This window comes from Sinorhizobium sp. FG01 (genome assembly GCF_002531875.1).
GTDB classification, from domain to species: domain Bacteria; phylum Pseudomonadota; class Alphaproteobacteria; order Rhizobiales; family Rhizobiaceae; genus Sinorhizobium; species Sinorhizobium fredii_C.
Window position 1 is genome coordinate 55,961 of the sequence record NZ_NWTB01000009.1, and the last position, 114,623, is coordinate 170,583.

Below are 114,623 nucleotides of genomic sequence, written 5' to 3' on the forward strand. Positions count from 1 at the left end.
AACTCTATCGGTTGACCTTGGCGCATATCGACTGCGACGCCTTCTATGCCTCGATCGAGAAGCGCGACAATCCGGAGCTTGCCGACAAGCCGGTGATCATCGGCGGCGGCAAGCGCGGAGTCGTCTCGACAGCCTGCTACATCGCCCGCATTCACGGCGTCCGCTCGGCTATGCCGATGTTCAAGGCGCTCGAAGCCTGTCCGCAAGCCGTGGTCATCAAGCCCAACATGGAAAAGTACTCGCAGGTCGGGCGCGAAGTCAGGGCAATGATGCTCGAGCTGACACCGCTCGTGCAGCCGCTCTCGATCGACGAGGCGTTCCTGGACCTGAACGGCACCGAGCGGCTGCATCACCATCCCCCTGCCCGCACGCTGGCGCGCTTCGCGAAACGCGTCGAAGAGGAAGTCGGCATCACCGTCTCGGTCGGACTTTCCTACTGCAAGTTCCTCGCAAAGGTCGCCTCCGATCTGCAGAAGCCGCGCGGATTCTCCGTCATCGGCCAGGCCGAGGCGGTCGATTTCCTCAAGGAGCGCCCGGTCACGCTGATCTGGGGCGTCGGCAAGGCCTTTGCCGCGACGCTGGAGCGTGACGGAATCCGCACCATCGGCCAGTTGCAGACGATGGACGAAGCGGACCTGATGCGCCGCTATGGCTCGATGGGCCAAAGGCTATACCGCCTGTCGCGCGGTCAGGACGAGCGCACCGTCGAGATCGACGGCGAGGCGAAGAGCGTCTCCTCGGAGACGACATTCAACGACGACCTGTCGCGCCCGGACGAGCTCGTTTCGCATCTCAGGCGGCTGAGCGAGCAGGTGGCGCTGCGGCTGCGCAAGTCGGAGCTTGCCGGCCAAACGGTTGTCCTGAAACTCAAGACCGCGGATTTCAAGCTCCGCACCCGCAACCGGCGGCTCGAAAGTCCGACCCGGCTGGCCGACCGCATCTTTCGGGTCGGCCTCCAGCTGCTCGAAAGAGAGGTCGACGGTACGAAATACCGACTGATCGGCATCGGCGTCAGCGACCTCACTCATCCCGATCTCGCCGATCCGCCGGATCTCGTCGATCCTCTGGCGACCAGACGCGCTGCGGCCGAGGAGGCGATCAACAAGCTGCGCGACAAGTTCGGCAAGGCCAGCGTCGAAACGGGCTATACGTTCGGCCAACGCCGACGCGACCAATAGCGCGTAAACCCTCTGCCCCTCGGCGACGGCGCGGCTTCCTGTGTTTCAATTCGTTAAATCTTGATCCGTATCCTTGCTCGACAGATTTCGGCGCGCCCGCTCGACCCAGGCGTGCATGAAAAGGGCCGCATGGAAGCGCTGCATCGGTATTGCGCTTCAGGTCGGATGAGGGTTTGTATTGCGTATCACTCTCGGAATGGCACTTGCCGTTCTCATCGTGTCGGCGCCGTCGGCGCTTGTGGCCGGCACCAAGGCGCCGCTGCAGATCGTCGTCTCGAGGCAGCAGCAGTCGCTCGTCGTCTATGACGGCGACACCGTCGTCGCGACGTCCAATGTTTCGACGGGCAAGCGCGGCCACACGACGCCGACGGGCATCTTTTCGATTCTCGAAAAGCGCCGCCATCACAGGTCCAACATCTATTCGAATGCACCGATGCCGTTCATGCAGCGGCTCACCTGGTCCGGTATCGCCTTGCATGGGTCGAACCATGTGCCGGACTATCCCGCCTCGCATGGCTGCGTGCGCCTGCCGAGCAAATTCGCCGTCGGCTTGTTCAAGATGACAGAACGCGGCATGCACGTGGTGATCTCCGATCGCCAGGTGACGCCCGCCGAAATTTCGAGCGTGATGCTGTTCCAGCCGAGAGAGGCGCGCCCGCCGCAGCCGCCGATGTCGGACGTGCCGCTGCGGCCCGCCATCAGCCATTTCGACGGGAGTTCCGTCGAAGTCGCCATGACGGAAAGCAACCCCTTGCCGCTGCTGGAGCACGATCAGCCGCCAATTCGCATTCTGATCACCCGGCGTGGCGACCGGGAGACGATGCGCGATCTGCAGGTGCTGCTGACGATGCTCGGCTACGACGCGGGTGAGCCGGATGGCCGCAGCGGCCCCATGACGCTTGCGGCGATCCGCTCGTTCCAGACGGCAGAGGGGCTGCCGGTGGACGGAAAAGCGACCCCGGAACTGATCGGGGCGGTCTATCGCAAGGCCGGCAGGGACATGCCGGCGAACGGTATTCTGCGCGTACGCCGCGCGTTTGAACCGCTCTTCGAGGCGGACGTAAGGATAGAGAGACCCGAACTGGCGCTCGGCACGCATTTTCTGCAGTTCCAGGATACAGACGCAGCAACCGGCGAGGGCAAGTGGTTCGGCATGTCGCTCGACAACGCGCTCTCAAAGGCCGCGAAACAACGGCTGGGCATCACGGTGGACGCCGACCGCATGGAATACAGCGGCCTTCAGCGGAGCCTGAGCCGCCTCACAATGTCCGTGGACGTGCGCCGGCGCATAGCAAGCCTCCTTGCCGACGGATCGTCGCTGTCGGTTTCCGACACGGACACCGGGCTGGAGACCGGCGAAGGGACCGATTTCATCACCATTACTCGCGCTCCGTAAGCGGTCGCTGACGCTTGCGGCCGGTGCCTATACCAACTCGACGTCCACGACACCCGGCGCGGAGCGAAGGGCCGCAGCGATTTCCGGCGAGATCCGGTATCTCTCGCTGAGCTCGACCTCGATCTCCCGCTGACCGTTGTCCTTGATGACGATGAAGGAGACGAGGCCGTCGCCCTTGGCGTTGAGGTGCGAGGCGATGGAGCGTAAGGGGCCGGAGTCCCGCACATAGACGCGCAGCGCCTTCTGCATTTGCAGCGATTCCTCTTCGAGCGACCGCAGCGTCCGGATGCGAAGGCCGACGCCTTCCGGCCGCTCCTCCGCGTCTACCGTCATCACCAGCGACTTGCCGGGTTCCAGCAGGTCCCGATACTGGTGCAGCATTTCGGAAAACAGCACCGCCTCGAACTGGCCCGACGCATCGGAGAAGGCGACGATGCCCATCTTGTTGCCGGTACGCGTCTTGCGCTCCTGCTTCGACGTCACGGTGCCGGCAAGGCGGCCCGCGGTCGCCCCTTTCTTCACGGCGGCGGAAAAATCCGCGAATGTCTGCACCCGCATCTTCGCCAGGAGATTGTTGTAGGTATCGAGCGGATGGGCGGAAAGGTAGAAGCCGAGCACCTGGAACTCGCGGTGCAGCTTCTCCGAGGCAAGCCAGGGCGTGTAGGCCGGCAGAGCGATCTTTTCGGGACCCGTCGCAGCGCCCGCGCCGAACATGTCGCTCTGGCCGCTGAGCTTGTTTTCCTGGGCGCGCTGCGCAAAGCCGAGAATCCGGTCGAGGCCGCCGATGAGCTCGGCCCGGTCGTAACCGAAGCAGTCGAAAGCACCGGCGGCGATCAGGCTTTCAAAGACGCGCCGGTTCAGAAGTTTCGGGTCGATCCGGAGGCAGAAATCCTCGAGGCTCGCGAAGGGACGGTCGCCGCGAACGGCAACGATGTGGTCGACGGCGGATTCACCGACGCCCTTGATGGCAGCCAGCGAGTAATAGATCCGGTTGTCGCCGGTCTCGAAAGGACGGAACGAGCTCTGCACCGAGGGGGCGATAACCTGAATTCCGAGGCGCATCGCGTCCTGGCGGAAGTCGTTGATCTTCTCAGTGTTCGACATGTCGAGCGTCATCGACGCCGCGAGGAACTCGACCGGATAATGCGCCTTCATATAGGCGGTCTGGTAGGAGACGATGGCGTAGGCGGCCGCATGCGACTTGTTGAAGCCGTAATTGGCGAATTTGGCGAGCAGATCGAAGATCAGGTCCGCCTGCGGCTTCGACACGCCATTGCCGACCGCGCCCTCGACGAAGCGGGCGCGCTGCTTGTCCATCTCCTCCTTGATTTTCTTGCCCATGGCGCGGCGCAAGAGATCGGCCTCGCCGAGTGAATAGCCCGACAGCACCTGGGCGATCTGCATCACCTGCTCCTGGTAGACGATAACGCCTTGCGTTTCCTTGAGCAGGTAATCGATTTTCGGATGAATCGATTCGATCTCTTCCTCGCCATGCTTGCGGGCGTTGTAGACCGGGATGTTTTCCATCGGACCGGGACGGTAGAGCGCCACCAGCGCGATGATGTCCTCGATGCAGTCCGGCCGCATGCCGATCAGCGCTTTGCGCATGCCGGCACTTTCCACCTGGAACACCCCGACCGTCTCGCCGCGGGACAGAATCTCGTAGGTCTTGGGATCGTCGAGCGGAATGCTCGCCAGATCGACCTGAATGCCGCGCTTGGCGACGAAGTCGACCGCCGTCTTCAGCACGGTTAGGGTCTTCAGTCCGAGGAAGTCGAATTTGACGAGGCCTGCCTGCTCGACCCATTTCATGTTGAACTGGGTGACCGGCATGTCGGAGCGCGGATCGCGGTACATCGGCACCAGTTGCGACAGCGGACGGTCGCCGATGACGATGCCCGCCGCATGGGTCGAGGCGTGGCGGTAGAGACCCTCGATCTTCTGCGCGATATCGAGCAGCCGGCCGACGACCGGTTCCTTTTCCGCCTCCTCCTTAAGGCGCGGCTCCTCCTCGATCGCCTTCGACAGCGGCGTCGGGTTTGCCGGATTGTTCGGCACCAGCTTGCAGATCTTGTCGACCTGGCCGTAGGGCATTTCGAGCACGCGGCCGACGTCGCGCAGCGCCGCACGCGCCTGCAGCGATCCGAAGGTGATGATCTGCGCCACCTGCTCGCGGCCGTATTTCTGCTGCACGTAGCGGATCACCTCTTCGCGGCGGTCCTGGCAGAAGTCGATGTCGAAGTCCGGCATCGAGACGCGCTCGGGATTGAGGAAGCGCTCGAAGAGGAGCGAGAAGCGCATCGGATCGACGTCGGTGATCGTCAGCGCATAGGCGACCAGCGAGCCGGCGCCCGAGCCGCGGCCCGGACCGACGGGGATGTCGTGCTGCTTCGCCCATTTGATGAAGTCGGCAACGATCAGGAAATAACCCGGAAACTTCATGCGCTCGATGACGCCGAGTTCGAAGGCCAGGCGCTCGCGATAGTCTTCTTCCTTGTAGCCCGGCGCCATGCCGAGCTTGGCGAGCCGCTTCTCCAGCCCCTCCTCCGCCTGGCGGCGAAGCTCGGCGGACTCGGCGCGCTCGGCCTCGACGGGATCGTCCGAGGCGCCGGTGAAGCGCGGCAGGATCGGCCCGCGGGTCTTCAGCATGAAGGAGCAGCGCCGCGCGATCTCCACGGTGTTTTCCAGCGCTTCCGGAAGATCGGCGAAAAGCGCTGCCATCTCCTTGCGGCTCTTGAGATAGTGATCCGACGTCAGCCGGAAGCGGCGGTCGTCAGAGACGACGGCATTGTGGGCAACGGCCATCAACGCGTCATGCGCATCATAGTCGGCCGGCGACGGGAAAAAGGCCTCGTTCGTCGCCACGAGCGGAATGTCGTAGCGATAGGCGAGCTCGACCAGCCGGCTCTCATGACGTCGATCATAGCTGCCGTGCCGTTGCAGTTCGATATAGAGGCGATTGCCGAACAGCTCGACCAGCGCCTTGAGGCGCCCCTCGGCAAGAGCGGACGAACCGGCCTTCAGCGCCAGATCGACAGGGCCGCTGCCGGCGCCCGTCAGCGCGATCAGACCATCGGTGCCGCCCGCCGCGAGCCAGGAGCGCGTCACCCGCGCCGCCTGATGACCTTCGCCTTCGAGATAGGCGCGGCTGACCAGGTCGACGAGACGGACATAGCCTGCGTCGGTCGCGGCAATCAGGACGATCGAAGGCAGCTTGGCGAGCTGCTGCGCGTGACCGCGCCGCTCCCCCTCCGCCTCGTCCTCCATGTCGATGGAGAGTTGGCAGCCGATGATCGGTTGCAATCCCTCGTCCGCCGCCTTCTGGGAAAATTCCAGCGCCGCGAAAAGGTTGTTCGTGTCGGCGATGCCGATGGCCGGCTGATCGTCGGCCACCGCCTTGGCGATGATCTTCTTCAGCGGCAGCGCGCCTTCGAGCAGCGAATATGCCGAGTGCACGCGCAGGTGAACGAATTGCGGATTCGCGTCCGCCATGCTCTGCCCAATGCTATCCTCGCCTGCCATTGCCGCACTCCGATTCCTGTTCGGTGCGAGGATATCCTGTTTCCCGCCGCGACTGTCCAGTCTTCCGGCCCTGTCGGGGATGCTTTTGCCAGGGCCGCAGAGCGGAGGACCGTGGGAAACGGTGGAGCGGTCACATGCCGAGTGCGATCACCGAGATGCTGGCGATGAAAAGGGTCATCGAGGCGAAGGCAGCGAGATCACGGACGAAATCAGTCATAACATGGCTCCTTTCGGCTATTGTTCTTTTTTTGTTCTATTTTTGTTCAATAGTCAAGCAAGCACGCATGAAACGCTCGTTATTCACCGGCTATGGTTAATGCAACCAAGGCGATCAGCGTTCGACGCGACTGGCAAAACGCCAGGCCGACCGAATCGACGAATAGGGTGGCGTCCAAACGCAAGGCCTTGGGGCGATCTGCCGCCAAAAAGGCTGCGGTGCGGAGACGTTTGTTCACTATTTGTTCTTTACACGCGCATCCTCTTGAGGCATCCTCAATCCAATACCAGGGGAACGCCCCTGATCAACATCGACGAACTCACAGACTTCATCGTCGAAGCTAAGGCTAAAACCTATGTCAGTGATGGCGCCAGGCTGCCGGCGTGCCGGACAGGCTCCCACGATATTGGCCATCAGCGCGGGGCCTGGCGTTATCTGGACAGCTACTTCGGCGGCAGCGACTTCGCCGGTCAGGAAGCGGTCTGGCACGACGGCAAGCCGTGCTGGGCGATGAATTATTTCGGCCGGATCGTCCGACCGGAACTGATCGATGCGCGACGGGCCGGCGCCGTCATCAAGGCGGCGCTGCAGACGATGTATCACGAGAAGCGCCACTTCCTCGGCGGCATAGAATATCAGCACGCCTATGGTTGCTATATCGACAGCAGCCGCGGCGGGACCGACCACTTTTCCGGACGCGAGACCATATTCGTCGATGGCGAAGAGGCCTATGAGCTCGATTATCGCGGCGGACTGATCGTGCCGTGAGCTTCCTTCCGGCCTATCGAAGTTCGATGACCTTGCCGTCCTCGATCGTCACGCAACGATCCATAAGAGCAGCAAGTTCGTGATTGTGGGTGGCGATCAGCGCCGCTAGGCCTGACTGACGCGCAAGGGCTTCCATCGCCTCGAAGACATAGCCAGCCGTCTCGGGGTCGAGGTTGCCGGTCGGCTCGTCGGCCAGCAGGATGAGCGGCGCGTTGGCGACCGCCCGGGCGATCGCCACACGTTGCTGCTCGCCGCCAGAAAGTTCGGCCGGCCGGTGTGCAGCCCGGTGTCCGATCCGCATGTAGTCCAGCAGTGCCCTCGCCCTCTCGGCCGCCTCCGCCTTGGACAAGCCGGCGATCAGTTGCGGCATCATGATGTTCTCGAGCGCTGAGAATTCCGGCAGCAAGTGGTGAAACTGATAGACAAAGCCGATCTCGTTGCGGCGGATCGCCGTGCGCCGGTCGTCGCTGAGGCCGTTGCATGGGATGCCGTTGACGATCACGTCTCCTTCGTCCGGATGTTCGAGCAGCCCGGCGAGGTGAAGCAGGGTCGACTTCCCGGTGCCCGAGGGCGCGACGAGCGCAATCGTCTCGCCGCTCCGCAGCGTCAGGTCGGCACCCTTGAGGATCGGCAGGTAGGTATCCCCCTCGCCATAGTGCCGCTCGACGCCGGAGAGCTGCAGTGCCACGCGCGCATTCATCTACGTTCTTGTCCTTATTCGTACCGCAGGGCCTGCACCGGATCGAGGCGCGAGGCGCGCCAGGCCGGGAAGATCGTCGCCAGGAAGGAGAGCGCCAGCGCCATGATGACGACGGAGATGGTCTCGTCGGCATTCATGTCGGCCGGCAGCTGGCTGAGGAAGTAGAGCTCCGGATCGAAGAGCGTCGTGCCGGAGACCCAGGAGAAGAACTGGCGGATCGACTCGATGTTGAGGCAGACGACCACGCCGAGAATGACGCCGGCGATCGTTCCGGTAACGCCGATCGCCGCCCCCGTCATGAAGAAGATGCGCATCACCGAGCCGGAGGTCGCACCCATCGTGCGCAGAATGGCGATGTCGCTGCCCTTGTCCTTCACCAGCATGATCAGGCCGGAAACGATATTGAGCGCGGCGACGAGCACGATCAGCGTCAGGATCATGAACATCACGTTGCGCTCGACCTCGAGCGCCGAGAAGAAGGTTCTGTTGCGGTCCCGCCAGTCTGTCAGGTAGACCTGCCGTCCGGCGGCGTCCTCGATCGGCTTGCGCAAGGCGTCGACGGCGTCCGGCTGCTCGACGAAAAGCTCAATCGACTGGACGAGGCCCTCGGCATTGAAATAGAGCTGCGCTTCCTCTAGCGGCATGAAGACGATCGTCGCGTCATATTCCGACATGCCCATCTCGAAGATCGCCGAAACGGTATAGGCCTTGACGCGGGGATTCATGCCGAGGGGCGTGACGTCGCCGTTCGGCGAGGTGAGCGTAATCGTTCCGCCGACGCGAATTCCCAACTGTTCGGCCATGCGCGAGCCGATGGCAACGCCGGCACCCGAGGCAAAGCCGACGAGGTCGCCGGATTGGATGTGCTCCGAGATCGATTTGAGCTTCGCGAGGTCTTCCGCCCGGATGCCGCGAACCAGGGCGCCAGTCGAGGCGTCGCCAACGCCCTGCGCGAGCACCTGCCCCTCGACCAGGGGGATCGCCATCGTCACCCCTGGAACGGCCGAGAATTTGGTGGCGAGCTCGGCATAGTTGGTGAGCGGCCCGTCGAGCGGCTGGACGATCACATGGCCGTTCATGCCGAGAATGCGCGATATCAGCTCGGTGCGGAAACCGTTCATCACTGCCATGACGATGATCAGCGTCGCCACGCCGAGCATGATGCCGATAAAGGAAAAGCCGGCTATGACGGAAATGAAGGCTTCCTTGCGGCGCGAGCGCAGATAGCGCCAGGCGACCATGCGCTCGAAGGCGGAGAAGGGACGACTGGACCTTATGCCGGATGGCGCGGCAACCTGCACTTGCTCTTCCGTCGCCGCGGTCATCGTCGTCCTTGCCTCTATCTGTTCGCAACCAGCTTGTTGATTGCGGCTTCCACCGTCATCGTCTCGCGCGCGCCGGTCTTGCGGTCCTTCACCTCGACCTCGCCATTGGCGACCGAGCGCGGCCCGACGATGATCTGCACGGGAACGCCGATAAGATCGGCGGTCGCGAACTTAGCGCCGGCGCGGTCGTCCGTGTCGTCCAGAAGGACGTCGAATCCCGCCTTGCCGAGGTCGGAGTAGAGCGTGCCGCAGGCCGCATCGCAAGCGGCGTCGCCCGCTTTCATGTTGATGACGACCGCGTCGAACGGAGCCACCGATTTCGGCCAGATGATGCCGTTCTCGTCATGCGAGGCTTCGATGATCGCCGGCACCAGGCGTGTCGGGCCGATGCCATAGGAGCCCATGTGCACGGTGTGCTCCTTGCCATCGGGTCCAAGCACCTTGGCACCCATCGCCTCCGAATATTTCGTGCCGAAATAGAAGATGTGACCGACCTCGATGCCGCGCGCCGACAGCCGGTCGCCCTCGGAAATAGCGTTGAAGGCGGCCTCGTCGTGCATTTCCGAGGTGGCGGCATAACGCGAAGTCCACTTGTCGAAGATCGCCTTCAGCCCGCCGACGTCATCGAAATTCGTCTCCTTGCCCGGAATGTCGAAGCCGAGGAAATCCTTGTGGCAGAACACCTCGGACTCGCCTGTATCGGCAAGAATGATGAATTCATGGCTAAGGTTGCCGCCGATCGGGCCGGTGTCCGCGCGCATCGGAATGGCGCGCAGGCCCATGCGGTCGAAGGTCCGCAGATAGGCGGCGAACATCTTGTTATAGGCATGCTCCGCGCCCTCTCGATCGAGGTCGAAGGAGTAGGCATCCTTCATCAGGAACTCGCGCGAGCGCATGGTGCCGAAGCGCGGACGGATCTCGTCGCGGAACTTCAACTGGATGTGGTAGAGATTGAGAGGCAGGTTCCGATAGGACTTCACATAGGAGCGGAAGATGTCGGTAATCATCTCCTCGTTCGTCGGCCCGTAGAGCATCGGCCGATCCTGCCGGTCCTTGATGCGCAGCATCTCCTTGCCGTAGGCATCGTAGCGGCCGCTCTCCTGCCAGAGCTCCGCCGATTGCAAAGTCGGCATCAGGAGCTCGACCGCGCCGGATCGGTTCTGTTCCTCGCGAATAATCGCATTGACCTTGTCGAGCACGCGCTTGCCGAGCGGCAGCCAGCTATAGATGCCGGCCGACTGCTGGCGGATCATGCCGGTCCTCAGCATCAGGCGATGGGAAACGATCTCCGCTTCCTTCGGGTTTTCCTTCAGAATGGGCATGAAATAGCGGGACAGGCGCATGACGGGTTCCGGAACTGGTGGCTCTCGCACTATCGGCGGATTCGGGCGAAATGACGTTGTGCTGCGGCAGCCGCCCTCGCCCTCCAACAGGCGGAGGTGGCGATTGCCGTTTGAAATCGGGCTCTTGATTTCCCATCGGCGCGGCCACGGGAACTTCCGAGTTCAGCGTTCATAGCCGCTTCGCGCGCGGAAGAAAACCCTGCTAGATCGGGAAGAAAGCCACACCGAAAATGACGCTGCGGCGGAAACGCTCTCTCAGACCTGCGTCAAAAGAGCACGGTAGTAACAGGACAAGGCCTATTTCTGTCAATCGGATTTTTTTGCCAAACTGTAGCAAAAATGCAAAAAAAGCTGGTGACATAGCCCAATGTTTGAGCTAGTTTCGGCTCACAAAACAGGCAAGAAGACCAAATTCTTGCCGAATTTCGCGGTTAAGTCTTGGGAGGATAAGATCTTAGGCGCGCTCGTTCGCTGCCGCCGGCAACGGTTCAAAGATCACGCGAAACTTGAAAACAAGGCTTTGGCCTTGTTTTTTTTTGCTATTTACCCGCCAATGAAAACGAAGCAGCGGGCAAATATGTCGATTTGACGACTGTCAAGGGCTGCGCCTGAGCTCGAAGTGCGTAACGGCTGCTGCAACGTCTCCATGAAAGTGCGGCACGTTTCTTGCGTGCGGCCGATCGAGCGTCCTCGCCTCAGCCTCTCGGACCTATGAAGCCGAATATCGCATCGAGGTCGTATCCGAGCTTCACGGAAAGCACATACCAGCCCAGATGGATCAAGCCGGCGATTACTGTCGTGATCAGCACCACCCGCAGGCCACGAAAGCGGGCCGGAGCGCTCTCAACGCTGCCGGGCACGACCTCATTCTCCTCGGCCTGGGTCCTCACCCCGAACGGCAGCACGGTAAAAAGCGTCAGCCACCAGATGATGAAATAGACGGCAAAGATCGAAAAGGCGGACATCCAGGTTCCCTGATGGAAGGCTTACAGCGCCGGGCGTCTCATCGGACGCGCAAAGGTCGCTGTAGCACTTGAATCGTTGCATGTCTTTTCCTTAAATCGAGGTCGATGTAAGGAGACATGCAGATGGGCAACGCCCATTGGCAGCAGCCTTGCTGCCATACCGTCTTGATTGCGCCGATCGCAAGCGGCTGTCGAAGCGATTTCTGCGAGGCAACGCCTTATAGCGCCTTTGCTGTGGATCGCGCAAACCGCTTCGCCGCGCCCGACTGTCACACCTCTTCGAGTTCGATCAACGTGCCGTGGAAATCCTTCGGATGCAGGAAAAGGACCGACTTGCCGTGGGCGCCGATTTTCGGATTGCCGTCGCCCAGCACACGTGCCCCCGCCTGCCGCAGCCGGTCGCGCGCCGCAAGAATGTCCTCCACCTCGTAGCAGATGTGGTGCATGCCACCGGCCGGATTTTTTTCGAGAAAGGCGGCAATCGGCGACTGATCGCCGAGCGGCTCCAGCAGTTCGACCTTGGTGTTGGGAAGCGTGACGAAAACGACCGTCACGCCATGTTCCGGCAAAGCCTGCGGCTCGGTGACCGTTGCTCCGAGGGTGGCACGATAGTTTTCGGCCGCGGACGCGAGGTCCGGTACGGCGATCGCCACGTGATTCACTCTGCCGAGCATCGAACCTCCTCCCCTTCAGCGCCGTGCGGGCTCCGACCGGTTTACACCGGCCCGCCGGTCGGGCCAATCAGACTTTGGTGACAAAGACCGTGACGATCGGCTTCTTGCCCCAGATCTGGTTGGCCGTGCTGCGCACCGCCCGCCGGACCGCTTCCTGCAGCATCGCCAGATCCTTGCGCTTGGCGCGCGGGATGCTTTCCACCGCCCCGAGCACGGCGTCATAGAGCACGTCGTCCATGTCGTCGCCCTCGTCGTCGAACTGCGGAAGCCCGATCGGCACGACGTCCGGGTCGCCGAGGAAGTCGTAACGGTTGTCGAGCACGACGTTGACCGAGACGTGGCCGGCAAAGGAGAGCTTGCGCCGTTCCCCAATGCCCATTTCGTCGAAATCGCCGATCAGCGTGCCGTCCTTGTAGATGCGGCCGTGCGGTGCCTCATCGATGACCTCGGCGGGACCGGGCGCCAGGCGCAGCATTTCGCCGTTGCGCAGCCGCGGGACGCTGGCGATGCCCGAGTTGAGCGCAAGCTCGGCATGCGCCGTCAGATGCGCCGCCTCGCCATGCACCGGCACGACGATCTGGGGCTTCACCCATTGATACATCTGCTGCAGTTCGTTACGGCGCGGATGGCCGGACACATGCACCAGCGCCTCGCTGTCGGTGATGATGTGGATGCCCTGCTCGATCAGGCCGTTCTTGATGTCGTTGATCGCCTTTTCGTTGCCGGGGATGGTGCGCGACGAAAAGACGATCGTGTCGCCGGCCGAAAACGCCACATTGCGCATTTCGTCCCGAGAGATCTTGGCAAGTGCAGCGCGCGGCTCGCCCTGGCTCCCGGTGAGAATGACGACCACCTTGTCGCGCGGGATATAGCCGAACTCGTCCTCGGCCAGGAACGGCTTCAGCCCCTCCATGATGCCGAGGTCCTTTGCGACGTCGACGACGCGCTTCATCGAACTGCCGAGCAGGAGCACTTCGCGGCCTGCGGCCTCCGCGGCTTCGGCGACCGAGCGGATGCGGCCGACATTCGACGAAAAGGTGGTGATGCCGACGCGACCCTCGGCATTGGCGATGATCTTCGCCAGGCTCTCCGATACCTCGCGCTCGGACGGCGAAACGCCGTCGCGCAGCGCATTGGTCGAGTCGCAGACGAGCGCCAACACGCCCTCTTCGCCGATCTGACGAAAACGCGCTTCGTTGGTGATCGGGCCGAGCGATGGCTCCAGGTCGATCTTCCAGTCGCCCGTATGCACGACGGCGCCGAGCGGCGTGCGGATGACCAGCGACATCGGCTCGGGAATGGAATGGTTGACGCCGACCGCCTCGATGCTGAAGGGGCCAACATTGATGCGGTCGCCCGCCTTAAAGACGGTCACCGGTATTTCGCCGCGGCTCTTTTCGAAGTCGCGCTTCGCCTCGAGCATGCCGGCCGTGAACGGCGAGGCATAGACCGGGACGTTCAGCCCCGGCCAGAGATCGTTCAGGGCGCCGTAGTGGTCCTCGTGGGCGTGGGTAATGATGATCGCCTTGAGATTGCGGCGCTCCTCGGCGAGGAAGGAAATATCGGGCAGGACGAGTTCCACGCCGGGCAGTTCCGGACCGGGAAAGGTCACGCCACAATCGACCATGATCCATTGGCGGCTGCCGGGGCTGCCATAGCCGTAAAGGCCGAGATTCATACCGATCTCGCCAACGCCGCCTAGCGGCAAGAACACCAGTTCTTCTTCCTGCGCCATTTTGCGCTGCGCCTCTATTCTTGTTTATCCGAGAAACACGTCGCCGGCGGCGATTGCCAGCGGCGCACCGGAGCCCGTGTCGAGCAGCAGCCGGCCGTCTTCGTCGATACCGACGAAGCGGCCGCCGAGCGAACGGTCCGGCAGGTTAACGGTGATGGCCTCGCCAATGCCCTTCGCGACGGCCTTCCACTGATCGATGATCGCGGCAATGCCGGCGCCTCTATCCCAAATGGAAAGCGCCTCAGCCATTGTCACGAACAGGTGAGCGAATAGTTCCTCGGCCGAGATCGTGGCGCCCTCGCGCCGAAGCGAGGTGACCGGGTAGAGCCCCGTCTCCGGCATGACCGCTACGTTGACGCCGCAGCCGATCACCAAAGCGTGGCGGCCATCCGGAAGCGCTTCGCCCTCGAGCAGGATCCCGCAGGTCTTCCGGCCATCGATCAAGATGTCGTTCGGCCACTTGATCGCCACTTCCGGCGAACCCGAAGGCATGACCCTGCGAATGGCCCGATGCACCGCAACGGCTGCAGCGAGCGGCAGGGAATGCAGGTGCTTAACCGGCGCCGGATCGATGAGCAGCAAGGATGCGTAAAGATTGCCGAGCTCGGAAAACCACTCGCGGCCGCGTCGACCGCGGCCGCCGGTCTGGCGCGCCGCGGTGATCCAGAGATTGCCCGGATCACCCTCTCGCGCCCGCGCCAGGCATTCGCTGTTCGTCGAGACAGTTTCGGCAAGCGCTATGTGCCGGAATTCATCGGGCGAAATCCGGCCGCTGCCCTGCCCGCCGGTCAAAAGAATGTCCGCGCCGCCGCCTCGGCGGCATTACCGAGCGGGCCGCCGATCAGCACATAGCCGAGCACGAAAAGGCCGGAAAGGCCATAGACCAAACGCAGTTCGCCCGACGTGCGGGCAAATTCGCCCTTGGCCTCGTCGAACCACATGACCTTGATGACGCGCAGGTAATAGTAAGCGCCGACGACGGATGCGAGGACGCCAATGATCGCCAGACCATAGAGCTGGGCTTCGATCGCGGCAACGAACACGAAATATTTCGCGAAGAAGCCGGCAAGCGGCGGGATCCCGGCAAGCGAGAACATCAGGATCGTCAGCACCGTCGCCATGAACGGATTGGTCTGCGACAGGCCGGCGAGGTCATCGATGCCTTCGACATGCTCGCCATCCCGGCGGCGCATGGCGAGAATGCAGGCGAAGGTGCCGAGCGTCATCACCATGTAGATCAGCATGTAGAGGATGACGCCGCGCACGCCGGCCATGGACCCGGCGGCAAGACCGACGAGCGCATAGCCCATGTGGCCGATCGAGGAATAGGCCATCAGCCGCTTGATGTTGCGCTGGCCGATCGCCGCAAAGGAGCCGAGCAGCATCGAAGCGATCGAGATGAAGACGACGATCTGCCGCCAGTCGGCGACGACCGGCTCGAAGGCCTCGATGACAATGCGGACGAGCATCGCCATGGCCGCAACCTTCGGCGCGGCGGCAAAGAAGGCCGTCACCGGCGTCGGTGCGCCTTCATAGACGTCCGGCGTCCACATATGGAACGGAACCGCGGAGATCTTGAAGGCAAGGCCGGCAAGGATGAAGACCAGGCCGAAGACCAGGCCGAGCGAGCGGCCTTCCGCGGTAAGCGCCGCGGCAATCTCGTCGAAACCGGTATGGCCGGTGAAGCCATAGACGAGCGACATGCCGTAGAGCAGCATGCCCGAGGACAAGGCGCCGAGAACGAAATATTTGAGGCCCGCTTCGGTGGACCGCACGCTGTCGCGATTGATCGCGGCCACGACGTAGAGCGCCAGCGACTGCAGCTCCAGCGACAGATAGAGCGAGATCAGGTCATTGGCCGAGATCATCAGCAACATGCCGAGGGTTGCGAGCAGCAGCAGCACCGGAAACTCGAAGCGGTCGATCTGCGCGGCGCGCGCCTGACCGATGGTCATCACCATGACGGTGACCGAGCCGATCAGCGCCAGAACCTTCATGAATTTCGCGAAGGGATCCGAAAGGAAGGCGCCGCCATAGGCCTCGCCGTCGCCGGTGTTCAGAACGAGCCACAGCCCGGCAATGGCGAGCACCGCGATGGAGAGACTGGTCACGACGGGGGTCGCGCGCTCGCTCGAATAGACGCCGACCATCAGCAGCACCAGCGCGCCGACCGCCAGGATCAGCTCGGGAACTGAGAGTTGCAGGCTTGCAAAAAGGGTTTCAGCAGTCATGTCCAATCACGTCCTGTGGTCAGTGCACCGAAAGCGCAACGTCTTGCGCTGCCTGCAGGGCTGCGGCGTAGTTGTTGACGAGCAGATCCACGGAGGCCGCCGTCGCATCGAAGACCGGCGCCGGATAGACACCGAAGAAGATCGTAAGGATCACCAGCGGATAAAGGATGACCTTCTCGCGCGTCGACAGGTCGAGCATCGCCTTGAGGCTATCCTTCTCCAGCGCGCCGAAGATCACCCGGCGATAGAGCCAGAGGGCATAGGCGGCCGACAGGATAACGCCGCTGGTCGCAAAGAGGGCAACCCAGGTATTGGCGCGGAAGGCGCCGACCAGCGTCAGGACTTCGCCGACGAAGCCCGAGGTGCCCGGAAGACCGACATTGGCCATGGTGAACACCATGAAGGCCACGGCATATTTCGGCATGTTGTTGACGAGACCGCCATAGGCCGAGATTTCGCGCGTGTGCAGCCGGTCGTAGACGACGCCGACGCAAAGGAAGAGCGCGCCCGAGACGATGCCATGCGAGAGCATCTGGAAGATCGCGCCCTGAACACCCTGGACATTCGCAGCAAAGGTCCCCATCGTCACGTAACCCATGTGGGCAACGGAGGAATAGGCGATCAGCTTCTTGATGTCGCTCTGCATCATAGCCACCAGCGAGGTGTAGATGATCGCAACGATCGAGAGCGTATAGACGAGCGGCGCGAAATAATCGGACGCCAGCGGGAACATCGGCAGCGAGAAGCGCAGGAAGCCGTAGCCGCCGAGCTTCAGGAGAATGCCGGCCAGGATGACGGAGCCCGCCGTCGGCGCCTGGACGTGCGCGTCGGGAAGCCAGGTATGGACCGGCCACATCGGCATCTTCACCGCGAAGGACGCAAAGAAGGCAAGCCACAGCCAGGTCTGCATCTGGCGCGGGAAATTGTACTTGAGCAGTTCGGTGATGTCGGTCGTGCCGGCCTGCCAATACATCGCCATGATGGCGAGTAGCATCAGAACCGAGCCGAGCAGCGTGTAAAGGAAGAACTTGTAGCTCGCATAGACGCGGTCCCTGCCGCCCCAGACGCCGATGATGATGAACATCGGGATGAGGCCCGCCTCGAAGAAGACGTAGAAGAGCACGATGTCGAGCGAGACGAAGACGCCGAGCATCAGCGTTTCCAGGATCAGAAACGCGATCATGTATTCCTTCAGGCGCTTCTCGATCGTGACCCAGCTCGCCAGCACGCAGAACGGCATCAGAAATGCCGTCAGCGGCAGGAACAGCACCGAAATACCATCTATGCCGAGATGGTAGGATATGCCGGTGCCGAGCCACTCATGCTTCTCGACCATTTGGAAGCCGGGATTCGACGGATCGAACTGATACCAGACATAGAGCGACAGGCCGAAAACCACGATCGTGGTCATGAGCGAGATGTTCAGGATGTTGCGGCGGCCGGCGGCGCTGTCTTCCCGCATCAGCAGGAGAAGCAGGGCGCCGACCAGCGGCAGGAAGGTGACCGCGGAAAGTACGGGCCAATCGGTCATCAGAAGGAACTCCCGAGCATCATCCAGGTAACGAGCGCCGCAATGCCGATCAGCATGACGAACGCGTAGTGATAGAGGTATCCGGTCTGCAGCCGGACGACGCGATCGGTCACGTCGAGAACGCGCGCCGCCACCCCGTTCGGCCCGAAGCCGTCGATGACGCGACCGTCACCCTCCTTCCAGAGGAAGGTACCGAGACGCTTGGCGGTGCGGACGAAGAGGAAATCGTAGAGCTCGTCGAAATACCACTTGTTGAGCAGGAACTGGTAGAGACCGCGATGCTGCCGGGCGAGGTACTTCGGCGTTTCCGGCGAACGGATATACATGTACCAGGCGGTAAACAGGCCGAGCGCCATGGCAACGAACGGGCTCCATTTCACCCACAGCGGAACGTGGTGATACTCCTCGAGGATTTCGTTCTCGGCCGACGTGAAGAGCGCGCCCTGCCAGAATTCGGCGTAGTGATGGCCGAAGAAATAATCGTGGAACAGGAAGCCGGCGACGAGCGCACCGAGCGCGAGGATATAGAGCGGCACCAGCATGACCTGGGGCGACTCGTGGACGTGATGCATGACCTCGTGCGACGCGCGCGGCGTGCCGTGGAAGGTCATGAAGGTGAGGCGCCAGGAATAGAAGCTGGTGAACAGGGCGGCGATCACCAAGAGCGCAAAGGCAATACCGGAAACGACGCTGTGCGATGCGAAGGTGGATTCGATGATCGCATCCTTCGAGAAGAAGCCTGCCGTGCCGATCACCGTGCCGGGAATACCGACGCCCGTCAGCGCGATCGTGCCGATGAACATCATCCAGTAGGTGACGGGGATATGGGTGCGCAGGCCGCCCATGTAGCGCATGTCCTGCTCGCCATCGACGGCGTGGATCACCGAACCGGCGCCAAGGAACAGCAGCGCCTTGAAGAAGGCGTGCGTGAACAGGTGGAAGATCGCGGCGCCATAGGCGCCGACGCCGAGCGCCACGAACATGTAGCCGAGCTGCGAGCAGGTCGAATAGGCGATGACGCGCTTGATGTCGTTCTGCACGAGACCGACGGTCGCGGCGAAGAAGGCGGTGATCGCACCGACCAGCGTGACGACAGTCAGCGCATCCGGCGACAGTTCAAAGAGCGGCGACATGCGGGCGACGAGGAAAACGCCGGCGGTCACCATGGTGGCGGCATGGATCAGCGCGGAAACCGGCGTCGGGCCTTCCATGGCGTCCGGCAGCCAGGTGTGCAGCAGGAATTGCGCCGACTTGCCCATGGCGCCCATGAAGAGCAGCAGGCAGGTAGCCGTCAGCGCATCGGCCTTGTCGAGATGCATGCCGAAGAGCGTGATCACCGCCTCCCCTGCCACTGCGCCTTCAGCCGGAATGTAGCTCTGGGCGGCGGCGAAGACCGTTTCGAGATTGATCGAGCCGAAGAGGACGAAGACACAGAAGATGCCGAGCGAGAAGCCGAAGTCGCCGACGCGGTTGACGATGAAGGCCTTGATCGCCGCGGCATTGGCCGAGGGCTTCTTGTACCAGAAGCCGATCAGCAGGTACGACGCGAGGCCCACGCCTTCCCAGCCGAAGAACATCTGCAGCAGGTTGTCCGACGTGATCAGCATCAGCATCGCGAAGGTGAAGAGCGACAGGTAGCCGAAGAAGCGCGGACGATGCGGATCGTGGTGCATGTAGCCGATCGAATAGATGTGCACCAGGGTCGAGACCGTGTTGACGACCACGAACATGACGGCGGTCAACGTGTCGACGCGGAAGGCCCATTCGACGTCGAAGCTGCCCGACTGGATCCAATGGAGCACCGAGACCTTGATCATCTCCTCGTGGCCGAGTGCGACGTCGAAGAAAACAAACCAGGAGAGCGCCAGCGCAATCAGCATCAGGCCGCTGGTCACATATTCGGATGCCTTGGCACCGATCTGCGTACCGAGCAGGCCGGCGATCAGAAAGCCGATCAGAGGCAGAAAGACGATAGCCTTGATAATCGTGTCCATGGCCCTGTCAGCCCTTCATCATGTTGACGTCTTCGACGGCGATCGAGCCGCGATTGCGATAGAAGACGACGAGAATTGCAAGCCCGATCGCCGCTTCGGCGGCCGCGACGGTCAGAATGAACAGCGCGAAGACCTGGCCCGTAATGTCCTTGAGAACCCACGAGAAGGCGACCATGTTGATGTTGACCGCGAGTAGGATGAGCTCCACCGACATCAGGATGATGATGACGTTCTTCCGGTTGAGGAAGATGCCGAAGACGCCGAGCGTGAACAGAATGGCGCTGACGGTGAGATAGTGGGAGATTCCGATTTCCATATGTCCGATCCCTCGACCTCGCGTCCCGATTAAAGGCCCTGCCCCGGCTTGACCGTGACCACCTCGACGGCGGTCTCGGGCGAGCGGGCAACCTGGCGCGGAATGCTCTGGCGCTTGATGTTTTCACGATGACGCAGGGTGAGCACGATGGCGCCGATCATGGCGACGAGCAGCACGAGCCCGGCGATCTGGAAGAAATAGATGTAATGGGTGTAGAGCACGTCCCCGAGTGCCGCCGTGTTGGTCCGCTCGGTAGCCGCCGGGATCGGCATGGAAATGCCCTTGGCGATCTGCGGCGAGAAGGTCGAACCGCCAACGACGATGATCAATTCGGCGGCGAGGATCAGACCGATCAGCGCACCGACCGGCGCGTATTCCAGGACGCCCGCCCGCAGTTCGGCGAAGTCGATGTCGAGCATCATGACCACGAAAAGGAAGAGAACCGCGACAGCGCCGACATAGACCACCAGCAGGATCATCGCCAGGAACTCGGCGCCCGTCAGCAGGAAGAGGCCGGCCGCATTGAAGAAGGTCAGGATCAGGAACAGAACCGAATAGACCGGGTTCTTGGCCGCGATGACCATGAATGCCGACGCCACCGCGATGAAGGCGAAGAGATAGAAAAAAAGAGCCTGCAGACCCATGATCGGTGCCTTTTTCGTCTTGCTCGGCGTGAAGGCCGACCGCCCTCACTCCATGAGGCAAAGCCGGACGTCTGTCCGGCCAGTGCCAAAACCGTTCCGCATGTGCCCCTTGCGAGCGGCGCGATGCGGCGTTTACGCAAATGGCCTCAGCGGTAGGGCGAGTCCATTGCAATGTTGCGCGCGATTTCCTGCTCCCACCGGTCGCCGTTGGCGAGCAGCTTTTCCTTGTCGTAATAGAGCTCTTCGCGCGTCTCAGTGGCGAATTCGAAGTTAGGCCCTTCGACGATGGCATCGACCGGACAGGCTTCCTGGCAGAAGCCGCAATAGATGCACTTCACCATGTCGATGTCGTAGCGCACCGTGCGGCGGGTGCCGTCGTTGCGGCGCGGGCCGGCCTCGATGGTGATGGCCTGGGCAGGACAGATCGCCTCGCAGAGCTTGCAGGCGATGCAGCGTTCTTCGCCGTTCGGATAGCGGCGCAGCGCATGCTCGCCGCGGAAGCGCGGGCTGACCGGGCCCTTTTCAAAGGGATAGTTCACGGTCGCCTTCGGCCGGAAGAAATACCGCATCGACAGCAGGAATGCGCCGACGAATTCCTTGAGGAACAGCGAGCTGACGGCTTGCGAAAGACCGGCCATCATTTACCTCCAAATTTGCCGGCCTGGGAGGGGTCGGCGGTATGCAGCGAAGCGCGGGCGGGCATCATGCCCATCCCATGAGCTTCAGAACGAATGCGACGATGACGACCATCGCCAGCGACAGCGGCAGGAAGACCTTCCAGCCGAGACGCATCAGCTGGTCGTAGCGGTAGCGCGGGACGAAAGCCTTGACCATCGCGAACATGAAGAACACGAGCGAGGCCTTCAGCACGAACCAGATGATGCCCGGCACCCAGTTCAGGATCCAGATATCGACCGGCGGCAGCCAACCGCCGAGGAACAGGATCGTCGTCAGCGCGCACATCAGGCAGATCGCAGCGTATTCGCCGAGCATGAACATCATGTACGGGGTGGAGCCGTATTCGACCATGAAGCCGGCGACGAGTTCGGACTCGGCTTCGGGCAGGTCGAAGGGCGGACGGTTCGTCTCGGCGAGCGCCGAGATGAAGAACACGATGAACATCGGGAACAGCGACAGCCAGTGCCAGTCGAGGAAGGAGGCCGGCAGGCCGATCATCGTTCCAAGGCCGTCCGACTGCGCATTGACGATGTCCGTCAGGTTGAGCGAACCGACGCAGAGCAGCACCGTGACAATGACAAAGCCGATCGAGACTTCATAGGACACCATCTGCGCGGCGGAGCGCAGCGCGCCCAGGAAGGGATATTTCGAGTTCGACGCCCAGCCGCCCATGATGATGCCATAAACCTCGAGAGAAGATATGGCAAAGACGAAGAGGATGCCGACATTGATGTTCGCGATCACCCAGCCCGCATTGAGCGGAATGACGGCCCAGGCGGCAAGCGCCAGCGTCACCGAGACGAGCGGCGCGAGCAGGAAGATCGTCTTGTTGGCGCCGGCCGGAATGACCGGCTCCTTGAAGACGAATTTCAAAAGGTCGGCAAAGGACTGGAAAAGTCCCCAGGGGCCCACCACGTTAGGACCGCGGCGAAGCTGCACGGCGGCCCAGATCTTGCGGTCGGCGAGCAGGATATAGGCGATGAAGACCAGCAGCGCGACCAGAAGCAGCAGCGACTGGCCGATCATGATGGCCGTGGGCCAGACGTAGCTCGAAATGAAAGCGTCCATGATGCTCTATTCCCTCGCGCTCATTCCGCGGCAGCTTTGAAATTGTTGCGCGCCAAGGCCGAGCATTCGGCCATGACGGCGGATGCGCGCGCTATCGGGTTCGTCAAATAGAAGTCTTTGACCGGAGACGCAAACATGGATTTGCCCATCTCACCGGCTTTTTGCGCAAGTGCGGCAATTTCGTCGCTGCTTCCTGCGGCGATGCTGTCGACCTCTGCGAAATGCGGATGAGCCGCGTAGAGCTTGGCACGCAATTCCCCAAGCGAATCAAACGGCAGCCTGCGGCCGAGCACGTCGGAAAGGGCGCGGATGATCGCCCAGTCCTCGCGCGCGTCTCCCGGTGCAAAGCCGGCGCGGTTGCCGACCTGGACGCGGCCTTCGGTGTTGACCCAGGTGCCGGACTTCTCCGTATAGGCGGCGCCGGGAAGGATGACATCCGCCGCATGCGCGCCATTGTCGCCGTGCGAGCCGATATAGACCGTGAAGCCCTTACGCGCCGAAAGATCGATCTCGTCGGCGCCGAGCAGGAACAGCACCTCTGCGCTGCCGGCCATCTGCGCTGCCGAAATGCCGCCCTTGCCGGGAACGAAACCGAGGTCCAGACCGCCGACGCGTGATGCCGCCGTGTGCAGGACGGCAAGGCCGTTCCATTCTCCGCCGGCCGCACCGACCGCGACGGCAAGCTTTGCGGCATTGGCGAGAACGGCAGAACCGCCCTCCCCTGCAAGCGCACCCTGGCCGACGATGATCAGCGGCCGCTCGGCATTCTTGAGCGTCTCGAAGAACTTGCCCTTGCCGGAAACGAGCTCAGCGAGCGTCTCCGTGCCGGCGCCGAGATACTCATAGTCGTAACGCAGTTCACCCCGCTCGCCGATCACCGCGATCGGGAACTTGCCCATGCGATAGCGCTTGCGGATGCGCGCATTGAGAACCGAAGCCTCGAAGCGCGGGTTGGAGCCGATGACGAGCAGCGCGTCGGCGCTCTCGATTCCCTGGATCGTCGGATTGAACAGGTAGCTTGCGCGGCCGAGCGACGGATCGAGGGCTGCGCCGTCTTGGCGGCAGTCGACGCTCTCAGAGCCCAGCGAAGTGATGAGCTCCTTCAGGGCGTACATCTCCTCGACGGAGGCGAGGTCGCCGGCAATCGCACCGATCTTGTCGCCCGAGGTCTTGGCGACGGCAGCCTTGATCGCCTGGAAGGCCTCGCGCCAGGTCGCGGCCTGCAGACGGCCGTCCCTTCTCACATAGGGCCGGTCGAGACGCTGCGTCTTCAGCCCGTCCCAGATGAAGCGGCTCTTGTCGGAAATCCACTCTTCGTTGATCTCCTCGTTGACGCGCGGCATGATGCGCATCACCTCGCGGCCGCGGGTGTCGACGCGGATCGCCGAGCCGACCGCATCCATGACGTCGATCGATTCGGTCTTGTTGAGCTCCCACGGACGCGCCGTGAAGGCGAAGGGCTTCGAGGTCAGCGCGCCGACCGGGCACAGATCGACGACGTTGCCCTGCAGTTCGGAAGTCATCGCCTGTTCGAGATAGGTGGTAATTTCGGCATCTTCGCCGCGGCCGATCAGCCCGAGTTCGGCGATGCCCGCCACTTCCGTCGTGAAGCGGACGCAGCGCGTGCAGTGAATGCAGCGGTTCATCACCGTCTTGACGAGCGGACCGATATACTTGTCTTCGACGGCGCGCTTGTTTTCCTGATAGCGCGAACTGTCGATGCCGAAGGCCATCGCCTGGTCCTGCAGGTCGCATTCGCCGCCCTGGTCGCAGATCGGGCAGTCGAGCGGATGGTTGATCAGCAGGAATTCCATGACGCCTTCGCGGGCCTTCTTGACCATCGGCGTCGTCGTGAAGACTTCGGGCGCCTCGCCATTCGGGCCGGGGCGCAGATCGCGCACGCCCATGGCGCAGGAGGCGGCCGGCTTCGGCGGCCCGCCCTTCACCTCGATCAGACACATGCGGCAATTGCCGGCAACCGAAAGCCGCTCATGGAAACAGAAGCGCGGAACCTCGGCGCCGGCCTCTTCGCACGCCTGAAGCAGCGTGAAATGATCCGGGACCTCGATCTCTTTTCCGTCGACTTTCAGCTTTGCCATCTTCGTACTCAATCCTGTCTTCCGTCCGGCTGCCTTCTGCGGCGCCGGACAATTCCTTCACGGCTCTTCCGGTATGGTAACGACCGGGCGGCCGTCACGTTATCTCTTGCCGATCAGCGTCTTTGCCTGCCCGATCCAATCGTCCCGCAGGATGCGGCCATCGAGCGCGAACTCGGCATCGAGCCGCGCGACATCCGCCTCGCTCAGAGCCGCGATGTCGGCGAACCGACGAAGGCCGTGGCCATTCAGCACCTGTTCGAGCTTCGGGCCGATCCCGGAAATTTGCTTGAGATCGTCGGCGACGCCGCCCTTCGGCTTCGCTGCGACGGGCTTCCTGGCGGCGCGCGCCTTGGGCTTGGCGACGGCAGCCGGTGCGGGCCGAGCCTCGCGGGCAGCCGGAGCTGGCTTGGACTCGCGGGCGACCGGAGCCGGACGGTCCTCGCTGGCCGCCGGCGCCGGCGAAGCCCGCTGCGTTACAGGCTCGGGCTTTTCGACGGTCGGTGCCGGTTCGGCAATCTCCGCCGGTTCGGCCACGCCGGCGCTCTTCTGCAGAGCGCTTGCAGCCCCCTGCATGGCGCCGAACATGACGCCTGCGAAGTGGCTCGACAGGCCGAAGCCGAGCGCCGTCGCCGCCGCTACGGCAGCCACGGGATTGGCCATCAGCGGAACGGCCGGCATGGTCTTCATCCATTCGGCCATGCCGAACGGATCGGCCGAGCCGGCGCCCAAGGGCCGCACAAAAGGAATGACTGCCGCCTTCATGCCCTGTCCTTCATTGCGCGTCCCGGCCATCGCTCGTTACTCCGCTGCTTCCAATACGGCGCCGTGCGACGTTGCATTGCGCGTATATTCGTCGATCCGCTTTTCCATTTCCGGACGGAAATGCTTGATTAGGCCCTGGATCGGCCAGGCGGCCGCGTCGCCAAGCGCACAGATCGTGTGGCCTTCGACCTGCTTCGTCACGTCGAAGAGCATGTCGATCTCGCGCTTCTGGGCGCGGCCCTGCACCATGCGCTCCATGACGCGCATCATCCAACCGGTGCCTTCGCGGCAGGGCGTGCACTGGCCGCAGCTCTCGTGCTTGTAGAAGGCGGAAAGCCGCCAGATCGCCTTGATGATGTCGGTCGACTTGTCCATGACGATGACGGCCGCCGTTCCGAGGCCTGAGCCAAGCTCGCGCAGGCCGTCATAGTCCATGATGGCGTCCTTCATCTGCGCGCCGGGCACGCAGGGAACCGACGAGCCGCCGGGGATGACGGCGAGCAGATTGTCCCAGCCGCCGCGGATGCCGCCGCAGTGCTTGTCGACCAGCTCGTGGAACGGGATCGACATGGCGTCCTCGACCGTGCAGGGACGGTTGACGTGGCCGGAGACCGAATAGAGCTTGGTGCCATGGTTGTTCGGGCGGCCGAAACTCGTGTACCAGCCGGCGCCGCGCCGGAGGATGGTCGGCGTGACTGCGATCGATTCGACGTTGTTAACGGTCGTCGGGCAGCCATAGAGGCCCATATTCGCCGGGAACGGCGGCTTCAGGCGCGGCTGGCCCTTCTTGCCCTCGAGGCTCTCGAGCAGCGCCGTTTCCTCGCCGCAGATATAGGCGCCGGCGCCGTGATGGACGAAGACGTCGATATCGTAGCCGAGCTTGTTGTTCTTGCCGAGCAGGCCGTATTCGTAGCATTCGTCTATCGCGGCCTGCAGCGCCTCGCGTTCGCGGATGAACTCGCCGCGCACGTAGATGTAGGCGGTGTGCGCGCCCATAGCGAAGCTTGCCACGACGCAGCCCTCGATCAGCGTATGCGGATCGTGGCGCATGATGTCGCGGTCCTTGCAGGTACCGGGCTCCGACTCGTCGGCATTGACGACGAGGTAATGCGGCCGGCCGTCGCTTTCCTTCGGCATGAAGGACCATTTGAGGCCGGTCGGGAAGCCTGCGCCGCCGCGGCCGCGCAGGCCCGAGGCCTTCACCTCGTTGATAATCCAGTCGCGACCTTTCTCGAGCAGCTCCTTGGTGCCGTCCCAGTGGCCGCGCGCCATCGCGCCCTTGAGCGACCTGTCCTTGAGGCCGTAGATATTGGTAAAGATGCGATCTTCATCTCTCAGCATGGGTCACCTCTTTACCGCGGCTTCTTCGCCGGCTTGGACTTGTCGACCGTCTCGCCTTCGGCCTTGGCGTTCTTCGCCGCCGCTTTCCTCGCGGTCGCCGGGGTCTTCAGCGCCGGATTGGTGACGTCTGCGGCGGTCTCCGGTTTGGCGGCGTTCGACGGCGGCACACTTACCGCTTCTTCAGCCTTCGCCTTGCTGGCGCGGGCCGGCGCCTTGGTCTTTTCAGGCGCTTCCACGAGCTGCAATGTCGTCAGCCCGCCGGCCGGTGCGGAAAAGATGCGGTCGATCTGGGGGCCGGGCTCGATTTCGGCACCCTTGCCTGCGTCGAAGCCGTCGATGATTTCCTCGAGCCGCTCGGGCGTCAGGTCCTCGTAAGAGTCCTTGAAGATCATCACCATCGGCGCGTTGACGCAGGCGCCCTGACATTCGACCTCTTCCCAGGAGAGCGTGCCGCTCCTGTTCAGCGTGAAGGGCTCGGCGGCGATCTTCTTCTTGCACACCTTGATGAGGTCTTCCGCACCGCGCAGCATGCAGGGCGTCGTGCCGCAGACCTGCACATGGGCGCGCGATCCGACCGGCTTCAACTGGAACTGCGTGTAGAAGGTCGCCACTTCGAGGGCGCGGATATAGGCCATGCCGAGCATGTCGGCGATCGACTCGATGGCCGCCCTCGTCACCCAGCCGTCCTGTTCCTGGGCGCGCATCAGCAGCGGAATGATCGCCGATTGCTCGCGGCCCTTAGGATATTTGTTGATCGTTGCCTCGGCCCAGGCCGCGTTCTCCTTGCTGAATGCAAAGCTCGCTGGCTGGACAGTGTCTTCGGCTAGTCGACGAACGGACATTCTAGTGGACACCTTATCAATTAATCGAACCGCACCGCGATTTCGTCAGCGTGACGAATTCGCAGGCATAGGCGGACTGGTCTTTCTGCATGAACACGATGTAGCGCGTGCCGTTGGCGACGGCTGCCTTGATCTCGTATCCCTTCGACAGGAGCGCGGCCATGGAGCCGCCATGCAGCCCGGAGGAGGACGTGCTGGCGACATCCTCCTGAGCGACGGCGGCAGGGCTCAGCGCGAGAAACCCGAGAACGGCAAGCGGCGCCAGACGCATCAGCGATCCACCTCGCCGAACACGATATCGAGGGAGCCCAGCACGGCCGAAACATCGGCGAGCTGGTGTCCGCGACAGAGGAAATCCATCGCCTGCAGATGCGCATAGCCCGGCGCACGGATCTTGCAGCGATAGGGCTTGTTGGTGCCGTCGGAGACCAGATAGACACCGAACTCGCCCTTCGGCGCCTCGACCGCGGCATAAACGTCGCCGGCCGGCACGTGATAGCCCTCGGTATAGAGCTTGAAGTGGTGGATCAGCGCCTCCATCGAGCGCTTCATCTCGCCGCGCTTTGGCGGCACGATCTTGCCGTCGAGCGAAGAAACCGGTCCGACCTTAGCGTCGCCGAGCAGGCGATCGACGCATTGCCGCATGATCCGCGCCGACTGGCGCATTTCGATCATCCGGATCAGGTAGCGGTCGTAGCAGTCGCCGTTCTTGCCGATCGGGATGTCGAACTCCATGTCGGAGTAGCACTCATAGGGCTGCGCGCGGCGCAGATCCCAGGCGGCACCCGAACCGCGCACCATGACGCCCGAGAAGCCCCAGGCCCAGGCGTCCTCGAGCTTGACGACGCCGATATCGACGTTGCGCTGCTTGAAGATGCGGTTGCCGGTCAGAAGCTCGTCGATGTCGTCGACCGTCTTCAAGAACGGATCGATCCACTTGCCGATATCGTCGACCAGTTCATGCGGCAGATCCTGGTGGACACCGCCTGGACGGAAATAGGCCGAGTGCATGCGCGCGCCGCAGGCCCGCTCATAGAACACCATCAGCTTCTCGCGCTCCTCGAAGCCCCAGAGCGGCGGCGTCAACGCACCGACGTCCATGGCCTGGGTGGTGACGTTGAGGAGATGCGAGAGGATGCGGCCGATTTCCGAGTAGAGGACACGGATAAGCTGGCCGCGGATCGGCACTTCGGTGCCCGTCAGCCTTTCAACGGCAAGCGCGAAGGCGTGCTCCTGGTTCATCGGCGCGACATAGTCGAGCCGGTCGAAATAGGGCACCGCCTGCAGATAGGTCTTCGCCTCGATCAGCTTCTCGGTGCCGCGGTGCAAGAGGCCGATATGCGGATCGACGCGCTCGACGATTTCGCCGTCAAGCTCCAGCACGAGGCGCAGAACGCCGTGCGCGGCCGGATGCTGCGGACCGAAGTTGATGTTGAAGTTCCGGACGTTGTGTTCGGTCATACCGATTGCTCCAGGCCGGACGGGATCCCCTCGGGATCGCCGCGGGCCGACTTATCTCACCGTGCCTTCGCCTTTTCATCGCCGGGCAGCACGTATTCCGTGCCTTCCCAGGGCGAAAGGAAATCGAAGTTGCGGAATTCCTGTCTCAGTTCGACGGGTTCATAGACCACCCGCTTAACTTCATCGTCGTAGCGAACCTCGACGAAGCCGGTCAGCGGGAAGTCCTTGCGCAGCGGATAACCTTCGAAGCCGTAGTCGGTGAGGATACGGCGCAGATCCGGGTGGCCGGTGAAGAGAATGCCGTACATGTCGTAGGCTTCACGCTCGAACCAGTCGGCGCCAGGGTAGACGGAGGTTGCCGACGGCACGGGCTCGCCGTCGCCGGTCGCGACCTTGACGCGGACGCGCAGGTTCTGGCGCGGCGACAGCAGGTGGTAGACGACATCGAAACGATCCGGCCGCTGCGGATAGTCGACGCCGCAGACATCGATAAAGCTCACAAAGCCGCATCGCGGATCGTCGCGCAGGAAGGTCAGGAGTTCGATGACGTTGTCGGCCGTCGCCGTCAGCGTCAACTCGCCATATTTCATCGCCGCGTCGGCAATCAGCGATCCGCGTGCTTCCCGAAGATAGGTCGCAAGCTCGTTCAGGGCTTCACTCATTGAAAAGAACCCCCTGCCTTAGCGCTCGATGGTGCCGGTCCGGCGGATCTTCTTCTGCAGCAGAAGCACGCCATAGAGCAGCGCTTCTGCCGTGGGAGGACAGCCTGGCACGTAGATATCGACGGGCACGACGCGGTCGCAGCCGCGCACCACCGAATAGGAATAGTGATAATAGCCGCCGCCATTGGCGCAGGAGCCCATCGAGATGACGTAGCGCGGCTCGGGCATCTGGTCGTAGACCTTGCGCAGCGCCGGCGCCATCTTGTTGGTCAGCGTGCCGGCGACGATCATGACGTCGGACTGGCGCGGCGAGGCGCGCGGCGCGAAGCCGAAGCGTTCGGCATCGTAGCGCGGCATCGACATCTGCATCATTTCGACGGCGCAGCAGGCGAGACCGAAGGTCATCCACATCAGCGAACCGGTGCGCGCCCAGTTGATCAGCTCGTCGGTCGAGGTGACGAGGAAGCCCTTGTCGGCGAGCTCGTTGTTGATCTCGCCGAAGAATGCGTCATTGCTGCCGATCGGCTTGCCGGTCGCGGGATCGATGATGCCCTTCGGCTGCGGCGCAATGAGCGTGGTGCCGGATGCTAGTTCCATTCCAGCGCTCCCTTTTTCCATTCATAGATAAAGCCGACCGTCAGGACCAGGAGGAAGACCATCATCGACCAGAAGCCGAACCAGCCCATCGCCTTGAACGAAACCGCCCAGGGGAAGAGGAAGGCGACTTCCAGGTCGAAGATGATGAAGAGGATCGACACAAGATAGAAGCGGATGTCGAACTTCATGCGGGCGTCGTCGAACGCATTGAAGCCGCACTCATAGGCCGAGAGCTTTTCCGAATCGGGCGCCTTGAAGGCAACTGCGAAGGGAGCGATCAGGAGTGCGAGACCGATCACAAGAGCGATTCCAATGAAAATCGCGATCGGAACATAGGAACCGAGAAGTTCTGTCATTGTTATCCGTCCCTGCCTGCGAAGCGCCTTGGGAGAAGCGCTCGAACAACGAATGCCGCAGGCCGAAAATCATGTTGCAACGCCAGAGTGGTTAGCGCAGGCCGCGCCCATGCGCAAGCCTCGACGAGGCATTTAAACCGGTTCGCGGCACAGGTTTGAACGGCACTTTCTCACAGTTGACACAGTGGAACACGGAATCCTGGGAACCGGTCGCCCCTCCCCGCAAGAGCCATGCCGAGACCGCATTGCGGCAATGCAAAAACGGCCGACTGACACTGAAGCATGGTGTGAGGAGAAATGGCGCGAGTGACGGGGCTCGAACCCGCGACCTCCGGCGTGACAGGCCGGCACTCTAACCGACTGAGCTACACCCGCGCATCATGGCCATGGCAGGCCATTATCTCACCATCGGCACTCCTTGAGGATGCCGATGCACCAGAAGAAGAGTGGCGCGAGTGACGGGGCTCGAACCCGCGACCTCCGGCGTGACAGGCCGGCACTCTAACCGACTGAGCTACACCCGCTTCTCTTGACTGGCCGGGGCGCTCGCGCACCCCTTTATCAAAGCGGCCCTGCCGTTTCGATGAGCGGCTAACTAAGCGGTTCGCCCTGGGGTGTCAAGCGTGTTTGAAGACAAATCCGTGACGGAGAGAATTTTGACCCACAGGCTGCCCAAATGAGAAAATCCGCATAGGGCGGGACGGTCGAAGCCCCCTCTCTCGCTACCCGGACGCCGCGACGTCGCTACCGTCGGCGCCGCCCCCCTCTCCTGTCCACAGCGCCGGCAGCGCCCGATCCCGCGCTCGCCGACCCGCTCGCAAAAAAATCAAAAAAATCGATCGAATGCTCTTGCGGTTTTTGCCGGTTGCGCATAGATCACGCCCACCGACGCGGCGGACAGCGGTCCGGCACGCGAAAGGGCGATTAGCTCAGTTGGTAGAGCGCCTCGTTTACACCGAGGATGTCGGGAGTTCGAGTCTCTCATCGCCCACCATTATCCAAAGCATTAGCAATTCACCGTAAGTGGCTACGATCGTTGCCATTCGGCTCATCACCCCCCGCGAGACTGCTCGTCCGTCACATGCTCCAGCCAATCGACGACCTTGCCGTCGAGCGCCTCCTGAATGGCGATATGGGTCATTCCCGTGTCGGCGGCGGCGCCGTGCCAGTGTTTTTCGCCCGGCGGGAACCAGACGACGTCGCCGGCGCGGATTTCGCGGAGTTCGCCGCCCCAGCTTTGCGCAAGGCCGCGGCCGGCGGTGACGATGAGCGTCTGGCCGAGCGGGTGGGTGTGCCAGGCGGTGCGGGCGCCGGGCTCGAAGGTGACCGTCGCTCCTCTTACCCGGGCCGGCGCGGGTGCCTCGAAGGCCGGGTCGATGCGTACGGATCCCTGAAAATAGTCGGACGGTCCGCGCGACGAGGGTCTCGAGCCACACTCAAAGATTTCCATTCGAACCTCCTCTTGGCATACGCGTGAAATCACGTCGCGCACCATGCGGGCGCAATCGGAAGCACCTTAGCGTTTTTCCGCCCAGTCGCTACAGCCTGTGAAGTCTTACCCCGGGGCAGGCGCTGCGGGCGATGTCGCAAAGGTGCTCGTGGTGCGTCAGATAGATCACCTGGCCGACGCGGGCCATCTCCGCCATCAGATCGAAGGCGCGGCCAGCGCGGTTGTCGTCGAACGTTTCCATGATGTCGTCTGCGATGAAGGGCAGCGTCTCGCGGGCCGCGGCGACCTCGTGGTAGCCGGCCATTCTCAAGGCAAGGTAGAGCTGGAAGCGGGTGCCTTTCGAGAGGTCGCCGGCGAGCTTCGAGCCGCCCGCCGCCGTGTTGGCGATCAGGAATTCCTGCCCCTTTTCCGCCTGGGTCGAAAGCCCGGCATATTCGCCGCCGCTGATATGCGAAAAGGTCCGCGAGGCGCGTTGCATCATGGCACTGCGATGGCGCTCGCGAAACAGCCTCAGCGCGTGTTCGGCGGCAACGACGCCGGCCTTGAGCCGCAGATAGCCGACCGCCTTGTGCTCGATCTCGAGCAGGATGGTTCGCTGCTTCTGCTCGAGTTCGGCCACCCGGTCGCCACCCTCGATCTCGGCAAGCGCCCTTTCCTTGTTTCTGACTTCCGCGTGCAACTCGCTGACGTCGCGATCGATGACGTCGATCGCTTCCTCCAGCCGGGTGAGTTCAAGCCTGAGCTCGGGCTCGTCCACGCCAGCGAGGATGGATTCGGCTTCTCCGGTCGTGGCAGTGCCGAGCCGGGTCAACAGATCCTGTTCAAGCTCGGCGCATCTCAGCCGTTGCCGCTCCTGCTCGCGAACGGCCTCCAGGCGAAGTCCGGCCTCCTCCAACGTTTCGCATCCGAAGAAGTCGAACATCACCTGCTTCATCGCCAGGTGCTGCCGCTCCTCGCTGCGCAGCAGCCGAAGCGCCTCCTCTAGACGTTCGATGCTGCCCAAGGCTTCGAGGCGGCGCTCTTCCTGGCGCTGTGCGGCGGCGATGCGGTCGCGCAGCGACGCATAAAGCGCGAGCGGATCGCCCTGCTCTCCGGCGTCGTGGGCGAGATCCACGATCGCCTCGGCAAAGCTCGCCTGGTCTTTCCGCATGCCGGCAATGCGATGGTCGAGCTCGCCCTTCTTCTGCATGAGCTTGTCGAAGTCCTGCAGGACCGCGAGCACCGGGCCGATTTCGTGCGGAGCCGGCCGGTCGGCGCGGCCGGCAAGCCAGGTCGCGGCGAGCGCCTCCGCCCACGCCTCTTCCCAGCGGATCATGGCGGCCTCGGCGGCGGCGAGAACCGTCTCCCGGTTTTCCATAGCTTCCGTGGCGCGGTGAAGCTGTGCCACTGCCGTGCTGTGGGCCGCCGATGCCGCTTGCGCGCGGGAGACGACCCGTTCCGCAACAACGAGGAGCTCGTCAAAGCTGTCCGGCAGGTGGTCCGCCGCGCCCAGGCGCTCCAATTCTCCCCGCAATGCGCGTGCCGCCGTCTGTTCTTCCGACGCGGCCCGGTCTTTCGCCTGGTGCGCGGCGCGCAGCTCGGCGCGAAGCGCCAGCGCCGCGGCTCGCGCGGCAAGCCAAGCCTCCAGCTGCGATATTTGCCTGACGTTGGGTAAGCCGCTTGCACTTGCGGCAGCGGCCACCGTTTTGTGCAGCCGCTGGCCCTCTTCGGAGAGCGCCTCCCGCTGTGCTTCGAGCGCCTGCAGGCGCGCGCGCCTTTCGGAAATCGCCAAAGTGAGGCCGCGCATCTCAGCCAGCCGCTCGGCATGGGCGAGGCGCAGCGCCGCGGCGGCATCGTCCTCCCGCAATGCCGCCTCGAAGGCGCTTGCCGTCCGCTTGTCGAGGCTGGTGCGATGCACTTGCCAGGCGAGGTCCCGGCGCCGGCGCAGCTCGCCTGCGGTCGCATCGTCCACTGCAGCGCCGTCTGCAGCGAGTGCGGCAAGCCGCGCCTCGTCTGCCGCCTGGCGCGCGCGCTCGTCGCCGATCCGGTCGTCGAGCCGCAGCCGCCGCTCCGAAAGAGCGGATTCCTCCGCTTTCCACATGGCGACCACGCCGGGCGCGGGAACGGGCAGCGTCGCCAGTTCATCCGCATCGCCGGCGAACGGCCGCAAGCCGTCCATGGCATCGGCAAGCGCCGCCGCCAGCCGGTCGACCTCCCTGGTCGCGGCCTGCTGGCGCAAAAGGCAATCGCTCTGCCGCAGCACATGCAGCCGTTCGGCCAGAATGCCCGTATCGGCGACACCGTTGCCGAGCCGCTCCGCATCGCGTTCGGTCTGAGCACGATCGCGTCTGGCGCTGTCGAGCTCCCCGCGCGCCGACGCCAGCTTCTCCGCGAGGCCCGCGTGCTGGCGAACCAGTTCCTGCAGCCGGGCAGCGCGGGCAGTCGGCAGCACCAGCGAAACGGCATCGGCATTGTCCGCCTCGCCGAGACGGATGAGGCAGGCACGAATCTCGGCGGAGACCCTTGCCAATTCGTCGAGGCGCGACGGCATATCGCGGGCGGCCGTCTGGTAGCGGGCGTCGAGTGCCGATTCGCGCAACGCCTCGAAGCGTCCCGCGAGCGCAAGCGCCTCTTCGTCCCGCGGCAGATCCTCGAGCTCCGCCCGGCGCTGCGCCAGTTCCTCGTCCAGTTGCCGGAGCCGGGTAGCGATTTCGACCTCCCGGCGGCGGAGGGCCGGCAGATCGTTCCACCATTCCTGCGGCGGCACCGGCAAGGCCTGCGTGCCGGCAAGCTCTTCCCGTGCAAGGTTGAGCCTTGCAAGGAGCGGCAGGGATTCGAGCTCGGCGCGCAGCCGATCCCGGCGCACGCGCAGTTCGGCGCGCTGTCGCGCTGCTGCATCGTGGCGGTCGCGGGCTTTCGTCAGCGTCTTGCGAAGTTCGGCATATTCGCGCGCGTTGACGTCCACTGCTTTGCGCTGGGATTTCAGGGCATCGAGCTCCGCCTTCAGCTCCGCAAGCTGATGCTTGCGCGCCTGGGGGCGAAAGAAGGCGTCCGCTTCGGTGCGCAGATTGGCAAGCACCGCACTGCTGTCCGGCAGACCCGAACTTGCCGAGAAGAGCAGCGACCCGAGTTCGCCTTCGCTCTTTAGGATGGCTTCCCCGCCTTCCTCGATGCTGTCGTCGTCGAGCGAGAACATCATGCGGTAGGTATCCCGGTCGATCGATCCGAGCGCCGAGGAGAAGAGGTTGTCCGGCAGCGGCTGCTCGTCGGGACCGACAAGGCTGTTGGCGTTGCGCTTGATCCTATAGGCGTGATGTCTCTTGCCGCCAGCCTCGACAACGCCGCCGATCCGCATTGTCTGGTAGGGATGCAGGAAGCCGTAGGGGCTCATGCGTTCGATGCCGAAGAGCAGGTCGAGGAAGCCCGAGAACAGGGTCGATTTGCCCGCCTCGTTCGGGCCGTAGATCAAGTGGAAATCTGGCTCTCCCCGCTGGGCAGTGCCGAAATCGAGGCTTCGTTCAGTGAACTTGCCGTAGCGGACGAGATCCAGCTGTTGCAGCCGCATCAGTCGATGCCCTCGACGAGGCTGCGGCCATGGAGATGCGACAGGACATCGGCGCTACCTGAAAGCGCGGCATTCTCCACCAGCTTGTCGAGCATGCCCTCGTCCCCGGCAAGCAGATGCCGCAGTTCGACAGGCAGATGCGGCAGCAGCTCCTCGGCGACGGCGCGCATGTCGGCGCGGTAGGCGAAGGCCGACAACACTTCGGTCTCGACGAGTGCCGTCAGTTCGCCGATCGGATCGGCAGCGATAGGCCCTGCATGCTTGCTGCAATTTGCAAACTGGGTCTCGATCTTCTCGACCCAGCATCGGCCGAGCCCGGCGGCGATATTCGCCAGCTCTCCCTGCAGCAGGTCGAAATCCCGCCGCAGCCGCCAGGAAAGCGGCGTCGTACCGTTCAGCGTGATCCGCAGGATGAGATCGGCTTCCGGCAGACCCTTTCGAATCAGACCGAGCTGCCGGCCGGCGACCTCCAGCATGTCGCGCCAGTCCGCCGTCCCGGTCAGGTCGATCGACACGCGCTCGAACACAGCCGCACCCACCGCCCGCTCTTCCAGCGTCACCTCACCGTCGTGGTCGATCGTGACAAGGGTGACGCCCTTCACGCCCGATTCGTTGATATCCCGGCCCTGCGGCATGCCCGACATGACGATGCATGGTTTGACGCCGTGGACCTGCCGCTGGTGCACGTGTCCGAGAGCCCAATAGTCATAGCCATGCCGCTCCAGATCGGCGACGCTGCAGGGCGCATAGGGGTCGTGCCCCGCCGAGCCGGCGAGGCTCGTGTGCAGCATGCCGATGTTGATGGCATCCGCGATGGGAGGCTGGAAATGCGGCAGCAGGCTTTCCGGCGCGTGCGGGTCGGCAAAGCTCATGCCGTGAATGTGAACGGCTCTGCCGTTTTCCAGAGTCTTGGCGAGCACCGGCTTGCCGCGGCCGCTGAAGACATGCACCGACGCCGGCAGCGTCAGCTCGCGCGTCACCTGCGACTGGGCATCATGGTTGCCGCGGATGATGAAGGTGCGGATGCCCGCCTCGTCGAGACGGCGCAGCTCACCGGCGAGGAAGAGCGCCGTGTTCATCGACGTCTGATTGCCGTCATAGAGATCGCCGGCGATCAGCAGCGCGTCGACGCTTTCGGCGATGCAGAGATCGACGATACGCACGAGGGCATTGCGGGTGGCACCCCGCACGATCCCGGCGAGCTCCTCGTTGCGGAGCGCCAGGCTGCGCAAGGGCGAATCGAGATGGAGATCTGCGGTATGGATAAATCGGAAAGGCATGACCGACCATGGCCGGCCCTGCCCCTGCCGTCAACGACGCGGGCTGACGGGGCCCAACTGAGTTGTGGGCAACGTCGCGCAGCCGTCCGAGAGCGCCGCTTCAGCATCCGCCGGGCTCGCCGATTAGCGGTTTTGTAACGCCTTGCTCGGTAGTTTTCGCGATGGAAACGCATTGAGCATTTTCAGCACCGGAATGATTCCTGCTTCTGCATCCGCTCCGTCATGACGATCAAGAGCCGGAACAGTTCACCCCAAGTTTCGCGGACGCTATTCCGGAGTTGTCCATGTCCCGCCTGAAGATTTCGCATACGCTGATCGGTCTTTTCGTAGTGGTCGTCGCCATCGTCGCAGCGCTTGCCCTCTCCTCGATGAACAGCATCCGCATGCTGAACGAGCGGAACAACGAACTCGCCGCCAGCTGGCTGCCGCGCGTCTCGCTGGCCCGGGCGCTGGAGACTCAGCTTTCGGACACCCGGATGGCCTTCGCCCGGCACCTGATCTCGCTCACTCCGTTCGAGAAGAAACGGGCGGAAAAGGTGATCGGCGAAACTGTCGCAGGCTTCGGCAAGCTTTCGGAAGACTATGCGGTCCTTGCGACATCGGATGCCGACAAGGAGGCGCTCGCAAAGGTGCATGCGACCTACCAGGCCTATCTGTCGGACGCCGATGCCATGCTGAAATATTCCAACAACCTCGAGAACATGAAGGCCCAGAGCGTCTTCAAAGTCGAGATGGCGGCAGCCGAAAAGAAGGTCGATGCGGCGATCGACGACGTGCTTGCCGCAAATCTTGCCGGCACCGGCGCCGCCGTCGCCGCCAGTGCCGCAACGCACAAGGAAGCCATGACCACCGAAACCGCGGTCATCGCTTTCGCTGCCCTTGTCATTCTGGGCGCGGTCGCCTACGCCATACGCGGCGTCGCACGTCCGATCCGGATCATCACGGCGTCGATGGCGAAGCTTGCCGGGGGCGATACGGCAAGCGGCATCCCCTATGGCGGCCGGAAGGACGAGATCGGTGAAATGGCCCGCGCCGTCGAAATTTTTCGGCAGGCTGCAATCACCAACCAGAAGCTCGAGGAGGAAGCCCGTATCCAGCGCGCCGCATCCGAGAGCGAACGCCAGAGAGTGACCGAGGAGGCCGAAGCGGCGGCGCAGCGGCGTCTCGAAGAAGCGACGGCCGGGCTTGCAAGCGGACTGCGGCGGCTGGCCGGCGGCGACCTCGCCTTCCAGCTCGACGAGGCTTTTGCGCCCGATTTCGAGCCCCTTCGGCACGACCTGAACCAGGCGGTCGCCCAGCTTGCCGACACGCTCTCCGCCGTCGCGACGAGTTCGAGCAGCATCGACGGCGGCGCCCGTGAGGTGAGCCACAGTGCCGACGACCTGTCGCGACGGACCGAACAACAGGCGGCATCGCTCGAGGAGACCGCCGCCGCGCTCGACCAGATCACCGTCAATGTCTCCAACTCCTCGAAGCGCACCAACGAGGCCCGCGCCGTGGCGAGCCAGGCGAACGAGAGTGCACGCAAGTCCGGCGCGATCGTCTCCGGCGCCGTCGACGCGATGGGGCGAATCGAGCATTCCTCCAGCCAGATCTCCAACATCATCGGTGTCATCGACGAGATCGCCTTCCAGACCAACCTTTTGGCGCTCAATGCCGGGGTGGAAGCGGCACGCGCCGGCGAAGCCGGCAAGGGCTTTGCCGTCGTTGCACAGGAGGTGCGAGAGCTCGCCCAGCGCTCGGCCAAGGCGGCCAAGGAGATCAAGGAACTGATCCGCAATTCGGCGAACGAGGTCGAAAGCGGCGTCCGGCTCGTGCGCGAAACGGGCGAAGCCCTGCGCACCATCGAGAGCCTTATCGTTACGATCAACGAACATATGGACGCGATCGCCGTTTCGGCCCAGGAGCAGTCCGCAGGGCTTTCCGAAGTCAACATGGCGGTCAATCAGATGGATCAGGTGACGCAGCAGAACGCCGCGATGGTCGAGGAAGCCAATGCGGCCAGCGCGACCCTGGCACAGGAGGCGGGTCGTCTGCGCGAATTGATCGATCGGTTCACTCTCGCCGATGCGGACCGCGCCAGCGCTTGGGCGTCGCGGCCACGCCACGCCGCTTAACAGCAGGGACAGCAGTTCTTCGCCTCGGAAAGATCAACGGCTCTCGGATTCGGGGGCCGTTTCTTTTCAAAGGACGTCGACCGTAAGAATCAGGAGGTTTTTGTCGACAAATACCGCGGTCGTCACTAAATATAGTCTAACTGCCATTTGACATGGCACCTCACCATATCGCAACGGCTTTCATGAAGAACACATTCGAAGTCTCCGACAAACTGTTCGAACTCTACCATCGCGTCCATCGCCTGGTGAACGAGTCGATGACCGAGGAAGGTGTGTCACTTGCCCGAAGCAAGTTCCTGTTCTTCCTGAGCAAGCTCGGCCCGTGCCGCTCGACCGACATCGCCTGCGCGTTGAACTTCGCCCCCAGGACCGTGACGGAGGCGATCGACGGGCTGGAGCGCGATCGCCTGGTGATGCGCAAGCCCGATCCGGACGATCGCCGCGCCAAGATCGTCTCGATTACCGAGACGGGCCGTGCCGTCCTCCAGGCGGCGGAACATCCGCGCAAGCAGCTTATCGAGGAAATCTTCTCGGCGCTCGACGACGAGCAGCTCGATCAGCTCTACGACATCGTCAGCAGGCTCGTCGACAAGACCGACGAGATCCGCAAGCGCAAGGAAGCGAAGGAAGAGGCAGACATCGCTGCCGCGCGGTAACCCCGCAGGCACAACCGAACTTGGTACAAAGGAAGAGGCCGGGACGTCATGCCCCGGCCTCTTCCGTTTTCTCCTGGCCCGACGCTTACATCGCGTTGATTGCGCCGATGGAGAAGAACAGGGTCTCGCCGGACGAGTCGTCGACGCCGTCATTGTCGGTAACGACATAGCCGTTTCCAGCGGCGTCGACCGTGAAGCCCTCCACCTTGTCGACTACATAGCCGTTCAGCAACTTCAGGTCAGGAATGAGGTCGCGCACCTCTTCCTTTTTGACGGCCGGCAGTTCGCCGCCGAGCGCAGCGGGCTTCAGCTCGGTGAGCGCCACACGATAGAGCTTCTTGAGCTTCGCGGCTTCGCCGATCAGATTGTCGCGCTCGATCAGATAGGCATAGTCGCCGTGGACGGAGATCTCCGAAAGACCGACCCAGCCGGCTTCGGACTTGTCGAGCGGATAGCGCACTGCGCCCCACTCTTTCGTCGCCGGATTGTAGGCGACGAGCTTGACGAAGCCCTTCTCGTCGTCCTTCCACTCGCGCTGGACCGCCATCCAGAGCGTGAGGCCGTCGCCTTCGCCGACCGCGGTGATTCCTTCGAAGCCGGAGCGGATTTCGTTGGCGCGCAGCTCCGCCGGAAGAGCGATCTCCTGTTTGATTTCGCCCTTCTTGTTCACGTGAAGGAGTGCGTGGCTGTAAAGCTTGTCCGAGTCGCCTTCCGACGCCAGCCAGAAGCCGCCTTCGCCATCATTGGCAATGCCTTCGATATCGAGCTTTTGCGCGGCTGCGCCATCGCGGGTGATCGGCAGTGCCTCGGTGATCACCGCCGGCTTCTGCGTCGCGTCGATCGCAAAAATCGTCGGCTGCGACGAAAGAACGGAGTCGTTCACCGCCCGCAGGAAGCCCGGCTTGTCGCCGACGGCCGCCAGGCCGGAAAGGGCGCCGAACCCGATCGGCAGACCGTCCTTCTCGGCGGAGCGAATCTGCGGGTAGATGGCCTCCCCCTCGCCGCGCGCGTAAATCATCACATGCGCCCGCGCGCCGCCGTCCTCGACGAGATCGACCTCGTTGGCGGTGGCGAACAGATTGCGGCCGGGAATGGCGACCGCGCCCTCGGGCGAAACCCCGGACGGCAGCAGCTGCAGCAGTTGCGGCTCGGCACCGGTGTCCTTGTAGACGCCGACGATCGAGGCGCGCTCGGAAAGCACGAAGAACAGCTTGTCGTCGCCGTACTGCGCCGTTTCCATGCCTTCCGGCTCGATGCCCTTCGCCGAAGAGCGCTTTTCCGGGTAATGGCCGACGGCAGCGATGGCGTGCTCCAGGCTTGCACCGGACTCGAACAGCACCTTGCCGGTGACGTCGAAGATCGTGAAGCCGCGCGAGCCGCCTTCGTAGTCGCCCTCATTGGCGACGACCAGACGGTTGTCGTCGAGCCACTTCACGGCATCCGGCTCGCGCTTGACGCCGGTCAGATCGCTCGCAAACGAAATGGCGCCGTCACGCTTCGCGTCAACATTCTTGAGGTCCGCCGTACCGGCGGAAAAATGCGCCCTCACGGCCGCTGATTTGCCGTCGATGATCACGATGTGATTGTTTTCCTGCAGCGTCAGCGCAATCTCGGCCTTGCCGTTGAACGCGACGAATTCCGGCTCCGGATCGTCGCCGGCGACTTCGGCAAGGCCGGTGAGCGTCACATGCTTGATCGTCGCGCAATCGGCAACGCCGTCCTTCAGCGACAGGATCACGAGATCGCCGGCCGGCAGCTGCGGGATCTCACCGTCGTTGACGTCCTCGTCGCGCTCGTTCTCGATGGCGATCGCCGCCAGCGTCCGGTCCTTGTTGACGGTGACGGAATCCGGCTGGCCACCGAGATCGCAGGTGGCGTCGATCTTTTTCGTCGCGACATCGACGACGGCAAGCAGGCCGGAGGTCTTGGTGAAACTTTCACGGGTGTTGACGGCGACCAGCGCCTTCGGGCCGGCGACAGCGACCGACGTCGGCTCGCCCTCGAAGGAAACGATGCCGCCGGCCTTCGGCGCGCGGGCGTCGGTGATATCGATGAAGCCGATACGCTTGCCGGGGCTGTCCGTATAGATGAGCGTGTTGCCGTCCTCGCTGGCGGCAATGATTTCCGCTGAGGTCGGTGCCTTTTGGTCGGCGCCTTCGGGCAAGTTGCCGGCGACCGCAAAGGATGCAATGCGGTTAAAGACCTGTTCGGCCTGAGCGGCCGGCGCCGTCGATGCGGCGAGTGCCGCCGCCAAGGCGGCTGTGATGGAAAAAGCCCTCATTTATCCCTCCTGTCGCGGCGCGCGCCCGGAGATCAGGCCTTCCGACACCGCGTTCGCGTCCGGAGTCGCAATTCGTCCACCTCCGGATGGGAGGCTTGTGCAACCGTCCTGTAACAGCCCGATGACAGCGGAGGTTAAATGAAAAGAGGCCCGGATCGACCGGGCCCCAATCAACCTGCCGGCGATCCTGGAAGGAAGGCGGCAGATGGAACATGAACTTGCTTGCGGCCTCTTTGGCGTCGCCGCCGACCCGGACCGCGCGGCATCTCGAGGCCCTTTCGGACCTCGACACGTCCGATTAGTTGACGGCGTCCTTCAGGCCCTTACCGGCCGTGAACTTCGGCACGTTGCGTGCCGGGATGTCAACTTCCGCACCCGTCGACGGGTTGCGGCCCTTGCTCGCTTCGCGGCGGGTCACGGAGAAGTTGCCGAAGCCGACGAGACGAATGTCGCCGCCGTTCTTCAGTTCACCCTGAATGGTCTCAAACACTGCATCAACAGCGGAAGACGCATCGGCCTTGGAAAGACCGGCCTTCTCGGCAACGGCAGACACGAGCTCATTTTTGTTCATGTTTCCACCCCTTTCATATTGGTTCGAAACGACTGTCTTCTTAAGCCGCGGCCGCTTGCGCACAGCCACGTCTTGCCATTCCCAATTGCGCCGAATCCCTTGAAATGCAAGGCTTAGAGGGTGCTTTTACAACAGAAAAGACCGGCAAATGGCCGGTCTTTTCCGTTTTTTTGGCAAAGGGCGCAACGGGGACACAGTCCCTCCCCTATTTGCGCGTCCTCAGTGGGCGATCGAGGTGCCCGCCTCGTCCTGCGAATCGACCGGCGAAATGGTGCCGGCATGGCTTGCCGGGTCCCATTCAATCGGCTCGGGACGCCGCGTCAATGCGTGCTCGAGCACCTCGCCCATCCGCGAAACCGGGATGATTTCGAGGCTGTTCTTCACATTGTCCGGGATCTCCGCAAGATCCTTGGCGTTCTCTTCAGGGATCAGCACCTTCTTGATGCCGCCACGCAGAGCCGCCAACAGCTTCTCCTTCAAGCCGCCGATCGGCAGGACACGGCCGCGCAGGGTGATCTCGCCGGTCATCGCCACATCCTTGGAGATCGGAATGCCGGTCATCACCGAAACAATTGCCGTCGCCATGGCGACGCCCGCCGACGGGCCATCCTTCGGCGTTGCACCTTCCGGCACGTGCACGTGGATGTCGCGCTTGTCGAAGAGCGGCGGCTCAATGCCGAAATCGATCGCACGCGATCGGACATAGGAGGCCGCCGCGGAAATCGATTCCTTCATGACGTCGCGCAGGTTGCCGGTGACCGTCATGCGGCCCTTGCCCGGCATCATCACGCCTTCGATCGTCAGCAATTCACCGCCCACCTCGGTCCAGGCAAGACCCGTGACAACGCCCACCTGGTCGTCGCGTTCGGCTTCGCCATGGCGGAAGCGCGGCACGCCGAGATAGTCGGGGACGTTCTCGGCCGTCACTTCGACCTTCTTGGTCTTGCCCTTTAGGATCTCGGTCACGGCCTTGCGCGCAAGCTTCATCAGCTCACGCTCGAAGTTGCGAACGCCCGCCTCGCGCGTGTAGGTCTGGATCACCGCCATAAGCGCGCCGTCGGTCACGGAGAACTCGTTCGGCTGCAGCGCATGATCGCGAATCGCCTTCGGCAGCAGGTGCCGCTTGGCGATTTCCAGCTTTTCCTCTTCCGTGTAGCCGGCGATGCGGATCACTTCCATGCGGTCCATCAGCGGCGCCGGAATGTTCAGCGTGTTCGCCGTGGTGATGAACATCACGTTCGAGAGGTCGTACTCGACCTCGAGATAGTGATCCATGAAGGTCGAGTTCTGTTCCGGATCGAGCACTTCGAGAAGCGCCGAGGACGGATCGCCGCGGAAGTCCTGGCCCATCTTGTCGATCTCGTCGAGCAGGAACAGCGGATTGGACCGCTTGGCCTTCTTCATCGACTGCACGACCTTGCCGGGCATGGAGCCGATATAGGTGCGGCGGTGGCCACGGATCTCGGCCTCGTCACGCACGCCGCCGAGCGCCATGCGGATATATTCGCGGCCGGTCGCCTTGGCGATAGACTTGGCGAGCGAGGTCTTGCCGACGCCCGGAGGGCCGACGAGACACAGGATCGGGCCCCTGATCTTCGCGGAACGGGCCTGCACGGCGAGATACTCGACGATACGCTCCTTGACCTTGTCGAGACCGAAGTGATCGGCGTCCAGCACCTTTTCGGCGTGGTTGAGGTCCGTCTTGATCTTCGACTTCTTGCCCCAGGGCAGGCCCAGGAGCCAATCCAGATAATTGCGCACGACGGTCGCTTCGGCCGACATCGGGCTCATCTGGCGCAGCTTCTTCAGCTCCGCATCGGCCTTTTCGCGCGCTTCCTTGGAGAGCTTCGTCTTAGCGATACGCTCCTCGATTTCGGCCATCTCGTCGCGGCCGTCTTCGCTGTCGCCGAGCTCCTTCTGGATCGCCTTCATCTGTTCGTTGAGGTAGTACTCGCGCTGTGTCTTCTCCATCTGGCGCTTAACGCGCGAACGGATGCGCTTTTCCACCTGCAGAACCGAGATCTCGCCTTCCATGAAGCCGAGCGCCTTTTCAAGGCGCATCTTCACGCTGGTCGTCTCGAGCATTTCCTGCTTCTCGACGATCTTGATCGACAGGTGAGAGGCAACCGTGTCGGCGAGCTTGGAATAGTCGTCGATCTGGCTGGCGACGCCGACGACTTCCGGCGAAATCTTCTTGTTCAGCTTCACGTAGCTCTCGAATTCGGACACGACCGAGCGGCTCAGCGCCTCGATCTCGACCGGGTCCTCTTCCGGCTCGCGCAACACATGGGCGACCGCTTCGTAGAAGTCGTCGCGGGAGGTGTAGCGATCGATCTCCGCCCGTGCACGCCCCTCGACGAGAACCTTGACGGTGCCATCGGGGAGCTTCAGGAGCTGCAGCACGTTGGCGATCGTTCCGACGCGGTAGATCGCGGAGGGTTCCGGATCGTCATCCGTCGCATTGATCTGGGTCGCCAGCATGATCTGCTTGTCGGTGCCCATGACCTCTTCAAGCGCCCGGATGGACTTCTCGCGGCCGACGAATAGCGGCACGATCATATGCGGGAAGACCACAATGTCGCGCAACGGCAGAACCGGATAGGTCGCGCTTTCGGCCGGAGACGTTTTGTTCGTCATGTCTTTTCCTTTCCGTCCCGATTTCGGGCCCGTTCCCGGGAGCCTCAGCGGCACTCCCGGCTGTCAAATTTCCTTCACGAAAGTGGAGTGCAACAGGGGCCATTTCAAGGCCGGGCGCAATCTCCGCCTCCGTGGACAATTCTTGTTTTCTACGCTGAGAGGCTGATGCCGGCCTTACGTGGCCCCCCGACTCCGGCACCCAAACGCGTTCATTGAATCGTCGTATCATCGCGTTGTTGCGGAGGTTTCGCAATATTCTATTCGATTGACCCCAATCATTTTGGGGCGAAATTGCGAAGGGCTCGATCCGTCCTCATGAACGCCGCGGATGAGAAATGGCCGGGCCGGCGGCTTCACATCTTCGCGAGCAGCAAAAACCTGCCGGCGCGCACAAAAAAGCCCGCACTAGGCGGGCTCTCCCTGCACCGTAGAGTGCTACTGCATGTGTCCTTAAATCGTCCTCGATTTAAGGACACAGACATGCAGCAATTCAACGTGCTACAGCGGCCTTTGCGCGTAAAGACGCGCGGCGCTGTGGGTAATCAAGCCGAGACGTTGGTCTTCTCCTCGGAGCGATCCGAGTAGATATAGAGCGGTCGTGCCGTTCCCTTGACCACTTCGTCCGAGATCACCACTTCGCGAACGCCCTCAAGCGTCGGCAGTTCGAACATGGTGTCGAGCAGGATCTTTTCCATGATCGAGCGCAGCCCGCGCGCGCCCGTCTTGCGGACGATGGCCCTTCGGGCGATTTCGCGCAGCGCGTCCTCGTGGAAGGTCAATTCGACGTCTTCCATCTCGAACAGCCGCTGGTACTGCTTGACGAGCGCGTTCTTCGGCTCCGAGAGGATCTGTATCAGGGCATCCTCGTCCAAATCCTCGAGCGTGGCGAGAACCGGAAGACGGCCGATGAATTCCGGAATGAGGCCGAACTTGACTAGGTCTTCCGGCTCGAGATCGCGCAGCACTTCGCCGACCCGGCGATCTTCCGGTGCACGAACCGTGGCGCCGAAGCCGATCGAGGTCTTCTCGCCGCGGGCGGAGATGATCTTGTCGAGGCCGGCGAAAGCGCCGCCGCAGATGAACAGGATGTTCGTCGTATCCACCTGCAGGAATTCCTGCTGCGGATGCTTGCGGCCGCCCTGCGGCGGAACGGAGGCGACGGTACCTTCCATGATCTTCAGAAGCGCCTGCTGGACGCCCTCGCCCGAAACATCGCGGGTGATCGACGGGTTGTCTGACTTGCGCGAAATCTTGTCGACCTCGTCGATGTAGACGATGCCGCGCTGGGCGCGCTCGACATTGTAGTCGGCGGCCTGGAGCAGCTTCAGGATGATGTTTTCGACGTCTTCGCCGACATAACCCGCTTCCGTCAACGTCGTGGCGTCGGCCATGGTGAAGGGAACGTCGATGATACGGGCGAGCGTCTGCGCCAGATAGGTCTTGCCGCAGCCGGTCGGGCCGACGAGCATGATATTCGACTTGGCCAGTTCCACGTCGCTGCTCTTTGCCGCATGGGCAAGGCGCTTGTAGTGGTTGTGCACGGCGACCGACAGGATGCGCTTCGCCTGCTGTTGCCCGATGACATATTCGTCGAGAACCTTGATGATTTCCTGCGGCGTGGGAACGCCGTCGCGGGACTTGACCATCGAGGTCTTGTTCTCTTCCCGGATGATGTCCATGCAGAGTTCCACGCACTCATCGCAGATGAATACCGTGGGCCCGGCAATCAGCTTGCGCACTTCGTGCTGGCTCTTGCCGCAAAACGAACAATAGAGGGTATTCTTCGAGTCACCGCCGTTGCTACCGCTGACCTTGCTCATTTTCACTTCCTTCCAGCACGCCGGACACCTTCGGAAAGATATCACGGACCAGTCAATTCGCCTTGCGCACAGCAAGCAGCGCCGCGCAAGGTTCCTGGGAGTACTCACCGCCTCAGGGCAATGCCTGATTTCGGTTGCAACGACTCTCCCGTCGAAATCCGAATGCTATACCCTAAACACCGGCACAGCATTAACGGTTCATATTAACGGCTTTGCCCTTCCGATAAAGCCCTCAGCCGTTACAATTGTGTCACATTCGCGTCTGCGGCGGCAGACGCGCCTGGCTTCAACCCTGTTCGCCGCCCTCCGCGGCTTCGCGCGAGGTGATCACCTTATCGATCAGGCCCCAATCGAACGCCTCGTCGGCACTCATGAAATGATCGCGATCGAGCGTCTGCTCGACTTCCTCATAGGTGCGGCCGCAATGCTTGACATAGACCTCGTTCAAGCGGCGCTTCATCTTGAGGATGTCTCTGGCATGCCGTTCGATGTCGGAAGCTTGGCCCTGGAACCCGCCGGAGGGCTGGTGCACCATGATGCGCGCATTGGGCGTCGCAAAGCGCATGTCCTTGTGGCCGGCCGCCAGCAGCAGCGAGCCCATCGACGCTGCCTGGCCTATGCAAAGCGTCGAGACCGCCGGCTTGATGAACTGCATGGTGTCGTAGATCGCCATGCCGGCCGTGACGACGCCGCCCGGCGAGTTGATGTAGAGGGCGATTTCCTTCTTCGGATTTTCCGCTTCCAGGAAGAGCAATTGCGCGCAGACGAGCGTCGCCATGTGGTCTTCGACCGGGCCCGTAAGGAAGATAATGCGCTCCTTGAGCAGCCGCGAATAGATGTCGTAGGACCGTTCGCCGCGGTTGGTCTGCTCAACAACCATCGGCACAAGAGCCATGGCCGTATCAACTGGATTTCTCATATCGAACCTTCATAGTCGGGCCCGCAATCCCTTCGCGGACCGGGAATCATCGGATAAGCCTCAGTCCTTACATAGAGTGTCAATGCCCTTCACTTCAAGTCGCGAACATTCGATAAGCTTAATGGTCGCAGCGCTTGGAACCAACGTTTTTCATTGACCCCGTCGTCCTGCCGATAAAAAACTTTTCAAGGTCCGCCACCCGATGGCACCGCCATTTCAGCCTTGCTCACAGGCATTCGCGGCGTCGGGGTAAACGATCCGTAAAGCTGATGCCCCGGCTGTCAGAGTTGGGATTCGAGCGGCAGGAAACGGATCGCTCCGGCAATCAGGCGACGGTGGGCGCCGGCGTCGGGCTCGCGCGCGAGCAGCCGGATCGCTCCGTTCGCCCGGTCGCGCCAGACGAGCCTTCCGCCTTCGAGTGCCAGCCGATAACTCCTCTCCGGCAGCGTCTCCTCGTCGAAGATGGACTGGAGCTCGTCGGCGAGCGCCGCGTCGGAGAAGATCACTCCCATCTCGGTGTTGAGGGAAGCGGAACGCGGATCGAAATTCATCGATCCCACATAGCCGAACCTGCCATCGACGACGAAGGCCTTCGTGTGCAGGCTAGCATTGCGGGCGCCGAACAGCGACATGCGATGGCGGTCGATCACCTCGCCGTATTCCTTGAGTTCATAGAGCTCGATGCCCCCCTCAAGCAGGCCCTTGCGATACTTCATATAGCCGCCGTGGACGGCTGCGACGTCCGTTGCGGCAAGCGAGTTCGTCAGCACGGCCACGCGCACGCCTTTCTTCGCGAGCGCCGTCAGCTGGCGCGTTCCCTCAGCCCCTGGAATGAAATATGGCGACATGATGCGCAGGTCGCGCTCGGCGTCGTTGATCAGCGGAAAAAGCTCGCGCAGCAGCCAGTTCTGCCGCTTCTGCAGCAGGGCCTTTTCGGGCGGGTCGAAGGCGAGCCGGACGCCGTCGCTCCGGTGAAGCCTGCGGCCGCCCCAGTAGAGATCCGCTCCGGCGTCGGCGTCACTCACTCTTTCCAGATAGAAGCGTGCCGCCGCGGTGCGCGCCAGCGTATCGAGTGTTTCGCAGAGCGCCGGCAGGTAGTGCTTGCGCGGCGTCCGGAGTGCTGCGATCGGCAACACGGATGCGCTGTTCCAGTATTGGTCGAACATCGCCGTGGCCTGATCGGCGACGGGTCCCGTGAGCCAGACATCCAGGTCGCGGAAGTTCGACAGTTCGGCCGCATCAAAATAGGCGTCGCCGATATTGCGTCCCCCGGCGATCGCTACCCGGCCATCGGCAATCCACAATTTATTGTGCATGCGCCGCGTCGCGCTCAAGGCGCGCACCGCCATTTCAAAGCCGCGGCGGAACCGATCGGTGCGCGCCCGGCTGGGATTGAACAGGCGCACGTCGATATTCGGATGCGCGTCGAGCGCTATGCAGAGCCGGTCGTGGATGCCGGCATTGATGTCGTCGAGCAGCAGCCGCACCCTCACGCCCCGGTCGGCCGCCTTGATGATCTCGCGGGTGAGGAGAAAACCTGTCAGCTCGTCCTTCCAGTAGTAATATTGCAGGTCGAGACTGCGGCCAGCGGCGCGGGCGGAATGGGCACGCGCGACGAAGGCCTCGATGTTGTCCGAGATCAGCGCAACGGCGCACTCGCCGGGACTGGCGGAAAGAAGCGAAGCAACGCTTGCATCGATCCGGGTCGGCTTGCCGCCGAGAGGCAGGGCGAAGGACCTGGGGGCCTGCGGACGGCGCCCGAACACGCCGTAGACATATAATGTCGCGGCGGCGACAAGAACCAGGAGAACGGCAAGAAAGAACGCAATCCAGAAAAACATCCACGCCGTCCACAGCATCGGCTGCGTCCTCAGACTCGCCGCGGCTCCTTTAACATCTTGGGTTCTCGACCAATTCTACTTGAAATCGAACCCGATTTAAGAGGCTGTTCGGACGGCTTCACGCCGACTCCAGGTCGATCAACCCTGCCCGGTTGTCGGTGCCGCCGTCCTTGAGAGCAGCCTTGAGATCGATCGACGCCTTCACCGGAAGGTGATCGGACGCCACCCGCGCCAGCGGCGTGTCGTGCACCGACACCGACGTCACGAGATGATGCGGATTACCAAGCACGCGATCGAGCGGCAACAGCGGGAAACGCGATGGAAAGCTCGCAACTGTCGCATGGGTCGGGTCGAAAATGGGACTGAGGAAGCTCAGCGAAGAACGTCTACCCATGCGCCACTCGTTGAGGTCGCCGATGAGCAGCGTCGGCCGGCCGACGCCGTCGGCCGCAACCCGCAGGATACTCTCCGCCTGCCGCGCCCGGGAGTGGCGCAACAGGCCGAGATGGGCGGCGATCACCCGCAGCGGTCCGGCCTTGAGATCAAGATCGACGACCAGCGCGCCACGCGGCTCGACGCCCGGAAGATTGAGCTGCCGAACGTCGGATACGGCGCCTTCCCTGAGCAGGAGGACATTGCCATGCCAGCCGTGCCCCTTTTCCGAGAAAGGGGAGATCGGCACCGAAACAAGATGGGCCTCGCGTCGCAGATGCTCGAGATCCAGGAGCCCGGCGCGTTCGCCAAACCGCTGGTCGGCCTCCTGGAGCGCGACGATATCCGCGCCGATCTCGGTGATGACCTGAGCGATGCGGCCCGGATCGAAGCGCCCGTCCGTGCCTACGCATTTGTGGATATTGTAGGAGGCGATCACGATATCGCCACGGCTCACGGCCGCGTCGCGATTGACCACGGTCGGCCGCCGTTTCCGGATCGCGGCCATGATGCCCGCGGAAAAACTGCCTTGCGTTTTTGCCATGCCGCTCCCTGCTGCTGCCGCATCATGCTCAATGAGATCAATCATTGCCACTGAAAAAGTCGATATTGCGGATGTTGTTCCTTGAGGCCGATGCCGATCGATTGCTCTTGCCGCAGTCCCGCCCGGCGCAATAGAGATGGGGGTGGAAGCATCAGCCTGCCTATTTATCGAGAGCCCGATATCATGTCTCCAGCCCCCGGCATTACCATCGACGGCCCCGCGCGGCGCGTTTCTCTCGACGTTCGCAACCCCGACTTTTTCCGCAATCCGCTGCCGGCCTATAGCGCACTCCATGCGCAATGTCCGGCCTTCTTCTGGGAAGAACCGCAACAGTGGTATTTCGCAGGCTACGACCAGGTGAACGCCCTTCTGCGCGACCGGCGCTTCGGCCGGCAGATCCTGCATGTGGCGACGCGGGAGGAACTCGGCCAGCCCGCACCGAAATCGCATCTCAAGGATTTCGACGCGCTCGAAGAACATTCGCTGCTGGAGCTCGAGCCGCCGGCCCATACGCGGTTGCGCACGCTCGTCAACCGAGCCTTCGTTTCGCGGCAGATCGAGCAGCTTCGGCCGGATATCGAAACGCTCTCGCATGCGATCATCGACGGCTTCGAAAAGGACGGCGAGGTCGAACTCTTGAAGACCTACGCCGAGACGATCCCGGTCACCATCATCGCCCGCATGCTCGGCATTCCGGTCGAGAGCGCTCCTCGCCTCCTCGACTGGTCGCACCGGATGGTGAAGATGTATGTCTTCAATCCAAGCTTCGAGACCGAACTCGACGCCAACCGGGCTTCCACCGAATTTGCCGCATATCTGAAGGATATCATCGCGGAGAAGCGCGTCAGTCCGGCAGACGACCTGCTGACCCATATGATCAGCTCGGAGAAGGACGGCGAGCGCCTCTCGGAGGCCGAATTGATCTCGACGACGGTGCTGCTTCTGAACGCCGGTCACGAGGCGACCGTGCACCAGATCGGCAATGCGGTCAGCACCATCCTGAAATTCGACCTTTCTCCCGACACGCTGTTTGCGAGCGAGGAAGCGACGGCTCGAACGGTGGAAGAATGCCTGCGCTTCGCCGCGCCGCTCCATATCTTCCAGCGCTACGCCCTCTCGGATATCGGACTGGAAGACGGCATCTCTCTCAGGAAAGGCGACAAAATCGGCCTGATGCTCGGGGCGGCCAATGTCGATCCGCGCAAGTTCACTGCCCCGGACACGTTCAGGCCGGACCGCAACGAGGGCGCCAATGTCTCCTTCGGCGCCGGCCTGCACTTCTGCATCGGCGCGCCGCTCGCACGGCTTGAACTCAATCTTTCCCTGCCGATCCTGTTCCGCCGCCTGCCCGGGCTGCGGCTCAAGCGCGAGCCGCCGGTCAAGGACAGCTTCCACTTTCACGGGCTGGAGCGGCTGGATCTCGTCTGGTAGCCGGAAAGGCACACCTTCGTTCAGAGTCGATTAAGCATAAGGCCCTATTCGGCTCTGAACGGAACCGTCACAGGAGCCTGCCGATGTCGCCGATCAAGTTCACAAGCCTGGTTCTCCTCAGCCTTGCCTTGAGCGGCTGCCAGAGCGAGCTGGCAACAGTTGCCGACGCAGCTTTCAGGAATCCGCCCCTGGTCGCGCAACCTGACACGGGCCGGCCAACCACGCCCACAACGCCAGCCGACCCGCCGACACTTCCCTCCCCTCCGCCAGTCGAGACTGTCGATGCCAAGCCGGGCTGCGACGCGGAGGTTCAATCCAAGCTGAAGGCGCCCGGAACCAATCCGGTGACACTTGCCTGCAGCCTTCGGCTGACCTCTGCCGATGTCATCACCCATCCACTGGTCTTCGAGGGAAGTGCCGCGTCCGGATCGGTGCTCGACTGCGGCGGCGGAACGCTCGATGTCAGTGCAGGTCAATCGCGCAAGGAGAAGACCGCTGTCGCCGTTCGCTCCAGGAAAGCGGGCTCCGGCCCCTGGGATGCGCCGTCGAACGTGACGATCCGCAATTGCAGGATCAAAGGCTTCGTCCGCGTCTACGGCCTCGGCGAGAACGCCAACGGCGGGACCATGAAGGCATCATCGCGCAACCCCGACCACACGGCTTTCGCCCAGGCATCGGCTCCGAGGAACGTGCGGCTCGAAAACATCGCCTTCGACGCTCCGGATGGAATACCCTTCTATGTGGGGCCCGGCGTCACCAACGCGGCTCTCGTCAACTCGCAGATCGACGGCCGGTCGACGGCCGTCGCCGTCTATCTCGATGCGGAGTCCGCCAACAACACGATCAGCAACAACGTCTTCGGGATCTCCACGGAGAAGCGCGAATTGATCGCCATCGACGGCTCGGCGAACAACCGGATCACCAACAACATCTTCGAGCGCTCCGACAATGGCGGCATATTCGTTTACCGTAACTGCGGCGAAGGCGGCGTCATCCGGCACCAAAAACCGCAGCACAATCAGATCGTCGGCAACACCTTCCGCTACCGGTCCTCATTCCTCGCCCGGCCGGCGGTCTGGTTGAATTCCCGCAACGGCAGCAGCAGCTATTGCTTCACGGACCCGGCCTACCCCTTCGGCAGCAGCGCCAGCAATCGCGATTTCGCGCAGAACAATGTGGTGCGCAACAACAAGCTCGAAGGCGGATCGGACAGCCTCATCCGCAATGACGATCCCACCAACGACATCAGCGCGAATACCGCGACCGGCGGATAGGCGGTCGAAAACCGCCGCGCGTCAAAGCCGGATCACGTAATCCTTGCGGGTCGTCTCGACGACCTCCCAGGTTCCGGCAAAACCCGGCCGCAGCACTAGGCTGTCGCCGGGCTTGAGGTGCATCGGCCCGCCGCCGTCCTCCGTCACGACCGAATGGCCGGAGAGGACGTGGAAATACTCCCATTCGTCATAGACGATACGCCACTTTCCGGGTGTCGCCTCCCAGATGCCGGCATAGAGCCCGTCCGGCGCTTCCTCGAAATTCCAGGTGCGGAACTCCGGGTTTCCCGAAATCAGCCGATCGGGCGCCGGGGCACCGATTTCCGGCTCAACCGAAGCAAGGTCGAATTTCAGCACGTAACTCATGAGCCCCCTCCGTCGCAGCGGCGCGTCCGTCGCCGGTTCAAATTGCAGTTCCTCGCATACGACGCGGCCCGATCCTACGACTCTGAATTCAAATGCAGGAATATGCTTCGTTCACCTGCGCTCATGGCAGGCTCGGCGGCGAGATGAACTGATAATAGGCCCACACCAGGACCAACGCGGCTATAACCGCGATCCAGATAAGCGCTTTCCGCTGCAGTGGGCTGGCAGTCCTCTGCTCCTGCTTTGGTTTCCGTCGTTCGAACTTAACGATATTGTCGTGGCTCATGTCATACCCTCAGTCGGCGGTGAATCTCGTCAAATTGCTGCAAGCGCCTGCTCCAGGTCGGCGATGATGTCGTCGACATCCTCGATGCCGATCGACAGCCGCACGACGTCGGGACCCGCCCCGGCCGCGACCTGCTGTTCGGGCGTAAGCTGCCGATGGGTCGTCGAGGCGGGGTGAATGACCAGCGAACGGGTGTCGCCGATATTGGCAAGATGCGAAAACATCTCGAGGCTCTCGACGAAGCGCTTTCCCGCCTCGTACCCGCCCGCGAGACCGAAGGTGAAGACCGCGCCCGCCCCTTTCGGCGAATAGCGCTTCTGAAGCGGATGGTTCGGGTCGTCCTCGAGCCCGGCATAGCGCACCCACGAGACTTTTTCCTGCCGCTGCAGCCACGCCGCGACGGCGAGCGCATTGTCGCAATGGCGCTGCATCCTCAGCGGCAATGTCTCGACGCCGGTCTGGATCAGGAAGGCGTTGAAAGGCGAGATCGCCGGACCGAAATCCCGAAGTCCCAGAACACGCGCGGCGATCGCAAGGGCAAAATTACCGAAGGTCTGGTGCAGCACGATCCCGCCATATTCCGGACGTGGCTCGGAGAGAAGCGGATATTTCCCGGATTTCGACCAATCGAACGTGCCGCCATCGACGATGATCCCGCCCATCGAGTTGCCGTGGCCGCCGATGAACTTGGTCAGCGAGTGGACGACGATATCGGCCCCATGCTCCAGCGGCCGCACCAGATAGGGCGTCGCCATCGTGTTGTCGACGATCAGCGGCAACCCGTGCCGACGCGCGACTTCGGCAATCGCGGCAATATCGACGAAGATGCCGCCGGGGTTGGCAAGGCTTTCGATGAAGATCGCTTTGGTCTTCTCGTCGATCTGCGCCTCGAAGCTTTCGGGGTCGTCGCCATCGGCCCAGCGCACCTGCCAGTCGAAGGACTTGAAGGCCTGGCCGAACTGGTTGACGGAGCCGCCGTAAAGCTGCCTTGCGGCGACGAAATTGTCGCCCGGACTCATGATCGCATGGAAGACGAGAAGCTGGGCCGCGTGCCCGGAGGCGGTGGCCAGCGCCGCCGTGCCGCCCTCGAGCGCTGCGATGCGCTCCTCCAGCACCGCCTGCGTCGGGTTCATGATGCGGGTGTAGATGTTGCCGAATTGCTGCAGGCCGAAGAGCGCCGCCGCGTGATCCGCGTCATTGAAGACGAAGCTCGTCGTCTGATAGATCGGCGTCGCCCGCGCGCCGGTCGTGGGGTCGGGCTGCGCTCCCGCATGGACGGCGAGCGTGCTGAAGCCGGGGCCGGTCTTCATCATTCCTAACTCCATGGTTGGCGGGTCAGCCGATCAGGCGCGGATATTCGATCGCCGGACACCGGTCCATGACCACGTTGATGCCCGCCGCCTCTGCCTTGGCGGCCGCCTTGTCGTCGCGGACCGACAACTGGCCCCAAATGACCTTGGGCAGATTCGGCAGCGAAAGAATTTCGTCTACCAGTGCAGGCAAGGCGTGGGCGGCGCGGAAGACGTCGACCATGTCTACAGGCTCGTCGATATCCGCGAGCCGTGCCACCACGGTCTGGTCGAGGATCGTCCGGCCCGCATGGCCCGGATTGACCGGGATGACGCGGTATCCCTTGCGCAAGAGGAAGGCCATGACGCGGTGGCTCGGTCGCTCCGGCTTCGGCGACGCGCCAACGAGAGCAATGGTCCTGGTCTCGCGCAGGATGTCGGCGAGGTAGTGATCCGGGTAGACATCGTGGTTCATGCTTGCGTCCAAGTATTGTTGTCGTTGCCGCGCGATAGTTGGGGCGGCGCGGCAACGAGTCAACCAAGGCTGCGTTCGCATCCGGCCCTATGCACCGTTTCGTAGCCGTGAGCGCTCTCTCAACGCCAGTTCTCCAAATCCGGTTGCATTTCGGGGGAAGCAAGGCGACAAACGCGGAGAATTCCCTCCAAGTCGCCCGTAGAGGTTCACCTTGCCGCTTGATGTCATCGCGCTCGTGCTCTTCGGGGCGCTGCTGCACGCGATCTGGAACGCGCTGGTCAAGGCGGGCGCGGAAAAATCGCTGGATGCCGCCATGATCGCGCTTGGCGCCGCTGTCGTGGCGCTGCCTTTCCTGCCGTTGCTGCCGCTGCCCGACGCCGAAGCGTGGCCCTATATCCTTGCTTCGGCAGTGCTGCAGTTCGCCTATTTCCAGCTCGTGGCGGCCGCCTACCGCGCCGGGGACATCGGCCTCGTCTACCCGCTGATGCGCGGCGTGGCGCCGCTCATCGTCGCCGCCACCAGCAGCATCGTCGTCGGCGAGCATCTTACCGGCGGCGCGCTCGCCGGCATCCTGACGATCTCGGCCGGCGTGCTGACGCTCGCCTTCGAATCGCGCAAGGGCGGCAAACAGGCGATCGGGCTGGCGCTCTCAAATGCCTGCGTGATCGCCAGCTACACTTTCGTCGACGGTATCGGCGCGCGGGTCTCCGGCAATGCCATTTCCTACACGCTGTGGATGGCGCTGCTGCCGCCCGTCCTGCTCTTTGCTTGGGCCTTCGCCAGCCGCGGCGTCAAGCCCGTGCTCCGCCACGTCCGGCACCACTGGTGGCGCGGCCTCATCGGCGGAGCGGGCTCGATCGGCGCCTACGGACTGGCGCTCTGGGCCATGACCAGGGCGCCCGTCGCGACCGTCGCGGCGCTTCGCGAAACGGCGATCCTTTTTGCGGTGGTGATTTCCGTCGTCTTCCTCAAGGAGCGCGTCAGCGTCTGGCGCATAGCCGCCGCCGGCGTCATTGCCCTTGGTGCCTTGCTCCTAAGACTTGCCTAGTCTTCCTTCCACTCCGGCATGCGTTTGCCGATAAACGCGCCGATCCCTTCCTGCGCATCGCGTGCCAGCATGTTCTCGACCATCACGCCGACCGCATAGTCATAGGCGTCGGCGAGCGGCATCTCTGCCTGGCGGTAGAAGGCCTCTTTGCCGATCCTCAGTGCCTGCGGCGACTTCGAGGCGATGACGGAGGCATACTTGTCGACCACCTGACGCAGATATTGCTGCGGCACGATCCGGTTGACGAGGCCGAAGTCCTTCGCGGTCGAGGCGTCGATCGTTTCGCCCGTCAGCAGCATTTCCATCGCCTGCTTGCGATGGGCCGCGCGCGACAGGGCGACCATCGGAGTCGAACAGAAGAGACCGATATTCACGCCCGGCGTGCAGAAGGTCGAGCTGTCGGTGCAGATGGCGAGATCGCAACTCGCGACCAACTGGCAGCCGGCCGCGGTGGCGAGACCGTCAATCTCGGCGATGACCGCCTGCGGCAGCTTCGTGATCTTCAGCATGATGTCGGCCGCCAACCGAACGGCACTCTCGAAGAAGGCCCTGCCGCCATCCTCATCGGCGCGATGCAGCGTCATTTCCTTCAGGTCGTGGCCGGCGGAAAAGACCTTACCCGTGGCCGCGATGACGACGACCTTGATCTCCTTGGCGCCGGCAGCGGCGTCGAGTTCGGCCGCAAGCGCCTGCATCAGCGCAATCGACAGTGCGTTGGCCGGAGGGTTGTTGAGCGTCAAGCGCAAGACCGGACCGTTCGTCTCTCGCAGCAAAGGCCCGTTCGGCTCTTCCTTCTTGAATGCAACGACATCCGCCATGGTCTTCTCCCGTTCGCCGTAGGTCGGCCCGTGGTACGCCGCCGCTACCGCTCTTTCAACCCCGGGGCAGCATCTCCGGCTAAGACCATTTTCCGGCTTGCGCGGCGGGCTCGGACGTCCTGTAACGGGTGTAAGCAATGGAGGGATGCGCATGAGCTTGCAGCCGATCATGACCGTCGAGGAGCTCAATCGCTTCCTCGACACGGATTTTCCGCAGGTCCATACGGACGGCAAGGTCTTCGCCGTGACGGCGACCGGCCCCGGTTTTGCGACGATGCGGCTTGACCCGAACGAGCGCCACATCCGCCCGGGCGGCACCGTTTCCGGGCCGACGCTGTTCGCGCTTGCCGACGTCTCGGCCTATATAGCACTGATCGCGCATATCGGTCCGGTCGCGCTCGCGGTCACCACGAACCTCAACATCAACTTCCTGCGCAAGCCTGAGCCCGAGCCGCTCGAATGCACCTGCCGGATCCTGAAGCTAGGCAAGCGGCTTGCGGTCCTCGATGCCTCAATTGCGCCCGTTGGCGGCGACGATCTGGTGGCGCATGCCACCGCGACGTATTCGATTCCGCCTCGCTGAGATGTGGTATTATAGAACCATAGTTCTAAGGATTTGATTTTACATAGAAATCTTTTAGAATCTCAGGAACATGGCACTTGACCTAACTTTTGCGCTTGCGTATAAGCTGCCCCCAGATCGCGGTCCATTTTGGGCCGCCTTCTTTTTTGGCCTCCTCAGAGCCAAAGCAAGCAACAAGAAACGCCCGGCTCGCTTCCGGGTCCAACGAAAGAGTTTAGATATGGCAACCTTCGTTCAGAAGCCTGCAGAGGTGGAGAAGAAGTGGATCCTCATCGACGCCGAAGGCCTCGTTGTCGGTCGCCTCGCTTCCATCATCGCAAACCGCCTGCGCGGCAAGCATAAGGCCACCTTCACGCCGCACGTCGACGACGGCGACAACGTCATCGTCATCAACGCCGAGAAGGCCGTTCTCACCGGCAAGAAGTACACCGACAAGAAGTACTACTGGCACACCGGCTATCCCGGCGGCATCAAGGAGCGCACCGCTCGCCAGATCATCGAGGGCCGCTTCCCGGAGCGCGTCATCGAGAAGGCCGTCGAGCGCATGGTTCCGCGTGGTCCGCTCGGCCGTCGCCAGATGAAGAACCTGCGTGTCTACGCCGGTACGAACCACCCGCATGAAGCACAGCAGCCGACCGTCCTCGACGTCGCCAAGCTGAACAGCAAGAACACAAGGAGCGCCTGATAATGGCTGACCTTTCCGCTCTCAAGGATATTGCCACGACCGCGGAACCGGCCGCTCCGGTTCACGTCAAGAAGGTCGACGCGCAGGGCCGCTCCTACGCGACCGGCAAGCGCAAGGACGCCGTCGCCCGCGTTTGGGTTAAGGCCGGCTCCGGCAAGATCACCGTCAACGGCAAGCCGTTCTCGGCCTACTTCGCCCGCCCGGTCCTGCAGATGATCCTGCAGCAGCCGATCGTCGCCGCTGCCCGTGACGGCCAGTTCGACGTCGACGCGACCGTTGCCGGCGGCGGCCTCTCCGGCCAGGCCGGTGCCGTTCGTCACGGCATCGCCAAGGCGCTGACCTACTTCGAACCGGGCCTGCGCTCCGTTCTGAAGCGCGGCGGTTTCCTCACCCGCGACAGCCGCGTCGTCGAGCGCAAGAAGTACGGCCGTGCGAAGGCACGCCGTTCGTTCCAGTTCTCCAAGCGCTAATCGCGCTCACGGATTACGAGATCGAAAGGCGGGGCTTTCAGCTCCGCCTTTTCTTTTGCGGATCGGTCACGGGAGCGTCGGATGCCCTTCGCCAAATTGCCTGCCCCGCCCTACTACGTCGTCTGCTTCTCTTCCGCCCGAACCGACGGCGACAACGGCTATGGAGACATGGCCGACGCGATGGAGAAACTGGCGCGGGAGCAGCCCGGCTTTCTCGGCCTAGAGAGCGCCCGCGGCAATGACGGCTTCGGGATCACCAATGTCTTCTGGCGCGATGAAGATTCCATCCGAGCCTGGAAAAGAAACGTCGATCATCTCGCCGCGCAAAAGCGCGGCCGTGCCGAATGGTACAGCCACTATGAGGTGCGCGTGGCGCGGGTCGAGCGCGCCTATGGCTTCAGCAAGACATAGGGTTGAAGATGGCTCCGAAATCCATCGATCACGCGATTACCGCCGGTTCGCTGCACGGTGCCGCCACGGACCCGACCCATGCCGGCGTGCTTTCCTTCATGCGGCGCAAATATTCGAAGCGGCTGCAAGACGTGGATGCCGTCGTCTGGGGCATTCCTTTCGACGCCGCCACCTCGAATCGCCCCGGCGCGCGTTTCGGTCCGCAGGCGATCCGCCGGGCGTCGGCGATCTTCGACAACGATCCCCAATACCCGTTCCAGCGCGATCTCTTCGCCGACATGGCGACGATCGACTATGGCGACTGCCTGCTCGACTATGGCAACCATGCGAAGACCCCAGCCACGATCGAGCGCGAGGCGGCGAAGATCCTGAGGTCGGGCGCCTATCTGCTGACGCTTGGCGGCGACCATTTCGTCACCTATCCGATCCTCAAGGCGCACGCAGCGCTCCACGGCCCCCTCGCGCTCGTGCAATTCGACGCGCATCAGGATACCTGGCCGGATGAAAAGGGCCGTATCGACCACGGCTCCTTTGTCGGTCGGGCCGCGCGCGAGGGGCTGATCGACGTCGAGCGGTCGATCCAGATCGGCATCCGCACGCATGCGCCGGACGACTGCGGCATCCGCATCGTGCACGGCTACGAGGTCGAGGAGATGCGCGCCGAAGAGGTCGCCGACACGATCGTCCGGCATGTCGGCAGCCATTCGGCCTACCTGACCTTCGATATCGATTGCCTCGACCCGGCTTATGCTCCGGGCACCGGCACGCCGGTTGCGGGCGGTCCGTCCAGCGCCAAGATCCTCTCGGTGCTGCGCAAGCTGGGAGCATTGCATATCGCCGGCAGCGACGTCGTCGAGGTGGCGCCCGCCTATGACCATGCCGACCTGACCGCCATTGCTGGCTCGACCATCGCCATGTATATGCTGGGCCTTCGAGCCGAATGGCTGGCGGAACGGCGCGGCTGATCGCCGCCGCTCAAGAAACTGATTCAATTCTATGCCAGATTGAATCCGGAAACCCCGGTAACCATCTGCAGGAGCAGGAAAATCATGAAACCGAAGATCTTCATCGATGGCGAACACGGCACGACGGGCCTGCAGATCCGGACCCGCATGGCCGGTCGTTCCGATCTCGAGCTCCTGTCGATCCCGGAAGCGGAACGCCGTAACGCGGCGATGCGTGAAGACCTTCTGAACAGCGCCGACATTGCCATCCTCTGCCTGCCGGACGACGCTTCGCGCGAAGCGGTCGCCATGGTCGCCGGCAACAATCGGGTGCGGATCATCGACACATCGACAGCGCACCGCGTCGCGCCCGACTGGGCCTATGGCTTTGCCGAGATGGACAAGGCACAGCCCGCCAAAATTCGCGACGCGCGGCACGTCTCAAATCCCGGCTGCTATCCGACCGGCGCCATCGGCCTGATCCGGCCGCTGCGCCAGGCGGGCGTCCTGCCGGACGGCTACCCGGTCACCGTCAACGCCGTCTCCGGCTATACCGGCGGCGGCAAACAGATGATCGCGCAGATCGAGGACGAGAACCACGCCGACCGCATCAGCGCCCCGCACTTCCTCTACGGCCTCCCGCTCAAGCACAAGCATGTGCCGGAAATGAAGATGCACGGTCTGCTCGAGCGCGCGCCGGTCTTCTCACCCTCGGTCGGCAAGTTCCCGCAGGGCATGATCGTCCAGGTGCCGCTTTATCTCGACGACCTCGCCGCCGGAACGACGCTCGAAAGCATCCATGCCGCGCTCGCCGCGCACTATGCCGGCCAGTCGATCGTCGAAGTGGTTCCGCTTGCCGACAGCGCAAAGCTTGCCAGGATCGACGCCACCGAGCTCGCCGGCAAGGACACGATGAAGCTCTTCGTATTCGGAACCAGCGGCGGTGCCCATGTGAACCTCGTCGCCCTGCTCGACAATCTCGGCAAGGGCGCCTCGGGCGCGGCCGTCCAGAACATGGACCTGATGCTGTCTGCCTGACAAAGGCTCAGGAAACAAAACCCCGGCAGTCATCGCTGCCGGGGTTTTTCTTTGCGCCTTTCGAGCCGCGGATCAGTTGCGGATTTCGATCGCCGTCGGTCTCAGATATTCGCCGACGAAGCCGCGCCAATGGGCGATCGCGAAGCCGAGCACGACAAGCGCGCCTGCCTGGTGAAGCACGCCCCAGCCGATCGGCACCTGCAGAACGAGCGTCGTGATACCGATCGCGGCCTGGATGGCTATCAATGCAAGGAGGAGCACTGAACGGCGTGCATGCGTCGTGCCCGGCGCGGCTCGAAGGGAGGCGACCATGTGCACGAGCACCAGCGCAAACAGCAGGTAGGCGCCGGCGCGGTGCAGGAACTGCACGGTCTTCGGATTCTCGAAAAGGTTGATCCAGGCGGGCTGCTGCACGAAGAGATCCCCCGGTACGAGGGCGCCATCCATCAGCGGCCAGGTATTGTAGCTCAGGCCGGCGTCGAGACCGGCGACGAGCGCGCCCAGATAGATCTGGAAGAGGCTGATCACTGCGATGATGGCGGCCATCATTCGCGACCTTTGCGTCGGCGCCGCATCGCCGGAATGCGGCGAAAGCCCGCGATAGATCCACATGCAGGCAGCAAAGATCAGACAGGCGATCACCAGATGCGTGGCAAGGCGGTACTGGCTGACCTCCGTGCGCTCGACGAGACCGGAGGAGACCATCCACCAGCCGATGAAGCCCTGAAAGCCCCCGAGCGCCAGAATGCCGAGGAGCGGCAGCCGCAATCGCGGCTCGATCCGCCGGGTCAGCCAGAAGAACAGAAGCGGCAGGGCGAAGACCACGCCGATCCCGCGCGCGAGCAGCCGGTGCGCCCATTCCCACCAGAAGATCGTCTTGAACTCCTCGACGGTCATTCCCTTGTTCATCTGCTCATATTGTGGAATGCGCTGGTAAAGGCGGAACTCCTCCTCCCATTCCTCCGCGGACAGAGGCGGAACGACGCCATGGATCGGCTTCCACTCAGTGATCGACAGGCCGGACTCCGTCAGGCGCGTCGCACCGCCGACAATCACCAGGGCGAACAGGGCGAACAGGACGACCGCGAGCCAACCGCGGATCTGCCGGCGATTGCGCTCGGCTCTGTCGATCTCGCGCCGCAGCGTCTGTTCCGTTGCCAGTTCGGCATGCGCCATGACGTCTTCCTCGTTTGTCGGCGACAACCTTGTAGGGACGGGTTGCCGCCAAGCGTTCGAAAGCCGTTGATTTGCACCAGAGCGGCGTGCAAAACAAGGCCGAAGCCTTTGCGGCATGCCGTCGCGGCCAGTTCCAGGTTGAAGCGGGATGCAGGGAGCCGCAAGCAATTCTCCCGATCCGGCGCGGCTGCCGCCATCCGAAAGACATCCAATGCCCCTACGCCTCAGAAAACTCATCGGCACCGTCCTCATCATCATTCTTGTCATCGTCTATGCGCTGGCGGCAGTCACCTTTGCCTCCCTGCTACTCGGCGCGTCGCCCTGGTGGGTGCATCTTCTCTATTTCTTCTTCACCGGGCTCCTGTGGATCCTTCCGGCGATGCTGATCATCAAGTGGATGGAAAAACCGGCAAACAATCGCTGACCGGCTGAGGTGCACCCATGAAGATCGCCGTCATCTCCGACATTCACGGCAACGACCTGGCACTTGAGGCGGTGCTGGCGGACATCGACGCCCAGGGGATCGACGACATCGTCAATTTGGGTGACCACCTGAGCGGACCGCTCAATGCCGCCCGCACGGCGGACCTCCTGATCGACCGCGGAATGCCGGCGATCCGCGGCAATCACGATCGTTACCTGCTGACGCTGGAGCCGGCCAAAATGGGGCCTTCCGATCGCGCGGCCTGTGACGAACTCGAACCGCGCCACAAGGAATGGCTGGCTGCGCTCCCGGAAACGCTCGTCCATCGCGATACGTTCTTCCTCTGCCACGGCACGCCCACGAGTGACGAGACCTACTGGATGGAGGCGCTGACAGCCGATGGCGTCGTCCACATGGCTGCGCGAAAGGCGATCGAGCGTTTGGCCGATGGTGTCGACTACCCGGTGATCCTCTGCGGACACACGCATATTCCGCGCGCCGTGCGGCTGGCGGACGGGCGCCTCCTCGTCAATCCCGGCAGCGTCGGCTGCCCGGGTTACGATGACGATCAACCCGTGGCGCACAACGTGGAAACCGGCGCGCCGGACGCGCGCTACGCTATCGTCGAATGCACTTCTGACGGTTGGACTGTCAGCTTCCGCTGCCTGCCCTACGACCACAGGGCAATGTCGCGCCTCGCCGCCGAACGCGGCCGAGCCGACTGGGCAGCCGCGCTGGCGACCGGATTTCTGGACTGAGGCTACTCTGCGATTTCAAGCGCCCCAATGTCCGCGCCGGTGATCGCCGCGATGTTGCGCGTCACCTTGTCGGCCGGCCAGTTCCACCAGGCCACCGCCTGCAAGCGCTCGACGATCTCAGCCGGGAACCGCATCCTGACGACCCTTGCCGGGTTGCCCGCGACGATCGCGTAGGGAGGAACGTCCTTGCTCACAACGGATTTCGCCGCCACGATCGCGCCGTCGCCGATGGTAACGCCCGGCAGAACCGTCGCCTCCCTGCCGAGCCAGACATCGTTGCCGACGATCGTGTCGCCGCGATGGCCCGTGCCATAGGCGGACGGATCGAAGCCCTCGCGCCAGGCACCGGGGAAAATGCCGAAAGGGAAGGTCGAAAAGCCGGACAGCGCGTGGTTGGCGCCGTTCGTGATGAACTGGACAGCGGTCGCCAACGCGCAAAACCGCCCGATAACCAGCCGATCCCCGACGAAGTCATAGTGGTAGAGGACGCACTTCTCCTCGAAACATTCGGGGCCCTCGGGATCGTCGTAGTAGCTGTACTCGCCGGCTTCGATCAACGGCGACCGCACCAGGTTCCTAAGAAATCCTATCCGCGGAAATTCCGCGACCGGAAACTTGGCGCCGGGGTCCGGCAGGGCATGGCTCGGCATCATCAGCAGTTCCGCAGTTGTTTCTTCATGACGTCGTATCGGCCGCGAGATGTAACGCCGCGGCGGCGATTTCCAAGCCGCAGACAAACCAGTCGCTTCACGCTTTGCTAACCGCATTTGCCGATCGCAGGGTAGGCAGCGGCGGATTTAAAGAGGATGTAGCAATTTTTGCCGTCTTATCGATACGCGACGTATGCCGGATGATCCGAGAGATGGCCAATTTCAATTTCACCCTTGCCGCGCCAGAGGGGCAATCCTGGCGCGACCTTTCGATGCGCCCGGCTGCCCATAATCCTTACGCCGACCGGGTCACGCTTTCCGTGCATCGCGATATGGCGGAACTGGAGGCGGACTGGCGTGCGCTCGACGCCAACAATCTCAACTCCCTGCATCAAAGCTTCGACTGGTGTGCCGCCTGGAAGAGAGCGCATGACAGCCAATTGCTGGTCGTGCGCGGCGCCATTGCCGAGCAACTGCTTTTCCTCCTGCCGTTCGAGGTCGAACGGGGCCAATTCTTCCGGACCGCGCGACTGATCGCGACCGGGCACAGCAATCTCAACACCGGCTTGTTTGCTGCCGAGATCGAGCGCGTGCCACGGGACGACCTCGTCCGCTCGCTGAGCGAAGGAGTCCGCCAGGCGCTGCGCGCGCATGCGGATGTCGTTGCCTTCGAAAGGACGCCGGCAGTTTGGCGCGGCCTGCCCCACCCCCTCGCCGCCCTGCCCGGGATCGCCAATCCGAACGCCTCTTTCCAGCTCGGGCTTGCCGGCGACATGGAGCGGACGCTCGCCCAGCTCAATGCAAAACGCCGGCGCAAGAAGATGCGTCTCTCCGAAAGGCGTCTCGCCGAAATCGGTGGCTATGACTATGTGGTTGCCCGTGAGGCGGCGGAGGCGCAGGCGCTGCTGGAGACGTTCTTCCGGCAGAAGGCCGCGCGGCTGGAGGCCCAAGGCTTACCCGACGTCTTCGACGAGCCGGAGACGCGCGCCTTCTTTCGCCTGCTGATCGATCGCCATCGCGCCGGCGACAGGCTGCTCGAACTCAACGCGATCCGTCTCAAGGGCGAGCACGAGGGGCGGATCATCGCCGTGACCGGCCTGTCGCGCAAGGGCGACCATGTCATCTGCCAGTTCGGCTCGATAGATGACACGATCGCCGCCGACAGCAGCCCGGGCGAGTTGCTCTTTTACCGGGTGATCGAGCGTCTTTGCGGCGAAGGCGTCGTACTCTTCGACTTCGGCATCGGCGACCAGCCCTATAAGCGATCGTGGTGTACGATTGAGACCGTCTTGCGGGACATCACCCTGCCGCTGACGCTGCGTGGACATGCGGCAGCCGGCCTGCACCGCGCCGCGGTCCGCGCCAAACGCGCCATCAAGGCAAACAAAGCCCTTTATGCCCTCGTCCAGCGACAGCGGCGCCGGCTGCGGACCACCACGGAAATCGCAGCCGATTGAAGCACCTCACGCCGCGCGGCGGTCGCGAAGCTCGGGACCGCTTTCGCCGCCACCGGTCATCAGCAGGATGTCGCGGTAGCCGGCCTCCCCGAAGCTTGTCAGTGCTTCGATGATCCCGTCCTCGCTGACCGACGGCGCCGAAACGATAATCTCGACCTCCTCGCGCCGCGCCACCTTGGCGACGGAAGCCGCGTCCGCGGCACCGCATTCGACCAGCACAAGATCATAGGCGCTTGTCAGCGCGTCGATGATCATCTGCAGACGCTCGATGCCGCGCATCGCCGTGTGGGGATCTGCGTCGCCCTGCGGGATGATGTGCGCCTCGGAAGACCTGTCCGCATGGATCGTCTCGGTGAAGGCAACCTCGCCGGACAGGAGGTTCGTAATGCCGGGCAGATGCAGCGCCTGGGCCATCAGCCGCGTCGGGCAGGCCGATCCTGAAAGGTCGATGAGCACGACCTTGTGTTCCTCTTCGGCAAGCAGACGCGCCAGCATCACCGTTGCCGTCGATCCTTCATCCCCTCCGGGCGAGACCGAAACGGCGACCCGGACGGCGTTGTCGAGCAGATGTCCGGCCACGGACTCGATCGAGAAGTCGTGCTCTGCTGCGATGCTCGGCTCCTGCTCCTCTCGTGCCCGCTCGTCTTCCGGCACGGCAACGGTTGCCGGCACCTCGTCCGGGACAGTCGTACCAGCAGTTTCGGGCATCCTTCCGGAACCGGAGACCGGCCTCAGCGCCCTGCCGCTGAAGAGTTCGCCGAGCATGATGACGACGCAGCTGATCAGGAAACTCGCAAGCGCGGCGACGATCGTGATCGGCACCACCTTGGGAAAGCTCGCCAACGTCGGCACCACGGCATTGGAAATCACCCGCGCGTCCGCCGGCGTCGCATTCGCGACGGTTCGCGATGTCGCTTCGCGGTAGCGGGCCAGATAGGTCTCCAGGAGCTGGCGTTGGGCCGCCGCCTCGCGCTCCAGCGCACGAAGCCCCACCTCTTCCTCGCCCGCCTGCGCCGATTGCGCCTTCAGCGCGTTCAACTGCTGCAGCAATTGCTGTTCGCGAAGCTGCCCGACCTTCGCCTCGTTCTCGAGACTGGAGAGAATCTTTCGCGTTTCCGAACGTATCTGCTCCCGAATACCTTCGAGCTGTGACTTCAGCCCCTTCAGCCGAGGATGCCCGTCGAGCAGCGAGGTCGATAGATCGGCGATCTGCGCCTGCAGAGTGGCCTGGCTCTCCTTCAGCCGCTGGATCATCGGTGAGCCGACGATATCGGTCAGCGTTTCGACCGGGCGGCCATCGGCAAGCGCTGCGCGCACGCCTTCGGCGCGTGCCGCCGCATTCGCCCTTTCGCCCCGGACCCGCGCCAGCTCGGTCGAAATATCGGTGAGCTGCCTAGTCGCGAAGTTCTCCGTTTCGCCGGTCGGGAGCAAACCGGATTCGGCGCGATAGGCGGCGACCTTGGCCTCCGCCTCGCGAACCTTTTCCCTTAGATTGGCGATCTCCGGCTCCAGCCAGCGGCTGGCTTCCGAGTTGGAGTCGAGCTTCGCACCGCTCTGCAGCGAGAGATAGACCTTGGCCATCTCGTTCGGAATGGCAGCGGCGAGTTTCGGATCCTTCGACGTGAAGGCAATGGCGATCACGCGTGACTTCTCGACCTGGTAGACTTGCAACTTGGTATTGAACTCTTTGAGGATCCGCTCTTCCGGCGGCAGTTCGAGCGGGTTCTTCTTGAGCCCCAGCATGACCAGGAGATCGGAAACGGCCGAGGGATGCGCCGACGGATCGAATTCCTCCAGCTCGTGCAGCTTCATGTTGCGGGCGACCTGCTTGATGAGGTCGGCGGAGCGCAGCACCTGCACCTGGCTGGCGATGCCGGACTCGTCGAAAATTCGGTCCGAACTCGTCTGAGACGCCTGATTGGGACCGCTGAACTCCGGCTCGCGCGATTCGATCAGGACACGCGTTTCGCTTTCATAGCCGGGCGCGATCATCTTCGCCGCGCCGAAGGCAAGCACCGTGGCCCCGACCGTCGCAAGCAAGACACGGGTGCGACGCTGCCAGATGGCGCGAACGAGCCTGCCCAGATCGATATCCACATCCTGCTGACCGCCGACGTCCGACATGCCGCAACCCCAATAGCTTCCGCATTCAGCCGGAAGGTAAAGGAACATGGTAACGCAAGTGTTAATTGCAGGCACAACCGTCGGATGCCGGTGCCGCGGAAGGGTGCGGATCGCCGCCGGATCGGAATTCTACCGGAGTTTACCGGCTATTAACCCTAACGGATCGATAACATCACCGAGAGGTATTCATTTCCGGAGCCAACGAGAACCCGCATGTCGATCGCAGGCACAAAGGCAGCACGCGCTTTCGCCGTGGCAATATTGTCGGCGCTGGCCAGCGGTTGCACGAGCTATCAGCCGGCTCCCAAGGCCTTCAGCGAGGCGACTATCCAACCCTACCGGCTGGACAGCGGCGATCGCCTTCGCGTCACCGTATTCGAACAGCCGGGCCTCAGCGGGACCTACACTGTCGACCAGGCGGGCTACGTCGCCTTCCCGTTGATCGGCGCAGTGCCGTCGCGCGGCCATACGCTTCCGGAACTCGAAGGGATGATCGCGGCGAAGCTCCGCGAGGGCTTTCTGCGCGACCCGGACGTGACCATCGAGGTCGATCGCTACCGTTCCGTCTTCATCATGGGCGAAGTGGGCCAATCCGGCCAGTACAGCTACGTTCCCGGAATGACCGTGCAGAACGCGATCGCGGTTGCCGGCGGCTTCACCCCCCGCGCAAACCAGGCGAATGCCGACATCACCCGCAAGGTCAACGGCCGTATCATAACGGGTCGCGTGCCGATCACCGATCCGGTGCTTGCGGGCGACACGATCTATGTTCGCGAACGGCTGTTCTGACGCCATGTCGAACGAGCGGCCCCTGCGCATTCTCCATTGCTTCAGATCGCCGATCGGCGGCATCTTCCGCCACGTTCGCGATCTTGCCGAGGCGCATGCGGCAGCGGGCCATCAGGTGGGAATTCTCTGCGATAGCACCACGGGCGGCGCCTACGAGGATGCCCTCTTCGACGAGATCCGCCCCTTCCTGGCGCTCGGTGTCGTCCGCACGCCGATCCATCGGACGATCGGGCCTTCGGATTTTGCCGCGCTCTGGCGCAGCTACAAGCAGATCAGAAGCTTGCAACCGGATGTGTTGCACGGGCATGGCGCCAAGGGCGGCGTGCTCGCACGCATCATCGGTTCAGCGCTGCGGGTCAATAAGTATCGCGTAGCCCGCCTCTATTCGCCCCACGGGGGCAGCCTCCATTATGAACGGAAGTCGCTCGCCGGCGGCGCCATCTTCCGGATGGAGCGCCTCCAGGAGCGTCTCACCGACGCGCTCGTCTTCGTCTGCGATTTCGAGCGGCAGACCTATTTCGCCAAGGTTGGCCGGCCCGCGGGGCGCAACGAACTGATCTATAACGGCATCGGAGACACGGAGTTCGCGCCGATCGCCGAAAGTCCCGGGGCGGTCGATTTTCTTTATATCGGCATGATGCGGGATCTGAAGGGGCCGGATCTCTTTATCGAGAGCTTCGCCAAGGCCGAAGAACTTGCCGGGCGGCCGCTTTCGGGCCTGATGATCGGCGATGGTCCGCAGCAATCCCGGTATGAAGAAATGATAGCGCGCATGGCGCTTGGCGATCGCGTCAGGATGCGCCCGGCAATGAAGGCGCGCGCGGCCTTCGCGCTTGCCCGGACAGTCGTCATCCCCTCTCGCGCGGAGTCGATGCCCTATATCCTTCTCGAAGCGCTCGCCGCCCGAAAACCGGTCATCGCGTCCCGGGTGGGCGGCATGCCGGAAGTGCTGGGCGCCGACAGCGGAGCGCTCGTCCAGCCGGCAGATGCAAGGGCGTTCGCCGAAGTCATGGCGGCGGCCGCCGTCGACCAGGACTGGGCAGTCCGCACGATGCCCGATCCGGAGGGCTTCAAGTCGCGCTTCTCGGCTGCGGTGATGACCAGGCGCGTGATGCAACTCTACGGTGAACTTACCGAGGAGTCGATCTTCGCCGAGGCGCGACTTCGCACAACGTAAGCGTTTCTTAGTGGCTTTCTGCTATCCGGGCGTAGCGGACAGCGCCGGAAAGCCACCATGAACAAGTTTGACAGGCCCGAGACCTTCGATACCGAGGCGCTTCGCAAGAAGGTCTCCGAGATCCGAACGACCGCCGACGGGAAAAAGGCCGGCGACCCTACGCCGCTCAATCCGCTGGCGCGCCAGATCGCACTCCAGTTCCGGGCCGATACCTATTCCCCGTCGATGATCACCGGTCTCATCCGGCTGCTCGACCTCTGCGCGCTGTTCGCGATCGGCTATGCCATCAATACGCAATATGTCCGCCCTCCGCTCCAGGACCTGCCGGTCTACCTCGCCATTCTCGCCTTCGGTTCGGCGCTTGCCGTGATCGCCATGCAGATCGCCGATACCTATCAGGTGCCGGCGCTCAGGGCCTGGCTCCGGATGACGCCGCGCATCCTGGCCGCCTGGACTGCGACATTCGGCACCATCGCGCTCGTCCTGTTCTTTCTGAAGTGGGGCCATCTCTATTCGCGCGTCTGGGTCGGCGGCTGGTTCGTCGCCGGCGCGCTCTTCCTGGTCGCCGAACGCGCCTTCATCGCCTATTCGATCCGGCATTGGTCGCGCAACGGCACGATGGAGCGCCGCGCGGTGATCGTCGGCGGCGGTGCCCCGGCACGAGACCTGATCCGCACGATCGAGCACCAGCCGGATAACGACATCCGCATCTGCGGGATCTTCGACGACCGCGACGAGCGGCGCTCGCCGCATGTGATCGCCGGCTATCCGAAACTCGGAACCGTCGACGAACTCGTCGAATTCGCCCGGCTCGCCCGCATCGACATGCTGATCTTCTCGCTGCCGCTGACGGCGGAGAAGCGCATTCTCGAACTCTTAAGGAAACTCTGGGTGCTGCCGGTCGACATCCGTCTCGCCGCCCATGCCAACAATCTGCGCTTCCGCCCGCGCAGCTACTCGCATGTCGGCGAGGTGCCGATGCTCGACATTTTCGACAAGCCGATTGCCGATTGGGATTCCGTCGCTAAGCGGTGCTTCGACGTCTTCTTCAGCATCGTGGCGCTCGCCCTGCTTTGGCCGGTGATGCTGGTCGCCGCGCTCGCGGTCAAGCTCACGTCGCCTGGGCCGATCATCTTCAAGCAGCACCGCCACGGTTTCAACAACGAGATCATCGAGGTCTACAAGTTCCGCTCGATGTACACCCATTTGAGCGATCCGAGCGCCCGCAACGCGGTTTCCAAGGGGGACCCCCGCGTCACCCCCGTCGGCCGCTTCCTGCGCAAATCCTCGATCGACGAGCTGCCGCAGCTCGTGAACGTGCTGAAGGGCGAGCTCTCGCTTGTTGGGCCGCGCCCGCATGCCGTTCTCGCGCAAACGCACAACCGCACCTATTCGGATGTGGTGGAAGGCTATTTCGCCCGCCACCGGGTCAAACCTGGCGTCACCGGCTGGGCGCAGATCAACGGCTGGCGGGGAGAAATCGACAACGACGAGAAGATCCGTTTCCGCACCGCCTTTGACCTCTACTACATCGAGAACTGGTCGCTGCTTCTGGACCTGAAGATCCTGTTCCTGACGCCTTTCCGGCTGCTCAATACGGAAAACGCGTATTGATCGCCACCACCTCCCAGCCGGCCGTCATCCGGCCCCAGCTCGCCGCGGTTTCGATCATCGGCTCCGGCCTGGTGACGATCGGCGTTTTCCTCTCGGGCTTCGTCATCGCGGAGCCGGCGCCCTACGAGGTCTTCATGGCGGGCCTCATCGGTCTCTGGTCGCTCTTCGGGCTGAGGATTTCACGCCGCGTCGCTCCCCTCCTGGCCCTGCTCGTACTGTTCATGGTCGGCGGCATGCTGTCGCTGACGGTGATGACCGAACTCGCCACGGCACCGATGTACATGGCGGTCTCCGGCTTCCTGGCACTGACCGCCGTCTTCTTCGCTGCGATCATCGAAGACCATCACCAGCGACTGCGGTTGATCTTCAATGCCTGGGTCTCGGCTGCCGTGCTCACCGCCCTTCTCGGCATTCTCGGCTATTTCGGCGCAATCCCGGGAGCCGCAAACTTCACCCTCTACGACCGCGCCAAGGGTGCCTTCCAGGACCCGAACGTCTTCGGGCCGTTTCTCGCCGCGCCGGTGCTCTATCTGGTACACGGCCTGCTGACGGAACCGATCCGGCGTGCTCCGCTCAAAATCGCCGGCCTGCTCGCCCTCACGCTGGGGGTGTTCCTCTCCTTCTCCCGCGCGGCCTGGGCGCTCAATCTCTTCTGCGTGGTCGCGCTGGTCTTCGTCATGCTCCTCAAGGAGCGCAGCGGACTATTCCGGCTGAGAATTCTCGTGCTCGCACTCTGCGGCGCCCTTTTCGTCATGGCGGCCCTTGTCGCCGCCCTGCAATCGGAACAGGTGGCAACGCTCTTTTCAAGCCGCTCCCAACTCGTTCAGGATTACGACGGCGGCCACCTCGGGCGTTTCGACCGGCACCGGATCGGCTTTATGATGTCGATGGAGAGGCCGCTCGGCATCGGCCCGCTGATGTTCGGCGCGATCTTCTTGGAGGACGAGCACAATGTCTGGCTGAAAAGCCTGACGTCCTACGGCTGGATCGGCTTCGTCGCTTATATTACGCTGATCGCGTGGACGCTCACGCTCGGGTTTCGACTTCTTCTGCTCGACCGGCCTTGGCAGCCCTATCTGATGATCGCTTGGGTGACGCTTATCGGCCATGTGGGCATAGGCAACGTCATCGATACCGATCACTGGCGGCATTTCTATTTGCTTCTCGGCATCGTCTGGGGGTGCGCCGCACTCGAATATCGCAATCGTCGGCAGGCCGTGCCGATGAGATCACCTTCGCGATGACGAAACAGGCAGATGTGGGTCTGAGACACACGGACGCGGTCGACGCAGGAAAGCGTCGTCGGCAGATCGCATGTTCGAGTCAAGGCGGAAAGCGGGCCTCGAAGGCAAAGACGCCCGGCGAGACCCGCATTCGCCGCTCTCCTGGCTTATTCTTCGGCGGTCGTTTCGTCTTGCTGCAGCTTCCGCTGCTGCAGGAGAAGCTCGTCGGCCGGCTTGGACTGTTCGGTCTCTGTCACGCTGGCTGTCGTGATCTCCTTGTCCACCGGATCCGCCGAGGCTGTGGTGTTGTGGCCGAGGCACGCGGCTGACGCTGCGGTCGCAGAAAGCGCGAGGGCGGCTGCAAATACGAGGATGCGCTTCATAGGGCTTCTCCTGTTGTTGCAGGCCGTAGTGTATCTGCGCCCCTTGCGCCGACCAAATCACAAAACCGTTCGCTCCACTGCTTTCGGCGGATCCCCAGTTTCTCAACAGCTGCGGAAGGACCGGCGAAATTCCATTTTCCCCTTGCGCCGCTCTTATGTTCCGACTAATGAGAGCGGGCTTGTAACGAAGCGGGTCGGAGCGTAGCGCAGCCCGGTAGCGCACTTGACTGGGGGTCAAGGGGTCGCTGGTTCGAGTCCAGTCGCTCCGACCATTTATTTCCTAAAAATCAAGGCTTAGCCTGTCCCTGCCGCAGTCGCCCGTTGCAAGGACAATGGCTGTCGCGGCCCTCATATCGAACGGATTGCCAGCGAATTCAGCAGCCAAGCCGAGTCGATCGAGATATCGATGCTGACGTCATTGAGCAGCGCCCAGATACGATCGGCAATGCCGACATAGACCCAGAGTTCGCGGCCGGCCGGGAAGGCCACGTCCGTGAACAGGTTGATGATCCGTCTTTCGCCCGGGAGTGCCTGGACGCGGGTGCCGGGGAAGCTCTCGCCGTCGCCGCGGCAGTCGAGACCGGAAATGAACCATTGGTCGCTGACCTCGTTGGCCGGATCGATGTCGTCCCAGTTCCAGAACACCGCCATCACGAGTCTGCCGCGCGTCGTGGCATGGAAGTCGGACCATCCGAACTCGTCATAGGTCGAGATATGATGGCGGCATACGAGGGCCGTGAGGTCGGCCTTGACCTGCAATATGCCGGTACGAAGTGTCTTGAAGGGAACGAGATAGCCGTTCTCCCGATAGGCGCAGAGGAGGTCCACGTCGGACGCGGCGTCGTTGCGGGCGACGAGCTTGGATCCCATGCGGGCGGCGCAATCGAGATAGGACCTGTTCTCGACGATCGCTCCGTCGCCGGTTGCCTGGTTCTGATCAAGCCGGTCCCAACAGCCGCCGAAATGCGGGTAAAACAGCTTTTCCTTGTCCGGATCGGGAGCGACGTAAACGATCGGCGGCTGGACCAATGCGTCGGCAAGGCTTCCGACCACCGATTCATGGAAGTGAAAGGCACTGTAGCCCTTCACCAGTTGACCGAACTTGTCATAGGCCCGGTCATGCAGCCCCTTGACCGCCTTCAGATCGACCTCGGCGTTTCTCGCCTCGATCAGCGACTTGTATCTTAGTCCGGGCCCGCGGGGATCATCCCGCCTTCCGCCCCGTGCAGCGCTTGTCAGCCTGTCGCGCAATGCGGCCGGAAAGACCTGCCGCCGCTCTTCGCTGAACGACTGCCGCAGCGCATCCAGCCTGTCCACCGTCGCGCGCCACTCGTCCTTCTGACGGCGTTGATAAATCGCCTGAAGCCGATCCAGGACCTCCGGCGCCGACCGATCCGGTCTCGTGCGTTCAATGTGGTCAGCTATTTGCATGGCTTCCTCCCATGGTTGCGAATGCCGGCGCCGCCCGACCCGCGAGAGGTCGGATCGGCCCAGTGTATTTTGCCATGGAGTGCCCGCTTTGCGTGTTACCTTTGGAATCCCGCTTGCGGGCCGGCGGATCCCGTCATTTCCGCGGCTCGGGCCGCGACGCGATGAATGCGCCCAGTGCGAGCATGATCGTCGCAACGACGGACGCAATCGGCATGGAGGGTTGGGCGCGGAGCCAGAAGAATGCGAAACCAAGTGCCATCAGCGACAAGGCACACATCTTTGCCCCACGCGATATCGCACCATCCTCTCGCCAATCGCGCAAAGGCTGCCCAAACAGGGGATGATCGAACAGCCATTGTTCGAGACGCGGAGAGGATCGCGCAAAGAGCCAGGCGGCCAGGAGCAGGAAGGGTGTCGTCGGCAGAAGCGGCAGGAATATGCCGACGACGCCGATGCCGACCATGACCCAGCCGAGGCCGAGAAGAACAGGGCGCATGGGAAGGTTACTCGCTTGCTTCTCCTTGTCAGGCCATCAACCTGCGGGAGATTTTCTCGGCATCCTGTGGGGTCGGAGCCGGCCTGTCAATGCGAGAGGATTGCTATTGCCGCCGGACCGGTCGCCGCGCAGCCTCGGCCAGCAATTCGCCGACGCCCTAGTGGGAGAAGATCGCCTCTACCTCGGCGCTTTTCTCCGGCTCGGCGAGTGACGACGACGATGCTTTGGTCGGCCGACAACGTGCTATCGCACCTGGTCGAGCAGGCGCTTGCACTCCAAAAGATCGTAGAGCGCTTCCTGCAGCAGCGCCCTGTCCTCCTTGCTGACGGAGGTCTTGCCGATCGAAATCTCCGCATCGTCGCTGCTGGCGCCGAAGGAGAAGAAGCGCCGACTCGCTGGGGCCTTGGGGCGGCCGACGATCTGATCCTCGTCGGCGACGCCGACCTTCGGCGCCGGCGGTTCTTCGTGGCTGGAGGCCGCGAGCGCCTCGACGGTGGCGAGATCGCCGCTCGCGATCGCGGCGACGAACTTGTTGCCATTGGCCTTCAGAAGCTTCTGCACGCCCTTGATCGTATAGCCGTGGTCGTAGAGCAGGTGGCGAATGCCCTTCAGCAGATCGACGTCCTCGGGCCGGTAGTAGCGCCGGCCGCCGCCGCGCTTCATCGGCTTGATCTGCTGGAAACGGGTTTCCCAGAACCGCAACACATGCTGGGGCAGGTCGAGTTCGTCGGCGACCTCGCTTATGGTGCGGAAAGCGTCCGGGCTTTTTTCCATATCGTCCCCATCCCCATATTCATGCGAAGCAAGCAGCCGCATCACTGGACAATTGCGCGATGATCGCACGAATCAGGCCTGTTTCAATGGCTTATGGATGGGTTTTCAACCACATTTGTGATTGTGGCCTTGCCTCAGGAGCCCGCTCCGGCCTGCTTCTGCTTGGCCTTCCGGCTGAGATGCGCCTTCAAGACCCGCTGTTTCAGCACATTGGAGGCCTTGAACGTCATCACCCGGCGCGGCGAGATCGGCACTTCCTCGCCCGTCTTCGGGTTCCGGCCGATGCGCTCGTTCTTGTCGCGGACCTGGAAGGTTGCAAACGAAGACAGCTTCACGCTCTCGCCACGCACGATTGCGTTGCAAATCTCGTCGATGACGGTCTCCACCAATTCGGCAGACTCCGTCCGAGACAAACCGACCTTGCGAAATACCGACTCAGCCAAGTCTGCTCGCGTAACTGTTTTTCCGCTCATCTTCCCCCACCGATGTCTGGCTCGCCGATCAGCGATGAAAGACTATTGCCCTTGCCTTTTTCGGTCAAGCGCCTGCCGTCATTCAATTTTTTTACCAGCGGATGAGAACGGAACCCCAGGTGAAGCCACCACCCATGGCTTCGAGCATCACCAGGTCGCCCTTCTTGATGCGCCCGTCGGAGGCGGCGGCGTCGAGGGCGAGCGGGATGGATGCGGCGGACGTGTTGCCATGCAGATCGACGGTCACCACAACCTTATCGTTTGGAATGCCGAGCTTCTTCGCCGACCCGTCGATGATGCGCCGATTGGCCTGATGCGGCACCAGCCAATCGACGTCCTCGGCCGTCATTCCCGTGGCCTCGAAGGCGGCCTCGATCACGTCGGTGATCATGCCGACCGCATGCTTGAAGACCTCGCGCCCCTCCATGCGGAGGTGGCCGACGGTGCCGGTCGTCGAGGGGCCGCCGTCGACATAGAGCTTGTCGCCATGGATGCCGTCGGATCGCAATTGCGCCGTCAGCACGCCGCGATCGGCATTTGTGCCCTCGCCCTTTTGTGCTTCTAGGATGATTGCGCCGGCACCGTCGCCGAAGAGCACGCAGGTGGTGCGGTCCGACCAGTCGAGGATGCGCGAGAAGGTCTCGGCACCGATCACCAGAGCGCGCCTGGCAAGGCCGCCGCGGATATAGGCGTCGGCCGTCGCCACCGCATAGACGAAGCCGGAACAGACCGCCTGCAGGTCGAAGGCCGCCCCGTGGCGCATGCCGAGACGGTTCTGGATATTGACTGCCGTCGCGGGGAAAGTGTTGTCGGGCGTCGAGGTCGCGACGATGATCAGATCGAGATCATCGGCGGTCATGCCCGCCCTCTCGAGCGCCGCGCGCGCCGCTCCCTCGCCGAGCGAGGCGGTCGTTTCGCCCTCGCCGGCAATGTGGCGCTGGCGAATGCCGGTCCGCTGCACGATCCATTCCTCGGACGTCTCGACCTTGGATTCCATTTCCTTATTGGTCATCACTCGCTTCGGCAGCGCTGCACCGAAGCCGCGAACGACAGAACGGATCATCTAATCAAACCTCTTCAATCATGCCGGCGGCAGGGCTTCGGTCGGCTCGGCGCCGTGATAGCGTGCGAGGTCGGCCTCGATCTTGGCCTTCAGGCCGTTCTTCACCATATCGTAGCCGACGTCGATCGCGGCGGCGAAGCCTTCCGCATCGGTGCCGCCGTGGCTCTTGATGACCACGCCGTTGAGCCCGAGGAACACGCCGCCATTAACCTTGCGCGGGTCCATCTTCTCGCGCACCCGATCGAAGGCAGCCTTGGCGAAGACATAGCCGATCTTTGCAAGAAGGGTGCGCGACATGGCGGAGCGCAGATATTCGGCGATCTGGCGGGCCGTGCCCTCGGCCGCCTTCAGCGCGATATTGCCGGAAAAGCCTTCGGTGACGACGACGTCGACGGTGCCGCGACCGATGTCATCGCCCTCGACGAACCCGTAATACTCAATGCCCTCGATATTGGCCTCGCGGATGAGCCTGCCGGCTTCCTTGACCTCCTCCTGGCCCTTGATCTCCTCGACGCCGACATTCAGCAGGCCGACGGAAGGACGTTCGACCTCGAAGAGGGCGCGGGCCATGGCGCCGCCCATCAAGGCGAAATCCATGAGTTGCTGCGCGTCCGCGCCGATCGTCGCGCCGACATCCAGCACGATGCTCTCGCCTTTCAGCGTCGGCCAGATGGCGGCGATCGCCGGACGCTGAATACCTTGCATGGTGCGAAGGCAGAAGACCGACATGGCCATCAGCGCACCCGTATTGCCGGCCGAGACCACCACATCCGCCTCGTCGGCATTGATGGCGTCGATCGCCCTCCACATGCTCGACTTGCCGCGGCCGCGCCGCAGCGCCTGGCTCGGCTTCTCGTCCATGCCGACGGCGATCTCGCAATCGTGAAACGTGCTGCTTGCCTGAAGCTTCGGGTACTTGGCCAAGAGTTCGGCGCAGCGCGCTTCCTGGCCGAACAGGACGAACTTTATATCCGGGTGACGTTCGAGTGCCCTGGCAGCACCCGGGATGACGACCTCCGGACCATAGTCGCCCCCCATAACGTCAAGTGAAATTCTGACCACGCGTGTCTTATCCCTTCTTCCCGCCACGCGACGCATTCCGCCCCTGCGCAGTCCCTACGCAACGGCGATTCGTCCTTCCCTCTGACACTTGGGCCAGCATGCAGCGTGTCGGCACCACGGCCCCCTCGGCTGAAGTCGGGCCAAAATACTGCTTTTCGTCTGCGTGACAACCGAATTGTAAGCCCGGCCGATTCCGTTTCAATCCTTTTTAAGATCCTTGAGGACCGCGAACGGGTTGGGCCGCTTGTCATCGGCCGCCGAGCTTTCGATGCGCTCGCCGAAGACGGCCCCGTCCTTGCGGGGATAGGGGTCGATCGCAAGCGCCACATGCTCGCTGACGACCACGCCCACGTCGATCGTGTCGCCGGTGAAGGTATCGGGAATGTCCGGACCACCCGGGTCGAGGATCATCTCGCCGCCGTCGTTGTCGGCTTGGCGCGCCAGGCGTGAGCCCTCCGGCACGAAGATCGCCTCAACCGGCTCGGAGATCCCTGCGGTGACGGGCTCGAGCGTGACGACGCAGGTCTGGACGAGTTCGGCCTGCACCTCGCCCTTGATCTTCACGCCATCCTTCTTCCAGCGTCCGATCTGCAAGTCCGCGACCAGCGAACGGACCTCGTTGACCTTCCAAAGTTCCGCCAGCGCCCGCCGCTCGGCGTCGTTGGCGGACAGGCGGACGCTGACCGGATTGGCCGAGATATGCCCTACCCTCACCGGGTAGGAAAATGCCGGTTTGCTTTCGTGCTTCATGACAAGATCCTTCCTGCAGCGCCGCGTCCTTACCGATGCGCAGATGCCGCTGCGTTGGGGGACGCCTATTGACTCCCGGCCGGCGGTACGCGCAACTGCCCCGTTTCGACCAGCTCTTCCGGGACTTTCGCGAAGGCGGCCTCTATGGACATCAGGTAGCGCGCCAAGCCTGTCATCGCCGGCGCATCGTCTTGCTGCGGATGAAAGTTGCGCTGCAATGCATTGGCAAGCGCGTGCCTGTCGCCGCCGTCGAGCGCCGTCGCATAGGACTCGAGGCGTCCGTAGAACATGCCGGCGAACTTCTTCATCTTCTTCGGCACGCTGACGTCGCCGACGCCAAGCTCGCGGATCGAGTGGTCGACATCCTCGAAGAAGGCATCGACGATCTCCTGGGCGATTTCCTGGCCGGTGCGGGCCGAGGCGCGGGTCCGACGGAAATAGAGAATCAGGATCGCTGACAACATCTCGAAACGGCCCATCACCGTATCGGGCACATCGAGGTCGGTATAGAGAAACGGCTGGCGCGCCGCCGCGGTCAGAAGGCCATACTGGCGCTCCACAATCGCAATGTTGCCGCTTTTTTTCTTGAACAGTCCAAAAATCATAATAAAGCCCAGCCGTGGCTTTCTCGAATCCGTGGGCACGCGCCCATGACGTTATTGCATGATAGCCGAAGCTGGTTTACCGAAGCAGGCACGAATTGCAATGGCGCATATGCCATCGTTACTCCAAGGGGAGCAGTCGTTGACGAAGCGGTATCTGACAACAAACCTGAAAGTTCTTGGCCGTGCCGTGGTCGTGGCTTCCCTATGCACTGCAGTGCTTGCCGGCTGCCAGGCGGCGAATGTCGGTGAAGTCCTGCACCAGGGCTATGTCGTCGATCAGGAAACCCTCAATCTGGTTCCCGTCGGGTCGAGCCGCGAACAGGTGCTGCTGTCGCTCGGCACCCCCTCGACGACGGCGACCTTCGACAACGAGGTGTTCTACTACATCTCGCAGAAGCGAAAGCGTCCTGTCGCCTTCATGAAGCCCAAGCTGATCGACCAATCGATCCTCGCGGTCTATTTCGACAAGGAAGGCGTCGTCAGCCAGCTTGCTCATTATACGATGAAGGACGGCAAGGTCTTCGACATGCTGTCGCGCACGACGCCGACGGGCGGCAAGGAGACGAGCTTCCTCGGCCAGCTCTTGACCGGCCCAGGTGCCGGACAAGCCGCGGCGCGCAACCTGTTCAAGAACTTCGGCAACAACTGACGGAAATCCCGCTCACGCAAAAGCCCGCGGAACTCAGTTCCGCGGGCTTTTCGTTGAAGGCTGATACCGTCAGGCAAGCACGGCGAGCAGCAACAAGGCTACGATATTGGTGATCTTGATCGCGGGGTTGACGGCCGGACCGGCCGTGTCCTTGTAGGGATCGCCGACGGTGTCGCCGGTGACCGAAGCCTTGTGCGCCTCCGAGCCCTTCATGTGGCGCGTGCCGTTCTTGTCGACGAAGCCGTCCTCGAAGCTCTTCTTCGCATTGTCCCAGGCGCCACCCCCGGAGGTCATCGAGACCGCCACGAACAGGCCGTTGACGATGACACCGAGCAGCGAGGCACCGAGCGCCGCGAAGGCCGAGGCCTTCGAGCCGGAAATCAGCAGCACGCCGAAATAGACGACGATCGGCGCCAGCACCGGCAAGAGCGACGGAATGATCATTTCGCGGATCGCCGCCTTGGTCAGCATGTCGACGGCGCGGCCATAGTCCGGCCGATCCTTGCCTTCCATGATGCCCGGCTTCTCCTTGAATTGACGGCGCACTTCCTCGACGACGGCGCCCCCTGCCCTGCCGACGGCGGTCATGGCAATGCCGCCGAAGAGATAGGGAATGAGACCGCCGAATATCAGGCCGGCGACGACATAGGGGTTCGAAAGGTCGAACGAGATCGTGCCGACGTCGGCGAAGTAGGGATGCTTGTCGCCATTCGCCGCGAAAAACGCCAGATCGTTGGAATAGGCGGCGAACAGCACCAGCGCACCGAGCCCCGCAGAGCCGATGGCGTAGCCTTTGGTCACGGCCTTCGTGGTGTTGCCGACCGCGTCCAGGGCGTCGGTCGACTTACGCACCTCGGGCGGCAGGTGCGACATCTCGGCAATGCCGCCTGCATTGTCGGTGACCGGTCCGAAGGCATCGAGCGCCACGATCATGCCCGCCAGGCCCAGCATGGCGGTGACGGCGATCGCGGTGCCGAAGAGACCGGCGAGCTGATAGGTGGTGATGATGCCGCCGACGATGACGATCGCCGGCAGGGCGGTCGATTCGAGGGACACGGCGAGACCCTGGATGACGTTGGTGCCGTGGCCGGTCACCGAGGCCTGCGCAATCGAGTTCACGGGCCGCTTGTTCGTGCCGGTATAATATTCGGTGATCACGACGATGAGCGCGGTGACGACCAGGCCAATGATGCCGCAGACGAACAGCGCCCAGCCGGTGACGTCCTGACCCGCAACGGTTCCGATCGAGCCCCAGCCGATCGTCAACGACGTCGCTGCGCCGAGGCCGAGGATCGACAGTGCGCCGGTTACGATCAGACCTCGATAGAGCGCCCCCATGATCGAGCCGTTGGTGCCGAGCTTGACGAAGAAGGTGCCGATGATCGATGTGATGATGCAGGCGGCGCAGATCGCCAGCGGATAGGTCATGACCGTCGCGAGCACCGGCGCACCGGCGAAGAAGATCGATGCGAGCACCATGGTCGCCACCACGGAGACCGCATAGGTTTCGAAGAGGTCCGCCGCCATGCCGGCGCAGTCGCCGACATTGTCGCCGACATTGTCGGCGATCGTCGCCGGATTGCGCGGATCGTCTTCGGGAATGCCGGCTTCGACCTTGCCGACGAGGTCGCCGCCGACATCGGCGCCCTTGGTGAAGATGCCGCCGCCGAGACGGGCGAAGATCGAGATCAGCGAGGCGCCGAAGCCAAGTGCGACCAGCGCATCGATAACCTCGCGCTCGGCCGGTTCATGGCCGAGGCCGACGGTGAGAATGAAGTAATAGACCGAGACGCCCAGCAGAGCGAGGCCGGCCACCAGAAGACCGGTGATGGCACCGGATTTGAAAGCAATGTCGAGACCGGAGGCGAGACTGACCGATGCGGCCTGGGCCGTGCGGACATTGGCCCTGACCGAAACATGCATGCCGATGAAGCCGGCCGCGCCCGAGAGCACCGCGCCGATCAGGAACCCGATGGCGGCCGCACTCGAGAGCAGAACCCATGCGGCGATGAAGACGACGACACCGACGATGGCAATGGTTGTGTACTGACGAGCGAGGTAGGCCTGTGCCCCCTCCCTGATAAAACCTGCGATCTCCTGCATGCGGGCATTCCCCTGGTCGGCGGCCATCACCGACTGTGTCGCCCAGATGGCGTAGGCCACTGAAAGCAACCCGCATGCGATAACGCCCAACAATATGGTCATTTCGCATTATCCTCCGTTAAAACCCGCGGCCTCAACTCCCTGCCGCCGGCCCCTCTTTTCCGCGAATCGCACGCGCCTCCTCAAGCGGCATGCTCCCACGGCGCGGCCAGAGTGCGGTTGCGAATGTGGATCGTCAAGCCCCTGAAAATGCGAAAACATCGGGGTCGTGAGGCTCATGTTTCCCGGCGAAGGACAGCGACTTCAGGCTGCGGCCCTTTTGCCTGCACGCATCAGGAGAAAGAGAAGCACAAGGCAAAAGCCCGCCACCGGCCAAATGACGGCATTGAGCATGTCCCAGCCGTAGACGGCCAGAACCTTCCCGGAGGCGAAGGACGAGCCGGCAACGGTGGAAAACAGCACGACGTCGTGGAAGCCCTGGACCTTGTCCGCCTCGTGCGGACGGTAGCTCTGGGCGACGATCGCCGTCGCGCCGATGAAGCCGAAGTTCCAGCCAAGCCCGAGGAGAACGAGCGCGCCCCAGAAATTCCAGAGCGCCACGCCTAGATGAGCGACGGTCGCACAGCCCATGAGCAGCAGGAGACCGCAGGCAACGACGCGCTCCGCGCCGAAGCGGCTTATCAGCCAGCCGGTGGCGAAGCTTGGAGCGAACATGGCAAGCACGTGCCATTGGATGCCGAGCGTGGCGAGATCGCTCGAAAAGCCGCAGCCGACGACCATGGCGACCGGAGCGCCGGTCATCATGAAGGTCATCAGCGCATAGGAGGAGATGCCGCAGACCATGCCGGTCAGGAAGCGCTGGCTGCCGGCGATCTCGCGAAGCGGGCGGGCGGGTAGGCCTGCTTGCACAGACGCCGCCGCCGTCGTTTTCGGCAGCCGCAGCGGCATGAAGAAGAAAAGGGCGAAGAGGCAGATGGGGATCAGCGCGACGAAAGCGCCGGCGAACCACACCGGTGCGAAGTAATCGCCGGCGAAGATGACGATCTGCGGTCCAAGCACTGCCGAAAGGATGCCGCCGCCCAGAATCCAGGAAATAGCCTTCGCCTTGTAGAAGGAAGGCGACGCATCCGCGGCGGCGAAACGCAATTTTTGGGTAAAGCCGTTCGAGGAGCCGAGCATGGCGAGGCCGGTGGCGAACAGCCAGAAACTCTCGCGGAACAAAGCCGCGGCGGTAACAATGCCGCCTATCGCGGCAATCACCGCGCCGATCATGAAGGCAAAGCGCCGTTCGACCGTGCGCGACAGGATCGCCACCAGGATGACGCCCATCGCCATGCCGACATTGAAGGTGGTCAGGGGCGCGGTCGCGAGCGACTTGTCGTCGCCGAGCAATTGATGGCCGGCAACGCCGCCGACGGCAAAGCTGATCGGCCCGATGACGCCGAGCAGCGCCTGGGCGACAGTGAGCAAAAGGACGTTGCGGCGGGCTTCGCGAAGGACGGTTCCGATGTCTTCCGAAGCCGCAACAAGCATCAGGGCTATTTCCGCCGCTCGCCGCGGATCTGCTTGGCGATCCTGTCGAGAACGGCATTGACGAGCTTCGGCTCCTCGTCCTCGAAGAAGGCCTTGGCGATCTCGACATATTCGGTGACGATCACCGGCACCGGCACGTCCTTGCGCTCTAGCAATTCGAAGGTGCCGGCGCGCAGGATGGCGCGGACGGTGGAATCGAGCCGCGACAGTGCCCAATCGTCCTGAAGGGCCGATCCGATCAATGGGTCGAGCTTGCGCTGGTCGCGCACGACGCCGGAGACGATCGCGCGGAACCAGGAGGCGTCCGCCTTCAGGTAGGTCTCGCCGTCAAGTTCCTGGCCGAGGCGATGCGCCTCGAACTCGGCAACGATCTCGAGCACGCCGGTTCCGCCGACTTCCATCTGGTAAAGCGCCTGAACGGCCGCAAGACGCGCCGCGCCGCGCTGGTTGACCTGCTTCAGCGGCTGATCCGGGGGTGTGTTCGTCACTGTTCTGCACTCAGCTTGTTTTTCAGTTCGATCATGGTAAGCGCGGCGCGCGCCGCAAAGCCGCCCTTGTCGCCTTCCGACCGGCGGGCCCGCGCCCAGGCCTGCTCCTCATTCTCCACCGTCAGAATGCCATTGCCGAGCGCCAGGCTCTCGCTGACCGCAAGATCCATCAAGGCGCGCGCCGACTCGTTGGCGACGATGTCGAAATGATAGGTTTCTCCGCGGATCACCATGCCGAGCGCGACGAAACCGTCGTATTCGGTGCCGCCTCCGTCGGCGCCGTCGAGCGCCATGGCGATGGCCGCGGGGATTTCCAGCGCCCCCGGGACCGTGACGATGTCATAGGCCGCACCGGCTGCGTCGAGCGCATGTTTCGCTCCGTCGAGCATTGCATCCGCCATATCGTCATAGAAGCGCGCTTCCACAATCAGGATGCGGACGGGCTTGGTCTTCGCCATGGATCACCTGTCTTGAAAATATCGGCCGGCCTTGGCCGGCGCAGGCGGCGGTCAAACCACGGCCTGCACAGAATGGCAAGCAAATTCCTCTATCAGGAGGCCATTTGCCGCGCCATGTTCCTCTTTGGACTATCCCGATGACAGTTCCGACATATACTAGCCTTAAAACCTCAAGTATATTGCGGCCGATTCTACAAGGTGAAGCTGTTCATGCTGCGGAAGGCCGCCGCGGCCGGGAGGAGAGCCATGACGGAAGACAGAAAACCGATGGTCAGCCTCAAGGAGCTCGCCCTCGACCATTGGCGCCGCGGCTCCTTCTTCGAATCGCGCGACGCTTCCTTCGGCGCGCTTCTCGGCCTGAAGGAGCTCGGCATCAGCTATGGCGAGGTGCCGCCCGGCAAATCCGGCTGCCCCTTTCACAACCATCATGTCGAGGAAGAACTGTTCGTCATTCTCGAGGGAGAAGGCACATACCGCTTCGGAACGGAACGCTTTGCCGTCGGGCCCGGCGACGTGCTTGGCGCACCGGCCGGCGGCCCCGAAACGGCCCATCACCTGATCAATACCGGGACGCTGCCGCTCAAATATCTGTCGATCTCCACGATGGCGGCGACGGAAATCTGCGAATATCCCGATTCAGGCAAGTTCCTGGCGAGAACCCGGCGGCCCGGCACGGGCGAGGCTTCGTTCGACTTTATCGGCCGCCCGCATTTCGCTGTCGACTACTGGGACGGGGAGCCCGGGGCTCAGGTTCAAGATCCGATACCATTTCCCCCATCAGCCAAACCGGAGTGAAAATGCATCGTGTGCCCGTGATCGAGACCGAGCGGCTTCTTCTGCGTCCCTACCGTCGGGACGACTTTCCTTCCTACAACGCGCTCTTTTCAGACGAGGAGGTGACACGCTACGCGGGCGGCGTTCCCTACACGCGTGAACAGTCCTGGACGCGCTTCTTGCGTCAGGTCGGCATGTGGCACTATTTCGGCTTCGGCTTCTTCGCCCTCCAGGATAAGGAGAGCGGTGCCTTTATCGGTGAGGCCGGCTTCCATGACCCCCACCGCCAGATCACACCGTCGCTCGAGGGAACGATGGAGATGGGCTGGGCGCTTTCTCCAAAGAGCCATGGCCGCGGCCTTGCGTCGGAGGCCGTCTCCGCCGCGCTGGCCTGGGGCGACCGAGAGTTCCCCGCCCTCAGAAAGACCTGCATCATTGAGCCCGGCAACGAGGCCTCGATCCGGGTCGCGCTCAAGCACGGCTTCAGGGAATTCTGGCGGACGACCTATCACGGCAGGTCGATGCTCATGTTCGAACGGCGGTGGACGGGCACGGTCTGAGAGCCCACTTCTTCGCCGGCCTCCTCAACTCGGCGAACATGAAAAATTTTTAATGATTTTTCAGCGACTTACGTCATGGAAACGGCCACATTCCGGCCCAGTTTCCTAACCGTTGGCACGGCGCGGCACCCGAGAGCAAAAGGGCAAACGCCGCCTCAACCAGTCGAAACAGTCCAGCACCCCTTCGCTGCGGATGGTCCCACCCGCAAACGGCTTGTGCTGGCCATGCGGAGCTCGTCAGGACGGCTCGGCAATCGCAACGGGTCATGCGTTCGATTGCCGGTCCGGGCAGCAGCCGCGAACCAAAGGAGCGTGACAATGAACCGCTTTGCGACTTTTTCCGTCATCGCCGCCCTCTCCACATTGAGCTTCGGCGGCATCACCTATGCCACCGACGCCAAGATGAACTGGCCGAGCCACATCGACCAAAGCGTTCGCGCCTTCAAGGGCGACAATGTCAGGATCATCGACATCGACACTTTGAAGCAGGAAAGCCAGACCCGAATGTGGATCGATGAGGCATCGGCGCAGCAACGGGCCGCCCTGTTTGCCGCAGTCGAAGCCAACAAGCCGCTGGCGACCAAGCTGAAGGCGCAAAATGTCGAGATGAACAACATCGCCGGCGCCGAGGAAGCCGCCGACGGCGGCCTGACGATCTACGTACGCTAAGCGAGCACCCGACAGAGCAGGCTAGGCAAGCATGTCCGGTTCTTGCCTGTGGCCCGGCTCTGTGAATGATCCCGGGTCGTTTTTCGACCCGGGATCATTCACGACGCCAGTGCGAAGCTTGACCTCTTACCCCTGCCGTTGGATTTTTCCAGACACTTTCCAATTGTGCAGCGGGCAGAGTATAGTTCGCCAGCAGCTCGACTGCTGAGAGGGGGAGCGCCAATGAGTGGAAAGCTTGGGCAGCGCTTGGGCAGGTTCGTGGGGCTGGATCAGCCTCCTACTCTCACCACTCGTTATTTACAGTTGGCAGAAATCTCCGGCAGCCGACACTGTTGGGACGGCTCCGAGGCCGCAGCGCCTGTCCGAATGGAAACCAGCAACGGCTACCTGCTTTGTCTTCAGCGGCGCGAACTGCCCGCAATCCCCTATTGGGTAAACGGAAAGCCGGTGTCCATGATGCCGCTAAATCGAGGGCAGTTTCTCTTTCTCGATCTGAACGAGGAGCATGCCTCCGTAACGCGTGGCACCGTGGACTGCGTCTCAATGTACGCGCCGCGTGCAGCGATCCGGCAGTTCGAACACGAGCACGATATGAAGTCGGTGGGCGAGCTTAGAACGGCCAACGGCGTGGCCTTTAGCGATAACGTCATCAGACATCTCGGAGCATGCCTTGCACCTGCATTCGAGCGCCCAGAGACGACGAGCCGCCTTTTCGTCGATTACATCGCTTTGGCGCTGCTCACGCACCTCACCACCCACTATGCAGAGAATCCTGCCGTCGCGCGTCCGATAGGAGGACTGGCACCGTGGCAGGAACGCCGGGCAAAGGAGATGTTACTGGCCCATTTGGACGGAAAGATCGGCCTTGATGAACTCGCCCGCGCCTGTCGGCTCTCGCGCAGTCATTTCGCCCGCGCCTTCAAGGCCACGACAGGATCGTCTCCTCTGCAGTGGCTGCTCGGCCGACGCATAGAACGCGCACAGGAACTCCTCGTCAATTCAGAGTTGCCGATCGAGCAGATCGCAAGTCGCTGTGGCTTTACGGATCAAAGTCATCTCACCCGCAGTTTTGTCAAAGCCATGAATGTAACGCCAAGCCATTGGCGCCGCCTGCGTCTCGCGTAGCAAATCGAGCCTTTGGCTTATGTGCTGCTATCGGGGCGGTACTTCGCACGGCTCGGAGACAGCACTCTCGTGCAAGAAACAGCACTCCGATCACTGGCGGGCGTCAAGGAAACGAATAGCTTTTTCATCCGAAGCCGCGGGGATCGCGGTTCAGACCTGCATGTTCATAGGATCGCAGCCGTTTCACGGCATTCTCAGGAGAATCTGATGATCAATCGGCAGCCACCATCAACCAATGCAGAAGCAGCTTCGCCTCCCTTCCCGGCCATCGTATCGCGCCGGGCGGTGCTGCAAATGGCCGGAGGCGCCGCTTCGCTCGCGACGATTTCCACTGTCGCCGCCCAGCCCGCTCCTCCCCCAGGCCAAACCGGCAATGCACTCGAGCGGGTCCGTTTGGTCGTCAATGGCGATGCACGAGAACTTGAGCTCGATCCTCGTCAGTCGCTGCTTGATGTCCTGCGGGAAACTCTTGACCTGACCGGAACGAAAAAGGGCTGCAACCAGGGCGCCTGTGGTGCCTGCACTGTTCTTCTCAACGGCAGGCGGGTCGTTTCCTGCCTGACGCTGGCCGCCATGCACGACGGCGCCGAGATCACAACAATCGAGGGTCTTTCCAGGGGCGAGGAGCTTCATCCGCTGCAGGCAGCTTTCATCGAGCATGACGGGCTGCAATGCGGCTACTGCACACCCGGCCAGATCATGTCGGGCGTCGGCTGCATCGCGGAAGGCCACGCCGGCTCGCCTGAAGAAATCCAGTTCTGGATGAGCGGCAATATCTGTCGGTGCGGCGCCTACCCCGGCATCGTCGCGGCAGTAGCGGATGCTGCGGAGAGGAGCTGACCATGTTCCCCTTCACTCTCGAGAAGGCGAGGACAGCCGAACAGGCGATTGCCGCCGCCGCGGCGGGCTCCCGCTTTATCGCCGGCGGCACGACCCTCATCGATCTCATGCGCGAGGAGGTGGAGCGCCCCGAACAGCTCATCGATATCAACGCACTTCCCCTAGCGGAAATCCGTGTGGAGAACGACATTCTTGTCATCGGTGCACTCGCTCGCATGGCTGATGTTGCGGCTCACCCGGAGGTGCAAGCCCGGCAGCCGCTCATCGCCGAAAGCCTGATCGAGGGCGCCTCGCCGCAACTCAGGAATATGGCCTCGATCGGCGGCAATTTGCTCCAGCGCGTCCGCTGTCCCTATTTCCGGATGCTCGACGCGCCGTGCAACAAGCGCGATCCGGGTTCGGGCTGCTCGGCAATCGACGGTCTCCATGCGGGCCACGCCATTCTCGGCACGAGCGATCACTGCATTGCAACGCATCCTTCCGACCTCGCGGTCGCTCTTGTCGCTCTCGATGCAACGATGCGGGTCCTTGGTCCGCAGGGGGAGCGCAGCTTTCCGGTGGAGGACCTCTTCCGTCTACCGGGCGACGCGCCGCATCTCGAACACACTTTGCTGCCCGGCGAACTCATCATTGACGTGCAGGTCCCAGCGGGCGCCTATAGCCGTCGCGCGCGCTATCTGAAAGTGCGCGATCGGGCTTCGTACGAATTCGCGCTCGTCTCGGCAGCGGTCGCACTGGACATTGAGGGCGGCCAAATCCGCCAAGCGCGGATTGCCACAGGCGGCGTGGGGACACGGCCGTGGCGGATGCGCGCCGTGGAGGAGGCGCTGGCGGGTAAGCCGCCACAGCGCCAGGCGTTCGAGGCGGCCGCCCTACTGGCGGTGCAAGAGGCACGGCCGCTGAGAGACAACCACTATAAGGTCGAGCTCTTGCCACGGACGATCGTCCGGGCACTTGAATTGGCAGGAGAAGTCGCATGACAACGAGCGTCATCGGAAAACCGCTGCCCCGAGTGGACGGGCGCGCCAAGGTGACCGGGGGTGCGCGATACGCCGCGGATTTCAATCAGCCGGGCCAGGTCTATGCGGTGATCGTCAGCGCCACTGCCGGCCTTGGCCGCATCGCCGGTGTCGACAGCGCCATGGTGGAGTCCATGCCCGGCGTCATTGCGGTGATCACGCATCGGAACGCACCACGCCTGCCCTATGGCGAGCATAAGAGCTACATCGACCCGGCTGTGGGCGAGCGGCTGCATGTGCTGCAGGACGACCGCGTACGCTTTTACGGTCAACCCGTGGCGATCGTCGTTGCCGACACGCTCGACCGGGCCGAACGGGCCGCCTCAGCGTTGAAGGTCACCTACGAAGCGGAACGGCCGATCGTTGATCCGTCAGACCCGGCAGTGAAAGCAATCGCCCCGGAAGCAGGACACGCGGACACTTCACGCGGCGACGCCGACGCGATGCTGGCCAGCGCACCCGTAAAGGTCGACGAAATCTATGACATCGCACGGGAGAACCACAACCCGATGGAGCCGCATGGGACGATCGCTGCCTGGAGCGGCGATCGTCTGACGCTTTGGAGCAAGAGCCAGTTCGTCGTTAATGAACAGGCGGAGATCGCAGCGATATTCGGCATTCCTGCCGAGAACGTGCAGGTGGTCTGTCCTTTCATCGGCGGCGCTTTCGGCACGAGCCTCAGGACATGGCCGCATGTAACCCTTGCTGCCATGGCCGCGCGGCAGACTGGGCGGGCCGTCAAGCTCGTGCTGACGCGCAAGCAGATGTTCTTCACCACCGGTCACCGCCCGCGCACGCTTCAGCGAATCGCAATCGGCGCAAACGCGGACGGCAAGCTGACAAGCCTCATCCATGACGGCGCTGGCGAAACCAGCCGCTACGAACAGTTCATCGAGGCGCTCACCAGCGCCAGCGGCTACATGTATTCCTGCCGGAACGTGCGTACGCGGTACAGACTGCAGCAGCTCGACATCAGCACGCCAAACCATATGCGTGGACCGGGCGAGGCGAGCGGCATCTTTGCGCTCGAATGTGCGTTGGATGAGTTGTCCTACAGCCTCGGGCTCGATCCCATCGAACTGCGGCGGCGAAACGAACCTGAGATCGACGAGAGCGAGAACAAGCCCTTCTCCAGCCGTTCGCTGATGAAGTGTTACGACCTGGCCGCGGGCCACTTCGGCTGGTCACGCCGAACTCCGGAGCCGCGCTCCATGCGCGACGGCCGCCTCCTGATCGGAATGGGGGTGGCCTCGGCCACCTATCCGGCTTACCACGCGCCGTCCAGCGCACGCGTGCGCCTGCTCCCCGACGGCACTGCCGAAGTCGCCGTCGCGGCGAGCGACATGGGTCCCGGGACCTATACGTCGATGACACAGGTCGCCGCCGAAACGCTCGGCCTGCCGGTGGAACAGGTGCGCTTCAGCCTCGGCCGCTCGGATTATCCGCCTGCGCCCTCCCACGGAGGCTCATGGACCATGGCGTCCGTCGGCTCGGCAATTCGCGCCGCCTGCATCGCGGTGCAGGAGAAAACTGCACAACAGGCTGTTGCCGACCAGCGCCTGCCGGTCTTCGGAGCGGCGCTCGATGCGATCGAGTGGACCGGAGGCCGGCTGCGTCGCCGTGGCGACCCGTCGCCCGGCCAGTCCTATGGAGATGTCGTGTCGAGCCTCGGGACCCCGATCGAGGCGGAGGCGTCTGCGCAGCGTGATCCGGACGTTGCCGAGCGCTATTCGATGCATTCCTTCGGAGCCGTGTTTGTCGAGGTCGCCGTCGATCCGGACGTCGGGACAATCCGCGTGCGCCGCGCGGTCGGCGCATACGGTATCGGCCGCGTCGTCAATCCGCGCCTCGCAGCAAGCCAGTGCACCGGCGGCATGATTGGCGGCATCGGCATGGCGCTGATGGAGCGAACCGTCCTCGATCCGCGCGACGGGCGCCCGGTCAACGCCCACATGGCCGACTATCTCGTGCCCGTAAATCTGGATATCCCGAAGCTGGAGGCGCATTTCGTCGAAGAACTCGACCCGCACGTCAATCCGCTCGGCGTCAAAGGGCTTGGCGAGATCGCGCTCGTCGGCATGGCCCCGGCGATTGCCAATGCGGTCTTCCACGCGACCGGCAAGCGCGTGCGCACCCTGCCGATCCGAATAGAGGACGTGCTGACCGTTTAGATCAGATGGCTCCGCCAGTCGACCATCATTCCCCCTTCGGAGCGGGAAACTCGGCAAGCCGGGCCGCATAGCGCGCCATCGTATCGACCTCGAAATTGACGAAATCGCCGGCCTGGCGTTCACCCCAGGTGGTGACCTCGAGCGAATGGCGGATCAACAGCACGTCGAACTCGGCGCCATCGACCCGATTGACCGTCAGCGACGTCCCGTCGAGCGCCACCGACCCTTTTGGCGCGACGAAGCGGGCGAGATGTTCCGGTGCCCGGAGCCGGAAGCGCACCGCATCGCCCTCCGCCTCGACGGCGAGGATTTCCGCCTGGCCGTCCACATGGCCGGAGACGATATGCCCGCCGAGCTCGTCGCCAATCTTCAGCGAGCGCTCGAGATTGATACGCGTCCCCTCCTGCCAGCCGGAAATGGTCGTCAGTCTCAGGGCCTCCTCCCAGGCCTCGACCTCGAACCAGCGCTCGTTGCTGCCGGTCTCCGGCAGTGCCGTCACCGTCAGGCACACGCCGGCATGGGCGATCGAGGCGCCCATGCCGATCGTCTTCGGATCATAATTGGTGGCGACGCGAAGCTTGAGGCCCTCTTTGAGCGCCGTGATCTTCGCCACCGTACCGATATCGGTGATTATGCCTGTGAACATGCGGTATCTCTTTCGTAATCGTCGAAAATATCATCGCCGTAACGGGCGCTGCGCTTGAGCGAGAACCCCGCGGGTACGGTCGTCCGATCAAATGGGGATCGAATGCCGCCTTCGCCAATGGCCGACGGACCCGAATAGAGCAGGATGCGATCGACGAGATCCGCATCGAGAAATTGCCGCGCCGCCCGCGCCCCGCCTTCCACCAGAAGCGAGGAAATGCCGCGCGAGGCAAGGGCGGTCAACAGATCGGAGACGGTATCGGCGTTCAGCACCTCCACGCCCGCGGCTTCGAGAGCCGCGCGGCGGATAGCCGTATCACCCCCTCTCCCCGCGAACGGGGCCGGGGTCAGGGGCAATGGAGCAAGTTCGACCTGCCCCTCATCCGCCCTTGGGGCACCTTCTCCGCGCTCGCGGGGAGAAGGAAGGCCGGCGTCACCTGCGACGATGATCAGTGGAACTTGCCGCGCCGAGCGCACGAGCTTGGAGTTAAACGGCAGATCGAGACGGCGATCAAGGACGATCCGCACTGGCGAGCGCTCTTCAAGCCCGGGCAACCGAACCGTGAGTTCCGGATCGTCGGCATTTGCCGTGCCGACCCCGACGAGGATCGCATCGGTCTCGGCTCGTAATACCTGGACCTGGGCGCGCGAGACCGAACCGGTGATCCTGACCTGCCCTTCGCCCTTTCGGCCGATCATGCCGTCGGCAGAAACTGCAAGCTTCAGAGTCACATATGGGCGTTTCATGCGCTGGCGCATGAGGTAGGCCTCGAGGACGCGCTCGCCTTGCTCATGGAGAACGCCGATGTCGACATCGATGCCGGCGTCGCGCAGCATCACCCCCCCGCGGCCGGCGACCCGCTCGTCGGGATCGACAAGGCAGACGACAACGCGAGCAACGCCCGCGGCAATCAGCGCATCGGCGCAGGGCGGCGTCCTGCCGTGATGCGAACAGGGCTCGAGGGTGACATAGGCGGTCGCCCCCCTCGCCTGCTCGCCGGCATCGGCGAGTGCTTGCGTCTCGGCATGCGGGCGTCCGCCCGCCGCCGTCACGGCCCGCCCGACGATCGTTCCGTCCTTGACGACAAGGCAAGCGACGGAAGGATTTGTGGAGGTCAGACCAAGATTGCGACGGGCGAGGCGCAGCGCCGCCGCCATGAATCTCTCGTCCTCACGCGTCGGCCCGCCCATGCGCTTCTCCGCCAGAGCTACTCGCTCGGATCGCGCGCGATCTTGGCGCTGATCTCGGCAATGACCTTTTCGAAATCCTCGGCGTGGGAGAAATCCCGATAGACGGATGCGTATCGCACGAAGGCGACGTCGTCGAGGCTCTTCAGGGCCTCGAGCACCTGGAGACCGATTTCTTCCGAGGGAATCTCGGTCTCGCCGGAGCTTTCGAGACGGCGGACGATGCCGGATACCGCCCGCTCGATACGATCGCGATCGACCGGGCGCTTGCGCAGCGCGATCTCGAAGGATCGCAACAGCTTGTCCCGGTCGAAAGGCACCTTCCGACCGGTCTTCTTGATGATCATCAGCTCACGCAGCTGCACCCGCTCGAAGGTCGTGAACCGGCCGCCGCAGTCCGGGCAGATGCGGCGGCGGCGAATGGCGTTCCCGTCCTCGGCCGGACGGGAATCCTTCACCTGGCTGTCTTCAGAACCGCAATAGGGGCAGCGCATGCAACCTTCCGATCACATGTAGCCGTACATCGGGAAGCGGTCGGTAAGCTTCACCACCTTTTCGCGGACGGCGGCTTCGACGGCGGCATTGCCCTCGTCGGAGTTTGCGGCCTTGAGGCCGTCAAGCACTTCGACGATCAATTCGCCGATTTCCTTGAATTCCGCCTCCTTGAAGCCGCGCGTCGTGCCGGCCGGCGCGCCGAGGCGAACGCCCGAGGTGACGAAGGGCTTTTCCGGGTCGAAGGGGATGCCGTTCTTGTTGCAGGTGATGTAGCCGCGACCGAGCGCCGCCTCGGCACGCTTGCCCGTGGCATTCTTCTTGCGCAGGTCGACGAGCATCAGGTGGTTATCGGTGCCGCCGGAAACGATGTCGAGGCCATTGGCCTTCAGCGTTTCGGCGAGCGTACGCGCATTCTTGACGATCTGAGCCGCATAGTCCTTGAAGGAAGGCTGCAGCGCCTCGCCGAACGCAACGGCCTTGGCGGCAATCACATGCATCAGCGGACCGCCCTGCAGGCCCGGGAAGACGGCCGAGTTGATCTTCTTGGCGATGTCCTCGTCATTGGTGAGGATCATGCCGCCGCGCGGGCCGCGCAGCGACTTGTGCGTCGTAGTCGTCGCGACGTGGCAGTGCGGGAACGGCGAAGGATGCTGGCCGCCGGCGACGAGGCCGGCAATATGGGCCATGTCGACCATCAGCCAGGCGCCGATTTCATCGGCGATCTCGCGGAAGCGCTTCCAGTCCCAGATGCGCGAATAGGCGGTGCCGCCGGCGATGATCAGCTTCGGCTTGTGCTGGCGGGCCTTCTCGGCGAGGTCGTCCATGTCGAGCAGGTGATCGTCTTCGCGCACGCCGTAGGAAACGACATTGAACCACTTGCCCGACATGTTGACGGGCGAACCATGGGTCAGGTGACCGCCGGAGTTGAGGTCGAGACCCATGAACGTATCGCCCGGCTGCAGGAGCGCCAGGAACACCGCCTGGTTCATCTGCGAACCGGAATTGGGCTGCACGTTGGCGAAATTGACGCCGAACAGCTTCTTGGCACGATCGATCGCCAGTTCCTCGGCGATGTCGACATATTGGCAGCCGCCGTAATAGCGCTTGCCCGGATAGCCCTCGGCATATTTGTTGGTCATGATCGAGCCCTGGGCCTCGAGCACAGCGCGCGACACGATGTTCTCGGAGGCGATCAGCTCGATCTCATGGCGCTGGCGGCCCAGCTCCTTTTCGATCGCACCGAAGATTTCCGGATCGCTATCGGCGAGAGAGCGGTTGAAGAAGGCGTCATTGGTCTGTGGAAGCATGGGCTCGCGGCTCCTCTCAAGGGTGGCTGTTCCTTTAGCTTCCTCGCACGCCGAGAGCAATATCCGCTGTGCGGTTTGCGTCATTTCCACGATCCGCCGCGCCCAAACACCGCTGGCGCCAATCATGCAAAAGGCCGCGCATCCTGGAGATGCGCGGCCTTTTGCAATTGAACGCGGGACTTTGCTTATTGCGGCAGGGCGTCGGCGTCGATCGAGCCCGGCGATTGCTCGACTCCGGTCGTCGTCTGGAGGGCGAGCTCCGCCGCGCCGTCGCGCTGGTAGATATCGTCGCGGAACTGGACGACACGGTCCTTTGCCGACCAGGCGGTGATGTAAGTGAAATAGACCGGCACCTCTTCGGCAAGCTTGATCGGCGTGTTGACGCCCGACTTGATGGTCGCCTCGATCTGCTGGCGCGACCAGCCGGGCGTTTCCTTGAGCAGCCAGGTGGAGAGGTCGCGGACATTCTGCACGCGCACGCAGCCCGACGATTCGAAGCGCATCAGCTTGTTGAACAGGCCCTGCTGCGGCGTGTCGTGCATGTAGACCGAATGCTCGTTGTGGAAATTGATCTTGGTCGAGGACATGGCGTTGATCTTGCCCGGGTCCTGACGGAACATCAGGTTCGGCGCCTTCTCCGCATTCCAGTCGACGGTTTCAGGAGACACCTCGTTGCCGCTGCCGTCGAAGAGGCGGATGGCGTTGCGCTCGAGATAGGTCGGGTCCTTGCGCATCAATGGCATGATGTCCTTCTGGACGATCGATCGCGGCGCGGTCCAATAGGGATTGAGGATAACCTCGTAGATCTTCGAATTGAGGATCGGCGATTGGCGGTCGATCTTGCCCACGACCGCAGCATGACGCAGCACGACGCGACCGTTCTCGACCGCCTCGATATAGGCGGCGGGAATGTTGACCATGACATAGCGCCGACCGAGATCGCCCGACATCGACTGAAGTCGCACGAGGTTGGTCTCGAGCTGGGCCAGCCGCGTCGCGGCGTCGACGTTCAGGGCCTTGAACGTATATTCGCCGATCACGCCATCCGCCGGCAGGCCGTGGCGTGCCTGGAAGCGCTTGACCGCGCCGTCGACATAGGAGTCGAAGGAGGAGGAAATCCCGGCGGACTGCGGCAGGTCGCCGGAGATCATCAGGCGCTGACGCAACTGCTGCACGGAGGGATCGGTGACGCCGAGCTCCAGCTTTACCCCGGTCTGCGGAACCTGGGGCCAACCGCCGGCGGCAACGATCTGCTGATAGTCGAAGATGGCCTGCTGCACATGGCCGATGGTCTGGGGGCCGAAAACCGGCGTGTTGGAGAGGACTGCCGTCGCGGTGCGAGAGGCCTTGGCGTCAAACTGGTCGTCCCAGGAGCCGCGGCGCGGCGAATTGATGAGCTCGCCCAGGGCGTCCTGGGCACTCGCGGAGCCTGCCCATGCGGCGGCACCGATCGTAGCGGCCGAACGCAGAAACGCGCGGCGCGAGAGAGCATCAATTCCGTTCTTTTTCGACATAGTCCCTACCATCTCAAGGCGCTGAAGCGCGCGCTGCCCGAGCCCTAGCACAAACGTGGTTAACAAACGTAAACCCGCGTGCCACCCCGGCCCTCAAGTTGCTTTCACGATCGTGCGAGCGAGAGCCATTCCAGCAGGTCGGACGAAAACGAATCGCCGCGATAAACGCCATTGCGCACCTGCCGCATCTTAAGCGTCGCTGTCATAGCAATATGGCCAATTCGTGTCTCGGCACTGCCGGGCGACCTGCGGGCAGGCTTTGCTACGACAATTCGGCCGGGAAAAGTCGGCAAGGATCGGACACGCAGGGATTGCGCCCGACCCTTGAAACTGGAGGTTGTTATGCCTGCAGTTACAGGCGATACATGATGCTGTCGTTCCAGAAGCGATCGAGGCGCTGCAGGAGCTTGTTCATCTGAGTGAACTCATCAGAACCGATGCCGCCGACCTTGTGGATAGAACCGATATGGCGCTCGTAGAGCTTGGCAACGGTTTCGGCAATCTCCTGGCCGTCTTCCGTCAGGCTGATGCGCACCGAGCGGCGGTCGATGCGGGAGCGCTGATGGTTGATGAGGCCAAGATCGACGAGCTTCTTGACGTTGTAGGATACGTTAGAACCGAGATAGTAACCACGCGAACGAAGCTCGCCGGCGGTCAGTTCGGAGTTGCCGATGTTGAACAGCAGCAGCGCCTGGACGGCGTTGACGTCGCTGCGGCCCTGCCGGTCGAACTCGTCCTTGATGACGTCGAGCAGACGGCGATGCAGACGCTCGACGAGGTGAAGGGATTCCATGTAGAGACCACGGATCGTCTCTTCCTGCGGGTCCCGGGGTGCAGCTACCTGCGGCTTCATCTTGGTGTTCATTTTCGTGCCTCACTGTTTCGTTTGGCGGTGTTTCTTTGTCTTCCCGCCTTGAGTGAGACCCTATCGAATACGTATAAAATTCTACTTAAACCGCAGCCTTAACATGTACTTACCATCCGCGGAGCCTGTCTCAGGGTGAATCAACCCTTACCTGCTGCGCCTGGCGCAGGCGCTGCCAGAAGAGCGCCGCACGGAAAAGAATGAAGGTCGCCGCGACCGCCCCGTGGAGCAAGAGGAGCAGCGGACGGGCCCCGAGCATGCCTGGATAGAATTCGAGCATGGCTACCTCGATGGTCGCCGCGAGCACCCAGATAACCGGTCCCCAGGAGACGAGCAACCAAAGCCCGATGGCAGCGACCGGATAAAGGACGGCAAGCGCGGTCGCGGCGGCGCGCCACTCTGGCGCCAGCAAATCGAAACGCCCGGCGCCGCCGTGGGAAAAGCCGATCAGCATCGCCCAGTAGTTCAGCGCAAACCAGAAGCAGGAGGCCGAGACCAGTCGCAGGAACCAGCCGAACAGCACTTCGGTGAGCGATGGCTTCGGGACATGAACAGAATCGTGAAGCATGGCCGGCAAGATAGGCCGAGTGCCGGCAATCCACCAGCGCAAAGCAGGAAAGTCCGCCCCGAGCGGCTCACTCGCGGGAGGAAATGCCGCAGCCGTCCTCCCGCAACGCCGTTTTCAATCGACCGGGGCGCATGATAAACCGCCTTCGACCAACGCAGTGAAAGAAGAAGGAAGCGGGCGCGATGAACGACAGGACAAATCTTGTGGACAGGATCACTGGACACCGTCGCATGCGCCGCAACCGCAAGGCGGACTGGACGCGCCGCCTAGTGCAGGAGAACCGCTTGACCGTGGACGACCTGATCTGGCCGATCTTCATCGTGCCGGGCAGCGGCATCGTTCAGCCGATCGACGCGATGCCCGGCGTCAACCGCATGAGCGTCGACAAGGCCGTCGAGGCGGTGAAGGAGGCGGCCGATCTCGGAATTCCCGCCGTCGCCACCTTCCCGAACATCGAGATGGAGCTCCGCAACGAAACCGGTTCGAACAGCCTTGCCCCCGACAACCTGATCAACCAGGCGACGCGGGCGATCAGGAGCGCCGTTCCGAATATCGGCGTCATCACCGATGTGGCGCTTGATCCTTTCACCAGCCACGGTCACGACGGCATCCTGCGCGGCGGCGAGATCGTCAATGACGAGACGGTGGAAGCGGTGGCGCGCGCGGCAGTAATGCAGGCGGATGCCGGCTCCGACATCATCGCACCTTCCGAAATGATGGACGGACGGGTCGGCGCCATCCGCGAGGCGCTCGATGCGGCAGGCCACCAGAATGTCGGCATCATGTCCTATGCGACGAAATTCGCCTCCGCCTTCTATGGCCCCTATCGCGAGGCGATCGGCACCGGCGGGCTGCTGAAGGGCGACAAGAAGACCTATTACATCGATCCGGCCAACGGCACCGAAGCGATCCGCGACGCCGCGCTCGACGTCGAGGAAGGCGCCGACATGCTGATGGTGAAGCCCGGTCTGCCCTATCTCGACATCTGCTGGCGGATGAAGGAAGCCTTCGGCTTGCCGGTCTTCGCCTACCAGGTCTCGGGCGAATACGCGCAGATCAAGGCGGCGGCGGCGAATGGATGGATCGACGGCGAGCGCATCATGCTCGAGACGCTGCTTGCCTTCAAGCGCGCCGGCTGCGACGGCATTCTCAGCTATTTCGCCGTCGAAGTGGCAAGGATGCTGGCAAAGCGATGAGCGGCCGGTTCGCACGACAGACGCATTGTTTTGTCGAATACGGTCCCCATATGTGAGCGAAACGATGCGAGGCTGACATGAGCATGCATAACCAGGAACTCCGACTTCCGAGCCAGGACTGGCGCGCTTACCAGGGTGTCCTGTCGCGCCGGGTGTTCGCCTTCATTGTCGACTATCTGATTGTCGCGCTCCTGTGGATCCCGGCTGCGGTCGTCGTCTTCTTTTTGGGCATCCTGACGCTCGGCCTCGGATTCTTCCTCTATCCGGTGCTCTTCGCGCTGGTGGCGATGCTGTATTTCGGGCTGACGGTCGGCGGCCGCGAGCAGGCATCGCTCGGCATGCGGATCATGGGCGTTGCGATCGCCCGGACGGACGGCCGGCCGATGGATTTCCTGACCGCAATCGTACATCTCGCGATCTTTTGGATCGCCAATGCGCTGTTGACGCCGCTCGTCCTGCTGATCGGATTGTTCACGGATCGCGGCCGATTGCTGCACGACCTTCTGATCGGCACCGTCGGCGTCCGCCGAGACATGTATTGACGGTGGCGGGACGAGAACACCGTTTCAACGTCGAATTGAATTCAGGCAGAGCCGAATCGACGTCCCCAGAAATTGTTGGCACTTGCTCGTTCCTCGCCGAACGCGTGTGTTGACGTTTTTCATTCTTCGGCCATCCTATTGCAGAGTAACCTCGCGAAGAGTGATCCCCGCGCTCGATGAACACGCAGACCACACAGTCTCCGCAATTCTATCTGACCGCGCCGGCAGCCTGTCCCTATCTGCCCAGCGAGATGGAACGGAAAGTCTTCACGCACATGGTGGGCGAGCGCGCACCCGAGCTGAATGATCTTCTGACCCAGGGCGGTTTCCGCCGCTCGCAGAACATCGCCTACCGCCCGGCCTGCGAAACCTGTCGCGCCTGCATCTCGGTGCGCATCCTAGCCAACGAGTTCATGCCCACCCGCTCCATGCGCCGGGTGCTCGCCGCCAATCACGACGTGGTCTCGACCGAGTACCCTGCCGAGCCATCGAGCGAGCAATACAACCTCTTCCGCCGCTATCTCGATTGCCGGCACCAGAGGGGCGGCATGTCGGACATGTCGGTTCTCGACTACGCGATGATGGTCGAGGACACCCATGTACACACGAAAATCATCGAATACCGGTTGCGGTCCGAGGGCGACGGCATCAGCGAGAAGGCCAAAGGTCCGCTGATCGCCACGGCGCTCACCGACCGGATGGGCGATGGGCTGTCGATGGTTTATTCCTTCTTCGACCCCGGTCTCGCAAACCGTTCGCTCGGAACCTTCATGATTCTCGACCATATCCGCCGGGCGAAGGAACGCGGCCTTCCGCACGTCTACCTCGGATATTGGGTCAAGGGCTCCCGCAAGATGGGGTATAAAACAAAGTTTTTGCCGCAGGAGCACCTTATGGCCCGCGGTTGGGAGCGCTATGCTGGCGGACAAGACCTCCCCGAAACCGCCACGGATTAAGAATTGACCCCCTCCTCTGACGCCGCGCGGCACCGACGCGGCCTTGCCATCACCGGCCTCGGCGGCCTTGCGCTTTCCTTCGACATCCCGCTGATCCGTTCCGCAGACGGCGAGGTATGGTCGATTCTCGCCGTGCGCAGCCTGTCGACCTTTGCGGTGGCGATCGCCGCCTGGTTCTTCATCAATCGCATCCTGGGCCGCCACATTGCCTTGATCCCCGGCAAGGCCGGGCTGATCGCCGGCCTTTTCTACGGCATCAATTCCTTCACCTTCCTGCTCGCGGTGTTCAACACATCGACGGCAAACGTCGTCTTCATCCTCGCCTTCACTTCGATGTTCGCGGCAATCCTTTCCTGGATCTTCCTAAAGGAGCGGCCATCCAACGCCACATTGCTGACGATGGCGATCATGCTGCTCGGCGTCGGGGTGATCGTGCAGGACGGACTTGAGAGCGGGCACCTGTTCGGCGACGCCATGGCCGCCTGCTCTGCCTTCCTGTTGGCGAGTGCCATCACCATCAGCCGCGCCGATGGCAGGGACATGGCGCTTGTGCCGCTGACGACGGCGATCTTCCCGGCGCTCGCGGCGCTCACGCTTTTGCCGGCGAGCGGAATCGCGATCGCCGCGCCCGGCTACATTCTCTTCAACGGTCTGGTGATGATTCCCGTCGCCTTCTTCTGCCTGGCGACCGGGCCGCGTTATCTCTCGGCACCGGAAGTCGGGATGTTCTACCTGCTCGAGACGATTCTAGCGCCAATCTGGGTGTGGATCGTTTTTTCCGAGATGCCCACGTTCCAAACGCTCGTCGGCGGCGCCATCCTGATACTCGCTTTGCTCGGCCATTCACTCTGGCAGATGCGCAGCAAGGCGGCAAAGGCTCAGATTCCCTGTGCTGAATTGCCGTTCACCGGGTGACGTCGATCTGCCGTCCGGTCACTGCGGACTGACGGGAGCGGAACCCGTGTCCTCGATCTGCGAGCGCATCGCCCAGAGTTCGCGATTGGTGTTGATCCATTCCGCCGCGACCTCCAAAGGGGTTGGATCGGCGGCGATAAACTCTCCGTTGTCCTGGCGCCGGCGGGTAATCAGCCCCGCCTCCTCCAGAATCACCACATGATTCGACAGCTCGTCCTGTTCGGCGCCGACCGCACTGGCCACGTCCGCAACGGAGCTTTCACCGGCAAACAGGACTTCGAATATGCGGCGGCGTGTGGGATCGGCAAGTGCCAACAAGGTATCGTCAAGGGCCGAGATCATCGCATTCCTCTCTCAGGCGCATCATTGGGCAAATCGCGGCCGATTTAAGGAAACAGCAAAGAGTTGCAGCGGCTGGTGGAAAAGACCTGAAAGCTGTGGATAACCAAGCCGCCGAACGAACGATCCACTGCCAGGTCCGGCAATCAGCCGCTGAACCGGCCACTCCGCGGGAAGCCCTTCGGCACGACGCGTCCGGCGCCGGCGCGGTCGCCCTGCCACTCCATCAACTCGTCCTTGCTCTTCGTGAAGACACGACCGGCGCTGTCTTCCCAGGACAGCCCCTCGGCCATGGTGAAGCAGCGGATATCGGAAATGCCGCCGTCCTTGTAGCGCTGCAGGCGCACGCCCTTGCCGCGGGCCATTTCGGGTATCTGCACCAGCGGGAAGACCAGCATCTTGCGGTTGTCGCCGACGACGGCAACGTGATCGCCCTTGACCGGGACGACGAGCTTTGCCTCGTCCGGCATCACGACGTTCATCACCTGCTTGCCTTTGCGGGTATTGGCAACGATGTCGCTTTCGATGACGACGAAGCCGTTGCCGGCGGCGGACGAGACGACAAGCTTGCGGGCCGGATCGTGGACCAGAGCCGTCAGCACGTCCTGGTCGTTTTCCATATCGACCATGATGCGCAGCGGCTCGCCATGGCCGCGGCCGCCCGGCAATTTGTCGCCGCCAAGCGTATAGACCTTGCCGCCGGTGGTGAAGACGAGGATCTTGTCGGTCGTCTGGGCCGGAAACGCCACCTTCAGGGCATCGCCGTCCTTGAACTGCAGCGCAGACGTGTCGGAGATGTGCCCCTTGAGCGCGCGGATCCAGCCCTTTTCCGAGATGACCACGGTGATCGGTTCCTTCTCGATCATTGCCTGCTGGATAGCTTCCACGTCCGCGTCGGGCGCGTCCGCGAAAGTGCTGCGGCGCTTGCCGAGCTCGGTCGCCTTGGCGAACTTCTTCTTCACCTCGCCGATCTCCCAGGCGACCGCCTGCCACTGCTTGTCATCGGAAGCGAGCAGCCCCTCGATTTCCGCCTTCTCCTTCGACAGCGCGTCGAATTCGGTGCGGATCTCGAACTCCTCTAGCTTGCGCAGCGAGCGCAGACGCATGTTGAGGATTGCTTCGGCCTGGACATCGGTCAGCGAGAAACGCTCGATCATCACCGCCTTCGGTTCATCCTCCTCGCGGATGATCCGGATCACCTCGTCGATGTTGAGATAGGCGACGAGATAGCCGCCGAGGATCTCGAGCCGCCGGTCGATCGCGGCAAGCCGATGGCGGGAACGCCGCTGCAACACCTCGCGGCGATGTGCCAGCCATTCGCTCAGCACCTCGTTCACCGCCATGACGCGCGGAACGCGGCCCATCGACAGCACGTTCATGTTGAGCGGAATGCGGCTTTCGAGCTCGGTCAGCTTGAACAGCGATTCCATCAGGATATTGGCATCGACGGAGCGGCTCTTCGGCACGAGCACGACGCGGACGTCCTCCGCCGATTCGTCGCGGATGTCTTCGAGCAGCGGCAATTTGCGGGCGATCAGGAGCTCGGCGATCTTTTCGATCAGCCGCGACTTCTGGACCTGATAGGGAATTTCCGTAACGACGATCTGATACCCGCCGCGCCCCAGGTCCTCGACACTCCAGCGGGCGCGGACGCGGAAGCCGCCGCGGCCGGTGCGGTAGGATTCGAGCATGCTGGCGCGGCTTTCGACGATGATGCCGCCGGTCGGAAAATCCGGCCCCTCGATGCCGCCGCGCTGCGGATTGGCCGGATCGAAGAGCAGTTCCTCCACCGTCGCCTTCGGATGACGGATCAGATAGAGGGCCGCATCGCAAAGCTCATGCGCATTGTGCGGCGGAATGGATGTCGCCATGCCGACCGCGATGCCCGATGCGCCGTTGGCGAGAAGGTTCGGAAAGGCGCCGGGAAGGACGACCGGCTCCTGATCCTCCTCATTGTAGGTCGGGCGGAAATCGACCGCATCCTGGTCGATGCCCTCGAGCAGCAGGGCCGCGACGTCGGTCATCTTCGCTTCGGTGTAACGATAGGCTGCGGCGTTGTCGCCGTCGATATTGCCGAAGTTGCCCTGCCCGTCGACGACCGGATAGCGCTGCGAGAAGTCCTGGGCGAGCCTGACCAGCGCATCATAGACCGACTGGTCGCCGTGCGGGTGGAACTTGCCGATGACGTCGCCGACGATACGGGCGCATTTCTTGAACGAGGAATTGGGTCGCAAGCCCATCTCGCTCATCGCGTGGATGATACGGCGATGGACCGGCTTCAATCCGTCGCGGACATCCGGCAGCGCGCGATGCATGATGGTCGACAGTGCGTAGGCGAGATAGCGCTCCTCGAGCGCCGCCTTGAGGTCAACCGGCTGAATGTTGTCGTTCCCGCCAGACGGCGGCAAAAGGCTTTGTCCCATGCCTCCTTGCTACCGCAACCGGCCCGCCGCGGCAAGAATCGGGGCCCACCACGCTGTGGAGAACGCGCCTCAGGCACTTGCCTAAACCTCGAGTTGCAACCATGGATTTCCGCAGGTAATTTTCCGGAAAGCATGATCCGCGGGGAACATCCGCCATGCGACTCGGCGATATAAATTCGCCCGGTTTCGTATTAGGGTCGCACGGCAATTCGGTGGGTTGAGGATGGGGATCGATGCAAGAGCTCGTGCGCGGGGAGGCAGCGTCGCAGTTCCGTCTGCCGCGCAGCGCTTCCGATGAGCTCCGCGACGACCGCCAGAAATCACCGCAGCAGGCCTTGCAAACAACCAGCAGTCCAACATTTCTCACAAGGAACAACGCAATGATGCATACGTGCAAGATCCGCCTGATGATGGCCAGCGCCGCCCTCCTCACGCTTGCCGGCCCGGCCTTCGCCCTGGACGGCGCGGACATGATGAAGAAACTGAGTGCCGCGCTCGAGGTGAACGGTACCTCGCTCGCCTTCGACAAGGCCGAGGCGGACGGTGACGTCGTGACGGCAAGCGGCGTCAAGCTTCAGGTCGTGGCACAGCCAGGCGAAACGGTCGACATAGGCGATGTGACGTTCGAAGGCGTCGAGGAGACCGATGACGGAGGCTACTACGCCGAAACGGTTTCCTTCGCGGATGTCAATGTGAGCGAAAAGGAGGACAGCGCCTCCGTCAAGAATATCGCGATCGGCGGCCTCTCCATTCCCGGTAATGCATCCGGCGGCACGATCGACGACATTCTGCTCTATGAGTCGTTTGGCACTGGGCCGGTAGAGGTCAAGGTCAAGGGCAAGGACGTCTTCAAGATCGCCAGCATCGAGAGCAATCTCAGCCGGCAGGAAAACGATGCGGGCTTCGACTTCGACGCGACGATGGCCGGGCTATACGCTAATCTCTCCGAAGTCGAAGACGCCAAGGCGAAGGAAGCAATCGAGAAGCTCGGACTGAGGCAGATTGATGGCCAGGTGACGATGAAGGGAAGCTGGGAGCTGGAGAGCGGCAATCTCGCCGTCGATGAGTATGCCCTCGACTTCAAGAATGTCGGCCGGCTGAACATCGCCATGGATTTCTCAGGCTACACGCTCCAGTTCCTGAAGTCGCTGCAGGAGGCGAACAAGGCCGCGCAAGCCAATCCGAACAAGGAAGAGGCCAACCAGGCAATGGGCCTTGCCATGCTCGGCCTCATGCAGCAACTGACGTTCAACAGCGCCTCGATCCGCTTCGACGACGCCTCGATCACCAAGAAGGCCCTCGACTATGCCGGCAGCCAGCAGGGCGTCACCGGCGAACAGATTGCGCAGTCGCTGAAGGGCCTTGTGCCGATCATGATGGCGCAGTTGAACCTGCCGGAGTTGCAGAACCAGGTGTCGGCCGCGGTCAACGCCTATCTCGACGCGCCGAAGAGCCTGACGATCAGCGCCGAACCGGAAAAGCCCGTGCCGTTCCCGATGATCATGGGTGCCGCGATGGGCGCGCCGAACACCATTCCCTCGGTTCTCGGCGTCAAGGTGACGGCGAACGACTGACGCTTCCCGAAGCGCCACAAGCCGACGCAATGCGTACGGCTTTCGAATTCGAGCCCGGCGGATCCCGCCGGGCTTTTTTTTGCCGCCGCGTTCGATGTTATCATGCGACGCTTGATGCTCGCATGCGCCGGCCTATCTATTTCGACAGCCGGCAGTTTGTGCATTCCCGACCGTAGAAAACCGGAAGGAGGACGCAATGGGACTGAAGCATTCGGATATCACCGCCATACTCGGTCCGGTCGACGAGACCCTGATGGCCGAACTTCTGGCGACGGGCGCGACCGCCAGCGAGCTTGCCGAAGCGATCGCCTGGGTCAACAACGACGAGGCGCTGATCGGAGAGGGCCGGCATCTTCCGGCCGGCCGGGTTGCCGCCCTGATCGACATTCTGACACCCGAGGTCGACGAGGAGTGACGGCCGAAGCTTTCGCCCGCAGGTGCCGGCGTCAGGTCCGGCCGCGGACGGCCGGACGAGTGAGTATCTGATTTATCGTGTTGAGGGAGGGATACATGGCTGCCAAAGATGTCAAGTTCAACACCGATGCGCGCGACCGGATGCTGCGCGGCGTCGACATAATGGCCAACGCGGTTCGGGTCACCCTTGGCCCCAAGGGGCGGAACGTCGTCATCGACAAGGCTTTCGGCGCACCGCGGATCACCAAGGACGGGGTCTCCGTTGCCAAGGAGATCGAGCTGGAGGACAAGTTCGAGAATATGGGCGCGCAGATGCTCCGCGAGGTCGCCTCGAGGACCAGTGAAATCGCCGGCGACGGCACGACGACCGCGACGGTGCTGGCGCAGGCCATCGTCCGGGAGGGCGCGAAGGCCGTCGCCTCCGGCATGAACCCGATGGACCTGAAGCGTGGCATCGATCTCGCCGTCGATACGCTCGTCACCGAACTGAAAGGCAAGGCAAGGCAGGTTTCCAAGAACGAGGAGATCGCCCAGGTGGCAACGATCTCGGCCAATGGAGACGCGGAGATTGGGCGCTACCTTGCCGAGGCGATGGAGAAGGTCGGCAATGAGGGCGTCATCACCGTCGAGGAGGCCAAGACCGCCGAGATCGAACTCGAGGTCGTCGAAGGCATGCAGTTCGATCGCGGCTACCTATCGCCCTATTTCATCACCAACCAGGACAAGATGCGGGCGGAGCTGGAGGATGTCTACATTCTCATCCACGAGAAGAAGCTCTCCAACCTGCAGGCGATGATCCCGATTCTCGAAGCGGTGATCCAGGCCGGCAAGCCGCTGCTGATCATCGCCGAAGACGTCGAGGGCGAAGCCCTTGCGACGCTCGTCGTCAACAAGCTGCGCGGCGGGCTGAAGATCGCCGCCGTCAAGGCGCCCGGCTTCGGGGACCGCCGCAAGGCGATGCTGGAGGATATCGCCATCCTGACCGGCGGCACGGTGGTTTCGGAGGACCTCGGGATCAAGCTCGAAAACGTGACGATGGAGGCTTTGGGGCGCGCAAAGCGCGTCATGGTGGAGAAGGACGCGACCACCATCGTCGGCGGTGCCGGCGCCAAGGAGGATATCAGCGGCCGCGTCGCCCAGATCAAGGCGCAGATCGACGAAACCACATCGGACTATGACCGCGAGAAGCTGCAGGAGCGGCTTGCCAAGCTCGCCGGCGGCGTCGCGGTGATTCGCGTCGGCGGCTCGACGGAAATCGAGGTCAAGGAGAAGAAGGACCGCGTCGACGACGCGTTGCATGCGACGCGTGCCGCGGTGGAGGAAGGCATCCTGCCGGGTGGCGGCGTCGCATTGCTGCGCGTCGTCAAGGCGCTCGAAAACGTGGCGACGGCCAATGACGACCAGCGTGTCGGCGTGGAAATCGTCCGCCGCGCCGTCGAGGCGCCCGTGCGCCAGATCGCCGAGAATGCCGGCGCCGAGGGCTCGATCATCGTCGGTCAGCTCCGGGCGAAGACCGACTTCGCCTATGGCTGGAATGCCCAGACGGGAGAATTCGGCGACCTCTTCGCTATGGGCGTCATCGATCCGGCAAAGGTCGTGCGCGCCGCGCTGCAGGACGCAGCCTCCGTCGCCGGTCTTCTGGTGACGACGGAAGCGATGATCGCGGAGAAGCCGAAGAAGGAAAGCCAGGCGCCGATGCCGCCGGCACCCGGAATGGATTTCTAGTTACCGGCTTAACAGCGCCGGCGCAGCCGTCGTCGCAAGGCGCCGGCCGCGCGCCGGCGCCGTCCCACGGGCCCGCCTCCGTTCAGCCTGCACGGGCCGCCGCCTGCCCTGCCTTTGCCCTCCAAGAAACTTGCGATGGTAAGTGTCCCCGCGACATCTTGCTGGCGGTTGATTAGATCAGATTTTTTGATATGCATTGTCCAATTGCATTTCACTCCCGCCGACCGGAGCCCCATGAGCCGTAATTTTCTTGTCGTCGACCCCGAGGAAGGCATGCCCGTACTGAAAGGGCTCGCGTCGCCGGCAAGGGTCTCGGTGCTCAAGCTGCTGCACGAAAAGGGACCGCTGAACGTCAACGAAATTGCGGATGTTCTTGATCTGCCGCAGTCGAGCGTCTCGACCAACGTGCAGATATTGGAAGAGGCGGGACTTATCCGCACGGAGACACAGAGGGCGCGCAAGGGAAACCAGAAGGTCTGCCGCAGCGTCTATGACGAGATTCTCGTCGTCTTCAAGAATGAAATCAAGGAAACTGAACCGGACGCGATCGAAGTGTCGATGCCGCTGGGGCTCTATACGAGCTTCGAAGTGACTGCCCCCTGCGGCCTCTGCTCGGTTGACGGCATCGTCGGACTGCTCGATGTGCCCGACACGTTCCTCGATCCCGACCGGATGAAGGCAGCACTAATCTGGTTCACCCGCGGCTATGTGGAGTATCAGTTTCCGAACAATGCGCGCCTGGCGAACACCGGCATTCGCGAGGTCGAATTCGTCATGGAACTGAGCTCCGAGGTGCCGGGGACCAGCGCCGACTGGCCGTCCGATATCACCCTCACGATCAATGGGGTGGATATCGGAACCTGGACTTCCCCGGGTGATTTCGGCGACAAACGCGGCGTTTTCACCCCGGACTGGTGGAAGCTCAAAGGCTCGCAATACGGCAAACTCAAGAGTTTTCGGATCAATGACGATGGCTCCTTCGTCGACGGCCTGCGGATCTCCAACGTGAAGCTCGCCGAGCTGAAGCTCGAGCAACATCATTCGATCCGGCTTCGCGTCGGCGTCCGGGACGATGCCCGCCATCCCGGCGGCATCAACATCTTCGGCCGAGGCTTCGGCAACTACGATCAGGACATCGTGTTGCGCCTGAAGACGCGCTGAGCCCGCCCTGCCTACAGAATCCCACTACTTGACCTCCGGCCTCGCTTCCGTTTTACTCATCCCAATTTCTGATATAAATCATAAATCAGGATTTAGCGGAGGAAGCCATGAAGGCCGCGGTAACGGTGCACAGCAAGTTCACGATCTCGGACATCGATCCGCGTCTCTACGGGTCCTTCATCGAGCACCTCGGCCGCGCCGTCTATACCGGCATCTATGAACCCGATCATCCGACTGCCGACGAAAACGGCATGCGCCGGGACGTGATCGAACTCGTCAGGGAACTCAATGTGCCGATCGTGCGCTATCCGGGCGGCAACTTCGTTTCCGCCTATAACTGGGAAGATGGCATCGGCCCGAAGGAGAGCCGCCCGACTCGCCTCGATCTCGCCTGGCACACCTCGGAAAGCAACCAGGTCGGCATCCATGAATTCGCCGAATGGTGCGCGGCCGCCGATACTCAGATGATGCTCGCCGTCAATCTTGGCTCGCGCGGCCTCGACGAGGCCCGCAACTTCCTCGAATACGTCAACCACCCGGGCGGCAGCGAATGGAGCGACAAGCGCCGCGCCAATGGCCGCGAAGAGCCCTGGGATGTCAAGCTCTGGTGCCTCGGCAACGAGATGGACGGCCCCTGGCAGATCGGCCACAAGACGGCCGACGAATATGGCAGGCTGGCGCACGAGACCGCCAAAGCGATGCGCGCCTTCGACAACTCGCTCGAGCTCGTCGTCTGCGGCTCCTCCAACGCGCATATGCCCACCTACCCCGAATGGGAGGCAACCGTCCTCGACCACACCTATAACGAGATCGATTTCATATCGTTGCACATGTATTTCGAGAACCGCGCCAAGAACACCCCCAATTATCTCGCGCGCAGCATCGAGCTCGACAACTATATCGGCACGGTGGCCGGCGTGATCTCCTACATCAAAGCGAAGAAGCGCTCGACCAAGGAGGTCTACATTTCCTTCGACGAGTGGAACGTCTGGTACCACTCCAAGGAGCGCGACAAGGCGACCCTTGCGGGCGCCCATGGCTGGCCGCATGCGCCGGCGCTGCTGGAGGACCACTATAATTTCGAGGACGTGCTCCAGGTCGGCTGCATCCTCAATACCTTCATCAACCGCGCCGACGTGGTGAAGATCGCCTGCATGGCGCAGCTCGTCAACGTCATCGCCCCGATCATGACGGTGCCGGGCGGCCCTGCCTGGCGCCAGACGATCTTTTATCCCTATTATTTCGCTTCGATCTATGGCCGCGGAACGGCGCTCAAGCTGCTGGTCGACAGCCCCGCCTACAGCGTCGATGGCCTTGGCGAGGTGCCTTATCTCGATATTTCCGCCGTGCACGATGCACACAGAAACGCCGTGACGTTCTTCATCGTCAACCGGAATGGCAGCGAAGCGATCGACCTCGACGTCAGCCTCCTCGAGTTCGGGACAATGAAGATCATCGACGACCAAGTGCTCGCCCATTCCGACATCAACATCACCAACACCGCCGAGCAGCCCGCCAATGTGGGGCCGAAAAAAGGAGAAGGCGCCGCCTTTGCCGATGGAAAGCTCTGGGCGAGGATTGCGCCGCTGTCGTACCGGATGATCCGGCTGAAATCGTAAGCAGACTAAATCACATTTTTCGATACATATCGAAAATATATTGACAGAAGAATTGTATAATTTAACGTCGCGACACCGCTTCGACGTGCCGCTGGGAGGAAGAGATGGGAGCAAGAGCTTCTGTTTTGGCACTATCGTTGGTCAATCTGACCTCGCTGCCCGGGGGGAAAAAGCGCCGTTTTGCAGGAGGCCGGCCGAGCGTCGCACTCCGCGTTTGCGGTTCTGAAACCGGGCCCGGAGCCGCCGGATGACCGCCCATATCGAAATCCAGAATGTCAGCAAACGCTACGGCTCGCTGACCGTGCTCGACGGACTGTCGCTGACGATCAAGGCCAACGAGTTCATGGTCTTCCTCGGCCCTTCGGGCTGCGGCAAGTCAACGCTTCTGCGGATGATCGCCGGGCTCGAAAGCGTCGATGACGGTACGATCTCGATCAACGGCGAGCGCATCGACAACCTGCCGCCGGGCCAGCGCGACATCGCCATGGTCTTCCAGAGCTATGCGCTTTATCCGCACATGACGGTGGCCGACAACATGGCCTTTGGGCTGCGCAACATAGGCCTGCCGGCCGCCGTCATTTCCGCCCGCGTCGCAGAAGCCGCGCGCATGCTCGAAATCGGCCATCTCCTCGACCGCAAGCCCGGCCAGCTTTCCGGCGGCCAGCGCCAGCGCGTCGCGATCGGGCGCGCCATCGTCAAGGAGCCGAAGGCGTTCCTGTTCGACGAGCCGCTGTCGAACCTCGATGCGGCGCTGCGCGTGCGCACCCGTGTCGAGCTTGCCCAGCTTCGCAACCGGGTCAGATCGACGATGATCTTCGTCACGCACGACCAGATCGAGGCGATGACGCTCGCCGATCGCATCGTCGTGATGAACAACCGGAAGATCGAGCAGATCGGCACGCCGATGGAGATCTACTCGCGGCCGGCAAGCCGCTTCGTCGCCACCTTCGTCGGTTCGCCGACGATGAATTTTCTGCCGGTCGGCCTGTCGGGCGAGAACGGCTTCGCCCGCGCAAGGCTGCCGGACGGCACCGAGCTGCAGACGGCGATCCGTCTCGACGGCATCAATGGCGGCGAGCATTCGCTCGGCATCCGCGCCGAGGCCGTCAAACTCTCCAACGGAACCGCCGCGACGACGACGGGAAAGGTCGAGGTGATCGAGCGTCTCGGCGACCGCACCCTTCTGTATACGCGCCTTAAGGAGGGAAGCCTCATCATCGCCGAGGATGCCGGCAACAGCCGCGTCGCGATCGGCGACGAGGTCGCCCTAGCCCTCGATGGCGCCCGCTCGCACCTCTTCGACGCCGAAGGCCGGGCTCGGCACAACGAGGGCGTCGGCCATGGCTGAGGCGACACTTCCCGGCAGCGCGTCGGCCGCCAAGGCGGCAGCCCGGCAGGCGGTGCAGAACATCAATGCCCCGCTCTGGCGCAACGCGGCTTTCGTCGCGCCCTATCTGTTCTTCTTCGTGACGCTTCTTCTCGTGCCGCTCTTCTGGAGCGTATGGCTCAGTCTTCACAAGGCAGATGCTTTCGGAGTCGGGCGGTTCGTCGGTCTCGACAATTACCTTCGGCTCTTCCGGGACAAGATCTTCATCCAGTCGGTCGGCAACACCTTCTACTTCGTTTTCCTGACCGTCCCTGCCCTCGCCCTCATCGGCCTTCTGCTGGCACTCGCCCTTAATCGCAAGACAAAGTCTGCGGCCGCGCTCCGCGCCGTCTACTTCTCGTCGTCGGTCCTCTCCGTGACGATCGTGACGCTCATCTGGCGCATCGTCTTCATCGGCAATTTCGGCCTGCTCGCGACCATCTACGGCTGGTTCGGAGCGACCGCGCCCGCCTTTCTGTCGGACCCGAAGCTCACCATGATCGGAATTGCGATTGCGACCATCTGGTGGTGCATCGGGCTGCCGATGATGCTCTTTCTATCGGCCCTGCAACAGGTGCCGCAGGAAATCTACGAGGCTGCGGCGCTCGACAATGCGAGCCGGTGGCGAACGCTCTGGCACATCACCCTCCCCTCGATCCGGCGCACCTTCATTCTCGTGATCATCATCGAGATCGTCCTGCAGTTCCAGCTTTTCGGACAGGCGCGGCTGATGACGCAGGGCGGCCCGAACAACGTCTCGAAGCCGATCGTGCTCTACATCTACGAGGCCGCCTTCACCAAGTGGGACCTCGGCCTCGGCGCCGCGGCGTCCGAAATTCTCTTTATCCTGATCATGATCGCCGCCATGGCGCAGTATTTCATCTCTCGCCGCAGAGGAGAGGAAGGATGAGCTCCATGTCTTCGGACCGGATCGTCGGCCGCTCCACCGGCGACCGCATCATTCTCGTCCTGGTGATCGTTCTCGCGCTGGTCATGATGGCACCGATCGCCTGGGTCATAGCGCTGTCGCTCAAGGACAACAAGGAACTGATGACGGACATGAATTCCGTCTTCCATGCTCCCTATACGATCCACAACTACATCAACATCCTGGCGACGTCCTCGGTCTTCCGCTGGATCCTGAACAGCGTGATCGTGTCGGGCGGCCTCACCGTCATGACACTGGTTCTGTCGTCGCTCGCCGGCTACGGCTTTGCGCGGCTGAATTTCCCGTTCCGCAATGCGCTGTTCATCATCGTGCTGCTCGGCCTCGCCGTTCCGGAACAGGCGGTGCTGATCGCCCGGCATCAGCTCTTCAGCTGGCTGAAATTCCACAACACCTATCACGGGCTGATCCTGCCGGGCCTGGCCGCTCCCT

General features: G+C 62.8%; 105 protein-coding genes and 4 tRNA genes (2 of these 109 running past the window's edge). 43 read left to right on the forward strand and 66 right to left on the reverse strand.

Annotated features, from left to right (window positions below):
* Positions 1–1,178, forward strand: the 3' portion of a protein-coding gene (locus tag CO656_RS16330) for a DNA polymerase IV (RefSeq protein WP_097526419.1). It extends 112 nt beyond the left edge of the window; the window shows 1,178 of its 1,290 coding nt (coding positions 113–1,290); its start codon lies off the left edge, out of view; its stop codon occupies positions 1,176–1,178.
* Positions 1,179–1,356: 178 nt separating this feature from the next.
* Complete coding sequence (locus CO656_RS16335) at positions 1,357–2,574, forward strand: L,D-transpeptidase family protein (RefSeq protein ID WP_097526420.1); 1,218 nt, start codon at positions 1,357–1,359, stop codon at positions 2,572–2,574.
* 27 nt (positions 2,575–2,601) lie between these two features.
* On the opposite strand, the gene dnaE is transcribed toward CO656_RS16335, so the two are convergent.
* Together dnaE and CO656_RS30240 are read right to left on the reverse strand one after the other, a co-directional pair.
* Positions 2,602–6,096, reverse strand: coding sequence for a DNA polymerase III subunit alpha (gene dnaE / locus CO656_RS16340; protein ID WP_037414155.1), 3,495 nt, complete (start codon positions 6,094–6,096; stop codon positions 2,602–2,604).
* Between the two features lie 296 nt (positions 6,097–6,392).
* On the reverse strand, positions 6,393–6,551 hold the full coding sequence (locus CO656_RS30240; protein ID WP_158255714.1) for a hypothetical protein: 159 nt from the start codon (positions 6,549–6,551) through the stop codon (positions 6,393–6,395).
* A 62-nt stretch (positions 6,552–6,613) separates the two neighbouring features.
* Between CO656_RS30240 and CO656_RS16345 the strand changes: the two genes are divergently transcribed.
* Positions 6,614–7,081: a DUF5680 domain-containing protein gene (locus CO656_RS16345; RefSeq protein ID WP_097526554.1), complete on the forward strand. Its 468-nt coding sequence runs from the start codon at positions 6,614–6,616 to the stop codon at positions 7,079–7,081.
* A gap of 13 nt (positions 7,082–7,094) precedes the next feature.
* Here the strand turns inward: CO656_RS16345 and CO656_RS16350 are convergent, their stop codons facing one another.
* From CO656_RS16350 to CO656_RS16475, 25 genes are all read right to left on the reverse strand, one after another.
* Positions 7,095–7,781 carry an ABC transporter ATP-binding protein gene (locus CO656_RS16350; RefSeq protein WP_097526421.1) on the reverse strand — a complete coding sequence of 229 codons (687 nt, stop codon included), beginning with the start codon at positions 7,779–7,781 and terminating at the stop codon, positions 7,095–7,097.
* A 14-nt stretch (positions 7,782–7,795) separates the two neighbouring features.
* Positions 7,796–9,106 (reverse strand): lipoprotein-releasing ABC transporter permease subunit, encoded by a 1,311-nt coding sequence (locus CO656_RS16355; RefSeq protein ID WP_037414151.1) that lies wholly within the window; start codon positions 9,104–9,106, stop codon positions 7,796–7,798.
* A gap of 14 nt (positions 9,107–9,120) precedes the next feature.
* Positions 9,121–10,449 carry a proline--tRNA ligase gene (gene proS, locus CO656_RS16360; protein WP_037414149.1) on the reverse strand — a complete coding sequence of 443 codons (1,329 nt, stop codon included), beginning with the start codon at positions 10,447–10,449 and terminating at the stop codon, positions 9,121–9,123.
* Between the two features lie 695 nt (positions 10,450–11,144).
* Entirely contained in the window at positions 11,145–11,414 is a 270-nt protein-coding gene (locus tag CO656_RS16370; RefSeq protein ID WP_037414146.1) for a DUF1467 family protein, read from the reverse strand.
* A gap of 269 nt (positions 11,415–11,683) precedes the next feature.
* A complete protein-coding gene (mce, locus tag CO656_RS16375) occupies positions 11,684–12,088 on the reverse strand; it encodes a methylmalonyl-CoA epimerase (protein WP_097526422.1) in 405 nt (134 codons plus the stop codon).
* 67 nt (positions 12,089–12,155) lie between these two features.
* Positions 12,156–13,823, reverse strand: coding sequence for a ribonuclease J (locus CO656_RS16380; RefSeq protein ID WP_037414142.1), 1,668 nt, complete (start codon positions 13,821–13,823; stop codon positions 12,156–12,158).
* A 24-nt stretch (positions 13,824–13,847) separates the two neighbouring features.
* Positions 13,848–14,615, reverse strand: coding sequence for a biotin--[acetyl-CoA-carboxylase] ligase (locus tag CO656_RS16385; protein ID WP_097526423.1), 768 nt, complete (start codon positions 14,613–14,615; stop codon positions 13,848–13,850).
* Entirely contained in the window at positions 14,612–16,054 is a 1,443-nt protein-coding gene (gene nuoN / locus CO656_RS16390; RefSeq protein WP_097526424.1) for an NADH-quinone oxidoreductase subunit NuoN, read from the reverse strand. The genes CO656_RS16385 and nuoN overlap by 4 nt, the downstream gene beginning before the upstream one ends.
* A 19-nt stretch (positions 16,055–16,073) precedes the next feature.
* A complete protein-coding gene (locus tag CO656_RS16395) occupies positions 16,074–17,585 on the reverse strand; it encodes an NADH-quinone oxidoreductase subunit M (protein WP_097526425.1) in 1,512 nt (503 codons plus the stop codon).
* Positions 17,585–19,579: an NADH-quinone oxidoreductase subunit L gene (gene nuoL, locus CO656_RS16400; RefSeq protein WP_097526426.1), complete on the reverse strand. Its 1,995-nt coding sequence runs from the start codon at positions 19,577–19,579 to the stop codon at positions 17,585–17,587. The genes CO656_RS16395 and nuoL overlap by 1 nt, the downstream gene beginning before the upstream one ends.
* A gap of 7 nt (positions 19,580–19,586) precedes the next feature.
* The gene (nuoK, locus tag CO656_RS16405; protein ID WP_037414132.1) at positions 19,587–19,895 is read right to left on the reverse strand and encodes an NADH-quinone oxidoreductase subunit NuoK; all 309 of its coding nucleotides are present in this window, start codon (positions 19,893–19,895) and stop codon (positions 19,587–19,589) included.
* A gap of 29 nt (positions 19,896–19,924) precedes the next feature.
* The gene (locus CO656_RS16410; RefSeq protein ID WP_097526427.1) at positions 19,925–20,539 is read right to left on the reverse strand and encodes an NADH-quinone oxidoreductase subunit J; all 615 of its coding nucleotides are present in this window, start codon (positions 20,537–20,539) and stop codon (positions 19,925–19,927) included.
* Between the two features lie 146 nt (positions 20,540–20,685).
* The gene (gene nuoI / locus CO656_RS16415) at positions 20,686–21,177 is read right to left on the reverse strand and encodes an NADH-quinone oxidoreductase subunit NuoI (protein WP_097526428.1); all 492 of its coding nucleotides are present in this window, start codon (positions 21,175–21,177) and stop codon (positions 20,686–20,688) included.
* Positions 21,178–21,241: 64 nt separating this feature from the next.
* The gene (gene nuoH, locus CO656_RS16420; protein WP_037414126.1) at positions 21,242–22,285 is read right to left on the reverse strand and encodes an NADH-quinone oxidoreductase subunit NuoH; all 1,044 of its coding nucleotides are present in this window, start codon (positions 22,283–22,285) and stop codon (positions 21,242–21,244) included.
* Positions 22,286–22,305: 20 nt separating this feature from the next.
* Positions 22,306–24,384, reverse strand: a complete 2,079-nt coding sequence (gene nuoG / locus CO656_RS16425) for an NADH-quinone oxidoreductase subunit NuoG (RefSeq protein WP_097526429.1) — start codon at positions 24,382–24,384, stop codon at positions 22,306–22,308.
* 99 nt (positions 24,385–24,483) lie between these two features.
* The gene (locus CO656_RS16430) at positions 24,484–25,176 is read right to left on the reverse strand and encodes an NADH:ubiquinone oxidoreductase (protein ID WP_176536614.1); all 693 of its coding nucleotides are present in this window, start codon (positions 25,174–25,176) and stop codon (positions 24,484–24,486) included.
* Between the two features lie 6 nt (positions 25,177–25,182).
* A complete protein-coding gene (gene nuoF / locus CO656_RS16435; RefSeq protein WP_097526430.1) occupies positions 25,183–26,487 on the reverse strand; it encodes an NADH-quinone oxidoreductase subunit NuoF in 1,305 nt (434 codons plus the stop codon).
* Between the two features lie 11 nt (positions 26,488–26,498).
* A complete protein-coding gene (nuoE, locus tag CO656_RS16440) occupies positions 26,499–27,329 on the reverse strand; it encodes an NADH-quinone oxidoreductase subunit NuoE (RefSeq protein WP_097526431.1) in 831 nt (276 codons plus the stop codon).
* Between the two features lie 16 nt (positions 27,330–27,345).
* A complete protein-coding gene (locus tag CO656_RS16445) occupies positions 27,346–27,600 on the reverse strand; it encodes a hypothetical protein (protein WP_037389051.1) in 255 nt (84 codons plus the stop codon).
* Positions 27,600–28,790, reverse strand: a complete 1,191-nt coding sequence (locus CO656_RS16450) for an NADH-quinone oxidoreductase subunit D (protein ID WP_037414108.1) — start codon at positions 28,788–28,790, stop codon at positions 27,600–27,602. The genes CO656_RS16445 and CO656_RS16450 overlap by 1 nt, the downstream gene beginning before the upstream one ends.
* 56 nt (positions 28,791–28,846) lie before the next feature.
* Positions 28,847–29,452, reverse strand: coding sequence for an NADH-quinone oxidoreductase subunit C (locus CO656_RS16455; protein WP_097526432.1), 606 nt, complete (start codon positions 29,450–29,452; stop codon positions 28,847–28,849).
* A gap of 18 nt (positions 29,453–29,470) precedes the next feature.
* Positions 29,471–30,049, reverse strand: coding sequence for an NADH-quinone oxidoreductase subunit B (locus CO656_RS16460; RefSeq protein ID WP_037414105.1), 579 nt, complete (start codon positions 30,047–30,049; stop codon positions 29,471–29,473).
* Entirely contained in the window at positions 30,040–30,405 is a 366-nt protein-coding gene (locus tag CO656_RS16465; protein ID WP_037389059.1) for an NADH-quinone oxidoreductase subunit A, read from the reverse strand. Before CO656_RS16465 ends, CO656_RS16460 begins: the two co-directional genes overlap by 10 nt.
* Positions 30,406–30,703: 298 nt before the next feature.
* A tRNA-Asp gene (locus CO656_RS16470) sits at positions 30,704–30,780 on the reverse strand.
* Positions 30,781–30,852: 72 nt separating this feature from the next.
* Positions 30,853–30,929: transfer RNA gene (locus CO656_RS16475), tRNA-Asp, on the reverse strand.
* 394 nt (positions 30,930–31,323) lie between these two features.
* Between CO656_RS16475 and CO656_RS16480 the strand changes: the two genes are divergently transcribed.
* Positions 31,324–31,399: transfer RNA gene (locus CO656_RS16480), tRNA-Val, on the forward strand.
* A gap of 57 nt (positions 31,400–31,456) precedes the next feature.
* Here the strand turns inward: CO656_RS16480 and CO656_RS16485 are convergent.
* The 3 genes from CO656_RS16485 to CO656_RS16495 form a co-directional block, all read right to left on the reverse strand.
* Positions 31,457–31,855: a cupin domain-containing protein gene (locus tag CO656_RS16485; protein WP_037414104.1), complete on the reverse strand. Its 399-nt coding sequence runs from the start codon at positions 31,853–31,855 to the stop codon at positions 31,457–31,459.
* 88 nt (positions 31,856–31,943) lie between these two features.
* The gene (locus CO656_RS16490; protein WP_097526433.1) at positions 31,944–35,399 is read right to left on the reverse strand and encodes an AAA family ATPase; all 3,456 of its coding nucleotides are present in this window, start codon (positions 35,397–35,399) and stop codon (positions 31,944–31,946) included.
* Positions 35,399–36,679 (reverse strand): exonuclease SbcCD subunit D, encoded by a 1,281-nt coding sequence (locus CO656_RS16495; protein ID WP_097526434.1) that lies wholly within the window; start codon positions 36,677–36,679, stop codon positions 35,399–35,401. Before CO656_RS16495 ends, CO656_RS16490 begins: the two co-directional genes overlap by 1 nt.
* A 284-nt stretch (positions 36,680–36,963) precedes the next feature.
* Between CO656_RS16495 and CO656_RS16500 the strand changes: the two genes are divergently transcribed.
* Positions 36,964–38,796, forward strand: coding sequence for a methyl-accepting chemotaxis protein (locus tag CO656_RS16500; RefSeq protein WP_097526435.1), 1,833 nt, complete (start codon positions 36,964–36,966; stop codon positions 38,794–38,796).
* A gap of 182 nt (positions 38,797–38,978) precedes the next feature.
* Positions 38,979–39,452, forward strand: a complete 474-nt coding sequence (locus tag CO656_RS16505; protein WP_037414095.1) for a MarR family transcriptional regulator — start codon at positions 38,979–38,981, stop codon at positions 39,450–39,452.
* Between the two features lie 85 nt (positions 39,453–39,537).
* Here CO656_RS16505 and CO656_RS16510 read toward each other — a convergent pair whose 3' ends face one another.
* The 7 genes from CO656_RS16510 to CO656_RS16545 form a co-directional block, all read right to left on the reverse strand.
* Positions 39,538–41,733, reverse strand: a complete 2,196-nt coding sequence (locus CO656_RS16510; protein WP_097526436.1) for an esterase-like activity of phytase family protein — start codon at positions 41,731–41,733, stop codon at positions 39,538–39,540.
* Positions 41,734–42,031: 298 nt separating this feature from the next.
* Positions 42,032–42,304, reverse strand: a complete 273-nt coding sequence (gene hupB / locus CO656_RS16515; RefSeq protein ID WP_037389073.1) for a DNA-binding protein HupB — start codon at positions 42,302–42,304, stop codon at positions 42,032–42,034.
* Between the two features lie 219 nt (positions 42,305–42,523).
* Positions 42,524–44,941, reverse strand: a complete 2,418-nt coding sequence (gene lon, locus CO656_RS16520; protein WP_097526437.1) for an endopeptidase La — start codon at positions 44,939–44,941, stop codon at positions 42,524–42,526.
* A 542-nt stretch (positions 44,942–45,483) separates the two neighbouring features.
* A complete protein-coding gene (gene clpX, locus CO656_RS16530; protein ID WP_018239383.1) occupies positions 45,484–46,761 on the reverse strand; it encodes an ATP-dependent Clp protease ATP-binding subunit ClpX in 1,278 nt (425 codons plus the stop codon).
* Positions 46,762–47,047: 286 nt separating this feature from the next.
* On the reverse strand, positions 47,048–47,680 hold the full coding sequence (gene clpP / locus CO656_RS16535) for an ATP-dependent Clp endopeptidase proteolytic subunit ClpP (protein ID WP_097526438.1): 633 nt from the start codon (positions 47,678–47,680) through the stop codon (positions 47,048–47,050).
* 281 nt (positions 47,681–47,961) lie between these two features.
* Positions 47,962–49,521 carry a phospholipase D family protein gene (locus CO656_RS16540; protein ID WP_097526556.1) on the reverse strand — a complete coding sequence of 520 codons (1,560 nt, stop codon included), beginning with the start codon at positions 49,519–49,521 and terminating at the stop codon, positions 47,962–47,964.
* Between the two features lie 118 nt (positions 49,522–49,639).
* On the reverse strand, positions 49,640–50,497 hold the full coding sequence (locus tag CO656_RS16545; RefSeq protein ID WP_097526557.1) for an endonuclease/exonuclease/phosphatase family protein: 858 nt from the start codon (positions 50,495–50,497) through the stop codon (positions 49,640–49,642).
* Positions 50,498–50,680: 183 nt separating this feature from the next.
* Here CO656_RS16545 and CO656_RS16550 point away from each other — a divergent pair, with 183 nt between their 5' ends.
* Positions 50,681–51,928 carry a cytochrome P450 gene (locus CO656_RS16550; protein WP_097526439.1) on the forward strand — a complete coding sequence of 416 codons (1,248 nt, stop codon included), beginning with the start codon at positions 50,681–50,683 and terminating at the stop codon, positions 51,926–51,928.
* 83 nt (positions 51,929–52,011) lie between these two features.
* A complete protein-coding gene (locus tag CO656_RS16555; protein ID WP_097526440.1) occupies positions 52,012–53,202 on the forward strand; it encodes a NosD domain-containing protein in 1,191 nt (396 codons plus the stop codon).
* 21 nt (positions 53,203–53,223) lie between these two features.
* Here the strand turns inward: CO656_RS16555 and CO656_RS16560 are convergent, their stop codons facing one another.
* The 3 genes from CO656_RS16560 to CO656_RS16575 all read right to left on the reverse strand — a co-directional run bounded on the left by CO656_RS16560 (position 53,224) and on the right by CO656_RS16575 (position 55,618).
* Complete coding sequence (locus CO656_RS16560; protein WP_097526441.1) at positions 53,224–53,568, reverse strand: cupin domain-containing protein; 345 nt, start codon at positions 53,566–53,568, stop codon at positions 53,224–53,226.
* Between the two features lie 315 nt (positions 53,569–53,883).
* A complete protein-coding gene (locus CO656_RS16570) occupies positions 53,884–55,164 on the reverse strand; it encodes an O-acetylhomoserine aminocarboxypropyltransferase (RefSeq protein ID WP_097526558.1) in 1,281 nt (426 codons plus the stop codon).
* A gap of 25 nt (positions 55,165–55,189) precedes the next feature.
* Positions 55,190–55,618 carry a CoA-binding protein gene (locus CO656_RS16575; RefSeq protein ID WP_037414077.1) on the reverse strand — a complete coding sequence of 143 codons (429 nt, stop codon included), beginning with the start codon at positions 55,616–55,618 and terminating at the stop codon, positions 55,190–55,192.
* A gap of 211 nt (positions 55,619–55,829) precedes the next feature.
* Between CO656_RS16575 and CO656_RS16580 the strand changes: the two genes are divergently transcribed.
* Positions 55,830–56,666 (forward strand): DMT family transporter, encoded by an 837-nt coding sequence (locus tag CO656_RS16580; RefSeq protein ID WP_097526442.1) that lies wholly within the window; start codon positions 55,830–55,832, stop codon positions 56,664–56,666.
* Here CO656_RS16580 and CO656_RS16585 read toward each other — a convergent pair.
* Positions 56,663–57,484: an enoyl-CoA hydratase gene (locus CO656_RS16585; protein ID WP_037414072.1), complete on the reverse strand. Its 822-nt coding sequence runs from the start codon at positions 57,482–57,484 to the stop codon at positions 56,663–56,665. The genes CO656_RS16580 and CO656_RS16585 overlap by 4 nt on opposite strands.
* A gap of 151 nt (positions 57,485–57,635) precedes the next feature.
* Between CO656_RS16585 and CO656_RS16590 the strand changes: the two genes are divergently transcribed.
* From CO656_RS16590 to argC, 6 genes are all read left to right on the forward strand, one after another.
* Positions 57,636–58,067 carry a PaaI family thioesterase gene (locus tag CO656_RS16590; RefSeq protein WP_037414071.1) on the forward strand — a complete coding sequence of 144 codons (432 nt, stop codon included), beginning with the start codon at positions 57,636–57,638 and terminating at the stop codon, positions 58,065–58,067.
* A gap of 220 nt (positions 58,068–58,287) precedes the next feature.
* Positions 58,288–58,752 (forward strand): 50S ribosomal protein L13, encoded by a 465-nt coding sequence (rplM, locus tag CO656_RS16595; RefSeq protein WP_014327963.1) that lies wholly within the window; start codon positions 58,288–58,290, stop codon positions 58,750–58,752.
* Positions 58,753–58,754: 2 nt separating this feature from the next.
* Positions 58,755–59,222: a 30S ribosomal protein S9 gene (rpsI, locus tag CO656_RS16600; RefSeq protein ID WP_018239369.1), complete on the forward strand. Its 468-nt coding sequence runs from the start codon at positions 58,755–58,757 to the stop codon at positions 59,220–59,222.
* 81 nt (positions 59,223–59,303) lie between these two features.
* The gene (locus CO656_RS16605) at positions 59,304–59,633 is read left to right on the forward strand and encodes an antibiotic biosynthesis monooxygenase (RefSeq protein WP_097526443.1); all 330 of its coding nucleotides are present in this window, start codon (positions 59,304–59,306) and stop codon (positions 59,631–59,633) included.
* 8 nt (positions 59,634–59,641) lie between these two features.
* The gene (speB, locus tag CO656_RS16610) at positions 59,642–60,598 is read left to right on the forward strand and encodes an agmatinase (RefSeq protein WP_037414062.1); all 957 of its coding nucleotides are present in this window, start codon (positions 59,642–59,644) and stop codon (positions 60,596–60,598) included.
* 84 nt (positions 60,599–60,682) lie between these two features.
* Positions 60,683–61,615, forward strand: a complete 933-nt coding sequence (gene argC, locus CO656_RS16615; protein ID WP_097526444.1) for an N-acetyl-gamma-glutamyl-phosphate reductase — start codon at positions 60,683–60,685, stop codon at positions 61,613–61,615.
* 72 nt (positions 61,616–61,687) lie between these two features.
* Here argC and CO656_RS16620 read toward each other — a convergent pair whose 3' ends face one another.
* Positions 61,688–62,791 carry a COX15/CtaA family protein gene (locus CO656_RS16620; protein WP_097526445.1) on the reverse strand — a complete coding sequence of 368 codons (1,104 nt, stop codon included), beginning with the start codon at positions 62,789–62,791 and terminating at the stop codon, positions 61,688–61,690.
* Between the two features lie 211 nt (positions 62,792–63,002).
* Between CO656_RS16620 and CO656_RS16625 the strand changes: the two genes are divergently transcribed.
* Both CO656_RS16625 and CO656_RS16630 read left to right on the forward strand, forming a co-directional pair.
* Positions 63,003–63,215 carry a DUF2842 domain-containing protein gene (locus CO656_RS16625; RefSeq protein WP_037414046.1) on the forward strand — a complete coding sequence of 71 codons (213 nt, stop codon included), beginning with the start codon at positions 63,003–63,005 and terminating at the stop codon, positions 63,213–63,215.
* Positions 63,216–63,232: 17 nt separating this feature from the next.
* Positions 63,233–63,973, forward strand: coding sequence for a metallophosphoesterase family protein (locus CO656_RS16630; RefSeq protein ID WP_097526446.1), 741 nt, complete (start codon positions 63,233–63,235; stop codon positions 63,971–63,973).
* 2 nt (positions 63,974–63,975) lie between these two features.
* Here CO656_RS16630 and CO656_RS16635 read toward each other — a convergent pair whose 3' ends face one another.
* A complete protein-coding gene (locus tag CO656_RS16635; RefSeq protein WP_097526559.1) occupies positions 63,976–64,623 on the reverse strand; it encodes a CatB-related O-acetyltransferase in 648 nt (215 codons plus the stop codon).
* A 212-nt stretch (positions 64,624–64,835) separates the two neighbouring features.
* Here CO656_RS16635 and CO656_RS16640 point away from each other — a divergent pair, with 212 nt between their 5' ends.
* Complete coding sequence (locus CO656_RS16640) at positions 64,836–66,080, forward strand: GNAT family N-acetyltransferase (RefSeq protein WP_097526447.1); 1,245 nt, start codon at positions 64,836–64,838, stop codon at positions 66,078–66,080.
* A 6-nt stretch (positions 66,081–66,086) separates the two neighbouring features.
* On the opposite strand, the gene CO656_RS16645 is transcribed toward CO656_RS16640, so the two are convergent.
* Positions 66,087–68,204, reverse strand: coding sequence for an exopolysaccharide transport family protein (locus tag CO656_RS16645; protein WP_097526448.1), 2,118 nt, complete (start codon positions 68,202–68,204; stop codon positions 66,087–66,089).
* A gap of 213 nt (positions 68,205–68,417) precedes the next feature.
* Here CO656_RS16645 and CO656_RS16650 point away from each other — a divergent pair, with 213 nt between their 5' ends.
* Genes CO656_RS16650 through CO656_RS16665 form a run of 4 tightly spaced genes read left to right on the forward strand, consistent with a single transcriptional unit; the run spans position 68,418 to position 73,028 of the window.
* Positions 68,418–68,993 (forward strand): polysaccharide biosynthesis/export family protein, encoded by a 576-nt coding sequence (locus tag CO656_RS16650; RefSeq protein WP_037414040.1) that lies wholly within the window; start codon positions 68,418–68,420, stop codon positions 68,991–68,993.
* Positions 68,994–68,997: 4 nt separating this feature from the next.
* A complete protein-coding gene (locus CO656_RS16655; protein WP_037414051.1) occupies positions 68,998–70,170 on the forward strand; it encodes a glycosyltransferase family 4 protein in 1,173 nt (390 codons plus the stop codon).
* Positions 70,171–70,227: 57 nt separating this feature from the next.
* A complete protein-coding gene (locus tag CO656_RS16660) occupies positions 70,228–71,784 on the forward strand; it encodes an undecaprenyl-phosphate glucose phosphotransferase (protein WP_037414038.1) in 1,557 nt (518 codons plus the stop codon).
* The gene (locus tag CO656_RS16665) at positions 71,781–73,028 is read left to right on the forward strand and encodes an O-antigen ligase family protein (RefSeq protein ID WP_097526449.1); all 1,248 of its coding nucleotides are present in this window, start codon (positions 71,781–71,783) and stop codon (positions 73,026–73,028) included. Before CO656_RS16660 ends, CO656_RS16665 begins: the two co-directional genes overlap by 4 nt.
* 146 nt (positions 73,029–73,174) lie before the next feature.
* Here the strand turns inward: CO656_RS16665 and CO656_RS16670 are convergent, their stop codons facing one another.
* Complete coding sequence (locus CO656_RS16670; protein WP_097526450.1) at positions 73,175–73,390, reverse strand: hypothetical protein; 216 nt, start codon at positions 73,388–73,390, stop codon at positions 73,175–73,177.
* A 195-nt stretch (positions 73,391–73,585) separates the two neighbouring features.
* Between CO656_RS16670 and CO656_RS16675 the strand changes: the two genes are divergently transcribed.
* Positions 73,586–73,662, forward strand: a tRNA-Pro gene (locus tag CO656_RS16675).
* A gap of 76 nt (positions 73,663–73,738) precedes the next feature.
* Here the strand turns inward: CO656_RS16675 and CO656_RS16680 are convergent.
* The 8 genes from CO656_RS16680 to CO656_RS16715 all read right to left on the reverse strand — a co-directional run bounded on the left by CO656_RS16680 (position 73,739) and on the right by CO656_RS16715 (position 80,044).
* The gene (locus tag CO656_RS16680) at positions 73,739–74,821 is read right to left on the reverse strand and encodes a hypothetical protein (protein ID WP_097526451.1); all 1,083 of its coding nucleotides are present in this window, start codon (positions 74,819–74,821) and stop codon (positions 73,739–73,741) included.
* A 133-nt stretch (positions 74,822–74,954) separates the two neighbouring features.
* On the reverse strand, positions 74,955–75,317 hold the full coding sequence (locus tag CO656_RS16685) for a YbaN family protein (RefSeq protein WP_037414033.1): 363 nt from the start codon (positions 75,315–75,317) through the stop codon (positions 74,955–74,957).
* A 243-nt stretch (positions 75,318–75,560) separates the two neighbouring features.
* Positions 75,561–76,091, reverse strand: a complete 531-nt coding sequence (locus CO656_RS16690) for a MerR family transcriptional regulator (RefSeq protein ID WP_097526452.1) — start codon at positions 76,089–76,091, stop codon at positions 75,561–75,563.
* 134 nt (positions 76,092–76,225) lie between these two features.
* The gene (locus CO656_RS16695; RefSeq protein ID WP_037414032.1) at positions 76,226–76,564 is read right to left on the reverse strand and encodes an integration host factor subunit alpha; all 339 of its coding nucleotides are present in this window, start codon (positions 76,562–76,564) and stop codon (positions 76,226–76,228) included.
* Positions 76,565–76,655: 91 nt separating this feature from the next.
* On the reverse strand, positions 76,656–77,627 hold the full coding sequence (locus tag CO656_RS16700) for a beta-ketoacyl-ACP synthase III (protein WP_097526453.1): 972 nt from the start codon (positions 77,625–77,627) through the stop codon (positions 76,656–76,658).
* 18 nt (positions 77,628–77,645) lie between these two features.
* Positions 77,646–78,689, reverse strand: coding sequence for a phosphate acyltransferase PlsX (gene plsX, locus CO656_RS16705; protein WP_097526454.1), 1,044 nt, complete (start codon positions 78,687–78,689; stop codon positions 77,646–77,648).
* Positions 78,690–78,887: 198 nt separating this feature from the next.
* Entirely contained in the window at positions 78,888–79,439 is a 552-nt protein-coding gene (locus CO656_RS16710; protein ID WP_097526455.1) for a DUF177 domain-containing protein, read from the reverse strand.
* Between the two features lie 65 nt (positions 79,440–79,504).
* Positions 79,505–80,044, reverse strand: a complete 540-nt coding sequence (locus tag CO656_RS16715; RefSeq protein WP_037414027.1) for a ubiquinol-cytochrome C chaperone family protein — start codon at positions 80,042–80,044, stop codon at positions 79,505–79,507.
* Between the two features lie 139 nt (positions 80,045–80,183).
* Between CO656_RS16715 and CO656_RS16720 the strand changes: the two genes are divergently transcribed.
* On the forward strand, positions 80,184–80,693 hold the full coding sequence (locus CO656_RS16720) for an outer membrane protein assembly factor BamE (RefSeq protein ID WP_083853857.1): 510 nt from the start codon (positions 80,184–80,186) through the stop codon (positions 80,691–80,693).
* Positions 80,694–80,762: 69 nt separating this feature from the next.
* Here the strand turns inward: CO656_RS16720 and CO656_RS16725 are convergent, their stop codons facing one another.
* The 4 genes from CO656_RS16725 to CO656_RS16740 form a co-directional block, all read right to left on the reverse strand.
* Positions 80,763–82,898 carry a sodium-translocating pyrophosphatase gene (locus CO656_RS16725; RefSeq protein ID WP_037414025.1) on the reverse strand — a complete coding sequence of 712 codons (2,136 nt, stop codon included), beginning with the start codon at positions 82,896–82,898 and terminating at the stop codon, positions 80,763–80,765.
* A gap of 201 nt (positions 82,899–83,099) precedes the next feature.
* Positions 83,100–84,329, reverse strand: coding sequence for an MFS transporter (locus CO656_RS16730; protein ID WP_097526456.1), 1,230 nt, complete (start codon positions 84,327–84,329; stop codon positions 83,100–83,102).
* Positions 84,330–84,334: 5 nt separating this feature from the next.
* Positions 84,335–84,817, reverse strand: a complete 483-nt coding sequence (gene nusB / locus CO656_RS16735; RefSeq protein ID WP_037414021.1) for a transcription antitermination factor NusB — start codon at positions 84,815–84,817, stop codon at positions 84,335–84,337.
* Positions 84,814–85,275 (reverse strand): 6,7-dimethyl-8-ribityllumazine synthase, encoded by a 462-nt coding sequence (locus CO656_RS16740; RefSeq protein WP_097526457.1) that lies wholly within the window; start codon positions 85,273–85,275, stop codon positions 84,814–84,816. The genes nusB and CO656_RS16740 overlap by 4 nt, the downstream gene beginning before the upstream one ends.
* Positions 85,276–85,521: 246 nt before the next feature.
* Here CO656_RS16740 and CO656_RS16745 point away from each other — a divergent pair, with 246 nt between their 5' ends.
* From CO656_RS16745 to CO656_RS16775, 7 genes are all read left to right on the forward strand, one after another.
* Positions 85,522–86,070 carry a cupin domain-containing protein gene (locus CO656_RS16745; protein ID WP_097526458.1) on the forward strand — a complete coding sequence of 183 codons (549 nt, stop codon included), beginning with the start codon at positions 85,522–85,524 and terminating at the stop codon, positions 86,068–86,070.
* A 2-nt stretch (positions 86,071–86,072) separates the two neighbouring features.
* Positions 86,073–86,609 carry a GNAT family N-acetyltransferase gene (locus CO656_RS16750; RefSeq protein WP_097526459.1) on the forward strand — a complete coding sequence of 179 codons (537 nt, stop codon included), beginning with the start codon at positions 86,073–86,075 and terminating at the stop codon, positions 86,607–86,609.
* 318 nt (positions 86,610–86,927) lie between these two features.
* A complete protein-coding gene (locus CO656_RS16755; RefSeq protein WP_097526460.1) occupies positions 86,928–87,278 on the forward strand; it encodes a hypothetical protein in 351 nt (116 codons plus the stop codon).
* Positions 87,279–87,500: 222 nt separating this feature from the next.
* Complete coding sequence (locus tag CO656_RS16760; protein ID WP_097526461.1) at positions 87,501–88,403, forward strand: AraC family transcriptional regulator; 903 nt, start codon at positions 87,501–87,503, stop codon at positions 88,401–88,403.
* A 294-nt stretch (positions 88,404–88,697) separates the two neighbouring features.
* Positions 88,698–89,243, forward strand: coding sequence for a (2Fe-2S)-binding protein (locus CO656_RS16765; protein WP_097526560.1), 546 nt, complete (start codon positions 88,698–88,700; stop codon positions 89,241–89,243).
* Between the two features lie 2 nt (positions 89,244–89,245).
* Complete coding sequence (locus CO656_RS16770) at positions 89,246–90,223, forward strand: xanthine dehydrogenase family protein subunit M (protein WP_097526462.1); 978 nt, start codon at positions 89,246–89,248, stop codon at positions 90,221–90,223.
* Entirely contained in the window at positions 90,220–92,433 is a 2,214-nt protein-coding gene (locus tag CO656_RS16775; protein ID WP_097526463.1) for a xanthine dehydrogenase family protein molybdopterin-binding subunit, read from the forward strand. The genes CO656_RS16770 and CO656_RS16775 overlap by 4 nt, the downstream gene beginning before the upstream one ends.
* Before the next feature lie 25 nt (positions 92,434–92,458).
* Here the strand turns inward: CO656_RS16775 and CO656_RS16780 are convergent, their stop codons facing one another.
* The 7 genes from CO656_RS16780 to CO656_RS16810 form a co-directional block, all read right to left on the reverse strand.
* Positions 92,459–93,079: a riboflavin synthase gene (locus tag CO656_RS16780; protein WP_097526464.1), complete on the reverse strand. Its 621-nt coding sequence runs from the start codon at positions 93,077–93,079 to the stop codon at positions 92,459–92,461.
* The gene (gene ribD, locus CO656_RS16785) at positions 93,064–94,269 is read right to left on the reverse strand and encodes a bifunctional diaminohydroxyphosphoribosylaminopyrimidine deaminase/5-amino-6-(5-phosphoribosylamino)uracil reductase RibD (RefSeq protein WP_097526465.1); all 1,206 of its coding nucleotides are present in this window, start codon (positions 94,267–94,269) and stop codon (positions 93,064–93,066) included. The genes CO656_RS16780 and ribD overlap by 16 nt, the downstream gene beginning before the upstream one ends.
* A 17-nt stretch (positions 94,270–94,286) precedes the next feature.
* Positions 94,287–94,760 carry a transcriptional regulator NrdR gene (gene nrdR / locus CO656_RS16790; RefSeq protein ID WP_026612571.1) on the reverse strand — a complete coding sequence of 158 codons (474 nt, stop codon included), beginning with the start codon at positions 94,758–94,760 and terminating at the stop codon, positions 94,287–94,289.
* A 12-nt stretch (positions 94,761–94,772) separates the two neighbouring features.
* Complete coding sequence (gene glyA / locus CO656_RS16795) at positions 94,773–96,068, reverse strand: serine hydroxymethyltransferase (protein ID WP_097526466.1); 1,296 nt, start codon at positions 96,066–96,068, stop codon at positions 94,773–94,775.
* A gap of 185 nt (positions 96,069–96,253) precedes the next feature.
* Positions 96,254–97,582, reverse strand: coding sequence for a murein L,D-transpeptidase (locus CO656_RS16800; RefSeq protein WP_097526467.1), 1,329 nt, complete (start codon positions 97,580–97,582; stop codon positions 96,254–96,256).
* 352 nt (positions 97,583–97,934) lie between these two features.
* Entirely contained in the window at positions 97,935–98,447 is a 513-nt protein-coding gene (locus CO656_RS16805) for a MarR family winged helix-turn-helix transcriptional regulator (protein ID WP_097526468.1), read from the reverse strand.
* Between the two features lie 130 nt (positions 98,448–98,577).
* On the reverse strand, positions 98,578–99,015 hold the full coding sequence (locus CO656_RS16810) for a DUF6163 family protein (protein WP_097526561.1): 438 nt from the start codon (positions 99,013–99,015) through the stop codon (positions 98,578–98,580).
* A gap of 182 nt (positions 99,016–99,197) precedes the next feature.
* Between CO656_RS16810 and hemB the strand changes: the two genes are divergently transcribed.
* The 4 genes from hemB (at position 99,198) to CO656_RS16830 (ending at position 102,624) form a co-directional block, all read left to right on the forward strand.
* Complete coding sequence (gene hemB, locus CO656_RS16815; RefSeq protein ID WP_097526469.1) at positions 99,198–100,211, forward strand: porphobilinogen synthase; 1,014 nt, start codon at positions 99,198–99,200, stop codon at positions 100,209–100,211.
* Between the two features lie 77 nt (positions 100,212–100,288).
* A complete protein-coding gene (locus CO656_RS16820; RefSeq protein ID WP_037413959.1) occupies positions 100,289–100,753 on the forward strand; it encodes an RDD family protein in 465 nt (154 codons plus the stop codon).
* Between the two features lie 176 nt (positions 100,754–100,929).
* On the forward strand, positions 100,930–101,709 hold the full coding sequence (locus tag CO656_RS16825; RefSeq protein WP_097526470.1) for an arginyltransferase: 780 nt from the start codon (positions 100,930–100,932) through the stop codon (positions 101,707–101,709).
* Between the two features lie 3 nt (positions 101,710–101,712).
* Entirely contained in the window at positions 101,713–102,624 is a 912-nt protein-coding gene (locus tag CO656_RS16830) for a DMT family transporter (protein WP_097526471.1), read from the forward strand.
* Between the two features lie 18 nt (positions 102,625–102,642).
* On the opposite strand, the gene CO656_RS16835 is transcribed toward CO656_RS16830, so the two are convergent.
* Together CO656_RS16835 and parC are read right to left on the reverse strand one after the other, a co-directional pair.
* On the reverse strand, positions 102,643–102,966 hold the full coding sequence (locus CO656_RS16835) for a metalloregulator ArsR/SmtB family transcription factor (RefSeq protein WP_097526472.1): 324 nt from the start codon (positions 102,964–102,966) through the stop codon (positions 102,643–102,645).
* A gap of 143 nt (positions 102,967–103,109) precedes the next feature.
* A complete protein-coding gene (gene parC / locus CO656_RS16840) occupies positions 103,110–105,386 on the reverse strand; it encodes a DNA topoisomerase IV subunit A (protein ID WP_097526473.1) in 2,277 nt (758 codons plus the stop codon).
* A 380-nt stretch (positions 105,387–105,766) separates the two neighbouring features.
* Between parC and CO656_RS16845 the strand changes: the two genes are divergently transcribed.
* From CO656_RS16845 to CO656_RS16880, 8 genes are all read left to right on the forward strand, one after another.
* Complete coding sequence (locus tag CO656_RS16845; RefSeq protein WP_097526562.1) at positions 105,767–106,960, forward strand: hypothetical protein; 1,194 nt, start codon at positions 105,767–105,769, stop codon at positions 106,958–106,960.
* A 196-nt stretch (positions 106,961–107,156) separates the two neighbouring features.
* A complete protein-coding gene (locus CO656_RS16850; protein ID WP_037379841.1) occupies positions 107,157–107,375 on the forward strand; it encodes a hypothetical protein in 219 nt (72 codons plus the stop codon).
* Positions 107,376–107,470: 95 nt separating this feature from the next.
* The gene (groL, locus tag CO656_RS16855; RefSeq protein ID WP_037413945.1) at positions 107,471–109,099 is read left to right on the forward strand and encodes a chaperonin GroEL; all 1,629 of its coding nucleotides are present in this window, start codon (positions 107,471–107,473) and stop codon (positions 109,097–109,099) included.
* A gap of 234 nt (positions 109,100–109,333) precedes the next feature.
* Positions 109,334–110,260, forward strand: coding sequence for a helix-turn-helix domain-containing protein (locus tag CO656_RS16860; RefSeq protein WP_037413942.1), 927 nt, complete (start codon positions 109,334–109,336; stop codon positions 110,258–110,260).
* A 107-nt stretch (positions 110,261–110,367) separates the two neighbouring features.
* Positions 110,368–111,879 carry an alpha-N-arabinofuranosidase gene (locus CO656_RS16865; protein ID WP_097526474.1) on the forward strand — a complete coding sequence of 504 codons (1,512 nt, stop codon included), beginning with the start codon at positions 110,368–110,370 and terminating at the stop codon, positions 111,877–111,879.
* 247 nt (positions 111,880–112,126) lie between these two features.
* Positions 112,127–113,227 carry a sn-glycerol-3-phosphate ABC transporter ATP-binding protein UgpC gene (gene ugpC / locus CO656_RS16870; protein WP_037413938.1) on the forward strand — a complete coding sequence of 367 codons (1,101 nt, stop codon included), beginning with the start codon at positions 112,127–112,129 and terminating at the stop codon, positions 113,225–113,227.
* Positions 113,220–114,155, forward strand: coding sequence for a sugar ABC transporter permease (locus tag CO656_RS16875; protein ID WP_037413935.1), 936 nt, complete (start codon positions 113,220–113,222; stop codon positions 114,153–114,155). The genes ugpC and CO656_RS16875 overlap by 8 nt, the downstream gene beginning before the upstream one ends.
* Positions 114,152–114,623, forward strand: partial view of a carbohydrate ABC transporter permease gene (locus CO656_RS16880; RefSeq protein ID WP_037413933.1) — the 5' portion only. The gene runs 380 nt beyond the window's last position; only the first 472 of its 852 coding nucleotides appear in the window; the start codon lies at positions 114,152–114,154; its stop codon lies beyond the right edge, outside the window. Before CO656_RS16875 ends, CO656_RS16880 begins: the two co-directional genes overlap by 4 nt.

Coding starts and splice junctions, on each gene's coding strand:
- dnaE (WP_037414155.1), bottom strand. CDS start 6,096: ATGGCAGGCGAGGATAGCATTGGGCAGAGCATGGCGGACGCGAATCCG.
- CO656_RS16350 (WP_097526421.1), bottom strand. CDS start 7,781: ATGAATGCGCGCGTGGCACTGCAGCTCTCCGGCGTCGAGCGGCACTAT.
- CO656_RS16355 (WP_037414151.1), bottom strand. CDS start 9,106: ATGACCGCGGCGACGGAAGAGCAAGTGCAGGTTGCCGCGCCATCCGGC.
- proS (WP_037414149.1), bottom strand. CDS start 10,449: ATGCGCCTGTCCCGCTATTTCATGCCCATTCTGAAGGAAAACCCGAAG.
- CO656_RS16370 (WP_037414146.1), bottom strand. CDS start 11,414: ATGTCCGCCTTTTCGATCTTTGCCGTCTATTTCATCATCTGGTGGCTG.
- mce (WP_097526422.1), bottom strand. CDS start 12,088: ATGCTCGGCAGAGTGAATCACGTGGCGATCGCCGTACCGGACCTCGCG.
- CO656_RS16380 (WP_037414142.1), bottom strand. CDS start 13,823: ATGGCGCAGGAAGAAGAACTGGTGTTCTTGCCGCTAGGCGGCGTTGGC.
- nuoN (WP_097526424.1), bottom strand. CDS start 16,054: ATGACTGCTGAAACCCTTTTTGCAAGCCTGCAACTCTCAGTTCCCGAG.
- CO656_RS16395 (WP_097526425.1), bottom strand. CDS start 17,585: ATGACCGATTGGCCCGTACTTTCCGCGGTCACCTTCCTGCCGCTGGTC.
- nuoL (WP_097526426.1), bottom strand. CDS start 19,579: ATGGACACGATTATCAAGGCTATCGTCTTTCTGCCTCTGATCGGCTTT.
- nuoK (WP_037414132.1), bottom strand. CDS start 19,895: ATGGAAATCGGAATCTCCCACTATCTCACCGTCAGCGCCATTCTGTTC.
- CO656_RS16410 (WP_097526427.1), bottom strand. CDS start 20,539: ATGGGTCTGCAGGCTCTTTTTTTCTATCTCTTCGCCTTCATCGCGGTG.
- nuoI (WP_097526428.1), bottom strand. CDS start 21,177: ATGGCCGGTCTTTCGCAAGCCGTCAGCTCGCTGTTCCTCAAGGAATTC.
- nuoH (WP_037414126.1), bottom strand. CDS start 22,285: ATGGACGCTTTCATTTCGAGCTACGTCTGGCCCACGGCCATCATGATC.
- nuoG (WP_097526429.1), bottom strand. CDS start 24,384: ATGGCAAAGCTGAAAGTCGACGGAAAAGAGATCGAGGTCCCGGATCAT.
- CO656_RS16430 (WP_176536614.1), bottom strand. CDS start 25,176: ATGGCCGGGACGCGCAATGAAGGACAGGGCATGAAGGCGGCAGTCATT.
- nuoF (WP_097526430.1), bottom strand. CDS start 26,487: ATGCTGAGAGATGAAGATCGCATCTTTACCAATATCTACGGCCTCAAG.
- nuoE (WP_097526431.1), bottom strand. CDS start 27,329: ATGTCCGTTCGTCGACTAGCCGAAGACACTGTCCAGCCAGCGAGCTTT.
- CO656_RS16445 (WP_037389051.1), bottom strand. CDS start 27,600: ATGCGTCTGGCGCCGCTTGCCGTTCTCGGGTTTCTCGCGCTGAGCCCT.
- CO656_RS16450 (WP_037414108.1), bottom strand. CDS start 28,790: ATGACCGAACACAACGTCCGGAACTTCAACATCAACTTCGGTCCGCAG.
- CO656_RS16455 (WP_097526432.1), bottom strand. CDS start 29,452: ATGAGTGAAGCCCTGAACGAGCTTGCGACCTATCTTCGGGAAGCACGC.
- CO656_RS16460 (WP_037414105.1), bottom strand. CDS start 30,049: ATGGAACTAGCATCCGGCACCACGCTCATTGCGCCGCAGCCGAAGGGC.
- CO656_RS16465 (WP_037389059.1), bottom strand. CDS start 30,405: ATGACAGAACTTCTCGGTTCCTATGTTCCGATCGCGATTTTCATTGGA.
- CO656_RS16485 (WP_037414104.1), bottom strand. CDS start 31,855: ATGGAAATCTTTGAGTGTGGCTCGAGACCCTCGTCGCGCGGACCGTCC.
- CO656_RS16490 (WP_097526433.1), bottom strand. CDS start 35,399: ATGCGGCTGCAACAGCTGGATCTCGTCCGCTACGGCAAGTTCACTGAA.
- CO656_RS16495 (WP_097526434.1), bottom strand. CDS start 36,679: ATGCCTTTCCGATTTATCCATACCGCAGATCTCCATCTCGATTCGCCC.
- CO656_RS16500 (WP_097526435.1), top strand. CDS start 36,964: ATGTCCCGCCTGAAGATTTCGCATACGCTGATCGGTCTTTTCGTAGTG.
- CO656_RS16505 (WP_037414095.1), top strand. CDS start 38,979: ATGAAGAACACATTCGAAGTCTCCGACAAACTGTTCGAACTCTACCAT.
- CO656_RS16510 (WP_097526436.1), bottom strand. CDS start 41,733: ATGAGGGCTTTTTCCATCACAGCCGCCTTGGCGGCGGCACTCGCCGCA.
- hupB (WP_037389073.1), bottom strand. CDS start 42,304: ATGAACAAAAATGAGCTCGTGTCTGCCGTTGCCGAGAAGGCCGGTCTT.
- lon (WP_097526437.1), bottom strand. CDS start 44,941: ATGACGAACAAAACGTCTCCGGCCGAAAGCGCGACCTATCCGGTTCTG.
- clpX (WP_018239383.1), bottom strand. CDS start 46,761: ATGAGCAAGGTCAGCGGTAGCAACGGCGGTGACTCGAAGAATACCCTC.
- clpP (WP_097526438.1), bottom strand. CDS start 47,680: ATGAGAAATCCAGTTGATACGGCCATGGCTCTTGTGCCGATGGTTGTT.
- CO656_RS16540 (WP_097526556.1), bottom strand. CDS start 49,521: ATGTTTTTCTGGATTGCGTTCTTTCTTGCCGTTCTCCTGGTTCTTGTC.
- CO656_RS16545 (WP_097526557.1), bottom strand. CDS start 50,497: ATGGCAAAAACGCAAGGCAGTTTTTCCGCGGGCATCATGGCCGCGATC.
- CO656_RS16550 (WP_097526439.1), top strand. CDS start 50,681: ATGTCTCCAGCCCCCGGCATTACCATCGACGGCCCCGCGCGGCGCGTT.
- CO656_RS16555 (WP_097526440.1), top strand. CDS start 52,012: ATGTCGCCGATCAAGTTCACAAGCCTGGTTCTCCTCAGCCTTGCCTTG.
- CO656_RS16560 (WP_097526441.1), bottom strand. CDS start 53,568: ATGAGTTACGTGCTGAAATTCGACCTTGCTTCGGTTGAGCCGGAAATC.
- CO656_RS16570 (WP_097526558.1), bottom strand. CDS start 55,164: ATGAAGACCGGCCCCGGCTTCAGCACGCTCGCCGTCCATGCGGGAGCG.
- CO656_RS16575 (WP_037414077.1), bottom strand. CDS start 55,618: ATGAACCACGATGTCTACCCGGATCACTACCTCGCCGACATCCTGCGC.
- CO656_RS16585 (WP_037414072.1), bottom strand. CDS start 57,484: ATGGCGGATGTCGTTGCATTCAAGAAGGAAGAGCCGAACGGGCCTTTG.
- CO656_RS16590 (WP_037414071.1), top strand. CDS start 57,636: ATGAGCTTGCAGCCGATCATGACCGTCGAGGAGCTCAATCGCTTCCTC.
- rplM (WP_014327963.1), top strand. CDS start 58,288: ATGGCAACCTTCGTTCAGAAGCCTGCAGAGGTGGAGAAGAAGTGGATC.
- rpsI (WP_018239369.1), top strand. CDS start 58,755: ATGGCTGACCTTTCCGCTCTCAAGGATATTGCCACGACCGCGGAACCG.
- CO656_RS16605 (WP_097526443.1), top strand. CDS start 59,304: ATGCCCTTCGCCAAATTGCCTGCCCCGCCCTACTACGTCGTCTGCTTC.
- speB (WP_037414062.1), top strand. CDS start 59,642: ATGGCTCCGAAATCCATCGATCACGCGATTACCGCCGGTTCGCTGCAC.
- argC (WP_097526444.1), top strand. CDS start 60,683: ATGAAACCGAAGATCTTCATCGATGGCGAACACGGCACGACGGGCCTG.
- CO656_RS16620 (WP_097526445.1), bottom strand. CDS start 62,791: ATGGCGCATGCCGAACTGGCAACGGAACAGACGCTGCGGCGCGAGATC.
- CO656_RS16625 (WP_037414046.1), top strand. CDS start 63,003: ATGCCCCTACGCCTCAGAAAACTCATCGGCACCGTCCTCATCATCATT.
- CO656_RS16630 (WP_097526446.1), top strand. CDS start 63,233: ATGAAGATCGCCGTCATCTCCGACATTCACGGCAACGACCTGGCACTT.
- CO656_RS16635 (WP_097526559.1), bottom strand. CDS start 64,623: ATGCCGAGCCATGCCCTGCCGGACCCCGGCGCCAAGTTTCCGGTCGCG.
- CO656_RS16640 (WP_097526447.1), top strand. CDS start 64,836: ATGGCCAATTTCAATTTCACCCTTGCCGCGCCAGAGGGGCAATCCTGG.
- CO656_RS16645 (WP_097526448.1), bottom strand. CDS start 68,204: ATGTCGGACGTCGGCGGTCAGCAGGATGTGGATATCGATCTGGGCAGG.
- CO656_RS16650 (WP_037414040.1), top strand. CDS start 68,418: ATGTCGATCGCAGGCACAAAGGCAGCACGCGCTTTCGCCGTGGCAATA.
- CO656_RS16655 (WP_037414051.1), top strand. CDS start 68,998: ATGTCGAACGAGCGGCCCCTGCGCATTCTCCATTGCTTCAGATCGCCG.
- CO656_RS16660 (WP_037414038.1), top strand. CDS start 70,228: ATGAACAAGTTTGACAGGCCCGAGACCTTCGATACCGAGGCGCTTCGC.
- CO656_RS16670 (WP_097526450.1), bottom strand. CDS start 73,390: ATGAAGCGCATCCTCGTATTTGCAGCCGCCCTCGCGCTTTCTGCGACC.
- CO656_RS16680 (WP_097526451.1), bottom strand. CDS start 74,821: ATGCAAATAGCTGACCACATTGAACGCACGAGACCGGATCGGTCGGCG.
- CO656_RS16685 (WP_037414033.1), bottom strand. CDS start 75,317: ATGCGCCCTGTTCTTCTCGGCCTCGGCTGGGTCATGGTCGGCATCGGC.
- CO656_RS16690 (WP_097526452.1), bottom strand. CDS start 76,091: ATGGAAAAAAGCCCGGACGCTTTCCGCACCATAAGCGAGGTCGCCGAC.
- CO656_RS16695 (WP_037414032.1), bottom strand. CDS start 76,564: ATGAGCGGAAAAACAGTTACGCGAGCAGACTTGGCTGAGTCGGTATTT.
- CO656_RS16700 (WP_097526453.1), bottom strand. CDS start 77,627: ATGATCCGTTCTGTCGTTCGCGGCTTCGGTGCAGCGCTGCCGAAGCGA.
- CO656_RS16710 (WP_097526455.1), bottom strand. CDS start 79,439: ATGAAGCACGAAAGCAAACCGGCATTTTCCTACCCGGTGAGGGTAGGG.
- CO656_RS16715 (WP_037414027.1), bottom strand. CDS start 80,044: ATGATTTTTGGACTGTTCAAGAAAAAAAGCGGCAACATTGCGATTGTG.
- CO656_RS16725 (WP_037414025.1), bottom strand. CDS start 82,898: ATGACCATATTGTTGGGCGTTATCGCATGCGGGTTGCTTTCAGTGGCC.
- CO656_RS16730 (WP_097526456.1), bottom strand. CDS start 84,329: ATGCTTGTTGCGGCTTCGGAAGACATCGGAACCGTCCTTCGCGAAGCC.
- CO656_RS16740 (WP_097526457.1), bottom strand. CDS start 85,275: ATGGCGAAGACCAAGCCCGTCCGCATCCTGATTGTGGAAGCGCGCTTC.
- CO656_RS16745 (WP_097526458.1), top strand. CDS start 85,522: ATGACGGAAGACAGAAAACCGATGGTCAGCCTCAAGGAGCTCGCCCTC.
- CO656_RS16750 (WP_097526459.1), top strand. CDS start 86,073: ATGCATCGTGTGCCCGTGATCGAGACCGAGCGGCTTCTTCTGCGTCCC.
- CO656_RS16755 (WP_097526460.1), top strand. CDS start 86,928: ATGAACCGCTTTGCGACTTTTTCCGTCATCGCCGCCCTCTCCACATTG.
- CO656_RS16760 (WP_097526461.1), top strand. CDS start 87,501: ATGAGTGGAAAGCTTGGGCAGCGCTTGGGCAGGTTCGTGGGGCTGGAT.
- CO656_RS16765 (WP_097526560.1), top strand. CDS start 88,698: ATGGCCGGAGGCGCCGCTTCGCTCGCGACGATTTCCACTGTCGCCGCC.
- CO656_RS16770 (WP_097526462.1), top strand. CDS start 89,246: ATGTTCCCCTTCACTCTCGAGAAGGCGAGGACAGCCGAACAGGCGATT.
- CO656_RS16775 (WP_097526463.1), top strand. CDS start 90,220: ATGACAACGAGCGTCATCGGAAAACCGCTGCCCCGAGTGGACGGGCGC.
- CO656_RS16780 (WP_097526464.1), bottom strand. CDS start 93,079: ATGTTCACAGGCATAATCACCGATATCGGTACGGTGGCGAAGATCACG.
- ribD (WP_097526465.1), bottom strand. CDS start 94,269: ATGGGCGGGCCGACGCGTGAGGACGAGAGATTCATGGCGGCGGCGCTG.
- nrdR (WP_026612571.1), bottom strand. CDS start 94,760: ATGCGCTGCCCCTATTGCGGTTCTGAAGACAGCCAGGTGAAGGATTCC.
- glyA (WP_097526466.1), bottom strand. CDS start 96,068: ATGCTTCCACAGACCAATGACGCCTTCTTCAACCGCTCTCTCGCCGAT.
- CO656_RS16800 (WP_097526467.1), bottom strand. CDS start 97,582: ATGTCGAAAAAGAACGGAATTGATGCTCTCTCGCGCCGCGCGTTTCTG.
- CO656_RS16805 (WP_097526468.1), bottom strand. CDS start 98,447: ATGAACACCAAGATGAAGCCGCAGGTAGCTGCACCCCGGGACCCGCAG.
- CO656_RS16810 (WP_097526561.1), bottom strand. CDS start 99,015: ATGCTTCACGATTCTGTTCATGTCCCGAAGCCATCGCTCACCGAAGTG.
- hemB (WP_097526469.1), top strand. CDS start 99,198: ATGAACGACAGGACAAATCTTGTGGACAGGATCACTGGACACCGTCGC.
- CO656_RS16820 (WP_037413959.1), top strand. CDS start 100,289: ATGAGCATGCATAACCAGGAACTCCGACTTCCGAGCCAGGACTGGCGC.
- CO656_RS16825 (WP_097526470.1), top strand. CDS start 100,930: ATGAACACGCAGACCACACAGTCTCCGCAATTCTATCTGACCGCGCCG.
- CO656_RS16835 (WP_097526472.1), bottom strand. CDS start 102,966: ATGATCTCGGCCCTTGACGATACCTTGTTGGCACTTGCCGATCCCACA.
- parC (WP_097526473.1), bottom strand. CDS start 105,386: ATGGGACAAAGCCTTTTGCCGCCGTCTGGCGGGAACGACAACATTCAG.
- CO656_RS16845 (WP_097526562.1), top strand. CDS start 105,767: ATGATGCATACGTGCAAGATCCGCCTGATGATGGCCAGCGCCGCCCTC.
- CO656_RS16850 (WP_037379841.1), top strand. CDS start 107,157: ATGGGACTGAAGCATTCGGATATCACCGCCATACTCGGTCCGGTCGAC.
- groL (WP_037413945.1), top strand. CDS start 107,471: ATGGCTGCCAAAGATGTCAAGTTCAACACCGATGCGCGCGACCGGATG.
- CO656_RS16860 (WP_037413942.1), top strand. CDS start 109,334: ATGAGCCGTAATTTTCTTGTCGTCGACCCCGAGGAAGGCATGCCCGTA.
- CO656_RS16865 (WP_097526474.1), top strand. CDS start 110,368: ATGAAGGCCGCGGTAACGGTGCACAGCAAGTTCACGATCTCGGACATC.
- ugpC (WP_037413938.1), top strand. CDS start 112,127: ATGACCGCCCATATCGAAATCCAGAATGTCAGCAAACGCTACGGCTCG.
- CO656_RS16875 (WP_037413935.1), top strand. CDS start 113,220: ATGGCTGAGGCGACACTTCCCGGCAGCGCGTCGGCCGCCAAGGCGGCA.